Annotated in this window: 67 protein-coding genes and 2 pseudogenes (1 of these 69 only partly in view); 23 read left to right on the top strand and 46 right to left on the bottom strand. The window is 48.5% G+C overall.

Annotation, left to right across the window (positions count from 1 at the left end):
* The 25 genes and pseudogenes from A3849_RS27995 to A3849_RS27885 form a co-directional block, all read right to left on the bottom strand.
* Positions 1–253: hypothetical protein (locus tag A3849_RS27995; protein WP_143191917.1), on the bottom strand; the 253-nt coding region annotated here is incomplete at its 3' end.
* A gap of 9 nt (positions 254–262) precedes the next feature.
* Positions 263–1,609: an RHS repeat domain-containing protein gene (locus A3849_RS32215; protein WP_256701028.1), complete on the bottom strand. Its 1,347-nt coding sequence runs from the start codon at positions 1,607–1,609 to the stop codon at positions 263–265.
* A gap of 273 nt (positions 1,610–1,882) precedes the next feature.
* Entirely contained in the window at positions 1,883–2,398 is a 516-nt protein-coding gene (locus A3849_RS27980) for a hypothetical protein (protein ID WP_074114348.1), read from the bottom strand.
* Positions 2,399–2,580: 182 nt separating this feature from the next.
* A complete protein-coding gene (locus tag A3849_RS33760) occupies positions 2,581–2,793 on the bottom strand; it encodes a CdiA C-terminal domain-containing protein (RefSeq protein ID WP_178382822.1) in 213 nt (70 codons plus the stop codon).
* Complete coding sequence (locus tag A3849_RS27975) at positions 2,781–3,128, bottom strand: RHS repeat-associated core domain-containing protein (protein WP_143191916.1); 348 nt, start codon at positions 3,126–3,128, stop codon at positions 2,781–2,783. Before A3849_RS27975 ends, A3849_RS33760 begins: the two co-directional genes overlap by 13 nt.
* A 395-nt stretch (positions 3,129–3,523) precedes the next feature.
* The gene (locus A3849_RS27970) at positions 3,524–4,090 is read right to left on the bottom strand and encodes a hypothetical protein (RefSeq protein WP_143191915.1); all 567 of its coding nucleotides are present in this window, start codon (positions 4,088–4,090) and stop codon (positions 3,524–3,526) included.
* Positions 4,091–4,192: 102 nt separating this feature from the next.
* Entirely contained in the window at positions 4,193–4,516 is a 324-nt protein-coding gene (locus A3849_RS27965) for a hypothetical protein (protein ID WP_074114345.1), read from the bottom strand.
* A gap of 80 nt (positions 4,517–4,596) precedes the next feature.
* Positions 4,597–4,755 (bottom strand): hypothetical protein, encoded by a 159-nt coding sequence (locus A3849_RS33170; protein WP_178382821.1) that lies wholly within the window; start codon positions 4,753–4,755, stop codon positions 4,597–4,599.
* Positions 4,756–5,747: 992 nt separating this feature from the next.
* Positions 5,748–6,008 (bottom strand): CPCC family cysteine-rich protein, encoded by a 261-nt coding sequence (locus A3849_RS27955; protein ID WP_074114343.1) that lies wholly within the window; start codon positions 6,006–6,008, stop codon positions 5,748–5,750.
* A 57-nt stretch (positions 6,009–6,065) separates the two neighbouring features.
* Entirely contained in the window at positions 6,066–6,404 is a 339-nt protein-coding gene (locus A3849_RS27950; RefSeq protein ID WP_256701019.1) for a hypothetical protein, read from the bottom strand.
* Between the two features lie 238 nt (positions 6,405–6,642).
* The gene (locus A3849_RS33405; protein ID WP_074114342.1) at positions 6,643–6,906 is read right to left on the bottom strand and encodes a hypothetical protein; all 264 of its coding nucleotides are present in this window, start codon (positions 6,904–6,906) and stop codon (positions 6,643–6,645) included.
* 212 nt (positions 6,907–7,118) lie between these two features.
* Positions 7,119–7,242 (bottom strand): annotated as a pseudogene (locus A3849_RS34125) (RHS repeat-associated core domain-containing protein); the annotation flags it as partial.
* Between the two features lie 158 nt (positions 7,243–7,400).
* A complete protein-coding gene (locus tag A3849_RS27940) occupies positions 7,401–7,640 on the bottom strand; it encodes a hypothetical protein (protein WP_074114341.1) in 240 nt (79 codons plus the stop codon).
* A gap of 369 nt (positions 7,641–8,009) precedes the next feature.
* Positions 8,010–8,144 carry a hypothetical protein gene (locus tag A3849_RS33755; RefSeq protein WP_256701018.1) on the bottom strand — a complete coding sequence of 45 codons (135 nt, stop codon included), beginning with the start codon at positions 8,142–8,144 and terminating at the stop codon, positions 8,010–8,012.
* A 106-nt stretch (positions 8,145–8,250) separates the two neighbouring features.
* Positions 8,251–8,709: a contact-dependent growth inhibition system immunity protein gene (locus A3849_RS27935; RefSeq protein ID WP_074114340.1), complete on the bottom strand. Its 459-nt coding sequence runs from the start codon at positions 8,707–8,709 to the stop codon at positions 8,251–8,253.
* Between the two features lie 143 nt (positions 8,710–8,852).
* A complete protein-coding gene (locus tag A3849_RS27930; protein ID WP_074114339.1) occupies positions 8,853–9,302 on the bottom strand; it encodes a hypothetical protein in 450 nt (149 codons plus the stop codon).
* A 274-nt stretch (positions 9,303–9,576) separates the two neighbouring features.
* Positions 9,577–9,879 carry a hypothetical protein gene (locus A3849_RS27925; RefSeq protein WP_074114364.1) on the bottom strand — a complete coding sequence of 101 codons (303 nt, stop codon included), beginning with the start codon at positions 9,877–9,879 and terminating at the stop codon, positions 9,577–9,579.
* Between the two features lie 295 nt (positions 9,880–10,174).
* Positions 10,175–13,669, bottom strand: coding sequence for a glycoside hydrolase family 2 TIM barrel-domain containing protein (locus tag A3849_RS27920; protein WP_074114338.1), 3,495 nt, complete (start codon positions 13,667–13,669; stop codon positions 10,175–10,177).
* A 43-nt stretch (positions 13,670–13,712) separates the two neighbouring features.
* Positions 13,713–14,591 carry a carbohydrate ABC transporter permease gene (locus A3849_RS27915; RefSeq protein WP_074114337.1) on the bottom strand — a complete coding sequence of 293 codons (879 nt, stop codon included), beginning with the start codon at positions 14,589–14,591 and terminating at the stop codon, positions 13,713–13,715.
* A 12-nt stretch (positions 14,592–14,603) separates the two neighbouring features.
* Entirely contained in the window at positions 14,604–15,512 is a 909-nt protein-coding gene (locus tag A3849_RS27910; RefSeq protein WP_074114336.1) for an ABC transporter permease, read from the bottom strand.
* 84 nt (positions 15,513–15,596) lie between these two features.
* Positions 15,597–17,195: an extracellular solute-binding protein gene (locus A3849_RS27905; protein WP_074114335.1), complete on the bottom strand. Its 1,599-nt coding sequence runs from the start codon at positions 17,193–17,195 to the stop codon at positions 15,597–15,599.
* Positions 17,196–17,369: 174 nt separating this feature from the next.
* On the bottom strand, positions 17,370–19,661 hold the full coding sequence (locus A3849_RS27900; RefSeq protein ID WP_074114334.1) for an AraC family transcriptional regulator: 2,292 nt from the start codon (positions 19,659–19,661) through the stop codon (positions 17,370–17,372).
* A 190-nt stretch (positions 19,662–19,851) separates the two neighbouring features.
* Entirely contained in the window at positions 19,852–20,646 is a 795-nt protein-coding gene (locus tag A3849_RS27895) for a Nif3-like dinuclear metal center hexameric protein (RefSeq protein WP_074114333.1), read from the bottom strand.
* Between the two features lie 276 nt (positions 20,647–20,922).
* Positions 20,923–23,010 (bottom strand): alpha-glucuronidase family glycosyl hydrolase, encoded by a 2,088-nt coding sequence (locus A3849_RS27890; protein ID WP_074114332.1) that lies wholly within the window; start codon positions 23,008–23,010, stop codon positions 20,923–20,925.
* Positions 23,007–25,238, bottom strand: coding sequence for a glycoside hydrolase family 52 protein (locus tag A3849_RS27885; RefSeq protein ID WP_074114363.1), 2,232 nt, complete (start codon positions 25,236–25,238; stop codon positions 23,007–23,009). Before A3849_RS27885 ends, A3849_RS27890 begins: the two co-directional genes overlap by 4 nt.
* A gap of 186 nt (positions 25,239–25,424) precedes the next feature.
* On the opposite strand from A3849_RS27885, the gene A3849_RS27880 reads away from it, so the two are divergent.
* Complete coding sequence (locus A3849_RS27880; protein ID WP_074114331.1) at positions 25,425–26,324, top strand: AraC family transcriptional regulator; 900 nt, start codon at positions 25,425–25,427, stop codon at positions 26,322–26,324.
* 43 nt (positions 26,325–26,367) lie between these two features.
* Here the strand turns inward: A3849_RS27880 and A3849_RS27875 are convergent, their stop codons facing one another.
* The 3 genes from A3849_RS27875 to A3849_RS27865 are packed head-to-tail and all read right to left on the bottom strand — an operon-like array spanning position 26,368 to position 30,729.
* The gene (locus A3849_RS27875) at positions 26,368–27,957 is read right to left on the bottom strand and encodes a glycoside hydrolase family 43 protein (protein WP_074114330.1); all 1,590 of its coding nucleotides are present in this window, start codon (positions 27,955–27,957) and stop codon (positions 26,368–26,370) included.
* Entirely contained in the window at positions 27,957–29,933 is a 1,977-nt protein-coding gene (locus A3849_RS27870; protein ID WP_083613696.1) for a YjhG/YagF family D-xylonate dehydratase, read from the bottom strand. The genes A3849_RS27875 and A3849_RS27870 overlap by 1 nt, the downstream gene beginning before the upstream one ends.
* A 37-nt stretch (positions 29,934–29,970) precedes the next feature.
* Complete coding sequence (locus A3849_RS27865) at positions 29,971–30,729, bottom strand: IclR family transcriptional regulator (protein WP_074114329.1); 759 nt, start codon at positions 30,727–30,729, stop codon at positions 29,971–29,973.
* 98 nt (positions 30,730–30,827) lie between these two features.
* Between A3849_RS27865 and A3849_RS27860 the strand changes: the two genes are divergently transcribed.
* Positions 30,828–31,742: a dihydrodipicolinate synthase family protein gene (locus tag A3849_RS27860; RefSeq protein ID WP_074114328.1), complete on the top strand. Its 915-nt coding sequence runs from the start codon at positions 30,828–30,830 to the stop codon at positions 31,740–31,742.
* A gap of 68 nt (positions 31,743–31,810) precedes the next feature.
* Positions 31,811–32,125, top strand: a complete 315-nt coding sequence (locus A3849_RS33160) for a hypothetical protein (protein WP_178382819.1) — start codon at positions 31,811–31,813, stop codon at positions 32,123–32,125.
* 298 nt (positions 32,126–32,423) lie between these two features.
* On the opposite strand, the gene A3849_RS27850 is transcribed toward A3849_RS33160, so the two are convergent.
* On the bottom strand, positions 32,424–33,395 hold the full coding sequence (locus A3849_RS27850; RefSeq protein WP_074114327.1) for a LacI family DNA-binding transcriptional regulator: 972 nt from the start codon (positions 33,393–33,395) through the stop codon (positions 32,424–32,426).
* 139 nt (positions 33,396–33,534) lie between these two features.
* On the opposite strand from A3849_RS27850, the gene A3849_RS27845 reads away from it, so the two are divergent.
* The 6 genes from A3849_RS27845 to A3849_RS27820 all read left to right on the top strand — a co-directional run bounded on the left by A3849_RS27845 (position 33,535) and on the right by A3849_RS27820 (position 42,300).
* Positions 33,535–34,956 carry a glycoside hydrolase family 1 protein gene (locus A3849_RS27845; protein ID WP_074114326.1) on the top strand — a complete coding sequence of 474 codons (1,422 nt, stop codon included), beginning with the start codon at positions 33,535–33,537 and terminating at the stop codon, positions 34,954–34,956.
* 180 nt (positions 34,957–35,136) lie between these two features.
* The gene (locus tag A3849_RS27840; protein WP_074114325.1) at positions 35,137–36,924 is read left to right on the top strand and encodes a sensor histidine kinase; all 1,788 of its coding nucleotides are present in this window, start codon (positions 35,137–35,139) and stop codon (positions 36,922–36,924) included.
* Positions 36,917–38,476 carry a response regulator transcription factor gene (locus tag A3849_RS27835; protein WP_074114324.1) on the top strand — a complete coding sequence of 520 codons (1,560 nt, stop codon included), beginning with the start codon at positions 36,917–36,919 and terminating at the stop codon, positions 38,474–38,476. Before A3849_RS27840 ends, A3849_RS27835 begins: the two co-directional genes overlap by 8 nt.
* A 127-nt stretch (positions 38,477–38,603) precedes the next feature.
* A complete protein-coding gene (locus A3849_RS27830; RefSeq protein WP_074114323.1) occupies positions 38,604–39,560 on the top strand; it encodes an ABC transporter permease in 957 nt (318 codons plus the stop codon).
* A 10-nt stretch (positions 39,561–39,570) separates the two neighbouring features.
* On the top strand, positions 39,571–40,473 hold the full coding sequence (locus A3849_RS27825) for a carbohydrate ABC transporter permease (protein ID WP_074114322.1): 903 nt from the start codon (positions 39,571–39,573) through the stop codon (positions 40,471–40,473).
* 75 nt (positions 40,474–40,548) lie between these two features.
* Positions 40,549–42,300 carry an ABC transporter substrate-binding protein gene (locus A3849_RS27820; RefSeq protein ID WP_074114321.1) on the top strand — a complete coding sequence of 584 codons (1,752 nt, stop codon included), beginning with the start codon at positions 40,549–40,551 and terminating at the stop codon, positions 42,298–42,300.
* Positions 42,301–42,833: 533 nt separating this feature from the next.
* Here the strand turns inward: A3849_RS27820 and uxaC are convergent.
* The 3 genes from uxaC to uxuA are packed head-to-tail and all read right to left on the bottom strand — an operon-like array spanning position 42,834 to position 46,952.
* Positions 42,834–44,246, bottom strand: coding sequence for a glucuronate isomerase (gene uxaC / locus A3849_RS27815; protein ID WP_074114320.1), 1,413 nt, complete (start codon positions 44,244–44,246; stop codon positions 42,834–42,836).
* An 18-nt stretch (positions 44,247–44,264) separates the two neighbouring features.
* Positions 44,265–45,875, bottom strand: coding sequence for a mannitol dehydrogenase family protein (locus tag A3849_RS27810; protein ID WP_074114319.1), 1,611 nt, complete (start codon positions 45,873–45,875; stop codon positions 44,265–44,267).
* On the bottom strand, positions 45,876–46,952 hold the full coding sequence (gene uxuA, locus A3849_RS27805) for a mannonate dehydratase (RefSeq protein ID WP_074114318.1): 1,077 nt from the start codon (positions 46,950–46,952) through the stop codon (positions 45,876–45,878).
* 218 nt (positions 46,953–47,170) lie between these two features.
* On the opposite strand from uxuA, the gene A3849_RS27800 reads away from it, so the two are divergent.
* From A3849_RS27800 to A3849_RS27790, 3 genes are all read left to right on the top strand, one after another.
* Positions 47,171–47,830, top strand: a complete 660-nt coding sequence (locus A3849_RS27800) for a GntR family transcriptional regulator (protein ID WP_074114317.1) — start codon at positions 47,171–47,173, stop codon at positions 47,828–47,830.
* A 33-nt stretch (positions 47,831–47,863) separates the two neighbouring features.
* Positions 47,864–48,832 carry a bile acid:sodium symporter family protein gene (locus A3849_RS27795; RefSeq protein ID WP_074114316.1) on the top strand — a complete coding sequence of 323 codons (969 nt, stop codon included), beginning with the start codon at positions 47,864–47,866 and terminating at the stop codon, positions 48,830–48,832.
* 184 nt (positions 48,833–49,016) lie between these two features.
* Positions 49,017–50,414, top strand: a complete 1,398-nt coding sequence (locus A3849_RS27790) for a helix-turn-helix domain-containing protein (RefSeq protein ID WP_083613695.1) — start codon at positions 49,017–49,019, stop codon at positions 50,412–50,414.
* A 194-nt stretch (positions 50,415–50,608) separates the two neighbouring features.
* On the opposite strand, the gene aldA is transcribed toward A3849_RS27790, so the two are convergent.
* Positions 50,609–52,054, bottom strand: coding sequence for an aldehyde dehydrogenase (gene aldA / locus A3849_RS27785; RefSeq protein WP_256701007.1), 1,446 nt, complete (start codon positions 52,052–52,054; stop codon positions 50,609–50,611).
* Between the two features lie 166 nt (positions 52,055–52,220).
* Here aldA and A3849_RS27780 point away from each other — a divergent pair, with 166 nt between their 5' ends.
* The 5 genes from A3849_RS27780 (at position 52,221) to A3849_RS27760 (ending at position 58,354) form a co-directional block, all read left to right on the top strand.
* Positions 52,221–52,970: a (Fe-S)-binding protein gene (locus A3849_RS27780; protein WP_074114315.1), complete on the top strand. Its 750-nt coding sequence runs from the start codon at positions 52,221–52,223 to the stop codon at positions 52,968–52,970.
* Complete coding sequence (locus A3849_RS27775) at positions 52,967–54,394, top strand: LutB/LldF family L-lactate oxidation iron-sulfur protein (protein ID WP_074114314.1); 1,428 nt, start codon at positions 52,967–52,969, stop codon at positions 54,392–54,394. The genes A3849_RS27780 and A3849_RS27775 overlap by 4 nt, the downstream gene beginning before the upstream one ends.
* The gene (locus A3849_RS27770) at positions 54,391–55,062 is read left to right on the top strand and encodes a LutC/YkgG family protein (RefSeq protein ID WP_074114313.1); all 672 of its coding nucleotides are present in this window, start codon (positions 54,391–54,393) and stop codon (positions 55,060–55,062) included. The genes A3849_RS27775 and A3849_RS27770 overlap by 4 nt, the downstream gene beginning before the upstream one ends.
* 252 nt (positions 55,063–55,314) lie before the next feature.
* Positions 55,315–55,932 carry a TetR/AcrR family transcriptional regulator gene (locus A3849_RS27765; RefSeq protein WP_074114312.1) on the top strand — a complete coding sequence of 206 codons (618 nt, stop codon included), beginning with the start codon at positions 55,315–55,317 and terminating at the stop codon, positions 55,930–55,932.
* Between the two features lie 28 nt (positions 55,933–55,960).
* Positions 55,961–58,354 (top strand): MMPL family transporter, encoded by a 2,394-nt coding sequence (locus A3849_RS27760; RefSeq protein ID WP_074114311.1) that lies wholly within the window; start codon positions 55,961–55,963, stop codon positions 58,352–58,354.
* A 196-nt stretch (positions 58,355–58,550) separates the two neighbouring features.
* On the opposite strand, the gene xynC is transcribed toward A3849_RS27760, so the two are convergent.
* Positions 58,551–60,227 carry a glucuronoarabinoxylan endo-1,4-beta-xylanase XynC gene (xynC, locus tag A3849_RS27755; protein ID WP_074114310.1) on the bottom strand — a complete coding sequence of 559 codons (1,677 nt, stop codon included), beginning with the start codon at positions 60,225–60,227 and terminating at the stop codon, positions 58,551–58,553.
* Positions 60,228–60,461: 234 nt separating this feature from the next.
* Between xynC and A3849_RS27750 the strand changes: the two genes are divergently transcribed.
* Positions 60,462–61,319, top strand: a complete 858-nt coding sequence (locus A3849_RS27750) for an AraC family transcriptional regulator (protein WP_074114309.1) — start codon at positions 60,462–60,464, stop codon at positions 61,317–61,319.
* Between the two features lie 110 nt (positions 61,320–61,429).
* Here A3849_RS27750 and A3849_RS27745 read toward each other — a convergent pair whose 3' ends face one another.
* From A3849_RS27745 to A3849_RS27725, 5 genes are all read right to left on the bottom strand, one after another.
* The gene (locus A3849_RS27745) at positions 61,430–62,548 is read right to left on the bottom strand and encodes a GNAT family N-acetyltransferase (RefSeq protein ID WP_074114308.1); all 1,119 of its coding nucleotides are present in this window, start codon (positions 62,546–62,548) and stop codon (positions 61,430–61,432) included.
* A gap of 79 nt (positions 62,549–62,627) precedes the next feature.
* Positions 62,628–64,199 carry a glycoside hydrolase family 43 protein gene (locus A3849_RS27740; RefSeq protein WP_074114307.1) on the bottom strand — a complete coding sequence of 524 codons (1,572 nt, stop codon included), beginning with the start codon at positions 64,197–64,199 and terminating at the stop codon, positions 62,628–62,630.
* Between the two features lie 28 nt (positions 64,200–64,227).
* Positions 64,228–64,389 (bottom strand): hypothetical protein, encoded by a 162-nt coding sequence (locus A3849_RS27735; RefSeq protein WP_218618688.1) that lies wholly within the window; start codon positions 64,387–64,389, stop codon positions 64,228–64,230.
* Positions 64,390–64,439: 50 nt separating this feature from the next.
* Positions 64,440–65,600 carry a glycoside hydrolase family 27 protein gene (locus tag A3849_RS27730; RefSeq protein WP_074114305.1) on the bottom strand — a complete coding sequence of 387 codons (1,161 nt, stop codon included), beginning with the start codon at positions 65,598–65,600 and terminating at the stop codon, positions 64,440–64,442.
* 77 nt (positions 65,601–65,677) lie between these two features.
* A complete protein-coding gene (locus tag A3849_RS27725; RefSeq protein ID WP_074114304.1) occupies positions 65,678–66,667 on the bottom strand; it encodes a glycoside hydrolase family 43 protein in 990 nt (329 codons plus the stop codon).
* 617 nt (positions 66,668–67,284) lie between these two features.
* On the opposite strand from A3849_RS27725, the gene A3849_RS27720 reads away from it, so the two are divergent.
* From A3849_RS27720 to A3849_RS27710, 3 genes are read left to right on the top strand one after another with little or no spacing between them, the layout of a single operon-like run.
* The gene (locus tag A3849_RS27720) at positions 67,285–68,199 is read left to right on the top strand and encodes an ABC transporter permease subunit (RefSeq protein WP_074114303.1); all 915 of its coding nucleotides are present in this window, start codon (positions 67,285–67,287) and stop codon (positions 68,197–68,199) included.
* Positions 68,196–69,158, top strand: a complete 963-nt coding sequence (locus tag A3849_RS27715) for a carbohydrate ABC transporter permease (RefSeq protein ID WP_218619268.1) — start codon at positions 68,196–68,198, stop codon at positions 69,156–69,158. The genes A3849_RS27720 and A3849_RS27715 overlap by 4 nt, the downstream gene beginning before the upstream one ends.
* 41 nt (positions 69,159–69,199) lie before the next feature.
* Positions 69,200–70,990, top strand: coding sequence for a type 2 periplasmic-binding domain-containing protein (locus A3849_RS27710; RefSeq protein ID WP_083613694.1), 1,791 nt, complete (start codon positions 69,200–69,202; stop codon positions 70,988–70,990).
* Positions 70,991–71,409: 419 nt separating this feature from the next.
* Here the strand turns inward: A3849_RS27710 and A3849_RS33155 are convergent.
* The 4 genes and pseudogenes from A3849_RS33155 to A3849_RS27690 form a co-directional block, all read right to left on the bottom strand.
* A pseudogene (locus tag A3849_RS33155) lies at positions 71,410–71,565 on the bottom strand (IS5/IS1182 family transposase); the annotation flags it as partial.
* A 447-nt stretch (positions 71,566–72,012) separates the two neighbouring features.
* The gene (locus A3849_RS27700; protein WP_074114302.1) at positions 72,013–72,801 is read right to left on the bottom strand and encodes an alpha/beta hydrolase; all 789 of its coding nucleotides are present in this window, start codon (positions 72,799–72,801) and stop codon (positions 72,013–72,015) included.
* A gap of 13 nt (positions 72,802–72,814) precedes the next feature.
* On the bottom strand, positions 72,815–74,347 hold the full coding sequence (locus tag A3849_RS27695; RefSeq protein WP_074114301.1) for a carboxylesterase/lipase family protein: 1,533 nt from the start codon (positions 74,345–74,347) through the stop codon (positions 72,815–72,817).
* 72 nt (positions 74,348–74,419) lie between these two features.
* Entirely contained in the window at positions 74,420–76,234 is a 1,815-nt protein-coding gene (locus A3849_RS27690) for a family 43 glycosylhydrolase (RefSeq protein ID WP_074114300.1), read from the bottom strand.
* Between the two features lie 183 nt (positions 76,235–76,417).
* On the opposite strand from A3849_RS27690, the gene A3849_RS27685 reads away from it, so the two are divergent.
* Positions 76,418–77,209, top strand: a complete 792-nt coding sequence (locus tag A3849_RS27685) for a helix-turn-helix transcriptional regulator (RefSeq protein ID WP_074106648.1) — start codon at positions 76,418–76,420, stop codon at positions 77,207–77,209.
* 40 nt (positions 77,210–77,249) lie between these two features.
* Here the strand turns inward: A3849_RS27685 and A3849_RS27680 are convergent, their stop codons facing one another.
* The gene (locus A3849_RS27680) at positions 77,250–79,232 is read right to left on the bottom strand and encodes a glycoside hydrolase family 31 protein (RefSeq protein ID WP_074114299.1); all 1,983 of its coding nucleotides are present in this window, start codon (positions 79,230–79,232) and stop codon (positions 77,250–77,252) included.
* Between the two features lie 129 nt (positions 79,233–79,361).
* On the opposite strand from A3849_RS27680, the gene A3849_RS27675 reads away from it, so the two are divergent.
* Positions 79,362–80,240, top strand: a complete 879-nt coding sequence (locus A3849_RS27675; RefSeq protein WP_074114298.1) for an AraC family transcriptional regulator — start codon at positions 79,362–79,364, stop codon at positions 80,238–80,240.
* A 28-nt stretch (positions 80,241–80,268) separates the two neighbouring features.
* Here the strand turns inward: A3849_RS27675 and A3849_RS27670 are convergent, their stop codons facing one another.
* Both A3849_RS27670 and A3849_RS27665 read right to left on the bottom strand, forming a co-directional pair.
* A complete protein-coding gene (locus tag A3849_RS27670) occupies positions 80,269–81,780 on the bottom strand; it encodes a glycoside hydrolase family 43 protein (protein ID WP_074114297.1) in 1,512 nt (503 codons plus the stop codon).
* A 27-nt stretch (positions 81,781–81,807) separates the two neighbouring features.
* On the bottom strand, positions 81,808–82,792 hold the 3' portion of the coding sequence (locus A3849_RS27665; RefSeq protein WP_074114296.1) for a glycoside hydrolase family 43 protein. It continues 443 nt past the right edge of the window; 985 of the gene's 1,428 nt are visible here — the last part of the coding sequence; its start codon lies off the right edge, out of view; its stop codon occupies positions 81,808–81,810.

The following is an 82,792-nucleotide window of genomic DNA, read 5'->3' as shown; positions in this document are numbered from 1 at the left end:
GTATTATGTTCTCATAAATCACATTGATCATTGGTTCTACAGGATATTCTTCTTCAAAAATAATATTTTTCTTTTCATCTTTGAGGAATATTTTGTACATATCCTTATCAACCTTTTCAATTTTTACATACTTACTAATGTCTAAAGGAGTAGCACTAATAATTTTGGATGGACTCGTATTCTGATTATCACAGGCTACAAAAATAACGAATACCATCAAAAATATTAGTAGGAAGGTTGTTTTATTAATCATTTTTTCACCTCACTTATATTTATAGAATTTGAAGTCATCATTCTCAAGACCTTTAATTTTTACTTGAGTCAATAATTTGACATTCCATGGAGGGTTCTCTTTATAAGATTTGGGATATTTATTATGCAGAGCTGCCTGTGCTTTTGGACTATAATATAGCACCGCTCCTCCTGTAATATCTTCTCGTTTGTTAAAATATACATCGACTACAGTTTGTATAAGTTTCTCTATATATGTATTTTCTTTCGATCCTTTTCCCCCTCTACTCTCTAAATAATCCATAGCTTCTTTGTAAGGTTGATTTTTTTGAGTGTATGCATCAAATCCCGTATGCTTAATAATTTCTAACACACTAGTATACTTTTTCCATTCTCCTGTTTCTACTCTATTCATCATTACATTTGCAATTACTTCCCAACTAGTTTCGCTTGAATTAGCAGCTTCCCCGTAAATAGTTGCTATCATAATAACTAGTTCCTCAGTCAGCACAGCATTGTCTATCTTAACAACAGTTCCTTTAACGGTAGTTGGAGGTTGGGTATCATATGGACTATCCCCTACAATTGGTGTATGTACGCTTGGATCACTGTAAAGAAGCGGATTATTATGCACATACGTATACAAATCCTGACTCAACGGATTTTCAAGCTTCTCACCCGTGGACTTATCCTGGATGTAGCTTGTACTTGTGCGCGCTTTAAGGGAATAGTCATTCACGATGAGATCCCCGTTCGCATTCGTCGCCCGGTTCTGTCTGCCCCAGGCATCATAGCTGACCGTTAAGGTGTTTCCAGCCGGATCCATAGAGTATACCGGTCGACCCTGATCGTCATAATGATATTGAGTAAATACCCATTTCCCTGTGTTCTCATCAAAGTGCTCTTCCAACAGCGTGAGTCCCAGCCCGTTATACAGCACATTGGCGTAGGTCTTGACCGCATTCTGGTTGGACAGGTTGGTGAGCGTGTGAATGGAGTCCACTTTTAAGACCTCTGTTCCTGTATTTACGGAATCAAAGTTGCCGGAGGTCTGATTATAGTAGTTGTAATCGGTCACCTCACTATAGACTTCACCCTTTGCATTGGTTCGGTTGGGTTGCGTTTCTTTTGTCAGACGGCCTGCTGCATCGTAGGCATAGAGTGTTGCATTTTGATTCCCGTCCCGCTTTTCAATCACTCTGCCAGTCCCCATATCATACGCCGTCGATGTTTTGACGATCTGCTGATTGGGTTGTCCAATATTTGAATAAGCTTCTTCGACGGTTGGATAGGCATACTGCGTTTCAGCCCCGTAGGTAATAACACTTTTGGTGACTGTTTTTCCGCCCGATGTTTTCTCGGCAGTCGTCTTATACAATCGGTTGGTTCCATCCGGTGCATTTTCATACGTAAAGCTTGTCGTTTCCCCCGCCGCATTCGTGGTGTTTAATACACGTCCCTGTCCATTATATGAATAACTCTCGGATAAGGCGGATGGATCACTTTCACTGGCATACCATGATTTCGAATTTGGAAAATATAAAATAAACAAATATCATGTTTATTTTTCATAATACGGATATCCTTCTTAAAGCAGTAATTATAAAAAAGCAACCACATGGAGGAGACATACTCTCATGTGGGAGCACACTTAAATCAGTGAATCAATGAAATAACCTGTTGTCTCCCAGTACAACTCATTCTGTATTAACATGCAAGAAATATCCTTCACTGGTTCACCGTATTTATTATTTAATGAACTTAAAACATCATCGAAAGTATTACCTTCAAATACAAAAGAAGAGTAAGTGTAGGAATCAGGTAGATAAATAGGATTCCCTACGAAACCTGCCAATACTGAACAATCTGCTCTAACTTCCTCCCTAGTATCAAAAAATTTCAAAAATGAAAACCAATCTACTTCGTTTTGCATCTCAATTAGATTTGGACTAATATTAACTACCATTCCATTAAGCCCCATTAGTCCTACGTGTCCATATTTTTCAAAATGTTCTTTAGGGTCATCACAATAAATAGTAAGCCAATCTAATGAATCATCTCCACTTCTTTTTTTGCTCCATTCTAATTTCAATTGCTTTTTTAAATATTCAACTTTCTCAAATGTCGAATATTTATTTTCAAATAATGCAGTAAATTTCACTCCCATTCTACTTTCTCCTTTCTAAAAAGATTCCATCCCATGCCAATATCACCAATATTCCATATATACATCCCATCTCTTGTCCAGACCTGCATTTCCATATAGTCGTAGAGAGGAACTTTATTTCGTTGAGCTTGCACAAGTCCATAAAAGAGCATATCAAACGCCTCAAACCCTGAAACATTCTCCTATTTTCTTGCATCTAATATAACAGTACGAGTTTGTTTTAATCCACTTGCAAGTTGTCCTGCTCCTGTCGTTAAATTCAATTGGTCACCATTCAACGTTTTCAGTTCTGTCACTAAACCGTCCACCCTATAATCAGGATTTTTATAAGGTTTAAATGTCGCAGGGTCATTCCCAGTTTTTTTGCTAAATAAGTAACATTTTATCCCGTCCATGATAGTATAGTTGCGACTCTAGTCTCATCTAAGTTCGGACCTGCGTCTTTTTGATAAGAAACAGTGCCTACTTGCTCATCATCGACAATGGCATCGTCCCAATCCGTAAAACTCATCCCAAGAGAATCAAACATATCTTCTACTGAAATATCAACATCTAATCGAGCTTCAAGTATATTAGCTATTTCAATTCTATTTCCATATATTAGTGAAAACCCTGCCCAAGTAAGATCCAAACCCTTAGCCTTATGTCCTGATGGGTCAGTATATAGTAATGGGTTGTTCATTACATACGTATACAAATTCAAACTCAGTGGATTCAATCTGTCCTTCATACGTATCCTCATTCTATCCCCCCAGATAGTTGCGATTTATTTTGTATTTTCATAAACATTTAATTGAAATAGCCCGAAGATCGGTAAAGAACGTTGGTATTCCTGAAAATCCGCAAGGAAACGAAGGCGACTATTTTTTGGTTTTTATGGTGGTAACTGAGGATTTTGTTTATAAGCTGAGCATTTTAGTTTTTGAACAATGGGGATAAAATTAGAGGTATTCATGTACGTACACTTAAATCGAAGAAAGAAATAGTTGACGTGGGAATACGACAGTGATGTTTATTTGAATGAATCGATTCAGTCCATTCTGCACTGGGTGGGCTAGGAAAGAAAGAAACCACATGGAGTATGTAACTCACATGTGGTTCTAACTTCATTAATTCAATACATATTCAATTTTTCATTTTGACTAATAAAAACAAATCTCCATCTTGGTCTAAAATAAGTTCTCCCTCATCAGTGTAATAAGTAATATTTCCATTGCCATAATAAAAGTTCTCATACTTCCTATCCTCATATAGGCTTATTTCTTTTAGGGTTTGAGGGTTTAAATCTGTACCCATAGTGCTTTCTTTTATCCAATCAATATCAGATAAAAAGCTTTCATCAGAACTTTTGCTCACTCTGTAGAAAATAGGCTTTTCTTCAGCTTCATTACCAAATTTAATAGAATCTGAAGTGAATACAATTCCCGTTCCAATTAACCCTTTAATATCTTGCTCATCATTCTTCGAACCACCAACTCCATATGCATAAATACTGTCAATCTTCCATTTTCCTATCAATGTTTCCATTAGTTCAGAGTTCGAATCATCAGGAACTACAGATGTATTAGTTATGTCTGTAGCTGGAACTGTTGCTGGAGTTACAGTCTGTGCAATATTCCCATTTTCTGTTCCACATGCTGTAATCAAAAGTACATTTAAAATTAAAATAACAACCATTGATGAATATCTCATTTTATCACCACTTAATTAAGTTAAAAAACCAATAGGGAGCACTCTGTTGTCATTTCTAGTATAATTGCCATTTACAAATATTCCCCATTCGTCGTAGCCATTCTAATCTTCCTCATTCTGTAGCGCTTTTCCAAAAATCTCTCTCATTCCTACTCTCATCTTACTAAGATAAGTCATAAAGATTTCTTTTTCATCTTCTGAAACATATTTTGATTGAGTGTCAATCTGTGTATAGATAAGAAAGAGAATAGCTACAAGCTCTTTTTCAACATTCTTTTCGTTGTAAAGCAAACCTTGTAATTCATCCATCAGTTTATATAGCACACTGAAAGCTGCTTCGTTGATGACTTTCTTTCTTAAGGGCACAATTATATCGTTGGCTATTGCATCAAGCAATAGAATAATCTCCTCAATTCTATTATCCATATATTCCACCCCATTTTATTTAAGTATAGTATTAATTGAAAAATATAACTCCAACAATTACACTTTGAGGAATACTATATTTAATTAATACTGCTAAATGCCACTACAGGTTCGGCTGTAGTGGCATTCCAAAGGTCACCGGTCCAAACCTCTTCATCACTTCCATAAAGTATATGTTCTTCTGCAGACCAAGTTCCTGTTGGGTCTTTTGCAAGTATCCCCTTTCCGGCAGCAAGCATAGGTATATCCTCATCATTGATAGATCTATATATATAAAAAACCTCCGTTTGATTCGTTCATTTTTTCAAGCTTTTCAGCACTGATTATAGGTGATTTTATTCTTTCAGCTTTATTTGAAATTATCATTTGCTGGCTTTCACCTGCAGGAGTTGCAGCAAATCCCCCCCTAAGACGATACCAACAACTGCACCTATTAATCCACCTCTAGAATTTTTTTACATTTCCACTTTCGTATTACCTTAAAATCCCTAAAAATTTCTTTTACAGTTTTAGGGAGCGTTCCATGCCCAGTAGGATCAATATAAATTAATGGATTATTACTCACATACGTATACAAATTCAAACTCAGCGGATTATCAATCTGTCCCTCAACCGTATCCTAGTTTATAAAGCGCACACTGACTAAAGAAGGCGAGAACAGGAAATCGCTCCCAATTACCATTCATTCTATCATCCTGCTTGCAGTACAGGTGTATTCGGTATCGTAGGCTGATTTTTTCTTCATCATGACGTAGAAGATGTTTACCAGCTTCCTCATTAAACAAAAAACAGCTAGTTGTTTCGTTTTACCCTCTGTACTCTTTTGCTCATAGTAAGCATGAAATAGGCATTCTTCTTCGGTTCCCTCTTGGAGCGTGTGACCCCTATTTGACGAATCGCAAGGTTCTTAATAATATCATGCAACTCTCGCTTGGAAAAGCGGATATTATGATCAAGTCCAATGAATGAAGTCCCGTTTGTCTTGGAAATCACTTGCCGTATCACCATCCTTAGTTACAGTGTTATCTGATGTTTCTGAAGTATAAAGGGGCAGGAGAGTTTTCTGAAAGGGGATAACTTTAAGTACCTAAACAAACCCGTAAGTACGTTCATGTTTGGGATAAAATTCATACGTAGCTTACGAGGGTTAAGTTCATTTCGATTTATAAGAATCATTCAATTTCTAGCTCGACCATTTTTTGTTCATTCTAACATTTAAGTTATAAAAGTACTACTTAATGTTATATTCCGGAAATTCACATGGTAGTGGTTTTCGAACCATTTCATCATATTCTTTCTTACAAACACCAAACTGAATATAGTTTTCTCTTGCTTGATTTAAAGAAATATGATTGGCCCCTATACTCCTATCTGGATACATATGTGCCACAACATCATATTGCCAAAAGCAAACATCGCAAATTTCCACAATCACCTCATCGTTGCTTTCAATAGTGTAGTAACCACAACAAGGACACATAGTTTTTCTCATTTGATCCTCCGTATCATTTTTTGGGAGCGTACAAACTTACTTGTTCTAACCAATAATTCAGGCCAGTATCTGATCCGTAATACGTTGTACGCCACCATACGTATTTATTATTCCAAATTCGTTAGAGGCTGTATCATATCTGAAATAGGTACCTTCAGCAGATGTAATTGATAGAGTTGTTTTTGTGGGCTTTTTCTCCAGAAAGTTTCTCGCCCCATTAAGATATTGTTGTTCGTTAGTGAAGTCAAAATCAGATTCATGATCAGCAAAGTCTTTTAACAGGAAGCTCTTTCCTTTTCCATTCGTGAAATCTACCGTAGCATTCCTTATTCCATTATAACGAAGTACGCTTTTCCCCTTGAAAAAGTAACTTTTATCCACTGTCCCTCTAATCAAGCTTTACCCCTGCTTTTTCCACTACCTCACCGACTGATAAATATTATAACCGTTTGAATGATCCATGCAGTACTCTATTGCCTTGTTCACTTTTATATTTCCAATATTAATTTTTTGTTTCATATTCTGATTAACACAATAGTTATTCTCACATAAGGCCAACAATGAAAGCCACATAGGGCTAATCCCTTATGTGGCTAAAATTTCATCTTCACTCTCCTAAAGTAAGTTATTATTGCTATTCTTCAAGAATTAAATAGTAACCCTCCGAATCTGTAAAGTCATATTGCCCAATATTTTTTTCAATATATTGAATAACATCCTTTTTAATAAAAATCAAATAGTCTACTACTGCTTTACAATTTGTACATGGTTCAGCTATACCATCTAAAACTACTTTGCTGAGCCCCTTTATCCCGATATTATTCCCTCCCCATTTTATTTCATCATTAATGAAATACGGATAATCCCAAGTATCACCAAATTTGAATTGGATCTTCATTTTCACTTCTTGATGGCAATTACAACATTTCGAATTTACAACTAATATATTATATGCACTCATTTTAATGTCCCTACTCTCTGCTTGTAATATTAAATGTTGAGTTTCTTCATTAGTTGCTGCACTTCCAATTCTTCCACCTCGTTCACTAAGAAACTGTCGTAATATAATTACACTACTTTTTGACAGGTATTCTTTAGCAGTTGTAATTGAGATGGGTCCCAACGAATTAAGGGATTGTTTCCAACATACGTATAAAGGCTTAAAGATAACGGATTGTTTATCTGCCCCTCATACGTATACATTTATAAACCGCCCGATACTCGGATCATAATACGTGCACGGAGATAGCTTGATATTCCTCTTAATACTCCGCTGCCGTTGCACCTCTTATACCCATGGAATACCTTTTGTCTCTCATGATTTGTTACTACAAAGCCGATATTTTAGCCAAATGTAATCTGCATCGAATACCAGATTGAACAGGTTGTGCTTTAAAACCCCAACAATTCTATACGATATATTGTAAAAAAAGCATCTTCATTAAATGCAAATTTTCTTTCTTTAACTACATAGTCGTCTTCAAATATTTCTATAATATCACCCATTGAAATTGTTGGGATCGGGATTTGGGTCTCTTGTTCAAAGATCAGAATATCACTTTCAAAATCAAAAAATCTTGTCAAAAACACTTTTACAGGTTGGAATTTTGATTCATATTTTGAAATCAGCATGCTTATATTCTCCTTTTACTTACATCTAGTGGAGTTGTAGTTAAGTGTGCACAAAACGCGCATCTTCTCGGATTACTTATAAGCTGTATTCAGTATACTACCGTCAGTGAGAGTCGGATGAGTAAATGATATCACCTGATTATTCACCAAGTAGCTGTACTGCACATTGGCAGACGCATTACTTGTGAGTGTCGAACTACCGTTAGGTCTTGTCCAATCGCTGCTTATCATACTGATTAAAGTAAGTGGGTTAATGCTAATCTATCCATTGCGGACGCATATAGTGAATTTGCATTCTCAGTTCAAGTGGTTTATGCCAAGAAAAAAACCACACGAAGTGTTCACATGTGGGTGTTAAAACTAAAATTCTCAATTTATTAAAATTTGTAAATCAATTAATAACTTTACAAATTCATTTTTGTCTTCTTCGTCCTCCCAATCATATCCTGCTACATAATCAAAATACCAGTCTTTCCTCCCCGATTTTTCATTCAAATAAATCATAAAAAATCTCCCCCCTTTTCATGCAGCATTCAAATGATCGATCTCCCTATAATGCGGAGCTTAAACAATTATCTGCTTCTCTCTAGCTATGAGTGATACAAAATATTTAATTAGTCAGATTTGTACTTAATACTGTAATTATTTTTTGTACTTCCTCATAAAATTCCTGTTCTTCTTTTTCTGTATACCAATTAAAATCTTTTGGAAGGTCAATTTCCTTATTCTCAATCTTCATTAATAGTTTCTTTATATCTTTACATACATTCGAGTTGTTTTCCCAAAATGTATTTTTCACTGAATTCATTGCATTGATAAGTTCACCTTCGTAATGTTTACCGGCAAGTGGGTTCAAAGACAATCTTAAGATCGCCTCAGGAATCACATATTTCAAGTGGAAATTCTGCCTCACTAATCTTGCAATTGAGCCATCAGACAAATCTTTAAGCTTAATATCCATTATGCCTGCAAACCATCCTGATAATGGTACGCTTTTCTCAACTACTATTTTTTCGTGAAATCCTTCAAGCCTGCAAATTTCATCAATGGTAAGTTTTCTGTACTCCAAGAGAATCACCTCCAAATATCTGATAATACAGGATGCCCAACGAATAAAATTTATCACCCATAACACAATCCATTCTGTTTCTGCCTCATTACCAAGCGATTCACTTTACCACCTGGTGGGATGAATTGTTTTCCATCAGTGCATTATAGCAATTGTTCACATCTTATTTGTTCTACTTGTAAATTTTTATAAACTGGCAAAATGCTATCCAGATACCAACTAAAATCAGTAATGTCGATAGCATCTTTTACTTTGATTTTCTTTCTTGCTATGGATAAACTAAACATCATTTGGTTTGTGTTAAATATTAGCAACTCACATCCGACTTCAGAATCTACCCGAAATAGCTCGATTCCAATGATTTCTTTCTGTTCTCGCTTTTTTTTCAAAATATCAAAAAGGATATCTCTATGGAGAGTAGTAGATGTCCATTCAAAATCATCATCATCACCCAAAGGTAGTATAGTAACCTCGCCATTACTGTTGATGTAATTCCAACCTTCGTTTTCAAAGTTCTGAAATAAATCAGTTATTGATAAATTTGTACCACTACGCTCGCTTAAATAAATATTTATCGAAGCTGATATTGACATAAGTTCTCCTCCTTCTTAATTACCACTCAGTAAATTAAATTTCCTTCGTTGTTAACCAATCTTTTGTAGCTTCTGGAATTGGAGTGTTAGAGTGCAGTTCATATGAAGCACCATTCTGAGTTGCAATTTTCAAGCGACTTCCCATGTCTGATTTAACGTGTCTACCATTCGGTCAAACTTCACTATCGCTCCACTGGTATCGACCATCTGGACCACATCACCATGACCATCATACAGGTAGTAGTAATTCTTCGACGCAAGTTCCTTAAAATGATTATTTCTTTGATAACAGGTCTCTAATATAAATTGCATAGGTTTCAGTCTTATAATAAAGGTCTACTAAATCACATTCAGTTTTTTGAATTGGATTATCCCAATCAAAATCTTTAATAATATAAATAATAAATTTGTTAATTCCATCATACCATCCAATATCTAAGATCAAATTGTCAGGGTATTGTACTTTAAACATATCTTCCTTTAATCCATCATCTTCAAAATCAAGTGGTTTGTTAATTTCGATATGAAAATCTTCATATATTACTTTACCGGGATAGAAGCTTATCTTTTCGAACATGTTCATACCATTCTCCTTATTTTGTATACTTTTTATACTCTTGTGGGGGTTTAAGTATTTCCACATTTGTCCCATACTTATATTTCGCAAGTCAAGTTTCATCGAAAACACCATTTATGCAACTGGGGAGTTTATCCAACCAGTCATGATCTGTAGGATTTATCCGAATTAATATCAGCAGATTATCAATCACACCTTCAACCGTGAGGCTTTCTTGTCCTTAGATTCACTTCCGGCAAACACCTATTGCGATTACCTAATCCCCTAATCAGCGCAAAAAAGGCAGCCATCCCCTTTAAGGAGATAGCTGCCCAGCCGGCAAAAATCGAAACCACTTCAGGTCGAACTGGCTGCCTGGAAGGAACAGGAAGGTGACGGTTCGTGGGCCGCTGACCGGTTCCAGAATAAATTCGCGCTCTGTGTAGGTGCTGCTGCCGGCGAATTCCACTAGCTGCTTGGAATCGCCACCTGGACCGCTGAACAGCAGGTGAAGCGTGCTGTTCTCCAGAGGGGAACGTCCGCAAATGACAATCCGCGAGCTTCCCTGTACACCAAAGTCCATCCCCTCATAGATGAGGGACACATTGTTGCCGATGCCTTCAATGGTGGACTCTGTCACGGTGAAGGTATCGCCGTAAATCCGGCTATTCTCAAGCGCGCTCAGGTGCTCATAAGCTTTGCGCTTCTGGACAAACTGGAAGCCTTTCAGGTGGATCTTCTGCCGCAGGACGAAAGAGAGTGACGTGATGCCTTTTAGGCGTTTCGGAAGCTTGTAGGTTTCCTCCTGGTATACATTCCAGCGGGAAGGCTTTTGGTAGATTACCGTGGACAGGCGATTCGCACCCGGCTCTCCGGGAAGGCCTTCCCATATTTCAATCGGGTACTCGCCATCGTCCAGGGAGAAGATAGGCAAGACGATTTCATCCGATCCATAGTCGCCGAAATCAATTCGTTCGAAACAGATCCGACTCTCCCCTTCCCGCGCGGTGGCAACCCCCCGTTCATTCCCGTTGGTCAGGTTCGTACTGGCGATGCTGTGATAGCCGGAGGAGACAAATTCATAAGGGTCCAGGCAGGCCTGCCCCAGTCCTTCAAGTTTGAATTCCATCAAGCCGTACAGCCGGATACCGTCAGCACCATTCGTTGTCCCGCAACGGATATACACTTCGCCATCCCCCAGACCGGTAATGACGGCTTCATGCCCCTTCACCTCAATCGAAGCGATATTCGTATCGATTCCTGCGGCATTTGTAATCCGCCACTCCACCTCCTGGAAGGTGGCGTTCTCGGGATGGAGCTTCACGCGCACCGGGAGCGAGCAATGCTCCGGCGTTAGAGTATTACCCTCCGTGCAGATTATTTCCAGCTTGCGCACAGGAATTTCTGTAGCCTTCTTGCTCTGCACTTCCGCAGATTCTCCCTTGCCTTCCAAAGGGCAGTCCGCATACAGGAACAGTTCACCGTCACCTGAAGTGCCTCGTGCCGGAGCACCTGAATGCAGTATAAGCTCTGCGGAAGCAATCTCCGGTGAAGTCGCCCGCAGAGTGATTGTGCCGTGCTCCAGTGTACCGGCAATTACAGCGAGCAGCTTGCCGCTGAACATCCTGCGGTTCGTACCTTTGTAGGGATCGTAATCGGTGCTGTCCCCATTATCCAGTCCGATCAGCCGTCCTGGTCCTTCTATGCTCAAGTGAACCCGGTTGTTGGCATTCTCCACCTGGAGACCTTGCGAATCCTTCGCCGTGATAGTTACGAAGATCAGATCCTGGCCGTCTGCCGACAATTCATGCTTATCCGGTGTAAGCACCAAAGAAGCAGCATTGCCGAAGGATGAAATTTGCTCCGAGGCAATTACATTTCCCTGTTCATCATAGGCAACAGTACGGAGCACCCCCTCTGAATAAGGCAGCCGCCATTCTCCCAGCAGCTTGTGGCCGTGAACATGGTCAATATCATAGGTGCCCTTGGATACGTCATTGAAGAACAATTCAATCCGCGGAGCGTTGGAGCACACCCGTACATCAATGAGCTGTCCCTCCGAGAAATCCCAGTAAGGGAAGATATGAATCATCGGGTCCGTTCTGTAATCGGTCCATTCTGCCTTATAGATGTAATAAGAGTCCTTTGGAAAGCCCGCCGTGTCCAATTGGCCGAAGTAAGAATTCTTAGTGAAGTAGGGTGTAGGCTCGCCTATATAGTCGAAGCCGGTCCACAGAAATTGCCCAAGGGAATACGCCGCGTCCCGGTCTGAAGTGATACAGGCCTCTGTGCTTTTGGCCCCCCAGCTGGTGGAGCTGTTGCCCAAGGAGGAGCACTGTAGATCGTCATCTGCCAATACCGGCTGGGCCAGCGGAAAATGATAGATCCCCCGGCTTTGGACCGTAGAGCAGGTCTCACTTCCATAGATGAACCAGTCTGGATGCTCCTCATGCTGCCGGTCATAATATTTCTCGCCGTAGTTGTAACCCGCCACCTTGACGATATCGGCGCACTTTTGCGCGTTGTCCCACGGCATGTAATTCGAGCCAATCGTAACGAAGGCATTACCCCGGGGATCATGGGCCAGCACTTCATCCTGCAGCATCCGTGTCAGCTCCTGGCCACGGTCATCGGCGTGGGTATCGTAGATTTCATTGCCGATGCTCCACATGATCAGACTCGGATGGTTGCGGTCCCGGCGCACCCAGCTGGCGATATCCTTTTTCCACCACTCCGGGAAGAACCGGGCATAGTCATAAGGAGTCTTGCTTCGCTCCCACATGTCAAAAGCTTCTGAGACGATAAGCACACCCATCTCGTCTGCCAGTTCCATCAGTTCCACGGCAGGCATATTATGTGCCGTCCGGATGGCGTTCACACCCATCTCCTGCAGCAGCACGAACTGCCGCCGCAGAGCCGTCTTATTCACGGCTGCCCCCAGGCAGCCAAGATCATGATGCTGGCACACGCCATACATTTTGACGTAACGTCCGTTCAGGAAAAATCCCTTTTGACTGTCTAGTTCCACCGTACGAAATCCAAAAGTCTGCTCTTCCTCTTCCAAGATCCCGTCCTGATCCAACAGCTCCGTACGGAGGGTATAGAGGTGGGGACTTCCAATATCCCAGAGCAAGGGCTGTTCGATAGTCAGGCGGCTGCGGGCATGTACCTTCTGATCTCTCTCCTGGGCAGGAACGGCAGATTCCTCCTGCCTGATCACTGTTCCACCTGCATCCATAACCGTATGACGGAGTTTCAGTCCAGTCGTACCCCGTCCTTCCTCTACGTGCAGTTCACAGTCCACATCCACGGTCCAGGACTCGTTATCCGTCCGCCGGGCCGCAATATATATACCATCCGGCGCAATATGCGTCTTTGGAGTTATTTTGAGCCACACTGAGCGGTAAATTCCGGCACCCGAGTACCAGCGGGAATTCGGAGATTCATGAATCACACGCATAACAATCGTATTGTCTCCCTCGGTCAGGTAGGGAGTAATATCGAATTCGAAGGTAGAATATCCATACTTCCATTCACCAACCACATGTCCGTTGACGAACAGGGTAGAATTCATGTATACGCCTTCAAATCGTAGGGACCACAGCTGATGAGCAGGCACTTCGGCCAAGCTGAGGGTGGTTCGGTACCAGCCCTCTCCGTCTTCATAAAGCGCATGCGTGTTGTAAATCAGCCAATCGTGAGGCAGCGTTACAGGCATCCAGTCCGCGTCCGCAAGCACGTTAGCCAGCTCTGAACCCAGCGGCTGCTTGGTGAAATGCCAGCCTCCGTTCAGTTTTCTTTGGATACTCATGGATAAAGTTCCTCCCGTGCATGGTTTGTGGGAATGACATCAATCAGCCTTTCAATGCTCCTACCATAACACCCTTCACAAAATATTTCTGCAAAAATGGATACAACAGCAGAATCGGAGCCGTCGTCACGATAATGGCCGCATATTTCAGGGTTTCGGCTACATCGCGGCTCTGGATAAGCGTAGTGGTGCCCAGCATGCTGGCATTATCGTTCTCCAGAATAATGTTACGGACCACGAGCTGTATCGGGAAAAGGTCCTGATCCCGCAGAAAGATCATCGCGTTGAACCAGCTGTTCCAGTGGCCTACACCATAATAGAGAATCAGCACAGCGACAACCGGCATGGAGAGCGGAATGAAGATTCGGAACAGGATCGTGAAATGTCCTGCACCATCCAGGAATGCCGACTCCTCCAGCTCCTTGGGAATAGCCATGAAATAGGTCCTCATAATAATCAGGTTGAAGGTGCTGACCGCCGTAGGCAGGATCAGTGCCCACAAGGAGTCCAGCAGCCCGTATGATTTCACGATCAGGTAGAACGGAACCAGCCCTCCCTGTAAGAACATCGTGAACACGATGAAGAACATGATCGGCTTTTGCAGCATAACCCCATCCCTGGACAGAAAGTAAGCCCCAAGCGAGGTAAGCGTCATATTCATTACAAGTCCAACCACCAGAATAAAAAATGTATTCTTGAAGCCCGTGAGAATCACCGGATTGTTAAGCACCGCCTTGTAGCCCTCGAGAGAAAGTCCCTGCGGCCAGAGCAGGATGCCATTGAACGAGATCAGACGGTTGCCCTCGCTAAGGGAGGAGAACAGGATATACAGCATGGGATACAGCGTAAGAATAATCATTAGCACCATAATAATGGCATTGCATATATCAAAAATACGTTCACCGAGTGACGTTTTTATCATGGTTGTCCCTCCTTACCACAGACTGTTTTTACTGGCGCGTTTACTGAACGAGTTGGCAAGCAGCAATATAGTGAAGTTGATGACAGAGTTGAAGAGCCCTACCGCCGCACTGTAGCTGTAGCTGAATTCCAATATCCCTTTCCGGTATACAAAGGTTGAGATGACGTCGGCTGTCTCATAGATGCTGGCACTATACAAGAGAATGATCTTCTCGAAGCCGACATTCATTATATTTCCAAGTGCCAGAATCAGCATGATCATAATCGTTGGAAGAATACCCGGCAGTGTCACATGGCGGATCTGCTGCAGCTTCGTGGCCCCGTCAATCTTGGCGGCTTCATACTGCTGCTGGTCAATCCCGGTAATGGCTGCCAGATAGATAATGGTCCCCCAGCCGATCTGCTGCCAGATTTCACTGATTATATAAATGGGGCGGAAGGACTCCGGCTGCTGCAGAAAGGAGATCCGGGCGCCGCCTAAGAAGGCAATGACATCGTTAATCAAACCATCGGATAAGGTAAAATAGCGGATAATTCCTGCCACAACCACCAGCGTGATAAAATGCGGCATATAAGTAATGGTCTGTGTAATCCGCCGGAAGAGCGGGCTCTTCAGTTCATTCAGCAGCAAAGCCAGAATGATCGGTGCAGGAAAACCGAACAGCAGGTTGAAAAAACTTAGTAAAATCGTATTCTTGATGACGCGGAAAAAGTAAATGCTGGAGAAAAACTCCTCAAAATGCTTGAACCCCACCCAATCACTGCCCAGAATGCCTTTGGACGGAACAAATTGCTTGAACGCGATGATCGTGCCATATAACGGTACATAATGAAACAAGACATAATAGATAAGTACAGGAAGAATCATCAGATACAGCCACTTATTGCGGAGCAAATCTTTGCCCAATCTGGTTTTCAGCATATCTTTCTCTCCTTTGCTGCAATGCTAATATCAAGGGCCGCCTGATCTATACGCTTTCTATAGCGGCCCTTGTTGTAACGGGTTCTAGCGTTTCATGTACCGCTCATAGGCTGCCTGCTGAATTTCCAGAGCTCTTTCAATTCCCATATCCTTCATCTGCTGAACATATTTATCGTAGTTGTCAACAGATTCAGTACCCAGAATAATTTTGAGCTCGGCTTCCTTCACAAGGGCGTTAATGTCGTTCATAATACTGCTCATTTCGTCGGCTTCCTCAGCGGTTGGTGTGATTGGCGGCAGCAGATGGCTTTCATGATTGGTTTTCTTCCAGATGCCGATAGATTCCGTGGTTTGCTTATATTTGGCCGGCAGATGGTTATCCTGCTGAATCATCGGGAAATTGGTTCCGTGCGAATATTTCATCATCACCTGGTCACTGCCTAGGCCTTCCGGATTTTTAACCACCAGATCGGTATATACAGGTTTGCCGTTCTCCAGAGTATACGTAGTGCCTTCAACGCCAAAAGTGTTCAGCATGCTTCCTTCCTCAGTGTAGGCATAATCCAGCCAGCGCATCGCTGCTTCGACATTCTTCGTTGTGGCAGAAATCGCGGCCGAGCTCGTACCGGCATAAGCATTATCCAGCTGTCCGAACTCGGGGAGTCCGCCTTTGGCTGCTGCAGGATATGGAGCCGCTACAAAGTTGGCATTCGGATCCGTCTCCTGTGCGGCTGCGTTGTATTTCTCAATGTAGAACTGCCAGCCGATTGTTGCCCCGCTCACATTGGAGGTCATCTTCTTGTCTACGGTTGCCGAATCAATCGAAGCAAAGTCCTTGTCGATCAGTCCTTCTTTATACCACTGGGCCATCGTTTTCAGATAATCCTTATATCCAGGCTCCAGGTAACCGTAGACTACTTTACCGTCATTCACATAGAAGTTCCCCATAACACCAAAGGCCCCGGCAAATCCTCCGGTCCGCTCACCGAGGAACATGGTACGGAAGGTTACAGGTGCGGCGGCATTTTTCTTTTCTTTAAAAGCGGTCAGCACCGTGTGCCATTCATCCATCGTTTCCGGAACACTCAGCTTCAGCTCATCCAGCCAATCCTTGCGGATAATCGGCCCGCCATAGACCCGCCCCGTTTCGGAGCGGATGAAAGGAAAGGCATAGTAGGTTCCATCATCGGTTTTGATCATTTTGTCGATTTCAGGATGCTCCGCGAGCGTCTTTTTCAAGTTGGGAGCATATTTGTCCATCAGATCATTCAGCTTCAGAATGTAGCCCTGCTCCACCGCTTTGTCCGGGCCGCCCGGATATTGCAACCAGGTATTCAGGAAGATATCCGGCAATTCACCGGAAGCCAGCAGCAGACTGAATTTCTGGTCTGTCATCGGCGTTCCGCCGAGCTGCTTGATTTTAATTCCTGTGCGCTTTTCGTATTCGTCGTCGACAGGCAACCGTTCGGGCGTACCTCCCAGTTGTTCGTTCATAAAGGTTAATTCGGTACCTCCCGGCATTGGATAAGAGAAATCTGCTGCTGGGGTTTCACTGGCAGGCGTGCCAGAAGCGCTTTCATTTGAGTTGTTGCTTGAATTGCTGCAGCCTGCTGTAAGCAGTGTGGCCCCTAAAAGAAGAAGAAGAAGCGATTTGTGGGCTTTTTTCTTTTGGATTAATTTCATCAGGATGACGACCTCCATTTAGTGTTATTTGACGACTTGATGCCCTTACAATGTAAGCCGATTCTTGTATACAAACAATGTTCAATATGCAAAATCCATCGATCAAAACGCAAAAAGGGGATAGGCCATTTGAGCTCCTACCCTCTTTTTACGCAAATTGAATATCCATTTCACTTATTGCAGATTCTTATAACGGCCCGGGGTGATGCCTTCATATTTTTTGAACACCCGAATGAATGCACTGCTGCTGGAGAAGCCGACACGGGCGGATATTTCCTCAATGGTTACTCCATCTTGCAGCAGCACTTTCGCCTCCGCTGTGCGGATCTGACTGATATAATCATGCAGCCCTTGTCCCGTCTGTTCCTTGAACAACTTGGAGACATACTGGGGAGTAATACCGAAATGCGCGCCAATCATGGACACACTGAGGTTAATATCTGCATAGTTGTCCTTAACATACGCCGAGACCTCTTCACCGATTCCGTTATTGGACATAAGAGTCAGCTTCTCATTCGCCATGCCGCAGGCTATTGCTGTCAGCTCCATCAGCTCCTGCCGAAATTCCCCCCGTGTGGTGCAGACCAGCAGACGTTTCATGGGACGCCATTCCTCCCACAGCTTCGAGCGCTGAGTCTCTTGCGGAACCGCCTTCATGATTGAGCTGCTCAAATCAATCATCGCATACCTCACCAGCTCTATAGAAACCTGGGAACCGAAAAACTGGGCCAGTATGTCATCCACCATCCCTGAAGCCTTCGCCAGCTCCCCGCTTTTAATCAGGTTGATGAAGACCACCTCATCATTAAGGGAGAGGTAATAGTCTGTCTGCTGTGGTTCAATATCGCCATACCAGACCGACACATTCTCTTCCAGCACCAGCCGGTACTCCTGAGCCTCCAGCGCTTGAAGATATCCCAGATGCAGACTGTTCAGTCCGGTGTGACGCTCGCTTCCGGCCATCACGATATGCAGACGGTATTTCTGCTTAATGAACTCCAGCATTTTGGCCAACGCTTCCTCAATATCCTCTTTCCAGCTGGCGGAACGCCCGGCTCCGATATTCATCACAGCGGCCAGCATGCCATCCATTTCCGTAAAGCTTAAGCCATGATGCTCACCGGTGAAGTCCTTCAGTATATTAGAAACGATAAAATTGGCAAGGCTGGGCGATGGCCCGTCTTCTCCGCAGCCCTGAATGTAGAACAGCAACACTGCAAAATCCTCTGATTCCCATTCGAAGTGATGCAGCCTTGCCGCTTCTTCAACAGTTAATCCATCTTCAATCTGCCCTTTGAGCAGGCGCGATAAATAATAGGTTTGCAGCACACGCAGCTGTCTGAATTGCCTGCTGTTACTATCATCTCTTTCCCGGATCGTAGCGAGTGCACTCTCTCTAATAAAGGCGAACTCATCCAGCACCCGCTGAGACTGCTCATCTGTGGCTCCTGAGAACATATTTACCAATTCACGGACAGGATTGTAGTTCTTGCGTGCATAATAAGAAATCACCCCGCCTCCCACAAAAAAACAGAGCAGCAGTCCGAACAGATTCAGGTTGCGAATCTCCCGCGCTTTTTCCCAGAATACACTTGATGGGAACACGCTTATATACCTCCAGTCGGTCGTGTCCGAATCGATGAAAGAAACCATGTTCTCCGTACCAGCGATATCCATAAAGGAAGTCCCTGCGCCCTTTTCGCCTTCGTCGGCAAAAGGCACACTCTGAAAATTGGCCAGACTATTACTCTGAAACAAAATTTGCTGATTCTTATCGACGATGTATACATCCCCGTTGTTGACCCAATCCACGTTTTTAAGCATATTTTGAATTTTGCTGCCGTTCAGCGGAAGGACGAGCGTCCCCCTTAGAACATTTTCCCCTCCGGCATTCGAGAAAGGCTTCATCAAGACAACATTCGTGCCCCAGCGTTTAAATTCAATTTGCGGAAGCAAGCCTTTCTCTCTATCGGCCTCTCCTTTGAGCATAGTCAGCCAATCCGCATAAGGCATTCCGATCATTTGGCGGTTAATTTCATAAAAAGTATTACTGTCCACATAAGTCTCATCCGTCAGCACTTTGTCCAAACGGCTGGAATACAGATAAATCCCGGTTACAAAGTCATTGGTCGATTTATATTTGCTTAGCTCCTGGCGGGCCTTATAGATTTGAAAAGACTGCGTTCTCTCATCCGGGAGCGTTAAATTCAGGTATTTGTTCACATCATTATGGATGGACAATTGCATCGCCATTTTCTCAGCCTGGTTCATTTCACTGTCGACAGTATTCTGCATTTGCTTCAGCATCGCATGGCCTGCCCGTTCAATCTCGTATTCGACGATCTGCTTCGTCTGAAGATATATGATAGCGCTAACAATAAGCGGAATTAGCATAATCACAGCATAGGAGACCATCCATTTATAGGCCACACTTTTGCTGAACATCAACTTCTTTTGTTGCTTCATATTCTGCACTCCCTTAAGGTGACTTCGCCTCTACCTTTGCTAGAATACAACTATAAGATATAAATCGCCTGAAGGGCAATCTACAATATGAACCGGATTGATCGTTTGAAAAAAAACCTCTTTATCCGCAAGCGGATCAGGGAGTAGTCTGGCACTCCCCGCCCTTTTGCTTCCAAAGAGGTTCGGGTAATTACACTACACGGAATACCGGCTGATCTTTCACGAAATGTACCGGCACATCCGGAAACTCTGCTGACAGCTGCTCTGCCAGATATTTCATACCGGGCGCCTCGCTCTCCGCGTGACCCAGCATAATCAATACCTTGTCCCGCCCCTGACGGGCAGCGTCTCTTATATACTCCGGCGTCTCCCATTCCGGTCCTTCCCCGGCGATGATCAAATCCAGAGATTCTTGATCAAATAATGGGATAACCGAGGAGCCGCCCCCCCGATAGCCGACCAGAATACCCACTTTCACACATGAAGTAGACCGATTGCCCGCAACACGCACATAAGGAATTTGCAGCTGCTTTTTCAAATATTCCGCAACTTCTTCAGCCTTCATAGCCGGGATGGTCAAAATAGACACAGACGGCCGGTGCTCGGTAACATATGTCTGCCAACCCAGCTCCCGGATAAGCCCTTCCACGATCCCGTCCGGTGTATATCGGTGCAGGTAATCATGAAACCGGTAAATCCCGAGGTTTGAACAGGCGATAAGCTCGGCTTTTTGTTGATAGACAGGGTCCTGCTCCAGTTCGTGTGCGTGAGGCTGGTGGCTGTAAAATACGCCTTCGTGCGTGATGATCAGGTTCGCTCCCAGCGCAATTGCCTGTTCAATGACAGACTGTGAGGCGGAAAAGGCCGTAACGATTCCCTGCACGCCAGTCTCCGGGTCTCCCGGCTCCAGCTTGTCTACGGTCTGTTCAAGCCTGGTGATTCCTTTGGTTAAGTGATCGATGATGTGTCCGAAGGTAAGTGTCATATTCCCTCCTGTATAAGTTGAACTTGAAATAATAAGTATAGGTAAGCAGGTCTATGAAGATGCTGGGTCTGAACGCGAAAGTACAATCATGCAGCAAATGCTCTATTGTGATCCACCCAGGACATCTGTGGCATCGCCCGAACCATGCTGGCTTCGGAAGCTAATACTGAAAATCGGAGCTGCATACGCCAACCGCCAGATCGCTTACTTCATCCTTAATGGGGGCTTACCGTCTACTGTGGCCCGAGTATCAGTATCCAAGTCCCTGTTCCCCTCTCAGTAAATGGTGCGTTGGCCGGTATCCTCAATACCGCTCTTACGGTAGAAATACGTATTGATCTGGTCACGCCATTCCTTGGCATGATTGACCTGTCCCTTCAGACGTTCCTCCACTTGCGAGTACAAATCCTCCCGGATGTTCCCCTTCAGGCTGCACCAGGAAGCCAGCAGCTCTGCCGCACGTTCCGCCCCTTCGAAGTGGGTATCATAGATATGCTGAATCACGGTTTTGCCGGAATGCAGCACATGGGTATACGGAACATGGTGGAAGAACAGCAGCAATTCGTCCGGGCATGTCTCCAGAGAATCATAACGTTCGCTATTCAAGCCTATATATTGGGCGCTGTAGCCCGTTCCGGTCCTCACGGTACGGTCTACACCGATCCCTTGGTGGTCCGCATAATGATAGGTGCCCCACTGCGAATATTCATAGCCGTCCACATTCGGCCCGTAATGATGTTCGGGATTAATCATCCAGCCTACGCCAAGCGGTGCCGTATAGGATTCATAGATCTCCCACGAATCCAGCAATATCCGGCTGACCACACTTGAAACGGCCGGATCTGTACCGAAGGTCAGGGAGATCCATTCACTGGCGATTTCCTCAGCCGTCAGCTCCGGATTCCAGGCCAGACGGCCGTATCCGTACAGATTCGCCTGAGCCAACAGGTGACCGGTCCAATTCCGGTCATTGCCTACATTGGACACCGCCGCAATCCCGCTATGACGGTTGCCCCACAGGGATCCGTCCACGATATGCTTCACCGGAGACGCTGCTCCTTGGGCATAGGTGTTGAATTCCAGGACCTCTTTCCACTGTGGAACCAGATAACAGACATGGCGCTGCTGTCCTGTATATTCCTGGGCAATCTGAAATTCGATGACCTGGTTTGTCCGCTCAAGTGCTCCAAACAATGGGGATACCGGCTCTCTGACCTGAAAATCCATCGGACCGTTCTTGATCTGCAGAATGACGTTATCCTTAAATTTGCCGTCAAGTGGTTTGAAATGGTCATAGGCCGCTCTGGCCCGGTCCGTCTTGCGGTCACGCCAGTCCTGCTTGCAGTTGTATACGAAGCAGCGCCAGATGACAATTCCGCCGAACGGTTCCAGCGCTTCAGCCAGCATGTTGGCGCCATCGGCATGGTCCCGGCCATAGGTGAACGGCCCCGGACGGTTTTCGGAATCGGCCTTCACCACAAATCCGCCAAAATCGGGAATCGCCGCGTACACCCCGGCTACTGTCTCCTGCCACCACTTGCGTACTCCAGGGTCCAGCGGATCAGCGGTGTCCACTTCCCCTTCATGCATCGGACCAGCAAAGTTCACGCTCAGGAACAGCTTGATGCCATATACTCTGAACTGATCAGCAATGCTTACAACCTCGGGCAGATACTTGGAGATAAACAGCGTTTCAAGCGCATGGACATTCACATTGTTGATGGCAATAGCATTGATTCCTGCAGAGGACATCAGCCGCGCATAATCACGGATTCGCTCCACATCGTTTGTAAAACGGTTGTTATCATAAAAAAAGGATCTTCCCGCATATCCCCGCTCCACGCTTCCGTCAAAATTATCCCAATGATTGATCATCCGCAGCCCATTTACCGGGTTAATAACTTCGTCCAGCCCTTCGATTTCCTCCAGGTTGCCGATCAGCCGCAGCAGATGAAATACTCCGTAGAGTACACCTGCCGGTGATGCGGCTCCAATGGCAATACAACCCTTTTCTTCGCTGGTGCGGATTGCAAAACCCTCAGGGCCCACCCTACGGATCGTTTCCTCCCCGAACATACTGCCAATCAGCGGATTCCCGCCCTGGAAAGTGCCGAGTACTACAGATAAACCCGTTGGAGCCTGTTCTCTCACTTTCACTGCCTGTATACCAAGCATGGATTCAATGCCTCTTTGCCATTCCCGGAGGGCAGCCTGAACCGTATCGTTCTCTTCAGTTGCCTGTACCGCCCCGCACCATTTCACATATTGATCCTGTAGACGCCCGGACGGCAAAGATGGATAACTCAACCAGGCATTGTAACCACCGTCAGCAATCATGCTGTTGATAGCCTTGGAATGATTCATACAAAGGGATTCTCCTTGATCTTGGTCAGCGACCGGCTGCCTGTGCCTTCAAGCAGCCACAGAATGGCCGTAACACCCCGCGGATAATATTTGCTGCCGCCGATAAGGCCGGAGAGAATCTGATCACTCCAGCACCAGTAAGACAGCTCCGGATGGAGCAGCCAGCGGACATGTGCCGCATCTGCTGCAATTCCGCGGACGTCCCAAGGCACATTCAGAATCTCGCGGGCGATGAACTGGGACAGATAGATTTTACTGAGCCAGGAATTATTGCTGGTCGAAGACAGCTTCCAGCCGCCATCCTCGAAAAGACAGACTCCCGGAACAAGTACGTTGTTCAAGTGAGTGTTCAGCGCATTCAGATAGCTTGCAAACCGGCCATTCCGGTCAAGCGCTTCTTCACAGCCTGTGAACAGCGGGAACACCAGTCCTTCGATCGCCGGAATAATACAGGACTCGTTGTCCTCATTGATGATGGCTGGAATGTACCCCTCACTGTTCAGCTTGGAAGCTATGGAACCAGCGCATTTGTCCGCCTGCTGTCCGGCAGACGCTGACAGTTCAGCCCATCCTTCTTGCTTGAAAAATTTCTCCAGGGCCACATAAGCCGCCCAGCACTTGCCTGCCATATAAATATTATTGCGGGATTGTCCCAGCGAGGTATCCAGACTGTCGTAAGTAGTAATTTCAGCCCCGCCCTGTGTGCGGTTGCTGTCCAGACCCATTAGGCCATTGCGCAAATGACTCTCAGGATGGTCACGGTTCAGCATGCTCTCGAAGCAGGCACGAAGCGTCGGCAGCATATTGCCGATGAATTCGCGGTCCTGGGTCTGTTCGATATAGACCAGAGCCGAGCACAGCCAGTTAACCAGCTCTTCATGGCTCATATACGAGAAGCAGTCATCCAGCCCTGCCATCTCATAAGCAGAATACTGCGGCCGCGAGAATACGTTGGCTACGCCGACATCGTGGGTAAATGTGATGCCTCCCGGATATTCCTCGGTTCCGCCAGGGAAGACAATCTTATCCTCATAGCTGTAGCGCTCCACGAACAATTCCAGTTCATTTCTGACCGTCCAGGGATTCATAACCAGTTCAAAAAACAGCTGATCCGCCGTCAGATCCAGTGTGTTCATCATCCGGTATTCGCCTTCGTTCACGATCCAAATGGGCTTCCCGTCTGCTTCCAGCAGCTGGGTGCTGCCATAATAGCTGTGAATCGCATGCGAGAGCATGAAGGACTGGTCTTCGGTAAGCCGGGCAGAACCGATCCAGTCATTGCCGGATTCACAGGAATCGATCAACTCGTCAAAATGCTCCAGTGCGTACCCTGCAACAGCTTCAATATTTCTAAAATAACGGGTATACGCATAGCTGGCATCTATTCCTGTTGTAACCAGCCCGCCCCGGTAAAAGCAGATAGCAAAGCGGTACGTCCGCTTCTCACCCGCAGGAACCTCCATCATAACCGCACCGGTTCCACCGAGCCCAAACGCAAGGTTATGCTCCAGCTTGGCTTCAAGTATTTTCTCCATGGTGAACCCGAGGGCAGTCTGCACCCCTGTATCCTTACAGGCAATGGCTGTCAACCGGCCTTGTCCGATGCCTTCGAATTCCCCGCCGCTGGTGTCACTGAGCCTGCGCATGGAGTTATAGGGATCGCTGCCTTCGTAACCGAAGAATCCTTTTCTCGCAAAGGTTCCCTGGGTATTATCCAGTGTCAGTTCAGCGAAAACGGCCGGAAGAATGGCTGCTTTCAGTTCCTCCTCATCTGCGGAAGCCGGATCCGGAACGGAGCGAACAGGCGAGTAGATGGTAAAAGTCAGATCCCCCGCCTTCCAGGTGTCTGATGCGGAACGCAGAGATCGGGTAATCGCCTGGTCTTCAAACGCTTTCAAAACAATCCGGGACGGCTGATACCAGCCGCTAGGCTTATCCTTGTCATGTCCTCCCGGCGGAGCAGGGAACACCTCCTGCAATTCCTTGGCGGTTTCGTCGGCCTTTTCGATATCATATCTGGCCCCTGCATCCTCCACATGCTCGAAAAAGGGCAGGACTTCATAGGTTTCACCATCTCCGGACTGGAATCCAACATACACATTCTGGTCAGCCGGCTTACCCAGCTCCAGTCCAAGTCCCCCATTCTTCCCCTTGAATCCCAAAGTGAAACTCGCAAAGGCTCCAATCGGTGAGTGCTGAACATTATAGAATACATTAGTTTTCGTCATAAAGACTCCTTTCTGGATCTTCAGTTTCATGTCTGCTTGCTTCATTGTATAGGTTCATCCTAACATGCCCCTCCGGGGTGAGAACATTGTCAAATCAAGCAAATATTTACCCAAATCAAGCTGGAGTCCTGCTATACTAATAGATACACTTTTGTTCACATATATAGTTTTGAAAGGAGAGGCTCCATGGTTTCAGCCTTTATTCCGCCTGTACTCGGGCACAGCATCAGCGAAACGATCATACCCGATGTGAAGACAACACTGAATTTATTCGGAATGCACCTGCGGAAGGTGCACGGCGAGTGGGCTTATCCCGTTCATGCGCATCCGCAATACGAATTTAATTATGTACTCGAAGGAGAACAGCTGCTTGTCGTCAATAATCATAGCTATATACAGAAGGCCGGGGATCTGGTCTTGTTGAGACCGGGCGATTCCCACTCTAGCAAAAGCGGCAATGGCAAACCCTTTACTTATTTCTGTATTCATTTTGATATCGACGACAAGATTCTGATCTCACTGTTAAGCCGGCTTGACCATGTTCTTTTCGAAGCTGGAAGTACCATCGCCCATAAATTAGGTCCCGTCTTCACCAGGCTGGTAGAGATCTCAGGTACCATCTCCGGAGATATCACGATGTCCCAGCGGATGAGGCTGCAGTCTGCGGTGTTTGACCTGTTCGGCCAGCTGTGGGAGGCCTTCTCCATCGAGGCCAATTTACCCGCTTCGGGCACTTATGAGAAGGTGGAGCTTGCCCATCAGATCCGCAGCCGCCTGCAGGGACTGGTCTATCAGCAATTTCAACTGGAGCTGCCTTACGACAGCCATTACGGTATAGATGATATTGCTGCAGAGCTGGGGATCAGCGCCTCTCACTGCTACCGTGTATTCCGGCAGGTGTTCGGGGTGTCGCCCAGAGAATTTCTGTCCGAACAAATGCTTCACGAGGCCAAGGTGCTCCTTGATGATTCAAGCTTGTCCGTGAGCCAAATCTCAGGCCTGCTGGGTTACCGCGATATTGCCCACTTCAGCCGCCAGTTCAAACGCTGGTACGGCAAATCACCGCGGGAGTACAGGGAAGAGTAAATAACAGCGGTAAAATAACGGCTGGCGGGAAGGATACTTATACTTAATCCCTGGAAATCTCCTTGTACTCGAAATAATCAAAATCCGCAGCTTGAAAGGTTCCGCTGAGGTCTTGAACGCACATTCCGATAAAAGTTCCCGTAAACCTGATATACGCCGGGAAATCATCGGACAAATGACATATATCCAGGCTTGGGCCGATCTTCTCCCAGCTTGTATTGCCTGCACTGTAATAAAACTGAGCGGACTCCCGTAGGATGATTACCTTCAGCCGGCAGCTTGTTCCAGGCAGCAAAGGAATCTGCGCACACACCGAATCATCGAAAACGCCGTCCATGGATCGGACGATGCCCAGACACTTGCCCAGTTCCTCATCATGGGTAATCCGCAGATACACGTAATCCTTCGTATCATAATAGATGATCAGACCGGCCATCTGCTGGAAATGCTCCGGCTCGAATTCCATCCCGGTTTCAGCACTGCAGCAAAAAGCCTGCTGGCGCATGGCAACCAGACTCTGGCGGTGCAGGGAGCTCATGGACTCTCTTCCCAACAAGCGCAGAAACCCTGGCCGTTCCCTGAGCGAGAGCCAGGATTCATCGGCAGGAACACGCAAGGTGCTCCAGCGGACATCCAGCACCGGCTTGTCAAAATCATCTCTCTCCGCAGGTGACGGAAAGGGCTGAGCGGGAATATCCGGGCCTTCCACTGTAAGGGAGGGCTGGTTCGTTCCATCCGCAAGGGCCAGCCATTCATCTTCTGTGAAGATACAGCGCTGAATCGCTGTCTCCCGGCCCAAATTGCAGTACTTCTCCTTGACCGGACGGCCGCACAAGTGAACCATATACCACTCATCTGTATGCGTATGGACCAGACAGGCATGCCCTGCCTTTTGAAGCTCCAGGTCCCTGTTGCCTGCTGAAGTCAGCACCGGATTGCGGGGACTGGTTTCATAGGGTCCTTCCATATTCCGTGACCGGGCAACTGTGACAGCATGGTTATACTGAGTGCCCCCCTCAGCCGTAATCAGGTAATACCAGCCGTCTTTCCGGTACAAATGCGGGCCTTCCGTCAACCCGAGCTCTGTACCCTTATAGATAGGAATTACCGGCCCGATCAGCCGATTCAGCACTGTCGAATACTCCTGTAAAACAATTCCGGCAAAGCTGTTCTTGTGCTTCCGGTGATCCCACAGCATATTGACCAGCCATTTACGCCCGTCCGTATCATGGAACAGGGACGGATCAAAGCCGCTGCTGTTCAGATAGACCGGCTCAGACCAGGGACCTTCGATATCCGGGGCGGTAACCAGATAATTGGGAGTATCCTTGAAGGCTCCCTGTCTGCTCTTGACGTCGGTATATATCAAGTAAAAGATTCCATTGTCGTAGCTAAGACACGGTGCCCATACTCCCCCAGAGTCCAAGTCTCCTTCCATATCCAGCTGCGATTTGCGGGTCAGCGCATGCGTGAGCACCCGCCAATTCACCAGATCACGGGAATGGTGAATACGCACACCGGGAAACCATTCAAATGTAGATGTGGCAATATAATAATCCTCCCCGGCTCTGCAGATAGACGGGTCCGGATGAAATCCGGGAAGAATCGGATTCTGAATCAGATTTCTGTTCATCATTTCCACCCCAATGCCTGCCGGCCTGCTTCGAGGGCGGCAATAATTTTATCGGTATCATACACACAGCCTTGCCAGGTTCCGCCACTGGCGGCCTGCAGTGCTGCCCACAGTCTGGTATCATCCGGCAACCCCGGATCGACAGCAAGGTACGGATGGGCGGTCCGGGAAGCCAGAATCTCCGCTCCTTCTTCCGGTGAGCCCGGCTTTTCGCCATCTCCTACTAGATTCACACTTCCTTCAAGCTTGATTGTATCGATTATGACCTCTACCCAGTCGCCATCCCGAAGTCTGCCAAGCGGTCCTCCCGCCAGCGCTTCCGGACCGATATGTCCGATGCATGCCCCCGTGGACACACCGGAAAAACGGGCGTCGGTGATCAGTGTAACGTGTTTGCCAAAGGGCAAGTGCTTCAGTGCGGATGTCAATTGGTAGGTCTCCTCCATTCCGGTTCCACTGGGACCGCGGCCAATGACGGCAAGAATATCCCCTGCGTGGATGAGTCCGTCCTTGATGCTCTTAATCGCGTCCTTTTCCGCAGTAAAGACCTTTACTCTCCCCACATGCCTGTATACGCCTTCACTGTTCAGAACCAAGGGATCAATAGCTGCAGATTTGATGACCGAGCCTTCTGGAGCCAGATTGCCTGTCGGAAAAGTCATTGTGGAGGCAAGTCCCTGCCGTGCAGCCTCCTGGGGACTCATAATAACAGTATCCGGATCAATGCCATCCGCCTCTCTCAAACGGCTTCGCATATCCTGGCGTCTCTGCGAGGTTTCCCACCAGTCCAGATTTTCTCCAAGCGTCCTTCCTGTAACCGTCCGAACCGAATCGTCAATCAGTCCCAGCCGGCGCAGATGGAGCATCACCTCAGGAACGCCTCCCGCGAGAAACACGCGGATCGTCGGATGCGGAACAGGTCCGTTCGGCAGCACACTGACCAGGCGCGGGGTCTTTCGGTTGACTTCATTCCAATCTTCAACGCTTGGAACGCGCAGCCCGGCGGCATGGGCGATGGCAGGCAAATGGAGCAGCAGATTGGTTGACCCTCCAAACGCCGCATGAACCACCATGGCATTGCTGATCGCCTGGTCTGTCAGAATATCCTTCATGACCATACCGCTATGCTCCATATGCAAAAGCGCACGGGCAGACTGGCGCCCCATATTCTTCCACACAGGCTGCCCCGAGGGGGCCAGCGCAGAATGTGGAACCGACATGCCGAGCGCCTCGGCAATTACCTGGGCCGTCGCGGCAGTCCCCAGAAACTGGCATCCGCCGCCGGGTGTTGCGCAGGCTCTGCATCCGAGGTCCGCCGCCTCTTCCAGGGACAGCTCTCCATTGCTGAATCTGGCTCCGATGCTTTGTACTTTACCGGCATCCTCCCCCTGAACAGGAGGCAAAGAGACTCCCCCGGGTACAATTATTCCGGGAAGATCACGCATACCTGCCAGCGCAAGCATCATCGCAGGCAGCCCTTTATCGCAGGTAGCTACCCCCAGTACCCCTTTTCGTGTAGGCAAAGAACGGATTAACCGGCGCAGGACCATCGCAGCATCGTTCCGGTACGGCAGGGAATCGAACATGCCCGACGTTCCCTGGGAACGGCCGTCGCAGGGATCGCTGACATAGCCCGCAAACGGAATCCCCTGATGTGCAGTAATCTCATGTGCGACTTCCTCCATCATCAGGCCAATTTCCCAGTGCCCGGTATGGTAGCCAAGAGCCAGTGGACTGCCATCCTCGCGCCGAATTCCCCCCATCGTGCCCAGGATGAGATATTGAGGCCGATTCAAGTGGAGCGGATTCCAGCCCATGCCCGAATTCTGGGTCATTCCGAATATTTCACCACTGGGGGCACTTCGCAGCATTTCACCCGTTATAGGGAGTCTGCCTGCCGGCCCTGCCGCAGCTGTATGTACAGGTGCTGTCTGTTCCGGTGCCTCACGCATGATCTGTTCCATGCTTATTTCCATTCTGAACCCTTCTTTCTTCTTGTTTGGATGTCCGGCATTAAGATAAAGACAACTTCTTTGCCAAAAGGATAACCGCTTCAGTGACAGCTTCCTGTTTATCGGCATAAGCATGTCGCAGCATGGAGGCGCTTACTGCTGCTGCCGCATTCCCGGAAGCATCAAGGATAGGCGCAGCTACACAGCAGATCCCTTGAATAATCTCTTCCTGATCTACGGAATATCCGCTGTTGCGGATTTCGGCCAATTCCCCCGTAAATTCATTCCAGTCTGTCAGGGTCTGTGGCGTGACCTGAGATAAGATCTTATCGGGGTACCGCTTGTCTAACTCATCCGGCGGCAGCAGCGCAAGCATCATCTTCCCCATTGCTGTCGCATGAGCGGGGAACCTCATCCCCGGGCTAGACTCCAGCTTCACCAGGGATGGCCCTTCCTGCTTGGCCAGATAGATAATCTCACTCCGGTCCAGTACTGACAGCTGAAAGGTTTCGCCAACAGCCTTAACACTCTCTGAGGAAGCCTTCAGAAAATGCTCCACCAGGTTGTAATTCTGCTTATGCGACTCATTGAACACTGTATTGAGATACGCGACACCTTCCCCGAGCGCATAGGCTTCCTTCTCATCCCGTTTCACCCATTTCAGAACTTCCATCGTCCGCAGCAAGGAAAACATCGAGCTTTTGTTGATGCCCGTTGCATCGCACAGATCGGTCATTTTACATTCCCCCGGCTTCAGGGAAATCGCATTCAGAATCAAATCGGCCCGTTCCAAAGCAGGAACCCAATATTTACGCTCCAACCTTCAATCCCCTCTCTATAAAACAACAATTGATAAACCCCATCAGGTTCAATATAATAACCTTGTGTTTATAGTATCAAACTTGGAGGCGGAATAAAATGAATATTATTCATGCAAATGCAGGCATTATCCCCCCTGTTCCCACCATATTGAATGAAATGCAGAAATTTGACCGTACTGGAATGCAGCTTTTGATTGACAGCTTGATCGACAAAGGTGTTCATGGCTTGTTCTTCCTGGGAACCGCCGGGGAGTTCAACCAATTTGATGCGGGGGAACGGGAGGAGATTGCGGAGTTTTGCATTAACTATACGGCAGGCCGCCTCCCGGTCTGGATTGGAACAGGCAGCAATACGACCTCCGAAGCCATCCGCCTCACCCGGCATGCTGACCGCAGCGGGGCTACCGGCGTTGTCGTTATCAATCCTTACTACTGCAAGCTAAGCGGGCAAAGTTTGTTTACACATTATGCCTCTATTGCCGAAGCCTCCGGGCTGCCTCTGATGCTGTACAATTTCCCGGCCCTTACCGGCCAGGATTTGAGTCCTGCCTTTGTCAGCCGGCTTGCGGCCCAATATTCCCACGTGGTTGGCATCAAGGAAACGGTGGACCAGCTAAGCCATATCCGGCAGATGATTCTGCAGGTTAAGGAAGTGAATCCGGCATTTGCTGTATTCTGCGGCTTTGATGAATATTTGCTGCCCACCCTTGCAGCAGGCGGAGCCGGGGCGATTGCAGCCAGTGCCAATTTTGCTCCGCAGCTTATGCTGGGCTTATATAAGAGCTTTCAGAATAATGATTTGTCAGCGGTGCTTGAATACCACCGGAGAGTGATTCAGATTCCACCGCTGTATACGCTGGATGATCCATTTATCCCGTCAATCAAAGAAGCAGTGCGTCTCTCGGGTGTTCCGGTTCCTGTCTTCAGCCATGCCCCGGCAACCCCATGGAACGAAGAGAAAGAACGGCAATTGAAACAAATCTTCAGCAACGCTGGGATTCCTTGGGGCTGATAGGATAGGGATTTTTAAGAGGAACCAACCGCCGGCGCTTCAACAACGGTATTTCTGCCGTTGTTGCGTTGTATACTGACCGCCGGCGCTTCAACAACGGTATTTCTGTCGTTGTTGCGGTCTATACTGACCGCCGGCGCTTCAACAACGGCATTTCTGCCGTTGTTGCGGTGTATACTGACCGCCGGCGCTTCAACAACGGCATTTCTACCGTTGTTGCGGTCTATACTGACCGCCGGCGCTTCAACAACGGCATTTCTGCCGTTGTTGCGGTGTATACTGATCGCCGGCGCTGCAACAACGGTATTTCTGCCGTTGTTGCAGCGCTGTGCGCATTTCGCCCGACTCCTCTGTGGGCACTTTGCGTGGTTTACTCACGATAAATCTATGATGATACGGACAGGAGATCCGATATTGGGGCGGATCAGCAGATCAACCGGAGAAGGTGATTTTTCGCAAAATAACATCTTCTCTGTCCGCTTCATTCTGCAGACAGGCCCGATTCCTCTTGCAACGCCTACAACTTATCCTCTGGAACCTCCAACTCATCCCCGAATTTTTGTCATGGCATAGTTTTCTCGTAAAGAAATAAAAAGAAAGATGAGGCAGACCGTTAAAATGGCCCACCTCATCTTTGGGAATTATAAAAGAACCCGCCCCGCAGCAACCCCACGATCAAACTCAGGTAGTCACCCGCTTGACCAGACTGAACTGCAGCTCCTGCTGCACGGACTCTGATTGGTTCAGCTTCCCAAGCAGCAGATAGAAAGCGTTCTGCGCCTGGGCGGCAATCGGGTTGTCAATAGAGGTAATCCCCAGCGTATGCGCGAGCTCCGTATTGTCAAAGCCGACAATCGCCAAGTCCTCCGGGACCCTGATCCGCTGCCTGCGTGCTTCATTCAACAGACCGGCCGCCACCAGATCGTTGGCGCACAGCACAGCATCCGGACGTTCTCCCCCGCCAAGCAGCAATTCCCGGACCACCCGCTCCCCATCGCGGATCGAATAGATGCCGGTAAGCGACCATTCGTGCCGTATAGGAAGATGGTGCTTGTTCATCATCTCCTCATACGCCTCCAGCCGGCTGAGCGTATTCATACTGCTAGGCCGGCCAAGCGCATTAGCAATACGGGTGCACCCTTGTTCAATGACATGCTCCACACCCAGCTTGTACCCGTCATATTGGTTCATGGCGACCGAGAAAATCTCCGGAAGCTCCATCCGCTGCCAGGAGACAATCGGGCCGTATTTGCAATAAGAGCCTAACAGGGCATGATCGTTGACACAGGTGATAATGACCAGCGCATCCACTCTTTTTCTCCGCAGATCCTCAAAGGCCTTCAGTTCTTGCTTCGCATCTCCGCCCGAGGTATAGACAATGGTCTGATACCCGTTCTGGCTCGCCGTCTCCACAAAGCTGTTCAGAAAAGGCAGCATGACTTCGTTGATCCCCTCCGCACACATGCCGATCTGCAGGGTTCGCCCTTTCGACAAGGAGATGGCATTGCCGTTTGGAACGTAATCCAGCTGCTTCATAATGGCCAGAATGGTATCCCTTGTCTCCGGACTGACATGAGGGGAGTTATTCAGAACCCTGGAGACTGTTGCTTTGGAGAAGCCTGCCAGCTTCGCAATTTGATCCAGATTCGACATGATCTATCTCCTTACACCCATAATCTATTCAAAATAACACTTGACATGTAACGCGTTACAACGGTTAGCATTCAACCTGAAGGAAACAATATTAGCTTACCATAAATCATCCAATACCCTATCAAAGGCGGGATCTCAAATGAGTGTACAATTTCCGGACGGATTTCTGTGGGGCGGCTCCGTAGCCGCGAACCAGTGTGAAGGTGCGTATCAAGAAGACGGCAAAGGCTGGTCCACCCAGGATGTGGCTCCGCAAGGCATCAAAGGACCGGTTACGAAGGTGCCGACCGAAGATAACTTGAAGCTCACCGGCATAGATTTCTACCACCGGTATAAGGAAGACATCCGGCTTTTTGCCGAAATGGGCTTCAAGGTGTTCCGCACCTCCATTGCCTGGTCACGGATCTTTCCGAATGGTGATGAAACCGAGCCGAATGAACAGGGGCTGCAATTCTATGACGACCTGTTCGACGAACTCCATAAATACGGCATCGAACCGCTGGTCACCCTCTCCCATTATGAAACACCGCTGCATCTGTCCAAGCAATATGACGGCTGGGTCAACCGCAAGCTGGTAGGATTTTATGAGCGTTATGCAAGAACCGTGTTCACCCGTTACAAGGATAAAGTGAAGTATTGGCTGACCTTCAACGAGATCAACTCGATTCTGGAAGAGCCGTTCATGAGCGGCGGGATCTATACCCCGAAGAAGGAGCTTAGCAAGCAGGACCTCTACCAGGCTATTCATCACGAATTCGTTGCCAGTGCCCTGGCGGTAAAGATTGGTCATGAGATTAATCCAGAGGCCAAAATCGGCTGTATGGTGCTTAGTATGCCGACCTATCCGCTTACACCGAATCCGGATGATGTGATTGCTGTTATGGAAGCCGAGCACAAGAACTATTTCTTTGCCGATGTACATGCACGGGGCATCTATCCAGGCTATATGAGACGTTTCTTCAGAGAAAATGGCATTGCAATTCATATGGAGCCGGGAGATGCCGATATTCTGAAGCACACGGTGGATTTCATCTCCTTCAGCTATTACGTGAGCCTCTGCGAAACCGCGGATAGCAGCAAACGGGCGGAATTGGAAGGCAATCTGTTCAGCGGTGTGGCCAATCCATATCTGAAGGCCAGTGAATGGGGCTGGCAGATTGATCCGCAGGGTCTGCGCTATGTCATGAATATGTTCCATGACCGGTATCAAAAGCCGTTGTTTGTTGTAGAGAATGGACTGGGCGCCGTGGACAAGCTGGTTACGGGTGAAGATGGCGTACCTACGGTCGAGGATGATTACCGGATTCAATATTTGAACGATCACCTGGTTCAGGTAGGTGAAGCCATTGAAGATGGCATTGAAGTCATGGGATATACATCGTGGGGCTGCATTGACCTGGTCAGTGCTTCTACTGCCCAGATGAGCAAGCGATACGGGTTCATATATGTTGACCGTCACGATGATGGCTCAGGCACCCTGGAGCGATACCGCAAGAAATCCTTCCACTGGTATAAGGAGGTCATCGCCACAAATGGTCAAAGCCTAAAGCGCAGCAACTAAGCAGTATACAGAAATTTTAGAAACAGGACAACGGGAAAAGATAACCGTTGTCCTGTTTTTTTACATAAAGATCATAACTGAGGACAATAAAAACATAAATGGTTACATATATTGGGATTGCAATTCACGTTATACTTTCGTGTAAGCGTTATCAACTATAAAGGTGGAGGTGTTATTTTCTTGTATGCCCGTATCATTACCCTGATGAACAATCTGCGGCTCAGAACCAAGCTATTCTTATCCTTTGGCTGTGTCGCGCTGGTTCCGGTATTGATTGTGGGGGTGTTCCTGACAAGTGAGCTGCGGAATATGGCGATGGGCAATGCCCTGAAACAGATTACAGCCAATGTAGACCGGGTGAAGAAACGGACCGGTGAAATGCTGAATGTCCCCCTCGACATCGCTTACCGTCTGTCCAATGACAGCCGCTTGGAGGAGGCCGCTAACCACCGGTACGTGTCGGTATACGATGTGGTGCAAGCCTACTGGAACTACCCCGATTTTCGTGAATTCGTCCGGCTGTACCGTGAAATCTCCAGTATCCGCCTGTATATCGACAACCCGACGGTTCTGGACAACTGGGAGTTTCTGCAGGCGGATGAGCAGGTCACACAGGAGCCCTGGTACCAAATCGCGATGGCCCAGAAGGGGCTCGTCTGCTGGAACTATATTCTCGACACCCGTGACGGCCAAAATTATCTCAGCCTGATCCGCAAGGTTGATTTTTTTAAGCAGCGGACCTCCGGGGTTCTGGTTGTGAACGTAAATACGGACAAACTTAACAGCATCCTGAACCAGGAATCTTTTGAAACCCTCATTGTAGATGAGAACGATCATATTGTAGCTTCCAACCGCACAGATACCCTCGGCAAAACACTGAGTGATATTGACTTCAAGGCCGTATCCGCTGCCGGACAAGGGCCCTATGATGTATCGATTGACGGCAAGCCTTTCAAAATGCTGATTGATGACTGGCAGCCCGGAGGAAGCCTGAACAGCCTGCGGATCATCTCGATCTTCTCCGTGGAAAGTATTGTCGGGGAGCCCAACCGGATTATTTCTCTGGCTTCTTCGGTGATTATCTCCGCACTAATTATGGCCGTTCTGCTGATCTATTATTTCTCGCGGCTGCTCACGGGACGGATGCTGCATCTAAGCAAGCATATTTCCAAAGTCGGGTCCGGCAATCTGGGGGCCACCCTTGTCATTGACGGTAAAGATGAAATCGGCCAGCTTGCCAGACAGTTCAATCATATGGTGCGGAACATTAACGACCTGATGCATGAGGTTCAGGAATCCAACCGGCAAAGAAATGCCACCCTGCTGAAGCAGAACGAGATCAAATTCAAAATGATGGCCAGCCAGATCAACCCCCATTTTCTGTTCAATGCCCTGGAATCCATCCGGATGAAGGCTCATGTCAGGGGACAGGCTGATATTTCGCAGGTTGTGCGGCTGCTGGGGAAAATGATGCGCAAGAATCTGGAGGTCGGCAACGGGATGATCAGCCTGCAAAGCGAGCTGGAAACCGTGAGCTGCTATCTGGTTATCCAGAAATTCCGCTATGATGACAGGCTCGCTTATGAGCTTCACGTAGATCCCAACGCAAACCTTGTGCAGATTCCCCCGCTTATTATTCAGCCGCTGGTGGAGAACTGCGTAGTCCACGGGCTGGAAGATCAGATCGACGGCGGCATGGTCCGGGTGGATATCCGTATTGAAGACGGGCAGCTCAAAGTCCAGGTCTCCGACAATGGAACCGGCATTTCCAAAGAGCGGATGCAAGAAATCCGGGAGATGCTGGAGGACAAGGATGACTATGAAACCAATAATATCGGGATGCGCAATATTCATTTGCGGCTCAAGCTGACCTACGGCCCGGAATACGGGCTGACCCTGGCAAGCCAGAACGGCTTCGGCACGCAGATCAGCTTTGCAATTCCCCTGAGGAGTGATTCCTATGTATAGTGTGCTGATTGTGGATGATGAGCTGGCGATCCGTGAGGGACTTGCGGCACTGCTGGATTGGGAGAGTCTGGGCTATCAGGTCGTTGATACTGCAGCGAACGCCATAGAAGCGAAGCATAAATATGAGCTCTACTCCCCGGATCTGATGATTGTCGATATCCGGATGCCCGGCAGAGACGGCCTGGAGCTTATTCAAGAGCTGAGGGCAGATGACCCGGAGATGCACATTATCATCCTCAGCGGGTATGCGGATTTCAGCTATGCCAAGCGTGCGATGAGTTTCGGGATTGACAATTACCTGCTGAAGCCGGTGGACGAGGATGAACTGCATCGTTATCTGTCCAGTCTGTCCGCAGAGCTTGCTGCACGGGTCTTCCACCGGAAGAAACATGCCGCCGTCAAAATATGGAGCCGGGAAATGCTGGTCCAGTCCCTGCTGATGGAGAACACCCCGCAGGCCTCGTCCTCCATGGATGCATCGGTGCAGGAATCCGGCCTGCTCTGGGATTCCTATCAGGTCGTCCTGATCCGGCTGCTGCTACAGGACCATGCGGACAACGGCCCTTCAACAGCTGTCAAGACGAGGCTTGCGTCCAGCTTCGAAGAACAGGAGTGGGGCATTGTCTTCTCACTGGACTCTTATTTAGGTGTTTTGCTGCAGCCTTCATTTCAGAAGGAGCTTGTGCGCAAACTGATGGTCCAGAATATTCAGGAAGCTGTAACCGCCCAAGGGCTCGATTGTATCATAGCCGCGGGTGATATGGTGGACACGCTGCAGGAAGTCCCCCACTCCCACCAATCAGCGCTGGCCCGGATGAAGGAGCATTTTTTCTACGATGAGCCGGGGATGATCGGACCGGATTCCCTTAAGCTCAAGCAAGGGCTGCCGGTAAGCAGCGAGGAAGTGGAATCCGGCCTCACCGCTGTGATGGAACGGCTGTTTTTTGCCATGGATACCGGGAGCCGGGAGGTCCTATCCTCTCTGATCGGGGAAGCCGGAGAGCTGATGATCGCCGCCGGTTATTCTGAAATGGCAATCAAATCGCGTTATGTTCGCCTGGTCACCTATCTGATCAACAAGCTCTCACTCCATTACAGGGAGCTGGACCAGCTGCATAGCGGAATGGATGAGCAAATTGAGCAAATCTACAAGCACACCTCCCTATCCAGGCTGCAAGCCCATGTCATACATCTTCTGGAGCAGTATGCAGGCGGAATAGACCGTGACGATATGGAAGTCTTAATGAAAAGGATGCTGGATCTGATCCACCGCCATTCCCACGAGAATCTGAAGCTGGATACACTGGCCGAAGTGTTCACTTACAGCAGCGCCTATCTGGGCAAGCTTTTCAAGAACAGCACGGGCCTCTCCTTCAACAGCTATCTGGACAAAGTCCGCATCGAAAAAGCCAAGGAACTGCTGGACCAGGGCTGCAAAATCCATCAGGCGGCAAGCGAAGTCGGCTTCAGCGATGTGGATTATTTCCGGGAAAAGTTCAAGAAGGTTGAGGGCATTTCCCCCTCCGAATATCGCAGAAAAGGCTCCGTATGAATACTTTGTTTTTTCAGAAAGCGCTTACGAAAAAAGCGGATTCCTCCCGGTTTTTTAAATCAAATGTTCGGGTGTTTCCCGGATTCCCCGTAGATTATGATAAGGCCATATCGAAGGAGGGACATAAATGAAAGCGATTACCGCTAAAGTCGAGCCGGTGCCAAAGAAGCCTGCCTCACGTTTTTGGCCAAAGTTCCTGCAGCAGAAATACCTCTATATGATGTCTATTCCGTTTGTACTGTGGGCATTTGTCTTCAACTATCTGCCTTTGTGGGGATGGACGATGGCCTTTCAGAAATACAAGCCGGGCAAATCCTTTTTCGAGCAGAAATGGGTCGGGTTAAAGTACTTCAAAGAGCTGTTCCAGGATGAACAGTTCTTCAATGCACTCCGTAACACACTAGCGATGAGCCTTATGGGTCTGCTGGCCGGATTCATTATTCCCATTATTTTCGCCGTTCTCCTGAACGAGGTGCGGCTGATGTTTCTGAAGCGTTTTGTACAGACAGTCTCCTACCTGCCTCACTTCGTGTCCTGGGTGGTTGCTGCCGGGATTATTACCAAAATGCTCTCTACTGACAACGGTGCGGTGAACGATCTGCTGATGAGTCTGCATCTGATCAGCGAACCCATTCAATTCATGGCCAAAGGCAATCTGTTCTGGGGCATTGTCACCGCTTCTGATGTCTGGAAGGAAACCGGCTGGAACACGATCATCTATCTCGCAGCCATATCCGGCATCGGTCCGGAGCTGTATGAAGCAGCCAGAGTAGATGGTGCAAGCCGGCTGCAGCAAGTGCGGAACATTACACTACCGGGGATCCGGACGACGATTGTGATCCTGCTGATCATTTCCATCGGCCACTTAATCAGTATCGGGTTCGAGAAGCAATTCCTGCTGGGCAACAATCTGGTGCGCGATTATTCCCAGACGCTGGACCTGTACGCACTGAACTACGGGCTTGGGATGGGGCGTTTCTCCTTCGGTACAGCCATCAATATCTTCAACTCTGTGGTGAGTGTGATTCTGCTGTTTGTCGCGAACGGGATTTTCAAAAAAATAACCAAGGAAAGCATCATATAGGAGGCCCTTTATGCTGAATAACAGACTGGCCGCCGCGTCCTGGTCAGACCGCATCTTCGATTTGGTAGTCTATATTGCGATTACTGTGGTGACCATCGCCACGTTATACCCTTTTCTGAATGTGCTGGCGATTTCTTTTAACGACTCTACGGACAGCATCAAAGGCGGGATTACTGTCTTTCCCCGCGTGTTTACCTTCAAGAACTATGAGACGATCTTTGCCTATTCCGGGCTGATGACCGGACTCAAGATTTCTGTTCTGCGTACGATTATCGGGACGATCCTAGGGCTGATCAGTGCCTCCATGCTGGCCTTTACCCTGAGCCGGGTAGACTTTCAAGGCCGCAAATTCGTCTCCACCTTTCTGGCGCTGACGATGTACGTCTCGGGCGGACTCATCCCCTTCTACATTCTGATCAAAAACCTGCATATGATGGGGACCTTCGGCGTATATGTCCTCCCCAGTCTTGTCAGCGCATTCAATGTATTCGTCATCCGTTCCTTCATTGACGGCCTGCCTTACGCCCTGCAGGAATCCGCCAAGCTGGACGGAGCCAATGACTTCACGATTTATTGGAGGGTAATCCTCCCTTTGACCAAGCCTGCGCTGGCAACCATCGCCTTGTTCCTGGCCGTCGGCCAGTGGAATGCCTGGTTCGATACCTATCTCTATAACGGTTCCAAGGAGGGGCTGACCACCCTGCAGTTCGAGCTCATGAAGGTTATCCAGAGTACGACAACCAACGCCGATAACTTCCGCGGCCGCAATATGACCGAGGTGATGGCGCAAATTTCCCCCGAATCCGTCAAAATGGCGATCACGATCGTGGTTACCGTTCCAATCCTGGTCGTCTATCCGTTTCTGCAGCGCTACTTCGTCAAGGGTATGACGCTGGGTTCAGTAAAAAGCTAGTCCGCTTGCGGTATCATCAGGCTTTGCCTGTGTATACAATACATTTTTGACGAGAAAAAGGGAGGGTTTCAATTCATGACAAGAAAGAAAGTGAAACCGTACGTGCTGCTGATGGTCTTGACCTTGCTCCTCAGTGTGCTGGCAGGCTGCAGCGGTTCGAACAATACCAAGAATACTGCAGACAATGCCGAGGCTACCAAGGCTGCTAATGGAGGTACTGCCAGTGCAACTGCAGAGGCTACGGCGAAAGCCGAAGACTTAAGCCCTCTCACACTCTCCTTCTTCGCAGAAGACCCGAATCCGAACTGGAATAATATGAAGGACGATGTCAGTAAACAGATTACAGAAAAAACAGGCGTTACGCTTGATGCGGAATTTGCCGTAGGAGACCCGCAGCAAAAGATCGCCCTGATCGCAGCCGGCGGTGAATATCCCGACATCATCTCCGCCAAAGGCGACATTGGCAAGCTGGTCGATGCCGGAGCGGTGATCGATCTGACCGAACTCATCGATAAATATGCGCCCAATATCAAGCGTGTGCTCGGCGATAACCTGGCCCGGGCGAAATATACCAATGAAGACCAGTCCATCTATTCCATCCCGACCTGGGCTGCGGTAGATGAGAAGAAATTCGTGGCTGGCGGCGGATTCGAGCTTCAGCACCGCGTCGTAAAGGAAGCCGGATATCCGGAGATTAAGACAGTTACAGATTATGAAAATGTGATCAAAGCCTATCTGGAGAAGCACCCCACCGATGAGAACGGCAACAAAAACATCGGGGTCTCCCTGAACGCGGATGACTGGCATATGTACATTTCTGTAACCAATCCTGCCGTGTCCACAACAGGCGGCTCGGATGACGGGGAATACTATGTTGATCAGGAAACACATGAAGCGATCTACCACTTCCGCCGTCCGGAAGAGAAGGAATATTTCCGCTGGCTGAACCACATGAATGACATCGGCCTGCTCGACAAGGAGAGCTTTGTGCAGAAGTATGACCAATATAAAGCCAAAGTTGCCACAGGACGTGTGCTCGGCCTGATTGACCAGGACTGGGACTACAATGATGCCCAGCAGGCACTGAAGACAGCAGGCAAATTCGAGCAGACCTACGGTCACTATCCGGTAACGCTAAAGAAAGAATATAAAGAAACCAGCTTCTGGCCTACCGGCTTCATGGGCGGTTACGGGATCTCAATTTCCAGCACCAACCCTGATCCGGTCCGCACCATCAAGTTCCTGGACTACCTTGCATCCGACGAAGGACAAATTCTGAATAACTGGGGCATTGAAGGCAAGCATTATAAGGTCGAGAACGGCAAACGGGTGGTTCCTGCCGATGTTCAGGACCGGATCAACAATGACAATACAGCATTCACCAAGGAATCAGGCATCGGCTTCTACTGGAATATGATGGTCCACTATGGAGACGGAGCCAAGGATTCGACCGGCAACTATTACACCAAAAACTTCCCTGAACAGCTGGTACTCGGCTACAGTGACGTTGAAAAGGAAACCTTAGCTGCCTACAAAGCCACCACCTGGAAGGATCTCTTCCCGAAAGAAGAAGAATTCAAGGAAAAGGCATATGGAGCCGCATGGAATATCGCCATTCCGGGCGAGGATGAGGTCTCTATTCTGGGCAATAAAATGAGAGATATTACGTGGAAACGTATCCCTCAAGCCATTCTGGCCAAACCGGCTGACTTCGATAAAATCTGGGATGCCTACATGGCAGATCTAGACAAAGCCGGAGTGGAAAAAATGGAAAAGGGCTATACCAAATACGTACAGGACCGTGTTGCATTGTGGAGCGGTAAATAAGAGCAACCAGCAACACCAAGAGCCATGCGGGAAATCCGCATGGCTCTGTTTTACGCTGTACATCTCTGCATGCCCGCCGCAAAGGTCACTGAGATGAACATTACTGTGAACATTGCTGGAACACTGAGACGAACGCTGAAATGCCCGGATGGGACAAGATTAAGTGGAAAAAGTGAATCTAATTCTTCCCCATCTTACTCCCCGCAAGTATTAATTGGAAAAAGGATAACTAATCCGGACGGTTCCTACCGGTACAGGTGAATTCAATGAAATGAAGTTTACTTATTCCCGCTATTTATTCTATAGTATGCCTTTGAGTCAAATTAAGTTTACTCTTGCCACTTCACTGCCCTGCAGTTCGTGTTCACCCTCCATCTCTGACGCATACACGGATACGCTTTGGCAATGGCTGCCTTGGAAGATCCGTGAATATATCCGAGAATCCGGTTTCTCCAGATTGATCCCTTCTCAGGGTAAGAGTCCCTTGGGCAGCGGAATAGGAGCCGTCCGGCCTAAGACGTGAAGAAGTGATGTTACTTGGCCAACGGAAACCTGAAATACCGCTCGGCGTTATGATAGCAAATGTCCTGAATGATGCCTCCCAGAAATGCCAGATCCCTTGGAGCTTCCCCGCTCTTAACCCAGCCCCCGATCAGATTGCAGAGAATCCGGCGGAAATACTCATGCCGCGTGTAGGACAGGAAGGACCTGGAATCCGTGAGCATCCCTACAAAGCAGCTCAGCAGACCCAGATTCGACAATGATGTCAATTGCTTAAGCATGCCGTCCTTTTGGTCGTTATACCACCAGCCCGAGCCGAAATGAATCTTCCCCTTGATTCCGTCCCCCTGAAAAGAACCCGCCATAGCAGCCAGCACATCATTCTGTACCGCATTCAGATTGTATAGAATCGTCCGCGGAAGCTCTCCGGTCCGTTCCAGACCGTCGAGCAGCTTGTACAAGCTGTCCGCGTAGCTGCCGTCTCCGATAGTATCGAAGCCTGTATCCGGGCCAAGCTCACGGAACATGCGTGAATTCGGATTGCGGATCGCTCCGATATGCAGCTGCATCGCCCATCCGCAGGCAGCGTATTTGCGCCCCATTGCCAGGAACAAAGCTGTTGCATACTGATCCGACTCCAGGCGGCTTAAGGCTCCTCCGCTCAGGCGTTTACTGAAGATGGCTTCCAGAACGGATGGCGCTGCCTCCGCAAAGGGAAGATGCGCGAACCCGTGGTCGGAGATTTTGCAGCCATGCTTATCAAAATACTCAATCCGCTCCAGCAAGGCACGTTCCATGAGTGTATAGGAAGTGATAGCATAGCCTACAGCTTGCTCCAGATTGCGCACATAATCCGGAAAAGCATCCGAATCTATCTGCAGCGCTTTATCCGGCCGGAAGGTCGGTGTGACTCCGGTCTGGAATTCCTTTTGCCCGGCAATTTGCCCATGGTAGTGCAGATCGTCGGCCGGATCATCCGTTGTACAGATCCATTTCACACGGGAACGGGTAATCAGCCCTTGCGCCGTGAAGCCGTCCTGGGCAATCAAGTGATTACAGTGGTCATAAATCCGCCGCCAATTCTGCGGATTCAGCTGCTCCTCCACGCCAAAGTAAGCTTTCAGCTCCAGCGCCGACCAGTGATACAGCGGGTTGCCCACAGTATACGGCAGCACCTCGCTCCACTTGGCGAACTTTTCTTCATCCGGGGCATCACCGGTAATGTATCTCTCTTCAACCCCGAACGTTCTAAGCGCCCGCCATTTGTAATGGTCTCCGCCCAGCCACACTTCAGTTATGCTGCCAAACCGCTTATTCTCAGCGATCGCCCCCGGGTCGAGGTGGCAATGATAATCGATAATGGGCAAAGCATCAGCATATTCATGGTAGAGTACCCGGGCTTCTTCAGTCTGCAGCAGAAAATCCTCATGAATAAAAGCCTTCATCGTTAGGCTCCCTTCCCCTTATCTCAAATACTCCTCCAAGGTACCCCGCACAGCTCCCGGACCCGCAAGCATCTCGAGAAACATGCCCTCAATCTTGCTTCCGAGGCCAATTGCATAGAGCGGGACACCAAAGAGCTGCTCATCCTCAAGAATCGGGCGCACATTTGCGGACCGGTCTCCGAGGGTAATTCCTTGAAGATGTCCCTGCAGTGTTTCCAGCAGCGGATCAGGACTCAGTGTGAAGGCTTCGCCTTCATCGTTCACTCCAAGCAGATAACGGCACCAGAGCGCAATGGCCAGCGGTATGGCTGTCAGCTGCGCGGGGTCCAGATCCTCCCGGCGGATATATGATTTAATCGTTTCTCCGAACCGGATGCCCACCTTCTGCGAGGTATCGGTCGCAATCCGCTGCGGCGTATCGGGGATGAACGGATTGGCGAAACGCTCGGTCAGCACTTCGTCCAGGAACTGCTTCGGACTGAGAATGCCCGGGTCTACAACAACCGGCAGACCTTCCTTATAACCGATAATCTCCACGAACTTCCGCAGAGTATCATCCTTCATCTCATCCGCGATCAGGGTATAACCAAGCAGACAGCCGGATACGGCAAGCGCCGTATGCAGCGGGTTGAGGCAGGTTGTGACCTTCATCGTCTCCACATTATTGACCGTATCCCGGTCGGTGAAAATAATACCCGCTTCCTCAAGTGGAGGGCGTCCGTTCGTGAACTTGTCTTCAATCACCAGATATTCACTGATCTCCGCATTGACGAAGGGGGCGGTATAGGTATTCTTGGAGGTAATGATTACATCCATACCGCCGATTCCCTGCTCCAGCAGCGCAGCCTGCACGGATTCCGAAGGGCGCGGTGTGATTTTGTCGATCATCGACAGGGGGAAAGCAATCAGTTGCTCATTCTCCAGATAAGCCACGAAGCCTGCCTCGACCAGACCCTTAGCCGCCCATTCCCTGGCAATCGTCACCACACCGTTCTTCAGCTTGTCGCCGTTATGGGAGCAGTTGTCCATACTGACAAAGGTCAACGGATAAGCACCCTTCAGATAACGCTTGTATGCAAGAGAGGCCACAATGCTCATGGCATGAACCGGCTGCTCCGGTCCGCCCTCGATGTCCTTGTCCACGATGCCCAGATACTTTCCGTTTGGACCCGTGAGCGAGTAGCCCTTCTCCGTAATGGTGAAGCTGGCCATTTGCAGGCTGGGGTTCTCGAACACTTCCGTGAGCCGGCGGGAATCCGCTTCACGGCTCTTATCCGCAGCGATTCCCTCTACAATACTACTGACGATTCTTTTCTGAAAGCCGCCGCGTGCATTCATCAGCACCAGCAGCGTCAGATTGTCATATGGCTTGTAGACCTTATCGATCATTTCAAAATCAAAGGTTTCCGCCGCGATGATACCTGTATCCGCCTTACCGTTATCCAGCAGCTTCTGATGGGCATTGGCTACGAATCCCCGGAAGATATTGCCTGCACCGAAATGAATCCATTCCGGCTTTTGCGCTGTATTCTTTGCCACCTGCTCATAGTCGAACTTCGGCAGCTCTACTCCCGCAGCGGTCCAGGCCGATGCTTCTCCTACGATACTGCTTCTGTTCAGGCGCAGCATTTATTCTGCCCCCTTGACGTTGTCCAGGCTGTCCCAGACCCCAAGCAAATACATGATACCCAGCGCTCTATCGTAGAGACCATAGCCCGGACGGCAATTTTTCTCTTCACCCCAGAGATGACGCCCGTGGTCCGGACGGACATATCCAGTGTAACCATTCTCATGGTAAGCCTTGACAACCTCCGCCACATCGACGCTTCCGTCACGCCCGCGATGCGACACCTCAATGAAATCGCCGTTCTCATACACCTTCACATTGCGGATATGAGCAAAATGAATACGGTCATGGAACTCGCGGATCATCGCCGGCAGATCGTTCTCCGGATTCGTGCCAAGTGATCCTGTGCAGAAGGTCAGACCATTGTACGGGCTGTCCACCAGTTTCAAGAAGCGGCGGATCATCTCCCGGTTGCGGATAATGCGCGGCAGCCCAAAGATCGGCCAGGCCGGATCGTCAGGGTGAATGGCCATTTTAATATCCACTTCTTCACACACCGGAATAATGCGTTCCAGGAAATACTTGAGGTTCTCGAACAGCTTATCTTCGGTCACATCCGCATAGGCTGCGAACAGCTCATCCAGCTTCGCCAGACGCTCAGGCTCCCAGCCCGGCATGGTGAACTTCCCGGCCCCCTTAAGAATCCGGTCGACCATCTCACGCGGATTATCGGTAATGGCAGCCTTTTCATAAAAGAGGGCATTAGAGCCGTCAGGCAATTCCTTGTAAAGCTCCGTACGGGTCCAGTCAAACACCGGCATGAAATTATAGCAGATGACCTTTACGCCGACTTTGGACAGCTTACGGATGGTATCGATATAAATATCGATATATTTATCACGGCTCGGTAAGCCGATTTTGATATCATCATGAACGTTGACGCTCTCCACTACAGCCGTGCTGAAGCCCTTGCTGGTGATTTGATCGGCGACTTCCTGAATCCGCTGCATTTCCCACACTTCACCGGCTACCTTCTCATGCAAAGACCAGACGATACCCATAACCCCCGGAATCTGCCGGATATGGTCAAGCGTGATATTGTCATTGCCCTCACCATACCATCTCCACGTCATGTTCATTGATATACCCTCCTATGGTTGTCATCCTAACTAATCTTGTATACAAGATTTTCTTGATCATAAAATAAGATCCGGCTATTGTCAACACAATATAATCGAGAGTATATCTGCCCACTACCCGCACATCTCCCCCATGCATCCGATAAACAATTTTATTATCTCTGAACATCATGTATACTAGTGTTATCCTTATTAACTATTGGAAAGCAGGAAGAGATATGTCGATCAAAGCTGAAATCATGAATACACTGAAACACGAGATTCTTACCCTTTCCCTGAAGCCGGGCACCATTCTGAGTGAAACCGCCCTTTCCGAACGTTTTCAGATTTCGCGGACGCCGCTGCGTGATGTGCTGAAACAGCTTGCACTGGAATCCTATACCGATATTTATCCCAAAAAGGGGAATATTGTGTCCTACATAGATCTTGAATCCGTTGAACAGATCACTTATCTGCGCAGCACGCTGGAGAAAGAAATTCTTAAGGATCTGTCTTCACAGCTGTTGCTGACAGGACTGCATGAGCTTAAAGAAATTCTGGAGAAGCAAAGGGAAGTCATCGGAAAGGAAAACGACATTGATTCCTTTCTGAATCTGGATGATGCGTTCCACCGGGCGATGTACCGGCTTGCCGGACGTGAGTTTCTATGGAATTTGATTCAGCAGTCCAATGTGCATTACCTCCGCTACCGCAGGCTGCACATGCTGAAGACCGAGAAGCTGGAGGGAATCTGGAAGGAGCACCAGACCCTTCTCGAGCTTCTGGTACACAAGGAGACGGAGAAGATCGGCCCGCTGATCCATCACCATCTCCGGGAAGATATCCATTCGCTGGACTTCCAGGAGAATTTCTCGGAGTATTTGTCAAAGGGTGTATAATAGTAACAACTTATTTTAAAAGGATGTCATACAATGCTTCTTGCTGTGAACCGGACGCTTAATCGAATGATGCCGCTAATCACTCCGCTCAGTGTTCTGACTGGAGTACTCTGCGGAAGCTCGCTTTCTTCATATACCTACCTGGCTCCCTGGCTGTTCGCTTTTATGACGTTTGCCGGAAGCATCAGCCTCGGATTCAAAGATTTCGTGAACGTACTCAAAAAACCGCTGCCCTTATTCGCCTGTTTGTTCATTCTGCACATCGCCATGCCGCTGGTTGCCGCAGGCATCGGGAATGTGCTGTATCACACGGATGAATTTACAATCACAGGCCTTGTACTTGCCGCAGTTATTCCAACGGGGGTAAGCAGCTTTATCTGGGTTAGTATTTACAAAGGAAATACTGCACTCACCCTGTCCATCATTCTGATCGACACCATGCTGTCTCCTTTTATCGTACCGGGCGTATTGTCTCTGCTGATTGGAACCAGCGTAGAACTTGACGCGGGTGCAATGATGAGCAGCCTGTTCTGGATGATTGTTGTCCCTTCACTGGCGGGCATGGTGCTTAATGAATGGACCAAAGGCAATATCGCGCCCGTGTGGAGTCCGCGGCTGAATCCCATCTCCAAGCTCTTCATGGCATTCGTTATCATCATTAACGGTTCTGTGATTTCACCATACTTAGCGGACATTAACCTGCATCTGGTTGGCCTGGCCTTTGTTATTGTGTTTATGGCTTCCACCGGTTACGTGCTGTGCTTTCTTACAGCGAGGGTTTTGCGCTGGAATGAAGCAGACGAAGTCGCCCTTATCTTCAATGGCGGCATGCGCAATATCAGCGCCGGTGCTGTACTGGCAGTGTCCTATTTTCCCGCTCCGGTGGCTGTCCCCGTCGTACTCGGCATGGTGTTCCAACAGCTGTTAGCTTCACTCGCAGGTTTTCTGCTCAGCCACCGCACCAAGGTCAGGAATTCGGCCGATCAGACCACTGCTGCGTAGGTTTTGCCTCTGTTGTTAATTCTCCCCGCTACCATCTAAAACCAGCCACAGAGGCACCTTATTTCCCCATTCTCATGTTCACTGTTTCTACTAATCTGCACTATTGACCATTGGAATATTGTCACATATTATTACACCTATAAAATAAATTCTAATTACTGGAATTCAGTCAGGTGGTGCTTCCATGGTCCCTACTACAGCCACGATTCGCGATCATTTAGCAGTGTATCTGTCGCAGCAGGGGATGTCTATTAATCAATTTGCGAGTCAATCCGGCATTAATTCAGGAACGCTCAGCCGGGTGCTTAACAATCAGCAGCCGATTGCCATGAATCATCTGGAGCGCATCACCCAGGGAATGCAATTACCGGAGGATCATTTCTTCAGCCTATATGTGGACGAATGCTTCTATCATTCACCACCGACCTGGCGGCGGTTACGGCCGTTTATTTTGCGTTCAGCGGCATTGGACCGCCTTGACTGTATTGAACAGGTAGCATATCATCTGCTTGAGAATCTGACCTATGTGCCCATGCTGTTCGAAGTAGCAGAAGGGCTGTTCGAGCAAGGGCAGTGGCAAGCCGCTGGTTTGTTGTATAAGAATGTAAGTGCAAGTGAAAAATATCAGAATTCCGAGCGGCTCGCGTTATGTCAGTTCCGCTTGTTTCGGATTGCCTTGGGAGACGATCAGACTCTTAATCTGCAGGCGGCTCTACTCTTTGAATGTTATGTGAACCGGCTGGATGAAGCGGATCAATTGGATGGGTTGAACCATTTAATCAATGTTTATTATTCTCTTCACAAGTGGCGAAAAGTGGATGAGCTCTCGCAGGAAATGCTCCGGTTAGCCACTCTTCGTTATCACCTTCAGCAGCACTCTAACCGCAAACAGAGTAACGAGAAAAAACCTGTTAAACCACTCTATCGCTACATCTTCTACTCGCATCTGATGCGTGCAACTGTCTACGAGGAGAACAGGGACTATAAGTCGGCACTTAAATTCGTAGCTAACTATATGGATGGAAGCTGGGTACAAGAAGACGATGAAGATGCCAAGAGGACTGTAGCCCAGTATCAGGAGTGGGGCACCGCAAATACCATGCTCTATGGATTAATGTCAGGGCAGCATGAAATACTGCCAGAATATGTGGAATATATCGCTCCTCAAAAGAATGAAATTTTTGTTGCTTTATATAATATCATCATATCGGCTAACCGCTATGATTGGAATGTCGATCACATTCTTGAACGGTTTGCCGCCTATATTCCTTACCGGACAAACCTAACAGAATTCGGCAAGTACAATCAGCAGATTATGGAGGATCAATACGCTCGGTTTCTCGTTGAACTAGCAGTCTATCATTTACATAATAACCGTAATAAAGGGATTTCCTTGATCCTTCAGAGTTTGGAATCATCTGCTAGAATCAATAACGATAGTAATGTCATCAAATGTGTTGATCTATTTGAACAACATCGGCATCAAACAGATGAAGAGGAAAAAGAGCAGTACAAACTTCTAATTAGAAAGGTGCAGGTCTTAAATGAAAAGAAAACTCATCTTACTTCTAGCTTCGTGTAGCCTGGCTGTCGCAATTATTGTACCTGTGTTAACCATTGACCCAGCTGTAAACAATAATACTCAAATGTTAGTTGAAATTATGGGACACGGTGCAGGTGGCGACTGATTCTCCCCTCTGAACGCCTCACATCACACAAAGACCGCAAGCCCTATCTGCTTAAGATAGACTTGCGGTCTTTGTGTTGAAGCCTGTTTTAGTTAACAGACTTATCGTACTGAAGATAGACAACATGCGTTTGCAGATATTCGTTCAACCCGTGTTTGCCGTCCGCTCCGCCGATGCCGGATTTTCTCCAGCCTGCATGGAAGCCTTGCATGGCTTCAAAGTTCTCCCGGTTAATATAGGTTTCCCCGTATTTGAGACGCTTGATGACTTTCATGGCAACGTTCAGATTCCGGGTATACAGAGAAGAGGTCAAACCGAACTCACTGTCATTGGCAAGCGCGATCGCTTCATCCAGGTTCGAGAATGAAATGACCGGGATGACCGGGCCGAAGATTTCCTCTTGTACGATCTCCATTTCATTGGTGGCACCGGTAATGACCGTTGGCTCAAAAAAGCTGCCTGCACCCTCAACTCTTTTACCGCCAAGGGCAATTTTAGCCCCCTCTTCAACGGCACGGTCCACCTTTTGCTGTACGGATTCCTGCGCCGCCTTGTTAATCAACGGGCCCATTTGAATATCCTTGTCTTTCAGCGGATCGCCATACTTCACCGCTTTCATGGCTTCAACCAGACGGGTGGTGAATTCGTCTTTGATCTTCTCATGCACATAGACCCGCTCCGCACAGTTGCAGACCTGCCCGGTATTAATCACCCGGGAAGCCACAATCGCCCGGACGGCCAAATCCAGGTCGGCATCATCCATAACAATGGCAGGTGCCTTGCCGCCCAGCTCCAGACTCACCTTGATGATATTCTCGGCTGCCGCCTGCATCACCTTTTGTCCGGCCGGCACGCTGCCGGTAAGACTGACCATCCCGACTTTTGGGTTGCTGGCCAATTCATTACCGACCTCAGCGCCTCTGCCCGTGACAAGGTTGAATACCCCTTGGGGAAGACCGGATTTGTCGACGATTTTGGCAAAGGCCACCGCATTGTTCGGAGATTCGGCACTAGGCTTGACTACAATCGTGTTGCCCGTAATCAGCGCAGGGGCCATTTTTCTGGCAATCAAAAAGAATGGAAAATTCCACGGCAGAATGCCGGTCGTTACCCCAATCGCCCGCTTGAACACAAAAATATTCTCATTATCACGGTCACTCTGAACAATTTCCCCTTCATAGCGGCGTGCCCATTCTGCCATGTAATCCATATAGTCGGCTGTAAAATTAACCTCTACCGTAGACAATTCCAGTGTCTTGCCTACCTCCTCAGAGATCAGTCTGGCAAGGCTATCCGCATCCGCCCGAATCCCTTCGGCAATGGCATGAAGATACTTCCCTCTCTCCACCGCAGGGGTTTCTTCCCAGACAGTCTGGGCCTCATCCGCAGCATGGATAGCACGCACGACATCGTTCCTTGTAGCTTTGGGAACCTGTGAAATGACTTCATCTGTTGCCGGATTGGTTACATCCATCCACTCTTTGCCTTCAGATTCGGTAAATTGGCCGTTGATGTACATCAAATGCTTTTCCACTGTTTCTCCCCCTTAAGGTAGATTGTTCCATTTGCCCTACCATAGTGTAAACGTTATCATTATTTTTTGTCAACAACATTCACATTTATTATTTGTTTTTGTGTTGTTTTTCATTGACTTTTTGAGTTAAGCTATTATCACGAAGGTTATGATTGGAGGGGCAGGAATGAAAGTCAGTATTTTTTCCACTTGTTTAGTAGACCTCATTACCCCGAATGTCGGAATGGCCATGGTTGAAGTTCTCGAAAGGCTGGGCTGTGAAATTGATTTTCCGGCCTCGCAGGTGTGCTGCGGTCAGCCTACTTATAACAGCGGTTATCTGGAAGATTCCAAGCTTGCCATGAAGAACATGATGCTTGCCTTTGAACACTCGGATTATGTCGTGGGTCCGTCCGGCTCTTGCATCGCTATGTTCCATGAGTACCCAAAAATTTTCAAAGGTGATCCACAGTGGGAATTGAAAGCGGTTGCTATAAAAGAGAAAGCTTATGAATTTACGCAGTTCATCGTACGGGTGCTTGGCATCACCGATGTGGGTGCAAGGCTGGACGCAACCGCCACGTATCACCGTTCCTGCCATATGACAAGACTGCTGGGTGAACGGGAAACCCCCTTCCTGTTACTTGAACAAGTAAAGGGACTCCAGTTGGAACCGCTCAAGAACAGCGATAATTGCTGTGGCTTTGGCGGAACCTTTTCAGTGAAAATGCCGGAAATCTCCGGGCAAATGGTCGATGAAAAATGCGGCTGTGTGGTGGAAACCGGAGCGGATATTCTGATCAGTTCAGATATGGGCTGCCTGCTCAACATCGGCGGACGCCTGTCCCGCAAGGGCGAACCCGTAAAGATCATGCATATTGCAGAAGTGCTGAACCATAGCCATGCTGCAGTTGCCAAAGGAGGTGGCCAGACTTGAGCCTGCAAACGGATAAACGGGATTTCAATACACGGACTTCAGATGGCCTCGGTGACCCGTTCATGAGGAGTGCAGTAGGTTCAGCGCAGGACAGCTTGAAGACCAGGCGCCTGTCCGCCGCCACCGCTCTCGGGGATTGGGAACAATGGCGTACCCTCGGCCAGCAGATCCGCCAGCATACGCTGAAGCATCTGGATTATTACCTGGAGCAGTTGGCCAGTAACATTGAGGACAAGGGCGGGCATATCTATTTTGCCAAAACCAAAGAGGAAGCAAGCGGCTATGTCCGGGACATCATCGTACAAAAAAAAGCTAAAAAAATCGTCAAATCCAAATCGATGGTCACCGAGGAAATTGAAATGAACCGTGTTCTGATGGAAGCCGGCTGTGAGCTGATCGAGACCGATCTGGGTGAATATATCCTCCAGATGGATGATTGGGACCCGCCTTCGCATATTGTAGCTCCTGCGCTGCATAAAGACCGGACACAGATCTGCAGAGTGTTCAAGGAGAAACTTGGATATACCGGAGATGAAAGTCCCGAGAACCTCGCCCGTTTTGCCCGGACAGTCCTGCGGCAGAAGTTTCTGGAGGCGGATGTCGGGATCACGGGCTGCAACTTTGCCATCGCTAACCTGGGAGCGATTAATCTGGTGACTAATGAAGGCAATGGTGATCTCACAGCCGCCATACCGAAAACACATATCGCGGTGATGGGCATGGAACGAATTGTGCCAACGCTTGAAGAGATGGAGGTTCTGGATAATCTGCTCTGCCGGAGCGCGGTTGGGCAAAAATTGACCAGCTATATCACGGTGATGGGACCCTCGGCAGCCGGAGAGACGGATGGTCCGGAAGAGTTCCATTTAGTTGTAGTGGACAACGGCCGGTCCGATATTCTCGGAAGCGAGTTTGGTGAAGCCCTGCAATGTATACGCTGCGGTGCCTGTCTTAATGTCTGCCCGGTCTACCGTCATATTGGCGGGCATGCCTACGGGTCCATTTATCCGGGCCCGATCGGAGCGGTAATCACTCCGCTGCTGGGCGGATACGATGATTATAAAGAGCTGCCTTTTGCCTCCAGTCTGTGTGGTGCTTGTACGGATGTCTGTCCGGTCAAAATTCCGCTGCATGAGCAGTTGATTCTGCACCGTCAAAAAATCGTGGAGGAGAATCGCACCGGTGCCACGGAAAGATTCCAGATGAAAACGGCAGGAAGGCTGCTGTCCTCCCAGGCTTTATTCGGCAAAGTGATGCGTTTTGCGAACCCCGCAAGCCGGCTGATCAGCAGACATGGCCGCATTGTGAGAGGACCAGGACTCATCCGCGGCTGGATCAACGCCCGTGATCTAAGCCAGCCGGTCAAGCAGCAGGACAGCTTCCGGGTCTGGCTTGAACAACGCAAAGGAGGCTCGGATCAATGACAGCATCGAACAGGAACTCTTTTCTGGACACAATTGCTTCCAAGCTGGGACGGGAAAGAATCAATGACGTACAGCGTCCTGATATGCAGGACCTGATGCCGGGCAATTCCAGCAGTTATACAACCGGTGAGCTGGTAGACATCCTTAAGGAGCAATGTTTCTTCATTCATACTCAGTTCATTGAATCGTCTCCAGAGATCCTACAGAAAACATTAAATGATTTGATCGATGCCAACGGTGGTGGGGCTGTAATCACTTCCGGCGATACCCGGTTTGCCGAGTATGGGTTGAAATTCGCGGCCGGACTCGTCTGGGAAGAAGCGGCTGGAAGAGAGCAGAATATTATGCGCTCCGAATCGGCCAATACGGCAATTGTCTTCGCCGACTACGCACTAGCCGAGTCCGGAACGATTGTCGTGGTGAGCCGCCCGGATCAGGGTCGCTCCCTCCATTTTCTGCCCGCCCACTATATTGCGGTGATTGAAAAAAAGCGGCTGGTCCTCCGCTCCACCCAGGCTGCAGCAGATCTGAACAGTAGGATAGAGGCAGGTGAGCCGCTGGGTTCATCTATCAATTTCATCTCCGGTCCTTCAAATTCCGCCGATATTGAAATGCAGCTCGTTGTCGGGGTACACGGCCCCTTGAGAGCAACCTATGTGCTTATATAGTTGAAATCCCGCTGAGTACCAAGTCCAAACCGCCAGGCTCCATCCTTATAAACTATGTAACGTGAATTTGAGAACGGTAGATCATCATTGCGGAATGTCTTATTAATCAAGGCGGTTTCGCAATGATGACCACTATCTATTTTCAAGTTCTTTTTTCGTTGCTCATTGTGCAATTTTGCCCATTGTGCAATAATGTATTTTGATCAATAGAGCGCAGACTGTTCTGTCTCAAGAAAGGAGGCCGCATGGAACTTGAACCCCAACCCGACACTACGTGATAAAAAAAAGGAAGCCACTGCCTATGCCTTGGCTGAAGCTGCCTTTGAGCTGGCGATGAAGCAGGGCATGGATGGTTTTATCGTCGACGATATTGTTCAGCAAGCCGGATACTCCCGGCGAACCTTTGCCAATTACTTCTCGTGCAAAGAGGAAGCGGTAGCGGAGTATTTTATGGGCAGTGCTTCGAAAGAGGATCAGAATATGCTGTTCGCGGGCTTGCCTCCGGACGCAACTCCGCTGGATGCCTTGTATAAGTTGCTTAAGCTGCAATTCACCTCTGAGTTCCTGCATAAATTACGGCAGTTCGTATCACTCGCGAATCAGTATCCGTCCCTGGAGCCATATATCCTCAGCGTATTCCGCCGCTTGCAGACCGCTGCACAGGAGGTACTAGAGCGTTTCTCCCATGGGCGGTATGCCGACGGATATACCCATCTCCTTGCCGGTGCGGTCTACGGAGCGTTCGTGCCCATACTGGACGGACGTATGAACGTGCTGCTGCCGGGAGAAGCAGGGGATGAAAGCTCCGGTGCCATGCCGTTCGATCAGTATTTGAATTCCATGTTTGCTTATTTACGCAACGGCTTTTAAAACAGAGATAAAAAGGAGAAACCATCACATGTCTACTTTTCTATACCGGTTGGGTAAATCGGCTTATTCCAAGCCGTGGTATTTCCTCGCAGCCTGGATCGTCGTTCTTGGTGTTGTTGGCACTTTGTTAGGCGTTAATGGCATACAGTCCAGCTCCGAAATGAAAATTGAAGGTACAGAATCGCAAAAAGTGCTGGATATGCTGGCTAAAGAGCTTCCCGCTGCTGCGGGCGGCCAAGCAAGCGTCGCCTTTACTGTACCGGACGGAGAACGTCTGGACACGCCGCAGCGGGTAGCGTTGCTCCAGAAAGCTATCCATGATGTCTACAGTATGGACTATATCATTAACCCCGTAGAACTGGCCGCCCAAGCAGCTGCTCAAGCCGGGGCTGCTGACCCGTCAGCGGCAGCAGGCCAAACAGCTCCTGCCGGACAGACTGGCGCAGCGGACCCATCTGCTGCTGCCGGACAATCTGCCGCGGCGGACCCATCTGCTGCTGCCGGACAATCTGCCGCGGCTGCTCAGGCTGCTCCTTACGGCCCGCTGATGGCTGACGGCGTTCCGGTTCCCGGAGTAATGCTGTCCGCTGACGGCAGCATCGCCCTGTTCCAGTTCCAGTTCACCGTTCAACAGACGTCGCTGCCATCTTCCGTACCGGATAACATCATCAACACCGTGACTGAAGTTGAACAGGCAGGCTCCGGCATCACAGCCATTCCAAGTGATTCACTGAAGAGTATACCAGCCATCGGCTCGACCGAAGCAGTCGGCGTAGTTGTCGCTGCGGTTGTACTCTTCATGACGCTGGGCTCTGTCGTTGCCGCCGGTCTGCCGCTGATTACCGCACTCCTCGGCGTTGGTATCAGTGTCGGCGGTGCTTTTGCCCTCTCAAGTGTAATCCAGATGAATGACATTACACCGGTACTCGCTATTATGATCGGTCTGGCCGTCGGTATTGACTACTCGCTCTTCATCGTTAACCGGCAGCGGCGGCTCATTCTTGATGAGAAGTTAAGTGCGGGTGAAGCGGCAAGCCGCGCACTCGGCACCGCCGGCAGCGCCGTATTCTTCGCCGGTCTGACTGTTATTATCGCCCTGTGCGGCATGCTGGTCATCGGTATCGGTTTCTTGTCGACTATGGCTCTCGTTGCTGCTGCCAGTGTTCTGATCAACGTTCTGCTGGCGTTAACCCTGCTGCCTGCGCTGCTCGGTCTGGTTGGTGAAAAAATCTGCACCGCCAAAGCCCACGCAAAAAGCACGGCTTCCGGAAATAAAGCCAGCCACGGATTCTCCCACCGCTGGGCAAACGCTACAGTGAAATACCGCTGGGTCATCATTATTCTGGTGATTCTGGTTCTTGGAACAGCGGCGATTCCGGTAACGAAAATGGAGCTGGGCATTCCTTCAGGTGCCTCGGCCAATCTGGATACCCCGGCTCGCCAAAGCTATGACATCATCTCCAAAGGCTTCGGTGAGGGCTTCAACGGACCACTGCTCCTAGTGGCTGAACCGAAGAACCCGTCCGGTAAAATTTCAATGCAGACAATTGGCAAGCTGGTTCAGGAGCTTCAAATGCATGATAACGTTACGCTGGTGTCCCCAATGGGCGTCAACGCGACCGGAAATATCGCCATTATCAGTCTGATCCCGAAAACCGGCCCTACGGATACGGAGACAAGGGATCTGGTGCAGGATCTGCGCGATCCCGCTTCCACTCTCGCCTCCGGGAATGATGTAACGCTTGGCGTGACCGGCTTCACCGCCATCAACATTGATATGTCTTCCAAGCTTTCCGACGCCTTCCCTCTGTATATCGGAATCATTGTGATCCTGTCACTGATCATCCTGCTGCTTGTTTTCCGGTCGGTCATTGTTCCGGTCAAAGCAACCGTCGGCTTTATTCTCAGCGTCCTCGCTACCTTCGGCCTGACTACAGCGGTCTACCAGTGGGGATGGCTGCACTCCCTGTTTGGCTTTGACACGGGGGGACCGCTGCTCAGCTTTATGCCGATTCTAGTCACCGGTATTCTGTACGGGCTGGCGATGGATTATCAGGTATTCCTGGTCAGCTCTATGCGCGAGGCTTACGTGCACGGACGCCATGGCAACGATAGCGTTGTTCACGGCTACGATCTCGCCAGCCGCGTTGTGCTGGCCGCAGGTGTAATCATGGTATCCGTCTTTGCCGGCTTCATCTTCGCACCTGACGCGATGATCAAACAGATCGGCTTCGCGCTGGCCTTCGGCATCCTGATCGATGCCTTCATCATTCGTATGACACTCGTTCCGGCTGTTATGGCAGTCTTCGGCGACAAGGCCTGGTGGCTTCCACAATGGCTGGACCGTCTGCTTCCGAACCTCGACGTCGAAGGGGATAAGCTGATCGCCAAGCTCCATGCCGAGAGCGACAGATCCTCCTGATTCATTAATAACGCTCATGCAACGGGGTGCTCATAAGGCCATGTAATTGGCTTATGAGCACCCCGTGTTTTTATGGGAATTGGATAGAAATCGATAAGATAGAGAACTGGTCGAACGACAAAGCCCAGGATACTTGGACGTAGCACACTATCCACATCAGTGAATTCCGATATGTCATTTAAAGAAATACATAACCCTACTGGGCCGACACATTCATACTGTCCACATTCGGTCCTTCCGTACCGGTAGTCACCACTTTAACCGTATTGGTTCCGGTATTCATGGGAACCTGAATGGTTTTTTCTCCCCAGGTTGACCAACTGCCGGTTGCTGCAAAGGCGGTATTGCTAATGACCTTGCTTCCGTTCACATATACGTCCAGGCTTCTTGTGCCTGTTTCCAGTGCATAGCGAAATTTCACATTTTTGGTCCCTGCAATAGCACAGTAGATGCTGCTCCACTGAATGGACGCATCGGTTGAGGCATTGAAGTTGACGTACCCGGTACCGGTATAGCCTGAATTGGTGGTTTCTGCCGCGGCATTCGTTAAAGTTGTGCCTGTTTCTGCTTCATAAGTGGTCCCAGTGTCTGTACCACTGCCGTTTCCGAGTGCAGCTACAAAGGTGGTCACACTTTGGGCAGGAAGCTGGGCTGTAAAGGAACTGTTCGACACATTTATGGATGCTCCGGAAGCAACCTTTCGGCTGGCATCCGTGATCCATGTAGATACGCTTGATGCCGTACCATTCTGCAGGACAAAGTTCTGGCTTACAGCTGAAGTGCTTTTGTTAATGGCTACTATGACAGCTTTGTTGTCGCCTTTGTATGCTGAAATGTATACGTTCGTATTTGGATTCTTTGTAGCGTCAACTCTTACATATCCAGGACGGATGAATTTGGCGAACTGAGCCATGCTATCCCCGCGCTTACTGATCGTACCATCCTCATTCATCGGACCGTACTGTCTGCGGATGTACCACCACACATATGCCTGAAAGTCCGCCTCTACCATAGCATTGTGCATATGATAAGCAACTTCCAGTGCCTCAGGCCAGCGGTTCGCAGAGTTATTGTCACTGTTGGGATAATACACTTCCGTCATCCAGAGCTCTTTCCCTGCTCCTTTTTGTTTGAAGAGCGGATAAGGAAAGTCATTAAACGAAGTGCCGTAGGTGTGCGCACCCAGAATATCCATATTGGCTAGTGCCTGTGAATCATTCAGGATAGGGTCCGACATATTCTTCAAATAAGAGAACGACTCAGGTGCTATAACCCGGCAGTTAATCGACCCTGCATTATTCTTCATAAAAGTAAGCATTTCTGCTGGAGTCCACCAGGTCCAGGTATGTGCATAATCCGGTTCATTTTGAACAGAAATCGCATAAAGATCCACACCGTTATTCTTCATATACGTAACGAAATCGTTCAGATGCTGCGCATAAGCAGCGTATTTATCGTACCTGAGCCGTTTGGCGGATGTATCGCCATTGTGATTGAAGGTCTCCGTCATGTCACCGGGAGGATTCCAGGGCGAAGCAAAAACTATGGCCCCGTGTGCGACTGCAGATTTTGCAGTTTCCACTTCTTTATACCAGTTATTTTTATTGTCATCCACATAGATTCGCAGGACAGAAAACCCTAACTGGTTCGGTCCATTGCCAAAAGCCGTTTCTCTTTGCGCTGCGGTCAAATCTCCAGCCCAAGCCGGAAGGTTAATGCCTCCAAACCCGCGGATCACTTGTTTCTCTGCTGATAAATTAACAGTCACATCGCTTGCTGCAGAAACTTTAGGAGGTGTAGGTACCATCATTACCGACAGCACAGTTATACATGCCAATAATGTACACAGTGATTTTTTTACCCCTGAAATCATTGTTCTCATCCCCTCATCGAGTAAATTCCTCCAAACCCTGCTCTTGTCACCTCCTGTCTGATCGAAGCGGCTGCCGTACCTTCCCTAAGCTTGTCCACATTTCTTGCAGCACTTGCAAGCGCTTCCTTTTCCTGTATTATAATAAGTATCTGCTGTATAATCCTTGCAAATAAACGCTACAATATTGCGCGGATACCTATAATCCCAAAAGTTACAATAAAAGGATCGGATGTTATGAATCAGGGTACCAACTATATTTTCGCACCTATTCAAAAAGAATTGTTTTGCTTTCATAAAACAACAGATACGGAGCTGATCAACCCGGCCTTGCCTTATCACCGCCACGATGCTTACGAAATATATTTGTTCCTAAGAGGCAATGCTTACATGTATCTTGAGCAGTCCTGCTACAAACTGTCTCCTGGCGATTTAATCATCATCAGCCCCGGCGAAATGCACCGTTGTATCTGTATCGACAACCAAATGTATGAACGTATAGGGCTGAATATCAAGAAGTCAGCCTTGGAGAGACTTTCAAGTCATCGCTCTAATCTGTTATCCTGTTTCGAATCCCATCCCTTCGGACAGCACAATCTAACCCGGCTCTCCCAGGACCAAATTGTGTTGTATTGCGGGCTTGCCGCGCAATTGATCTCCTGCCTCAACTCGGAGGCATACGGACAGGATCTTCTGGCGGAAGCCTACGCAACCCAACTGCTTGTGTTTACTAACACCCTGTATCCGTCATCCACATACCAATCGAACAATCTCATGCCGGAGCTGGTCCGCAAGACTATGACCTATATCCAGGAGCACCTGCTTGAATCTATTTCTTCTGAGCAGCTGGAGCAGCAGTTTCATTACAGCGGCAAATATATAAGCCAGCAATTCAGGGAGCATACCGGACTTACGATACGGTCCTATATTGTCGACAAGCGCATTTCACTGGCTATGATCCACCTGTCCGCCGGCAGGACCGTTGCCGAAGCCTGTGAGCTGTCCGGGTTCAGCGACTATGCCAATTTTATAAGGAGTTTCAAAAAAATAGCCGGGATCCCCCCGGGAAAATATAAAGCGGTTAAGCATGCTTGAGAGGCTCTTTCAACCTCTTACCACAGACCAAAAAGACAAAAAGCCAGAGGCAACTTTAGTTCGCCTTTGGCCTTTTTGTCTTTTTGGGGATATCGTGAGTAGTGGATTAATCAGAATTTATCAATCTTGTACCAGAATATGGGCAGCGGAAACCATCCTGTAGGCACTTCCACTGCCATATAACGACTGTGTTGTGTAAGAAGAAGCGCCTGAGCCTGCTGCTTGTTGAGGACAACTGCACCCGGTTTAGCCGACCGCTCGACAGTCACGCCACCCGCATCCACCCGCGCAGTAACCGGCTGACCGTCCATTACTGCGGAGAATTCCCCCTGGACAATCCCTGTGGTCTTGAACTTAAGCGTCAGATAAGCCTTCAAGACATTGGCGAAATCCAGTATATGATACATATCAGAGGTCTCGATAACATAGTCGTCAGCGATGCTGCCAAGAACCTCATTCAGAGAAATGTCATATTCCGGCGTATAAATCGTGATTCGCTCTGCTCTGCTATACCCCCTGTAAGCCTTGATCGTCCGTGCAATATCGTCCGCATTTGCCATCGCGAATTCAGATATTTCATCGCCTGCTTCGTTTACAATCAGATACCCGATCAGCTTCCCTTTATCCAGGACACCAAGTGCCTTTTGATGAAGGGAATTGAAAATAAGCGGCAATTGCTGTGAATTACGCTCAATATAAGCCAGCCGCGAGGTGTTTATGCTGTGCGCAAAGGCTTCTGCTCCTTCAATCTCGAATAACGGGCTGAAGGATATTCCAGTGTCGTTCACATCTCTTAAGCCATGACGCACATTGGCCTCCCCAACGAAATACTTGAACTTTACACCGCCAAGTGTGAAGCCGAAATACTCATATCTCTGCCGCTGACCATATAACACAACCATATCACACGTATTGCGCAGTTCTTCAAGCCACATGTCCATGAGTGCCTTCATATGCCCTTCGCCACGCGCACGCGGATGGACCGATACGGTACCCAAATAGCCGGTTCGCAGCGTATACTCACATACCGTCAGAGGCTCGGGAAAAACAGCCACCTGTGCGCGCAGCCCGCCTTTTTCATCCACAGCAACCTTATGCATAGCTGATGAATCTACGTTCTTGTCATAGGCTTTGGGCATCAGGGCTTCAAAATCCAAGCGAAAAGCATAGTTGGCCAAATCTATGCATTCCTCACGCTCATCGGGAGTTGCCGTTCTGTATTTAATCATTTTCCCCTATCCTTTCATAAACCTGCCGCATGTCATTCCGATTTCCTCCGCCCGGCTGCGGCCACATCAATTATAAGCTTTAATAGGAGCTATATTCAAAACAATCAAAATCTGCCGCATTGTCAGAGGCCGTACCGTTACTCGTACAATACATTCCTATGCAGCAGCCCACAAATCCGCCTGCCACCTCAGTACTCAAACTCCTCGTATCCACATGTTCTGTAACCAAATGATATTGATCTCCGTCCGTGCTGTAATAGAAGCTCAGCTCCTGGCCTCTTGCAGCCATCTTTAAATACAAACGCTGAGCATCTACCTCTGCCTGTGCAACATTCGTCTCCAGGCCATTGATGCAGGTCACAACTCGTAAGGCTTGTCTGTTATCATGCAACACACGCTCAAAGCGGATATGATACAGGTCATTTTGAATGACAGCCAAACCTGCCGATTCATGGATGCTCCCCGCCTCAAACTCCATCACTGCTGCAGCCGTATAATCAAAATGTTGTTGCCGCAAACAGACAAAGCTGAGATTATCCTGATCTTTAAACGTTTGAGGTTTTAGCTTTAGCCGCAAATATCCTTTACGTTCGGTCAATGAATATAAATCCGCCTGCGGATTTCTTAAGAACATCCATTGAAGTGCCAGTTTATCACTGTCAAAATGGTCGCAGCGTAATTGCGGCTCCACCGGAACCGGCGTCAATCCTATAAGCCCCTGCTCCTGCAGAATTCCCCGGCCCTCATTGACTACTGGCCATCCATCCTCCCAGATCACTGAAGCAAGAAACGTCTCCCGCCCCAAATTACTATAGCTGCCTCCATAAGGACGTGAGGCGAGCATCACCATATACCATTGACCGTCTTCAGCCTGAACTAAATCGGCATGCCCCACATTGATAACCGGATAATGTTTGCCCAGATGACGATGTGTAATGATCGGGTTGTTCGGATTCCCGGTATAGCCTTCTGTCAGCTTCTGGCTGCGTGCGACGGTCACCGCGTGATTCGGCCCTGTTCCCCCCTCGGCAATCATTAAATAATAGAAGTCATCTTTCTTGTACAGATGCGGCCCTTCCGGCCAGATCACATCTGTCATGGCACCTCTCCACAGGACATAGCTCTCCCCCGCAAGCTCCATGGTCTCCAAGTTCAGTTCCTGAATCCATACTTCCCAGTTGCCGTCATAACGTACTCCAGTCGAGTTAGGCCTTGTACCCAAATAATAGGTTCTTCCGTCATCATCAAAGAAAATCGTGGGGTCAATCCCCACCGCTCCTTGAATAAAATAGGGCTCCGACCACGGCCCGGCAGGATGGGTTGCTGTAACAACGAAATTACCGCCGTGTGTTACATTGGTCGTAATCATATAGAACATGCCCTCATGGTAGCGTAGGGTTGGGGCAAAAATCCCCCCTGAGTGCCTCGCACCCTGTAAGTTCAATTGTGAAGGGCGGTTAAGCACGTTGCCAATCTGCTTCCAATGGACAAGATCACGGCTATGGAAAATCGGCACCCCAGGAAAATAAGCAAATGTCGATGTCACCAAATAATAGTCTTCCCCCACCCGGCATACTGACGGGTCCGGATAAAAACCTGGCATAATCGGATTATTATAAGTAACGGAATTGTGTTCAATCGCAGTTGTCATTCTTTTACTCCTCCAGTCATAGTCCAGCTTATCGAAACAGCACACAATTCCCGGATTCCCGGAAATATTTGATCAATTTCTCAATGGGACTGCGCCCGCATTTCAGTTGCTCGCCGAGACAGTCTATACACAGGAAGTCTTGGGCGTTACGCGTAACAAGCTTCAGGTAAATCGCCACATCATCCGTCATTAAGGGAACTCCGCATGTTCTGCATGTCCTATTCATGTTCATGTGATCCTTTACACCAATTTCGCCCGCACAATCAGACAATCATGAGCAGGAACTACAGGAGCATATCTTTCTCTGAATACGCCGATTTCTTTATGTTCCCAGCAGTCATACAGCGACAGCGATTTTCCGGAAGCATAGGGGAGTCCGATATCCCAGAACTGCAACGACATTTCCCTTTGACCATCACTTAAATTGAAGAAACCTATCGCCACGTCTCCGTCAGTTAACACTTTCACCAGCATAAATACATCATCCGCATGAAACCATTGCGGTTCCGGCTTGATGCGATAAGCACCGCGGCCCTCCACATCCTGATTAATAGCAATCAAATCCCCGTTCATCAGAATATCTTTGGTGGCCTGGCTGGTTTTCCGGATGTCACTGCCAATCATCAGCGGAGATCCCATCATGCTCCATAACGAAAAATGGGTCTTGTACTCCACATCACTACAACCGCCGATTTGACTTCCGATAAAGTCGCTGTTGCTGCCTCCATACATGCCGACAACCAGCATATCCATATCATTATGACAATATGCTCCTGTGTAGCAGGCCTTATCAAGCTGTGACAAAGCTAAACTCTTGATGGAATCCCAGCTATCCTGAATATCCCCTGTGGACCGGTACATATGAGCGCCTGATTCACGAATCCAATGGTATACATTGTCCTCACCCCAATTGCATGCTGAGAACAGGATGTCTCTTCCGCAGTTTTTGAGTGCCAGGCTCATTCGTTTGTACAGCAGTTCCCCCGATATATGTCTGGGCTTGAAGCAGTAATCATACTTCAAAAAATCTACGCCCCATTCTGCCAGCAATTCCGCATCCTGAAATTCATGTTCAAAGCTCCCCGGATATCCTGCGCATGTATGTGTTCCTACACAAGAGTACATCCCAAACTTTAAACCCTTGGCATGAATGTAATCTGCAAGCGCCTTCATTCCGTTCGGGAATTTGACCGGATCAGCCACCAGCTTGCCATCCTTGTCCCTTTCTTTCAGGCTCCAGCAATCATCAATAACAATGTACTCATATCCCGCATCCTTGAACCCCTCTGCAACAAGTGTGTCGGCGGCTTCCCGGATAAGCTGCTCATTAATGTCCCATGTAAAGGTGTTCCATGAATTCCATCCCATGGGCGGTGTCAAGCCGAGTTGTTGTTTGTTCATCAAAGTATTCATCCTTTCGTATAATCCAGCTACACCGTCCTTTACTGGACAGCATAGCTGTTGTGGATTGCAGGTCCCTATTCCCCAGAAGGGTATGGATTAATCTTCTGAATGGTGCCGTCCGGATTATAGTGCAGCTCCGTATATTTGACGCAGCGTTTATGATTGACACCCTCAGACAGGGAGCTGTCATGGTAGAACAGATACCACTTCTCTTCAAACTGAACGATGGAGTGATGCGTAGTCCACCCGATAACCGGTGACAGAATCTCACCCTTGAAGGTAAAAGGACCCGCCGGATGCTTGCTGACCGCATAGACCAAGGTATGCTTCGTGCCTGTCGAATAAGACAAATAGTAATGACCATTATATTTATGAACCCATGGTCCTTCAAAATATCTCCGGTCCTCATCACCGGCAAGAATCGGATTTCCTTCTTCATCCACAATGGAAATTTCTTGCGGCGCCTCCTGTAAGGACAGCATATCTTCGCTTAACAGTGCCACACGCGGCCCTAATGCAGGCTGGTCAAGGGCAGGCCCTTCCGCACCCGGCCGGAAGGTGCCAGTCTGCCATTGTTCAAGCTGACCTCCCCAGAGGCCGCCAAAGTAAATATACGCCCGGTCGTCTTCATCCACAAAAACAGCAGGGTCGATACTGAAGCTGCCGGGAATATAGTCCGGCTGCGGCGAGAACGGACCAGCCGGAGATGATGCCGTCGCCACACCCAGGCGGAACACTCCCTCCCGGTCGCGGGCCGGGAAAAATAAATAGTAAGTATTGTTCTTATACGCGGCATCAGGCGCCCATAGTTGTTGCGAAGCCCAGGGAATCTCGCTCAGATGCAGCACTTGCCCGTGATCTGTCACAGGGGATTCGAAATTCTCTATGGATAGGACATGATAGTCTTCCATTGCATACTGGTCACCGTTGTCATTGTCCGGTCCATTATGATCCAGGTCATGGGAAGGATAAATATAAATTTTGCCTTCAAATACGTGGGCGGACGGGTCCGCTGTGTAGATGTGGGTTACGAGTGGCTCGTTGGGTTTGGGCAACTGATTCATGTATAAATCTCCTCTTCTTGAGTCTATTGGCTGGAAGGAACATCTCTTCGTACTGAAACTAAGACGGCAGGAATAATAGAAGCCTATTCAGCAACCGCTTACAATACATATTGTACTGTACTCTTCCAGCCCTCACCCATACCAAAAGTAAAGAATTCTCCCTATAAATCTTATACGTTTATTGCAGGACTACCGGCAGATTGCAGAAATCAACCTGGTATCGGACAACACATTGCTTAATTTGATCAATCTGAACTGCTGGGAGGTATTGCCTAAATCCTGCATAAGCTGAATCGCTTCGCCGTTCATAAATATTTTCCATTTATACTAATTATTTTAATATTTAAAGTTTAACTGTTATCACAAATGAGTTTTATCTAATAATAGATCAATAAGTCGTGAGGATCGGTCATTGTTTGAATGAAAACGATAATTTATTATAGTTGCATGGTTATGTAAGCGCTAACATGTAAAAGGGGGTTAGGGTGAATAACTTTCGGATTAGCCCGCGGCCAAGCCGCAAATGGTTCATGGAAGGAGGAGTGCCTGTCCGCCAGTAGGCTTAGGGTATAGCAGCCCTGTGAAAGGCTCCAATTATACAAAGGGGGAGTGAACCTATGCGTAGTCACAGCATGAGAAGCAATTCTATTCGAAAATTTCTTTATATTTCGCCCTTTATGGTTTTACTTGCTATCTTTGCGTACTATCCGCTCTATGGCTGGGTGTATGCATTCTTTGACTATATGCCGCCGATTCCGCTGTCAGAATCGCCTTTTGTCGGGTTGAAATGGTTTCATTCCCTGGTAGAGAACCAGGTAAAAGTCGATCAGCTGCTTCAGGTCATCAAAAACACCTTCGGCATCAGTGGGCTGAGTATTCTTTTCTCTTGGCTCCCTATGATCTTTGCCATCTTCCTAACAGAGATCAAAGCCGTCCGTTTCCGCAAATTTATCCAGACCGTAACGACCCTTCCGAACTTTATCAGCTGGGTACTGGTCTATTCCCTGGCATTTTCCATGTTCTCCAGTGAAGGGGTCGTCAACGGCTTTTTGAACCAGATGGGGCTGAGTGACTCTCCTATACTCTTTCTTCAGAACTCGGATCATGTCTGGATTACGATGTGGATATGGGCCACCTGGAAGTCACTGGGCTGGTCGGCCATTTTGTATATAGCGGCGATTATGAGTATTGATGAGTCCCTGTACGAAGCGGCTTATGTAGATGGTGCGACAAGAATGCAGGTCATCCGGCATGTAGTTCTGCCAAGTATGCTGCCGACTTATTTTGTGCTGTTGATGCTCCAGATTGCCAGCTTCCTGAACAATGGGCTGGAGCAATATTTTGTTTTCCAGAATGCCTTCAACAAAGACACCATCCAGGTATTGGATCTATATGTATACAACCTGGCCATGGGAGGCGGCAGCTATTCCGTTTCCGTCGCGATCAGTATGCTGAAGAGCCTGATTAGTGTAGTGCTTCTCTTTTCCGTAAACGGGCTGTCCAAATTGTTAAGAGGAGAGGGCATCGTATGAGTGACAACCAGACCGGTTTAACGCCGAATGCCAAAGAAAATAACATCTCCCCCAAAATTAAAATGCAGGTCAGTGCAACCGACAAACTGATTTCTGTTGTGATTTACGTGCTGTTTTCTCTCTTTGCATTTATGTGTGTCTATCCGTTTTACTCCATCATTATCAATACCATAAGCGCCAATGATCTCAGTGCCAAAGGTGAAATTGTGTTTTGGCCTAGGCAGATCCATTTCCAGAACTATGTTGACGTGTTCAAAATACCGGGACTGTGGAATGCGTTTGTCATTTCTTTGGGGAGAACGGTTATTGGTACACTCTTGACGGTCGGGGCCTCTGCCTTTTTGGGGTTCATGTTTGCCCAGGAGGATATGTGGGGGAAAAAATTCTGGTACCGCTTTACCATTATTACGATGTTCTTTAGTGCCGGCATTATCCCCTGGTATTTGACCATGCGATCGCTGCATCTGACGAACAATTTCCTGGCATACATCCTGCCTTCCATTGTAGCCCCGTTCTTCATCATTCTTGTAAAAACGTTCGTAGAATCCACGCCGAAGGAATTACAGCAGGCGGCCAGCATTGACGGTGCCGGGATTATGACGATCTTTTACAAAATTATCTTGCCCATTAGCAAACCGATATTGGCGACAGTCGCCATATTCTCGGCAGTGAACCAGTGGAACTCCTTTCAGGATACGCTGTTGCTGGTGACCGACAGCAAATTATACAGTTTGCAGTTTATTCTGTATAACTACATCAATCAGGCCAGTTCCTTATCCACCATGGTCAATCTGCAGAATGCCGGATCTACCGCCATGGCCAGTCTGTCCACCAAGCAAACTACTACATCTATTCGTATGACCGTTACCATTATCGTTGTCGCTCCTATTTTGCTGGTTTATCCGATTTTCCAAAGATTCTTTGTAAAAGGAATTATCATCGGTGCAGTCAAAGGTTAAATTGCACCATTATGATAAATTAATCATTTGGGGGGCTGTAAATGAGTAATCACATCAAGCTGGCAAGAACATCATCAATGCTGTTCGGCACCACCCTGCTTCTGGTAACAACGATATTGAGCGGATGCAGTAGTAACTCTAATAATGCGGGTACAGCAACGGGATCACCTGCTGCGGGTACAGCCACCGAATCATCCAATCCGGGTACAGGAATTGACCACAGCAAGCCTTTGACCATTACCGTATTTGACAATGCCGCAAATTACCAGGGTGAGCAGACCGGATGGTACGGAAAACTGATTAAGGACAAATTCAATATCACTCTAAATATTCTATCTCCGCAGGTTGCCGGCGATCAGCTATACAAGACAAGGTCGGCATCGGGGGATCTGGGAGACCTCCTGATTATTGATAACAGTCAGCTCGAGGAATTAATTCCGGCGGGTATGATTATGGATATCACAGATAAGATCAAGAATACGGAGTACCTGTCCAAATATGTAGATAATCACTTCAAGCCCTTCAATACTGCATTCGAAAGCATTAATCCAGACGGCAAAATTTATGCGCTGCCAACCTTTACATCGGACACTTCACCGACCACATTCTCGGAAGAACTCCCTTACTCCAGTCCGCTAATGCCTTGGGATTATTACAAGGGAATCGGGGCTCCCAAACTGAACAATCTGACCGATCTTCTGAATGCACTGAAGCAAATGCAGGCGAAGTATCCCAAGACACCTGACGGCAAACCGATCGTTCCAATTACCTTGTGGAAGGACTGGGATAACGGAAGTATGGAAAATGTTCGTTGGCTGAGTAACTGGTACGGTTATGAACAGCCAGACGGAACCTCAACCTTACAGTTAAACGCAAAAGGCGATATCGTTCCTCTCGTTGACGACAACAGCATGTACAAGAAAATCCTCCAGTTCTATTATGACGCTAATCAGATGGGTCTCGTTGACCCGGACTCGCCGTCCCAGGATTGGAATAAAGTCTCTGAAAAGCTGACTAACAAACAGGTCCTGCTCTTATGGTATTCATGGCAAAGAGGCTTCTACAATACCATTGAAAGAGGCAATAAAGGTGACGGCAATGTGGCCATCCCGATCGCTGATACCCATATTATCCAGAATAGTGATGCCTACTTCGGGAACGGAAGAGTATTTGCCATTGGTTCGAAAGCAAAGAATCCGGAAAGAATCATTGAATTCATGGATTGGCTGTCCTCACCGGAAGGCCTGCGTTACTATACCAATGGATTTGAAGGCTTCAACTATGAAAAGACAACTGACGGCAAGTTTAAGCTGACCAAGGTAGGACAAACGGCCTTCCAAGATAATACCCCTGTTCCAGATCAATACGGCGGCGGCGGATATCAAGACGGCCAGAGTAAGCTCAATACTATGATTATGAGTGACTTTGTAGTAGATCCTGATACGAAGGAATTCTACAACAGCACCTATTGGAGCTCAACGATTGAGGCAAACAAGACGGTTCTGACTACGGAATGGCAGAAGGCTTATAATGCAACCACTCCGACAGAGTACTATCAGAAAAACAATATGATCGATATCGTGCCGAACATTAATACCAGTCTCGGGTCGGACTCCTCGGACATCAAGAATAAACGCAGTCAGATTTCGGATTATGTGAAGAACACTTCCTGGAAAATGATATTCGCCAAGGATCAAGCAGAATTCGATAAGCTCTGGACTAAGCTGCAGTCCGATGTAGTGGGTCTCGGTTGGAATGACGTTCTTGCCGTAGATACAGAAAGAGCACAAAAAATTGTAAAAATGCGTGCCGATGCAATCGCCAACAAATAGATTATTATTGCTCAAGCACATGCATCTCTTCTGTTCTAACTAAGTGGAAAGGGGCTAAAACGCAAGGGGCTGTCTCACAAAGTAGATTTTCTATGGAGGGGGATCGTTCTCTTCATTCTTAAAACCACAAAAAGTGAGCAAAGTAGCGCTTCTCCCGTATTTGGAGAAGCGCTGCTTTGTGTTTTTGGTCCACTGTGGCTTGCTTTAGCAGATTATGGGCAAGCAAAAGCCACCCGACTTCGAGGGTCACTTTTCCCATCCCTCGAAGCAGAAATCGCCGGAAGCCCCGGTTGTTCTTCAGCTTCTTTGCGGAAATGCAGCGTTTGTCTGGTTGGACATGCTCATGTATCCCCGGCTTCGTCGTACGTCCAGTTCTCAATCGGCCTACACGTGTTCGTTTTCCAAATACGTCAAGTTCTCTTCACTGCCGTAGCCTTCATCCGCATGAAGGTTGCATCCGGGTCCTTCTTGCTGAAGCTGTTTCGGTCCCCCAGCAGGGTTTGGTATTGCTCATATTTCAGCAGTCTGGGCAGCAGATCCTTGCGGAGCTGCCAAACGGCTTTTTTCAGGGGCTTATCTTTGGACATTCACGACACGAACGAGGTGGTAAGAAGGAATGTCATCTTCCAGAACCATTGGCAAGCAAAGTTGGTCCATGCTTATATTGAATGTACAAAGAAATCGCGCCTTTGGAATGGTTGGGTGGTACCTCCATTTTACCAAAAGAACGATTTCTTTTTCGTGTTATTGAAGAGTGAAAATTCGTATCCCGCTTAAACAGCGGAGAGGACGGACTGATTGTGGAAAAGCGGCAGCGGTCGCCTTGGTCTCCGGATTTTCACCGCTAAGGGGAATGAAAAAAATCTGGAGAGCACAGCGATTGGAACAACGGTCCGTTCGCGCAGCGTCCAACCAAGTGCTCACGTTGATCCTACTTAAAAACAGGGGGCTATCGTTTTCGGTTTTTAGACCCAAGAACGGTCCCATACTAGAATATTCTACTTAATCCTTGAACCGGTCCGCTAAAAAATGAGCTTGGATAACTGATACAAACCGTTCTTCCAGACCGGCCAATCATGGTCACCGTTTTCCTCTACCCAGATATGCGGCACGGAATGCTGCGACAAATATGCATGCGTCCGGTCGCTGACATTCTTGAGACTGTCCAGATCCCCGCACGATAGCCAGAGCAGACTAAGCAGCTCTGCGGCCTTCTGCGGCTCTGGAAGCAACAGTTCAGGCAGCTTCGTATTAGGAGCCGGAGAGAATGCCCCGATCCAGGCGAAACGGTCCATATTATTCAGACCGATATTCAGGGATTGGCCTCCGCCCATGGATAATCCGGCAATGGCACGGTACATCCGGTCTGTCCGGACCGGATAATTCGCTTCGATATAGGGGATTAGATCATGAAGCAAATCCGATTCGAAGGTTTCGAACGCCTGTACCTTGTCTGGAGCAAAAAGATCTCCTTCCGCCCGGTCATTCAGCATCGCCCTGCCGTTCGGAAGAACCACAATCATGGGCTTCAGCATTTGATCCGCATACAGATTGTCCAGAATGATCTGAGGCTTGCCGTGATTGTACCATTCCGTCTCATCCCCGCCAATCCCGTGCAGCAGATACAAAACGCTATATTCTTGCTCAGCGGAATAGCCGGGAGGTGTATAGACCATTGCCTTCCGGGTATTGCCTACCGCTCTAGAGGGATATTCTACGGTATGGATTATTCCCCGGGCAATGTCTTCTCTCTCCTTATCATATCCGGCCGGTGCCGTTTGCATCTTATACTCTGGATTGCTCTCGTTCATTAACGCTCATCTCCTATATATGAATGGATTGCCGTTTGAAATATTGCCCGACCAGAAATTGCATAACCTCACCTGGAGGTTTCTCCTCAAATTCTGCCTTGTCACCAAAAGCCATTCCGTAAGGCGTTTCCGGCGTACACGGTCTCCAGAGAGGCAACTCCTCACCGGTGGAGTCCTTGCCGTTGGGATCACCCGTTCCAATGAAATAGGCTAGATAATTGCACATCTGGCGTGCAAGGTCATAATGCTTGCCTACAAAAGGCCGCCAGCATTTGGCCAGCGTTTCGAAGTGGAACCACAGATCCACCGAATGGAAGGTTCCCGGATCATCCCATCCGGGAATGTCGGCATCAAACGTGTAATAATACATCGGAACGCCGCTGCCGGAATCACTGTTGGCCTTAACGGCAACACGGATCGCATATTCAATATTGCTTACGGAAGCCTTCTGGATCATTTCTTCCAGCTTTCCTGAATCAACGCCGCATAACTTAAGGTACTCTTCCGCTTCCCCGCCGAACATTATAGCCGCCATGGCTCTGAATTCATCCACGCTTCCAGCACCTGGAACAGCAAAAAATTCGGAAGAGGTATTTCCCAGCATGACCGGTACCTTATGGTGCTGTCCCTTCAGAAAAAGGTCATACGGGTCGCCCGGACAGTACAACTGGTCCATGACCGTGCCCCAGAAGCTGCCATACTCCAGCATTTTATCGCGAATATAGACGGCATCCAGCTTGCGGGCCTCTTCCAGGGTCGACACTCCCATAAATTCAAAGAACGCTGCACCCTCCTCTTCAGCATCTTTCAAGGTCCGGTGCTGCGGAGGCACCGGGTTATCCGGGTACAGTGGAGTAAAGATCCCGCTCATAATCACAGCCCGCTGAAACAACCCTTCATTCTGCGGCGAGGTCAGTTGGCTCAGCACACTTCCGCCGCCGGCCGATTGTCCGCCGATTGTGATTTGGTCCGGGTCTCCGCCAAAAGCAGCGATATTGCGTTTCACCCACTGTGTGCCAGCCTGCTGATCCAGATGTCCGAAATTCGCGGGAGCTTCGGGGGATTCTGCAGTAATCTCAGGATGGCTCAGAAAGCCAAATGCGTTCAGGCGGTAATTTACGGTCACTACGACAATCCCTCTGCGGGCAATGCGTTCGCCGTCAAACTCCATTTCAGCGGTATGGCCCACCTGGAGTCCTCCGCCAAAATACCACACAAAGACAGGAAGCTTCTCATCGGCGCTGACGGCCGGTGTCCAGACATTCAGGTACAGACAGTCCTCATCCATCGGAAGATCCGGATCGACCGACCATTCGCGGGTATAAATATTATTCACATCTATAACTGTCGGGGCCTGCATCGAAATAGGAGCAAAATCATACGCTTTCAATTCCCCTTCCCAGTTCTGTACAGGCTGGGGGGCACGCCAGCGGTTCCCCCCCACAGGCGGGGCCGCAAACGGAATTCCCTTGTAGCTGGTAATACGCGGATCAGCTGCCGGTAACCCCTGAACGATACCATTTTCAACACGCACTGCTCTTAACATGCCATTACCCCTCTCTGAATATCAGCGTTTAAGCACACAGGAATCAGCTGGTTCCGTTTAAGCAACCCGCATTTATCTCACGGCTACATTCATAGATACCTTCTTTAGCTCCCGGTTCAAATCTTTCTCTTCTGTCAGATCCAAAACCGGAACACCATCAATATCAAAATGCACGCGCCGTAAGCCTGAACTTCTCGGTCCGTCAATCCCCGGTCTTGCATGATAAGCATTCCAAATGACCCCATCATCATCTGTCACATAGGAGTTGTGGCCCGGCCCATATTCTCCGGGAACACTTCTGGAGGTCAGCAGCGGATAATTCCCTTTGGTCCAGCTGCGGGTGTCCAGCAAATCCGCATCCTTTTCGGCAGTCAAGAGACCCACAACATAGGTTGCATCCACTGCCGCGCTGGCAAAGGTCAAAAATAATTTGTCTTCGGTGTAGAGGGCAAACGGCCCCTCATCTACAAAAGTATGATTATTGGCCCACCCGTAATCGGGTTTGGTCAGAAGTACCGGATCACTGGTCAGCTTCCACGGCTCCTTCGGGTCAATGGTGGCGATATAGATCCAGGCTCCAAGATCGGCAGGCACGAACTGGCGCTCCGACCATGCCGCGTAATGCTCCCCGTTCCATTGAATGACAGTCATATCGAGGGAAATGGTTTTGCCTGCTTCGCATAAATATGTACCATCTTTCTTCACTACACGCTTAGGCATCGACCAGTCAGCAGCACACATCGGATTTCCTTCTGTACGTAACTTCATGACATGCGACTCTTCATGCAGGAACTCCCCCGGTGTTGCCGCATGAAAGAGATATAGTTCATCCTCAATGATGTGAAATTCCGGTGCCCACAGCAGTCCGCCGATCTGTTCATAGGTGTTCGAATCCAGAATCAATACTTCCTCGGCATCTGCCAGCCCGGGGATGGTATCTGCTTCCCGCATATATAACGTGTGATTTTGGTCCGCATCGTTGGTAGCAATGAAATAATACTTCCCTTTCCATTTCGCTATGCAGGGATCTGCACGGTCAAATGCAACCGGAAACGGGTAATGATCCTGATGGACTTCACCGGAAATTCTATAAGTTCCAGCCTTGTCCCAATGGATTTCTTCCGTATTCCAATCCACTCTTTTCAGCGCTTGGGTGCCGTCACTGTAGAGAGCCGTTGCCCGGATCTCATCCAAGTCCTCTTCCGATGCCGCTGTCACGCAGTCTGGAACTTCAATGGCAATGTTGGTTGGAACCGTAAGCTTATAGTAGAGCCTGCGCGCTATTTCTTTCGATACCGGGATGTAATTACGCGGCAGGACCCCCTCAATATCGGCAAGCACTGCCTCCAGGGTAAAAGGCTGCGCCGCTTCCGGTGCTGAGATTCCCTTCAGACTCATGATATCAGCTATAAAATTCTGATAACCATTCCCCCGCTCATCGATCCAGCGGATCAGGTAGCCTTTCCGGGCGGCGTCGTACTCGCAGGAGACATCGCTTACATAAGTATCCGCCTTAAGCTCCAGCAGACCAACTTCGTTGTATTGCAGCAAGTCACCGGAGGAGAACAGCAGCACTTTCCCCTTACTCTCTGCATCGGCTTCGCCTTCAGCCTCTGTACGGACTGCGATCACCCCGAAACTCCCCTCGGAAGTGTGGAACAGATACGGATTCTTCAAGCTCTTGGCCCGGAGTGTACCATCCTCGTTCTCTGCCGCCTTCGCGAATAAGACTCCCGAATTATGGTTTAATTCCTGAAAGAGAAGCCCGTCGTTGCAATAAGCCAAATGCATGCTGTGCGCCAGCTTCGGAGCATATACCATATCCTCCTGAGGTATCCGGGTATAGCAAAGGATATAATTCCGATCTTCGTGTTGTTGTGGTATCATTAACAAATGACCCCCTTCATTATTGATAAATCCTAATGACCATTAAGTACCATTTCAGCATTGGAATTCAGGATTTTACCCCAAATTCCTTTAATACACAATGTAAATTATAGAAAAATACTGAATCCCAAACAATGATATATCCTGCTCATTAATTGATGTATCCGAAGAAAGGAGAAGCCAATGCCCAAGATTCATTATGTCGAATTTGATGCTACTCATCCTGACGATTTTGTCTTCAGTATTCCCGATGGCCATGATGCCTGGCTTCTGGTGCTCACACAAACTCCGGCGTTGTTTGAAGTAAACGGAGAATTGAAAGAGTATCCGGCCCACTCTGTTATTCTTTATCCTCCTAAGCACACTATCTATTATCGTGCTTGTTCCAATAAGTACGTTAACGACTGGGTCCGTTTCGATGCGGACGAATCCTACATCACTGAAACCACTTTGCCTGTTGGTGTCCCATTCTCGCTGCCGGACCCCAGCTATTGCCATCAGCTGTTTCAACTGCTGACCTTTGAGCATACTTTTCAGAATGATTACAGGGAACTGTCCATCGACTACCTGTTTCGAATTATCTTCAATAAGCTGTGTGAAGCGTCCCAGGACAAGCTGAACCCGCAATATTATAATCTTCTAAGCTTGCGTAAGACGCTTTACAATAACCCCGGCCATCCTTGGACCGTTTCCTTAATGGCAGAGTATCTGCATATCAGTGCAGGCTATCTGCAGACGATATATAAATCCACCTTCGGGATCTCCTGCATGGAGGATGTCATTCATTGCCGGATTCGGCTGGCCAAAGAAAAGCTTGGCTTTGGTCCACATAAAATTGCCGAGGTCGCAACGCTTTGCGGGTATGCCAATGTGGAGCATTTCTGCAGACAGTTTCGGCAGCTTACGGGTTACTCCCCCAAGGCTTACCGGGAGACCCTCGTCTCCAAGGAACCAAAGGAACCGGCTGACAAATGATTTGAGAGCGGCTCCCAGGTTCAGCTTGGGCAGCCCCTCTCTATATTCCGGGTTCACCAAGGACAGGCAGCGCCGAATCATCACGCAAGAACAGGGGAATCTGATGTAGCGGCGCATCCGACAGGATGACCTGACCGCCTGCAAATTTTTCACGGGTATAGGCATGGGTCCAATGGGATCCTGCCGGTAAATATACCTTGCGCTCCCTTACACCTTCGAACAGCACTGGGGCAACTAGGAGATCGGGACCGAACATATACTGGTCTTCCACTTCCCAGGCTTCCGGGTCCTGAGGGAAATCATAGAACAAAGGACGCATCGGTGGTGTCCCCTTCTCATGAGCAGCCTTCATCAAACCAGAGATATAGGGCTTCAGCCGCTCTCTGACCTGCAAGAATTCCTTGAATATGTCGTATGCCTCTTCCCCGTAGCTCCATACCTCATTATCCGAGCCGCTGCCGCATACGCCGCCCCCCTTCGTCCCGGTAGGCGGAACAAAAGGCTGGCGGTCGCCATGAAGCCGAAAAACCGGAGAGAACGCACCGTATTGGAACCAGCGCACCATCAGCTCACGGAACGAAGCGTCTTCCGGATTGCCTCCATGAAAGCCGCCGATATCCGTTGTCCACCAAGGAATGCCCGCCATAGCCATATTTAGGCCAGCTCTCACCTGAATGCCCAGAACTCTGAAGCTGGAGTGTATATCTCCGGACCATACGAGAGCACCATATCGCTGGCTTCCCGCCCAAGCGGAGCGCACCAGATTGATGATGCCCGATTGTCCCTCGGCGGACATTCCATCATAAAAGGTCTGGCTGAACTTCACCGGATAAATATTTCCGATTTGCTTGCTGGATCCGATATGGTAACGGTAAATATCGTGGTCGTAGACAGTCAGTTCAGGCTCTGCCTCATCGAGCCAGAATACCCGTATGCCTTTGTCATAATAGTTCTGCTTAATCAGTCCCCATAGAAATTGCCGGGCTTCAGGGTTGGTTGCATCAAAAATGGAGTTTTGTCCAAGAAACTGGAATTGGGTGCGGACACCGCGGTCGGAGCGGAGCAGATAGCCCTTTTCCAGCATCTCCTGATAGTTCTCGCTCTCTGTTTGTACGGTGGGCCATACGGAGACCATTAACTCTATCCCCAGCTCCTGCAGTTCTTGCACCATCCCCTCAGGATCAGGCCAGTAATCGGGGTCAAATCTCCAGTCCCCTTGATTCGTCCAGTGAAAAAAATCTACTACGATAACATCGATAGGCAGATTCCGGCGTTTATACTCCCTGGCCACCTCCAGTAATTCTTCCTGTGTACGGTACCTAAGCTTGCATTGCCAGAAACCCATGGCGTAGTCCGGCATCATCGGTACCGTTCCGGTAGCCTTGGCATAGGCTTCCTCGATTTCCGCAGGAGTATCACCGGCTGTGATCCAATAATCCAGTTGTTTGGCCGAGGGGGCCGTCCATTCCGTAACATTCAGACTGAAATGCGCCTGCCCGATTGCCGGATTGTGCCACAAAAAGCCATAACCGGCACTGGAGAGTACAAACGGAACACTGATCTGGCTGTTGCGGTGGGTCAGCTCCAAGGAGCAGCCCTTTAAATTCAAGAATTGATGCTGGTATTGCCCCATGCCATACAGCTTCTCCGAAGGATCCGCTTCCAGCCGGAGCTTCACGGAATAATCACTGCCGCCGGGAATGGCCCGGAGTTCTCTTCCTCCATATTTTAATTGATAGGTATCTTCCGTTTCGTTAAGCAATAGTTTGCCATGCTGGTTATAATAGAAAATCTGCCCTTTGTCAGTGATCTCCGCCTTGATATTTCCGTTAACAATCGTCGCTTTCCCCTTATCGATGGTTACCTCACATTTAATCGCAGGTGCAGGCAAGAGCGCCCAATCATCATCGGTGATCTCCGAATAGGAAGCCCGGACACGCAGCGCATGTTCACCCCAAGGTTCGATCCAGACTCTTTCATGGTCATATTCTCTAATCAGTCTTCCATTCTCTTCACGAAACATAGCACGATACCTCCAACAGTTCTATAATAAGGTTGCAACCACATTATAAAGAGTGCAGAACCGCCATACTACACATAAAAGTACGCATCTATCATACGATATTACGTTTTATTGGAGGAGTGTATAATCGTGGAATCTTTCGAAGACCAGCCCTATCCGTGGAAAAAAGAGCACACTGACATTCCGGAGAATCTGTTTCCGATCAACGTTTTTCATATCTACTTTCCGGACCGGAGCATTATTCCGCCCCATTGGCATAACCATCTCGAATGGATTCTGATTACCAAAGGCAGCTTCCGGGTCCAAGTCGGCCCTAATTCCAGAGAATTAGTGAGGGGAGAGGTCGCCTTTATCGGCCAGCCCCAGATTCATGCGGCTTATCCAACAGAGGATGGCAGTGAGTTGTATGCAATCGTCTTTAACGAAGCCCTGCTAAATGGAATGAGGGATTATACTGAAATCCAGTACATCCGTCCGCTTCTGGCCGGTGAGCTTCTGCTGCCCGGCTTCTACCTCATCCATGAACCGGTTACCAAGTCTATCAGGGAATGTATGGAACGCATTATTCTCAGCTATCAGAACAAAACCTTTGGCTATGAACTATGCATAAAAGGCGATCTTTTCTCCTCCCTGGGCCTCGCTTATCCACTGGCGGAATTCACCTCTCCAAACTCAAAGGCAGCGCACGGGGAGACAGGGATTCAGCCTTTGTTGATCCATCTTAGCAACCATTTTCATGAACCGCTGACGGTAGAGGAAGCTGCCCGGATATGCTGTGTAACACCCAATTATTTCTGTCATTTGTTCAAAAAAACCACTGGAAAAACGTTAATCGAATATGTAAATATGCTTCGGATACATGAAGCCTGCAGACTGCTTCAGCTTAACCGGTACTCAATTCAGGAAGTTGCCTATAAAGTCGGCTTTTCTAACCTGACATACTTTGGGCGGATGTTCAAAAGGATCACCGCTATGACTCCGAGCGTCTACATAACGCATTTTATCTGACCATAGCGGGCGGTTTCCTTTTCACTCTTTAGGGCTTAATAAAATGGAAATAATCGAAATCGGTATACCCGCCGGACTGATGGGTCGCGTAATTGAAGAGTCCAATTCTATACCCCATAAAATGATCCAGCGTGAATTTCATATGCAGCGTCCGGCCGATTGGCTTCCAGGCTGTTCCGTCCTCTGAATAGAAGAACCGCGCCTCGTCGAGGCTATCCTCAAAATTGAAGTCAATTCTGAGATACACCCGTTCGCCGGTGAACACGATACTCTCCACCGCCTCCTCGGAGCCGCCGCCGCCGTTAACACACATATCGATGCTGAACTGCCCTCGCTCCCCGGCTACGATCCTAACCGTGCCAAACCCGTTCTGCAGCGCTACCATTCCTGCCCGGTCACCGGGCTTCATTCCCGAGATCTCCAGCATTGTCTCCGCGCTGCAGGCCGGACCTTCCGTACGTTGCGTCAGCGTATTGCGGGCAAACAGGATGCTGTCTGTGAATGGACCGGTGCGGAGCCGCAGATAGCCCGGCCGCTCTGTCACAGACCACAGCCCATGGTCAGGATTATGGTTCCACTGCCAGTTCAGGGCCAGCCGGTTGCTCTCATAGTCGAACTCATCGCTGATAACCAGAGGCTTCGGTTCCGCAACAGGAAGCTTTGTCTCAATACCTTGAGGTACTGTGCCATTATTCCGGATAACCGGCCAATCGTTCTCCCAGCTCACAGGAAGCACACAGGGAATCCGCCCGACAGCATCATGATCCTGGAACAGCACAGCATACCAATCATGATCCGGGGTATCAACAATACCTCCTTGAGCCACACCATTATTATGGTAGCCGAGGTCATCGTCCAGAATAATTTCCCGTTCATAGGGACCCAGAAGTTCCCTTGAACGGTAGCATATTTGACGCCTGCGCATATTTCCGGTTCTCGGCCATTCAATAAAGAACAAATAGTAATAACCGTTCAGCTTGTACGCATGACAGCCTTCAATCCGCAGACCGATGTCAGTCCGGTCACCTTCGAGCAGCAATTGATCGGTTCCCCCCGGCTTTACAGCCGTAAGATCTTCTGTCAGCTCCTTAATCCGGATATCCCCATTACCATAGATCACATAATTGCGGCTATCGTCATCCAGCAGCAGGCCCGGGTCATGGTGAAGACCCGGTATTACCGAACGCTCCCAAGTTCCATGTTCAATATCCTCCGTGCGGTAGATATAGAACTGGTCCATGTCATTGGATGAAAAACAAACATAGAATACCCCGTCTTTGTGACGGAGCGATGCCGCCCAGGAGCCTTTTCCGTAAATACCTTTCCCGTCCAGCAGCCGGTGGGCATCGTTATCCTCAAAGGTATCAAATACATAATTTACAATTTCCCAATTCACTAGGTTAACTGATTTCATAATCGGACAGCCCGGCATGGAATGCATACTCGTGCTGACCATATAGAATATTGAACCAACCCGGATGACGTCAACATCGGGAACATCTGCCCACATGATAGGATTGGTTATGATAGCGGTATTCACTGTACAGCCCTCCCTGAATGAACTCCTCTACTCCACGAACTGCCATGATACAAGCTTATATAATGGAACCCCAGTTTTTCCGGTGAACACCAGATACAGATCGTGGATTCCTTCCGCTCCGTTAACCTCCGTCTTTATCTCTATCTGATTCTCCGGCCCAGCCGCAGCGGGAACAGGCAGTTCCCCAATGAATAGACCTGCCGGGTCATCCAGATGCAGCTTAATCATACCGCCGCCCTCTAGGCATATGACAGAAGCACTGAATGCTCCGGCACCTTTACTTCCGAAATCGACCTCGGATAATCCGATCCAGTCGCCATTGCCAATATCCGTTACAATCCGTTCTCCCACTGCCGCCTCGAATTCCGTCATTACGCCCGCACTCCATCCTATCGTCACCGCATGGACACGTTGATACGGACTCAAAGCCTTGATTTGCTGTACACCTTTATAGTCTGCTTCCACATGCTGAATGGAACCATCCCCATTATGGAAAAGGCGGCCCAGATGCGTTGAACGGTAGCCGTTCGCAATGCCCTGTGCTTTGGACAAGGTTTGCGCGTGATAGGCGATGTACCATTCATCATGAAATTGGAATATCGCATGATGGTTATTACCTGATACTCCGAAAAAATGCCCCGGGTTCTTTAATATCGTCTCACAGTATGTCCAGGGACCCATTGGGTTGTCACTCGTCATATAGGCAATCTCACCCGCAGGAGGACTGCCTTCCGGACGTTCCCCGTCATAGAAATTCGAACAGTAGGTATAGTAGTAGACTCCGTTCCGCTTATGTATCCCGGCATCCTCGAACATGAATGGTGCGGGAATAACCTCAGCAGTACCTGCTACGCTGGTCATATCCTCCCCCAGCATCATGACCCGTGCTGTACCAGGCTCAGCGAACTGTCCTTCCGGGACTCCGCCTCCGAAATAGATGTAGCCCTGACCGTCATCATCCACCAGTACTGCCGGGTCGAACAGCCAGGTTACCTCTTCAACTCCAGGAGTG

Source organism: Paenibacillus sp. P46E, assembly GCF_001909095.1.
Classification (GTDB): domain Bacteria; phylum Bacillota; class Bacilli; order Paenibacillales; family Paenibacillaceae; genus Paenibacillus_AQ; species Paenibacillus_AQ helianthi.
Note: the sequence above shows the minus strand (reverse complement) of the source record. Positions and strands in the feature narration are given on the sequence as shown.

Coding starts and splice junctions, on each gene's coding strand:
- A3849_RS27980 (WP_074114348.1), bottom strand. CDS start 2,398: ATGGGAGTGAAATTTACTGCATTATTTGAAAATAAATATTCGACATTT.
- A3849_RS33760 (WP_178382822.1), bottom strand. CDS start 2,793: ATGGACGGGATAAAATGTTACTTATTTAGCAAAAAAACTGGGAATGAC.
- A3849_RS27975 (WP_143191916.1), bottom strand. CDS start 3,128: ATGAAGGACAGATTGAATCCACTGAGTTTGAATTTGTATACGTATGTA.
- A3849_RS27970 (WP_143191915.1), bottom strand. CDS start 4,090: ATGAGATATTCATCAATGGTTGTTATTTTAATTTTAAATGTACTTTTG.
- A3849_RS27965 (WP_074114345.1), bottom strand. CDS start 4,516: ATGGATAATAGAATTGAGGAGATTATTCTATTGCTTGATGCAATAGCC.
- A3849_RS33170 (WP_178382821.1), bottom strand. CDS start 4,755: ATGCTTGCTGCCGGAAAGGGGATACTTGCAAAAGACCCAACAGGAACT.
- A3849_RS27955 (WP_074114343.1), bottom strand. CDS start 6,008: ATGAGAAAAACTATGTGTCCTTGTTGTGGTTACTACACTATTGAAAGC.
- A3849_RS33405 (WP_074114342.1), bottom strand. CDS start 6,906: ATGAAGATCCAATTCAAATTTGGTGATACTTGGGATTATCCGTATTTC.
- A3849_RS27940 (WP_074114341.1), bottom strand. CDS start 7,640: ATGCTGATTTCAAAATATGAATCAAAATTCCAACCTGTAAAAGTGTTT.
- A3849_RS33755 (WP_256701018.1), bottom strand. CDS start 8,144: ATGATTTATTTGAATGAAAAATCGGGGAGGAAAGACTGGTATTTTGAT.
- A3849_RS27930 (WP_074114339.1), bottom strand. CDS start 9,302: ATGTCAATATCAGCTTCGATAAATATTTATTTAAGCGAGCGTAGTGGT.
- A3849_RS27925 (WP_074114364.1), bottom strand. CDS start 9,879: ATGTTCGAAAAGATAAGCTTCTATCCCGGTAAAGTAATATATGAAGAT.
- A3849_RS27920 (WP_074114338.1), bottom strand. CDS start 13,669: ATGAGTATCCAAAGAAAACTGAACGGAGGCTGGCATTTCACCAAGCAG.
- A3849_RS27915 (WP_074114337.1), bottom strand. CDS start 14,591: ATGATAAAAACGTCACTCGGTGAACGTATTTTTGATATATGCAATGCC.
- A3849_RS27910 (WP_074114336.1), bottom strand. CDS start 15,512: ATGCTGAAAACCAGATTGGGCAAAGATTTGCTCCGCAATAAGTGGCTG.
- A3849_RS27905 (WP_074114335.1), bottom strand. CDS start 17,195: ATGAAATTAATCCAAAAGAAAAAAGCCCACAAATCGCTTCTTCTTCTT.
- A3849_RS27900 (WP_074114334.1), bottom strand. CDS start 19,661: ATGAAGCAACAAAAGAAGTTGATGTTCAGCAAAAGTGTGGCCTATAAA.
- A3849_RS27895 (WP_074114333.1), bottom strand. CDS start 20,646: ATGACACTTACCTTCGGACACATCATCGATCACTTAACCAAAGGAATC.
- A3849_RS27890 (WP_074114332.1), bottom strand. CDS start 23,010: ATGAATCATTCCAAGGCTATCAACAGCATGATTGCTGACGGTGGTTAC.
- A3849_RS27885 (WP_074114363.1), bottom strand. CDS start 25,238: ATGACGAAAACTAATGTATTCTATAATGTTCAGCACTCACCGATTGGA.
- A3849_RS27880 (WP_074114331.1), top strand. CDS start 25,425: ATGGTTTCAGCCTTTATTCCGCCTGTACTCGGGCACAGCATCAGCGAA.
- A3849_RS27875 (WP_074114330.1), bottom strand. CDS start 27,957: ATGAACAGAAATCTGATTCAGAATCCGATTCTTCCCGGATTTCATCCG.
- A3849_RS27870 (WP_083613696.1), bottom strand. CDS start 29,933: ATGGAAATAAGCATGGAACAGATCATGCGTGAGGCACCGGAACAGACA.
- A3849_RS27860 (WP_074114328.1), top strand. CDS start 30,828: ATGAATATTATTCATGCAAATGCAGGCATTATCCCCCCTGTTCCCACC.
- A3849_RS27850 (WP_074114327.1), bottom strand. CDS start 33,395: ATGTCGAATCTGGATCAAATTGCGAAGCTGGCAGGCTTCTCCAAAGCA.
- A3849_RS27845 (WP_074114326.1), top strand. CDS start 33,535: ATGAGTGTACAATTTCCGGACGGATTTCTGTGGGGCGGCTCCGTAGCC.
- A3849_RS27835 (WP_074114324.1), top strand. CDS start 36,917: ATGTATAGTGTGCTGATTGTGGATGATGAGCTGGCGATCCGTGAGGGA.
- A3849_RS27830 (WP_074114323.1), top strand. CDS start 38,604: ATGAAAGCGATTACCGCTAAAGTCGAGCCGGTGCCAAAGAAGCCTGCC.
- A3849_RS27825 (WP_074114322.1), top strand. CDS start 39,571: ATGCTGAATAACAGACTGGCCGCCGCGTCCTGGTCAGACCGCATCTTC.
- A3849_RS27820 (WP_074114321.1), top strand. CDS start 40,549: ATGACAAGAAAGAAAGTGAAACCGTACGTGCTGCTGATGGTCTTGACC.
- uxaC (WP_074114320.1), bottom strand. CDS start 44,246: ATGAAGGCTTTTATTCATGAGGATTTTCTGCTGCAGACTGAAGAAGCC.
- A3849_RS27810 (WP_074114319.1), bottom strand. CDS start 45,875: ATGCTGCGCCTGAACAGAAGCAGTATCGTAGGAGAAGCATCGGCCTGG.
- uxuA (WP_074114318.1), bottom strand. CDS start 46,952: ATGAACATGACGTGGAGATGGTATGGTGAGGGCAATGACAATATCACG.
- A3849_RS27800 (WP_074114317.1), top strand. CDS start 47,171: ATGTCGATCAAAGCTGAAATCATGAATACACTGAAACACGAGATTCTT.
- A3849_RS27795 (WP_074114316.1), top strand. CDS start 47,864: ATGCTTCTTGCTGTGAACCGGACGCTTAATCGAATGATGCCGCTAATC.
- A3849_RS27790 (WP_083613695.1), top strand. CDS start 49,017: ATGGTCCCTACTACAGCCACGATTCGCGATCATTTAGCAGTGTATCTG.
- A3849_RS27780 (WP_074114315.1), top strand. CDS start 52,221: ATGAAAGTCAGTATTTTTTCCACTTGTTTAGTAGACCTCATTACCCCG.
- A3849_RS27770 (WP_074114313.1), top strand. CDS start 54,391: ATGACAGCATCGAACAGGAACTCTTTTCTGGACACAATTGCTTCCAAG.
- A3849_RS27760 (WP_074114311.1), top strand. CDS start 55,961: ATGTCTACTTTTCTATACCGGTTGGGTAAATCGGCTTATTCCAAGCCG.
- xynC (WP_074114310.1), bottom strand. CDS start 60,227: ATGATTTCAGGGGTAAAAAAATCACTGTGTACATTATTGGCATGTATA.
- A3849_RS27750 (WP_074114309.1), top strand. CDS start 60,462: ATGAATCAGGGTACCAACTATATTTTCGCACCTATTCAAAAAGAATTG.
- A3849_RS27745 (WP_074114308.1), bottom strand. CDS start 62,548: ATGATTAAATACAGAACGGCAACTCCCGATGAGCGTGAGGAATGCATA.
- A3849_RS27740 (WP_074114307.1), bottom strand. CDS start 64,199: ATGACAACTGCGATTGAACACAATTCCGTTACTTATAATAATCCGATT.
- A3849_RS27735 (WP_218618688.1), bottom strand. CDS start 64,389: ATGACGGATGATGTGGCGATTTACCTGAAGCTTGTTACGCGTAACGCC.
- A3849_RS27730 (WP_074114305.1), bottom strand. CDS start 65,600: ATGAACAAACAACAACTCGGCTTGACACCGCCCATGGGATGGAATTCA.
- A3849_RS27725 (WP_074114304.1), bottom strand. CDS start 66,667: ATGAATCAGTTGCCCAAACCCAACGAGCCACTCGTAACCCACATCTAC.
- A3849_RS27720 (WP_074114303.1), top strand. CDS start 67,285: ATGCGTAGTCACAGCATGAGAAGCAATTCTATTCGAAAATTTCTTTAT.
- A3849_RS27715 (WP_218619268.1), top strand. CDS start 68,196: ATGAGTGACAACCAGACCGGTTTAACGCCGAATGCCAAAGAAAATAAC.
- A3849_RS27710 (WP_083613694.1), top strand. CDS start 69,200: ATGAGTAATCACATCAAGCTGGCAAGAACATCATCAATGCTGTTCGGC.
- A3849_RS27700 (WP_074114302.1), bottom strand. CDS start 72,801: ATGAACGAGAGCAATCCAGAGTATAAGATGCAAACGGCACCGGCCGGA.
- A3849_RS27695 (WP_074114301.1), bottom strand. CDS start 74,347: ATGTTAAGAGCAGTGCGTGTTGAAAATGGTATCGTTCAGGGGTTACCG.
- A3849_RS27690 (WP_074114300.1), bottom strand. CDS start 76,234: ATGATACCACAACAACACGAAGATCGGAATTATATCCTTTGCTATACC.
- A3849_RS27685 (WP_074106648.1), top strand. CDS start 76,418: ATGCCCAAGATTCATTATGTCGAATTTGATGCTACTCATCCTGACGAT.
- A3849_RS27680 (WP_074114299.1), bottom strand. CDS start 79,232: ATGTTTCGTGAAGAGAATGGAAGACTGATTAGAGAATATGACCATGAA.